Origin of the sequence: Streptomyces sp. NPDC051310 (assembly GCF_044455245.1) — a bacterium.
GTDB lineage: Bacteria > Actinomycetota > Actinomycetes > Streptomycetales > Streptomycetaceae > Streptomyces.
In genome coordinates this window covers 57,672-152,938 of sequence record NZ_JBITEO010000018.1, presented here as the reverse complement: position 1 = coordinate 152,938, position 95,267 = coordinate 57,672, and the positions used below count along the sequence as shown (strand labels likewise).

General features: G+C 70.6%; 105 protein-coding genes, 4 tRNA genes and 2 pseudogenes (1 of these 111 only partly in view). 77 read left to right on the top strand and 34 right to left on the bottom strand.

Annotation, left to right across the window (positions count from 1 at the left end; all coding sequences use genetic code 11):
* From ACIA79_RS24720 to ACIA79_RS24705, 4 genes and pseudogenes are all read right to left on the bottom strand, one after another.
* Positions 1–201, bottom strand: a pseudogene (locus ACIA79_RS24720) (2-oxoglutarate ferredoxin oxidoreductase subunit alpha); the annotation flags it as partial.
* Positions 202–508: 307 nt separating this feature from the next.
* Positions 509–1,183 (bottom strand): LuxR C-terminal-related transcriptional regulator, encoded by a 675-nt coding sequence (locus ACIA79_RS24715; protein ID WP_399430503.1) that lies wholly within the window; start codon positions 1,181–1,183, stop codon positions 509–511.
* Between the two features lie 372 nt (positions 1,184–1,555).
* Positions 1,556–2,893: a sensor histidine kinase gene (locus ACIA79_RS24710; RefSeq protein ID WP_399430496.1), complete on the bottom strand. Its 1,338-nt coding sequence runs from the start codon at positions 2,891–2,893 to the stop codon at positions 1,556–1,558.
* A gap of 315 nt (positions 2,894–3,208) precedes the next feature.
* Entirely contained in the window at positions 3,209–4,357 is a 1,149-nt protein-coding gene (locus ACIA79_RS24705; protein WP_399430495.1) for a sensor histidine kinase, read from the bottom strand.
* A gap of 181 nt (positions 4,358–4,538) precedes the next feature.
* Here ACIA79_RS24705 and ACIA79_RS24700 point away from each other — a divergent pair, with 181 nt between their 5' ends.
* The 13 genes from ACIA79_RS24700 (at position 4,539) to ACIA79_RS24640 (ending at position 16,393) form a co-directional block, all read left to right on the top strand.
* A complete protein-coding gene (locus ACIA79_RS24700; protein ID WP_399430494.1) occupies positions 4,539–4,940 on the top strand; it encodes an NADH-quinone oxidoreductase subunit A in 402 nt (133 codons plus the stop codon).
* Positions 4,931–5,569, top strand: a complete 639-nt coding sequence (locus ACIA79_RS24695; RefSeq protein WP_399430493.1) for an NADH-quinone oxidoreductase subunit B — start codon at positions 4,931–4,933, stop codon at positions 5,567–5,569. Before ACIA79_RS24700 ends, ACIA79_RS24695 begins: the two co-directional genes overlap by 10 nt.
* Positions 5,566–6,774, top strand: a complete 1,209-nt coding sequence (locus ACIA79_RS24690; protein WP_399430492.1) for an NADH-quinone oxidoreductase subunit C — start codon at positions 5,566–5,568, stop codon at positions 6,772–6,774. Before ACIA79_RS24695 ends, ACIA79_RS24690 begins: the two co-directional genes overlap by 4 nt.
* Entirely contained in the window at positions 6,771–7,739 is a 969-nt protein-coding gene (locus tag ACIA79_RS24685; RefSeq protein ID WP_399430491.1) for an NADH-quinone oxidoreductase subunit H, read from the top strand. Before ACIA79_RS24690 ends, ACIA79_RS24685 begins: the two co-directional genes overlap by 4 nt.
* 2 nt (positions 7,740–7,741) lie before the next feature.
* A complete protein-coding gene (locus ACIA79_RS24680) occupies positions 7,742–8,449 on the top strand; it encodes a NuoI/complex I 23 kDa subunit family protein (protein ID WP_399430490.1) in 708 nt (235 codons plus the stop codon).
* Positions 8,446–9,021 carry an NADH-quinone oxidoreductase subunit J gene (locus ACIA79_RS24675; RefSeq protein ID WP_399430489.1) on the top strand — a complete coding sequence of 192 codons (576 nt, stop codon included), beginning with the start codon at positions 8,446–8,448 and terminating at the stop codon, positions 9,019–9,021. The genes ACIA79_RS24680 and ACIA79_RS24675 overlap by 4 nt, the downstream gene beginning before the upstream one ends.
* The gene (gene nuoK, locus ACIA79_RS24670) at positions 9,021–9,380 is read left to right on the top strand and encodes an NADH-quinone oxidoreductase subunit NuoK (RefSeq protein WP_031076541.1); all 360 of its coding nucleotides are present in this window, start codon (positions 9,021–9,023) and stop codon (positions 9,378–9,380) included. The genes ACIA79_RS24675 and nuoK overlap by 1 nt, the downstream gene beginning before the upstream one ends.
* Complete coding sequence (locus ACIA79_RS24665) at positions 9,377–11,377, top strand: NADH-quinone oxidoreductase subunit L (protein WP_399430488.1); 2,001 nt, start codon at positions 9,377–9,379, stop codon at positions 11,375–11,377. Before nuoK ends, ACIA79_RS24665 begins: the two co-directional genes overlap by 4 nt.
* A gap of 27 nt (positions 11,378–11,404) precedes the next feature.
* A complete protein-coding gene (locus ACIA79_RS24660; protein ID WP_399430502.1) occupies positions 11,405–12,958 on the top strand; it encodes an NADH-quinone oxidoreductase subunit M in 1,554 nt (517 codons plus the stop codon).
* Positions 12,955–14,493 (top strand): NADH-quinone oxidoreductase subunit N, encoded by a 1,539-nt coding sequence (locus ACIA79_RS24655; RefSeq protein WP_399430487.1) that lies wholly within the window; start codon positions 12,955–12,957, stop codon positions 14,491–14,493. The genes ACIA79_RS24660 and ACIA79_RS24655 overlap by 4 nt, the downstream gene beginning before the upstream one ends.
* Before the next feature lie 24 nt (positions 14,494–14,517).
* Positions 14,518–14,973 (top strand): large conductance mechanosensitive channel protein MscL, encoded by a 456-nt coding sequence (gene mscL, locus ACIA79_RS24650; protein ID WP_399430486.1) that lies wholly within the window; start codon positions 14,518–14,520, stop codon positions 14,971–14,973.
* Between the two features lie 167 nt (positions 14,974–15,140).
* Positions 15,141–16,004, top strand: coding sequence for a zinc metalloprotease HtpX (gene htpX, locus ACIA79_RS24645; protein WP_399430485.1), 864 nt, complete (start codon positions 15,141–15,143; stop codon positions 16,002–16,004).
* Complete coding sequence (locus ACIA79_RS24640; protein WP_399430484.1) at positions 16,001–16,393, top strand: YccF domain-containing protein; 393 nt, start codon at positions 16,001–16,003, stop codon at positions 16,391–16,393. The genes htpX and ACIA79_RS24640 overlap by 4 nt, the downstream gene beginning before the upstream one ends.
* A 178-nt stretch (positions 16,394–16,571) precedes the next feature.
* Here the strand turns inward: ACIA79_RS24640 and ACIA79_RS24635 are convergent, their stop codons facing one another.
* Positions 16,572–17,786 (bottom strand): APC family permease, encoded by a 1,215-nt coding sequence (locus tag ACIA79_RS24635; protein ID WP_399430483.1) that lies wholly within the window; start codon positions 17,784–17,786, stop codon positions 16,572–16,574.
* Between the two features lie 86 nt (positions 17,787–17,872).
* Between ACIA79_RS24635 and ACIA79_RS24630 the strand changes: the two genes are divergently transcribed.
* A complete protein-coding gene (locus tag ACIA79_RS24630) occupies positions 17,873–18,142 on the top strand; it encodes a GlsB/YeaQ/YmgE family stress response membrane protein (protein ID WP_399430482.1) in 270 nt (89 codons plus the stop codon).
* Here the strand turns inward: ACIA79_RS24630 and ACIA79_RS24625 are convergent.
* From ACIA79_RS24625 to ACIA79_RS24615, 3 genes are all read right to left on the bottom strand, one after another.
* Positions 18,106–18,843: an alpha-ketoglutarate-dependent dioxygenase AlkB family protein gene (locus tag ACIA79_RS24625; RefSeq protein WP_399430481.1), complete on the bottom strand. Its 738-nt coding sequence runs from the start codon at positions 18,841–18,843 to the stop codon at positions 18,106–18,108. The genes ACIA79_RS24630 and ACIA79_RS24625 overlap by 37 nt on opposite strands.
* Positions 18,840–19,373 carry a methylated-DNA--[protein]-cysteine S-methyltransferase gene (locus ACIA79_RS24620; protein WP_399430480.1) on the bottom strand — a complete coding sequence of 178 codons (534 nt, stop codon included), beginning with the start codon at positions 19,371–19,373 and terminating at the stop codon, positions 18,840–18,842. Before ACIA79_RS24620 ends, ACIA79_RS24625 begins: the two co-directional genes overlap by 4 nt.
* 230 nt (positions 19,374–19,603) lie before the next feature.
* Positions 19,604–20,092: a YajQ family cyclic di-GMP-binding protein gene (locus ACIA79_RS24615; protein ID WP_031076571.1), complete on the bottom strand. Its 489-nt coding sequence runs from the start codon at positions 20,090–20,092 to the stop codon at positions 19,604–19,606.
* A gap of 171 nt (positions 20,093–20,263) precedes the next feature.
* Between ACIA79_RS24615 and ACIA79_RS24610 the strand changes: the two genes are divergently transcribed.
* Positions 20,264–20,345 (top strand) — tRNA-Tyr (locus ACIA79_RS24610).
* 1,036 nt (positions 20,346–21,381) lie between these two features.
* On the top strand, positions 21,382–23,736 hold the full coding sequence (locus ACIA79_RS24605) for an FhaA domain-containing protein (RefSeq protein WP_399430479.1): 2,355 nt from the start codon (positions 21,382–21,384) through the stop codon (positions 23,734–23,736).
* Positions 23,737–24,068: 332 nt separating this feature from the next.
* On the opposite strand, the gene ACIA79_RS24600 is transcribed toward ACIA79_RS24605, so the two are convergent.
* From ACIA79_RS24600 to ACIA79_RS24590, 3 genes are all read right to left on the bottom strand, one after another.
* Positions 24,069–24,569, bottom strand: coding sequence for a GyrI-like domain-containing protein (locus tag ACIA79_RS24600; protein WP_399430478.1), 501 nt, complete (start codon positions 24,567–24,569; stop codon positions 24,069–24,071).
* Positions 24,566–25,222, bottom strand: a complete 657-nt coding sequence (locus ACIA79_RS24595; protein ID WP_399430477.1) for an SDR family oxidoreductase — start codon at positions 25,220–25,222, stop codon at positions 24,566–24,568. Before ACIA79_RS24595 ends, ACIA79_RS24600 begins: the two co-directional genes overlap by 4 nt.
* A 68-nt stretch (positions 25,223–25,290) precedes the next feature.
* Positions 25,291–26,523: an amidohydrolase family protein gene (locus ACIA79_RS24590; protein ID WP_399430476.1), complete on the bottom strand. Its 1,233-nt coding sequence runs from the start codon at positions 26,521–26,523 to the stop codon at positions 25,291–25,293.
* Between the two features lie 213 nt (positions 26,524–26,736).
* Between ACIA79_RS24590 and ACIA79_RS24585 the strand changes: the two genes are divergently transcribed.
* The 7 genes from ACIA79_RS24585 to ACIA79_RS24555 all read left to right on the top strand — a co-directional run bounded on the left by ACIA79_RS24585 (position 26,737) and on the right by ACIA79_RS24555 (position 30,143).
* A tRNA-Thr gene (locus ACIA79_RS24585) sits at positions 26,737–26,809 on the top strand.
* A gap of 48 nt (positions 26,810–26,857) precedes the next feature.
* Positions 26,858–26,930: transfer RNA gene (locus ACIA79_RS24580), tRNA-Met, on the top strand.
* Positions 26,931–27,022: 92 nt separating this feature from the next.
* Complete coding sequence (gene rpmG, locus ACIA79_RS24575) at positions 27,023–27,187, top strand: 50S ribosomal protein L33 (protein WP_003948671.1); 165 nt, start codon at positions 27,023–27,025, stop codon at positions 27,185–27,187.
* Between the two features lie 86 nt (positions 27,188–27,273).
* Entirely contained in the window at positions 27,274–27,726 is a 453-nt protein-coding gene (locus tag ACIA79_RS24570) for a MaoC family dehydratase N-terminal domain-containing protein (protein WP_399430475.1), read from the top strand.
* Positions 27,727–27,730: 4 nt separating this feature from the next.
* Positions 27,731–28,159, top strand: a complete 429-nt coding sequence (locus ACIA79_RS24565) for a MaoC family dehydratase (protein ID WP_031076580.1) — start codon at positions 27,731–27,733, stop codon at positions 28,157–28,159.
* A gap of 144 nt (positions 28,160–28,303) precedes the next feature.
* Positions 28,304–29,359 (top strand): UDP-N-acetylmuramate dehydrogenase, encoded by a 1,056-nt coding sequence (locus ACIA79_RS24560; protein ID WP_399430474.1) that lies wholly within the window; start codon positions 28,304–28,306, stop codon positions 29,357–29,359.
* Positions 29,360–29,393: 34 nt separating this feature from the next.
* Positions 29,394–30,143: a hypothetical protein gene (locus tag ACIA79_RS24555; protein WP_399430473.1), complete on the top strand. Its 750-nt coding sequence runs from the start codon at positions 29,394–29,396 to the stop codon at positions 30,141–30,143.
* Here the strand turns inward: ACIA79_RS24555 and ACIA79_RS24550 are convergent.
* Together ACIA79_RS24550 and ACIA79_RS24545 are read right to left on the bottom strand one after the other, a co-directional pair.
* Positions 30,085–31,116 (bottom strand): adenosine deaminase, encoded by a 1,032-nt coding sequence (locus tag ACIA79_RS24550; protein WP_399430472.1) that lies wholly within the window; start codon positions 31,114–31,116, stop codon positions 30,085–30,087. The two genes, ACIA79_RS24555 and ACIA79_RS24550, sit on opposite strands and share 59 nt — an antisense overlap.
* Positions 31,117–31,252: 136 nt before the next feature.
* Positions 31,253–32,479 carry a pyridoxal phosphate-dependent aminotransferase gene (locus ACIA79_RS24545; RefSeq protein ID WP_399430471.1) on the bottom strand — a complete coding sequence of 409 codons (1,227 nt, stop codon included), beginning with the start codon at positions 32,477–32,479 and terminating at the stop codon, positions 31,253–31,255.
* Positions 32,480–32,707: 228 nt separating this feature from the next.
* Here ACIA79_RS24545 and ACIA79_RS24540 point away from each other — a divergent pair.
* The 9 genes from ACIA79_RS24540 (at position 32,708) to ACIA79_RS24500 (ending at position 45,121) form a co-directional block, all read left to right on the top strand.
* Positions 32,708–32,780 (top strand) — tRNA-Trp (locus tag ACIA79_RS24540).
* Between the two features lie 102 nt (positions 32,781–32,882).
* Entirely contained in the window at positions 32,883–33,161 is a 279-nt protein-coding gene (gene secE / locus ACIA79_RS24535; protein WP_031076590.1) for a preprotein translocase subunit SecE, read from the top strand.
* Between the two features lie 77 nt (positions 33,162–33,238).
* Positions 33,239–34,105, top strand: a complete 867-nt coding sequence (gene nusG, locus ACIA79_RS24530) for a transcription termination/antitermination protein NusG (RefSeq protein ID WP_399430470.1) — start codon at positions 33,239–33,241, stop codon at positions 34,103–34,105.
* A gap of 161 nt (positions 34,106–34,266) precedes the next feature.
* A complete protein-coding gene (gene rplK / locus ACIA79_RS24525; RefSeq protein WP_031076594.1) occupies positions 34,267–34,701 on the top strand; it encodes a 50S ribosomal protein L11 in 435 nt (144 codons plus the stop codon).
* Positions 34,702–34,781: 80 nt separating this feature from the next.
* Complete coding sequence (gene rplA / locus ACIA79_RS24520; RefSeq protein ID WP_031076597.1) at positions 34,782–35,504, top strand: 50S ribosomal protein L1; 723 nt, start codon at positions 34,782–34,784, stop codon at positions 35,502–35,504.
* 559 nt (positions 35,505–36,063) lie between these two features.
* Positions 36,064–36,594 (top strand): 50S ribosomal protein L10, encoded by a 531-nt coding sequence (gene rplJ, locus ACIA79_RS24515; protein WP_064069963.1) that lies wholly within the window; start codon positions 36,064–36,066, stop codon positions 36,592–36,594.
* Between the two features lie 114 nt (positions 36,595–36,708).
* Complete coding sequence (gene rplL / locus ACIA79_RS24510; protein WP_399430469.1) at positions 36,709–37,095, top strand: 50S ribosomal protein L7/L12; 387 nt, start codon at positions 36,709–36,711, stop codon at positions 37,093–37,095.
* 529 nt (positions 37,096–37,624) lie between these two features.
* Entirely contained in the window at positions 37,625–41,110 is a 3,486-nt protein-coding gene (rpoB, locus tag ACIA79_RS24505; protein ID WP_399430468.1) for a DNA-directed RNA polymerase subunit beta, read from the top strand.
* 96 nt (positions 41,111–41,206) lie between these two features.
* Positions 41,207–45,121, top strand: a complete 3,915-nt coding sequence (locus tag ACIA79_RS24500; protein WP_399430467.1) for a DNA-directed RNA polymerase subunit beta' — start codon at positions 41,207–41,209, stop codon at positions 45,119–45,121.
* Between the two features lie 66 nt (positions 45,122–45,187).
* Here the strand turns inward: ACIA79_RS24500 and ACIA79_RS24495 are convergent, their stop codons facing one another.
* The 9 genes from ACIA79_RS24495 to ACIA79_RS24455 form a co-directional block, all read right to left on the bottom strand.
* A complete protein-coding gene (locus ACIA79_RS24495; protein WP_399430466.1) occupies positions 45,188–45,451 on the bottom strand; it encodes a hypothetical protein in 264 nt (87 codons plus the stop codon).
* Positions 45,438–45,674: a hypothetical protein gene (locus ACIA79_RS24490; RefSeq protein WP_399430464.1), complete on the bottom strand. Its 237-nt coding sequence runs from the start codon at positions 45,672–45,674 to the stop codon at positions 45,438–45,440. The genes ACIA79_RS24495 and ACIA79_RS24490 overlap by 14 nt, the downstream gene beginning before the upstream one ends.
* A gap of 14 nt (positions 45,675–45,688) precedes the next feature.
* Positions 45,689–46,579, bottom strand: a complete 891-nt coding sequence (locus tag ACIA79_RS24485) for a peptidoglycan-binding protein (protein ID WP_399430463.1) — start codon at positions 46,577–46,579, stop codon at positions 45,689–45,691.
* A 92-nt stretch (positions 46,580–46,671) separates the two neighbouring features.
* Positions 46,672–47,322 (bottom strand): hypothetical protein, encoded by a 651-nt coding sequence (locus tag ACIA79_RS24480; protein WP_399430462.1) that lies wholly within the window; start codon positions 47,320–47,322, stop codon positions 46,672–46,674.
* On the bottom strand, positions 47,319–47,621 hold the full coding sequence (locus ACIA79_RS24475) for a hypothetical protein (protein WP_399430461.1): 303 nt from the start codon (positions 47,619–47,621) through the stop codon (positions 47,319–47,321). The genes ACIA79_RS24480 and ACIA79_RS24475 overlap by 4 nt, the downstream gene beginning before the upstream one ends.
* The gene (locus ACIA79_RS24470) at positions 47,618–49,990 is read right to left on the bottom strand and encodes a hypothetical protein (protein ID WP_399430460.1); all 2,373 of its coding nucleotides are present in this window, start codon (positions 49,988–49,990) and stop codon (positions 47,618–47,620) included. The genes ACIA79_RS24475 and ACIA79_RS24470 overlap by 4 nt, the downstream gene beginning before the upstream one ends.
* Entirely contained in the window at positions 49,977–51,236 is a 1,260-nt protein-coding gene (locus ACIA79_RS24465) for a hypothetical protein (RefSeq protein ID WP_399430459.1), read from the bottom strand. The genes ACIA79_RS24470 and ACIA79_RS24465 overlap by 14 nt, the downstream gene beginning before the upstream one ends.
* 238 nt (positions 51,237–51,474) lie before the next feature.
* Positions 51,475–52,629 (bottom strand): hypothetical protein, encoded by a 1,155-nt coding sequence (locus ACIA79_RS24460; protein WP_399430458.1) that lies wholly within the window; start codon positions 52,627–52,629, stop codon positions 51,475–51,477.
* A gap of 37 nt (positions 52,630–52,666) precedes the next feature.
* Positions 52,667–53,290 carry a hypothetical protein gene (locus ACIA79_RS24455; protein WP_399430457.1) on the bottom strand — a complete coding sequence of 208 codons (624 nt, stop codon included), beginning with the start codon at positions 53,288–53,290 and terminating at the stop codon, positions 52,667–52,669.
* 82 nt (positions 53,291–53,372) lie between these two features.
* Between ACIA79_RS24455 and ACIA79_RS24450 the strand changes: the two genes are divergently transcribed.
* Positions 53,373–53,798, top strand: a complete 426-nt coding sequence (locus tag ACIA79_RS24450; protein WP_399430456.1) for a hypothetical protein — start codon at positions 53,373–53,375, stop codon at positions 53,796–53,798.
* A 154-nt stretch (positions 53,799–53,952) separates the two neighbouring features.
* Here the strand turns inward: ACIA79_RS24450 and ACIA79_RS24445 are convergent, their stop codons facing one another.
* The 4 genes from ACIA79_RS24445 to ACIA79_RS24430 form a co-directional block, all read right to left on the bottom strand.
* A complete protein-coding gene (locus ACIA79_RS24445; RefSeq protein ID WP_399430501.1) occupies positions 53,953–54,285 on the bottom strand; it encodes a hypothetical protein in 333 nt (110 codons plus the stop codon).
* Between the two features lie 65 nt (positions 54,286–54,350).
* A complete protein-coding gene (locus tag ACIA79_RS24440) occupies positions 54,351–54,641 on the bottom strand; it encodes a hypothetical protein (RefSeq protein WP_399430455.1) in 291 nt (96 codons plus the stop codon).
* Between the two features lie 129 nt (positions 54,642–54,770).
* Positions 54,771–55,355 carry a phage tail protein gene (locus ACIA79_RS24435; RefSeq protein WP_399430454.1) on the bottom strand — a complete coding sequence of 195 codons (585 nt, stop codon included), beginning with the start codon at positions 55,353–55,355 and terminating at the stop codon, positions 54,771–54,773.
* Between the two features lie 151 nt (positions 55,356–55,506).
* Positions 55,507–55,908, bottom strand: coding sequence for a hypothetical protein (locus tag ACIA79_RS24430; RefSeq protein ID WP_031076631.1), 402 nt, complete (start codon positions 55,906–55,908; stop codon positions 55,507–55,509).
* A 338-nt stretch (positions 55,909–56,246) separates the two neighbouring features.
* On the opposite strand from ACIA79_RS24430, the gene ACIA79_RS24425 reads away from it, so the two are divergent.
* Entirely contained in the window at positions 56,247–56,531 is a 285-nt protein-coding gene (locus ACIA79_RS24425; RefSeq protein WP_399430453.1) for a hypothetical protein, read from the top strand.
* A gap of 185 nt (positions 56,532–56,716) precedes the next feature.
* On the opposite strand, the gene ACIA79_RS24420 is transcribed toward ACIA79_RS24425, so the two are convergent.
* From ACIA79_RS24420 to ACIA79_RS24410, 3 genes are all read right to left on the bottom strand, one after another.
* Complete coding sequence (locus ACIA79_RS24420) at positions 56,717–56,914, bottom strand: hypothetical protein (RefSeq protein ID WP_399430500.1); 198 nt, start codon at positions 56,912–56,914, stop codon at positions 56,717–56,719.
* 29 nt (positions 56,915–56,943) lie between these two features.
* Entirely contained in the window at positions 56,944–57,825 is an 882-nt protein-coding gene (locus ACIA79_RS24415) for a hypothetical protein (protein ID WP_399430452.1), read from the bottom strand.
* A 112-nt stretch (positions 57,826–57,937) separates the two neighbouring features.
* The gene (locus ACIA79_RS24410; protein WP_399430451.1) at positions 57,938–58,438 is read right to left on the bottom strand and encodes a WhiB family transcriptional regulator; all 501 of its coding nucleotides are present in this window, start codon (positions 58,436–58,438) and stop codon (positions 57,938–57,940) included.
* Between the two features lie 150 nt (positions 58,439–58,588).
* Between ACIA79_RS24410 and ACIA79_RS24405 the strand changes: the two genes are divergently transcribed.
* From ACIA79_RS24405 to ACIA79_RS24365, 9 genes are all read left to right on the top strand, one after another.
* Positions 58,589–59,074 (top strand): helix-turn-helix transcriptional regulator, encoded by a 486-nt coding sequence (locus ACIA79_RS24405; protein WP_399430450.1) that lies wholly within the window; start codon positions 58,589–58,591, stop codon positions 59,072–59,074.
* Positions 59,075–59,246: 172 nt separating this feature from the next.
* Entirely contained in the window at positions 59,247–60,509 is a 1,263-nt protein-coding gene (locus tag ACIA79_RS24400) for a hypothetical protein (protein ID WP_399430449.1), read from the top strand.
* A 341-nt stretch (positions 60,510–60,850) separates the two neighbouring features.
* The gene (gene rpsL, locus ACIA79_RS24395) at positions 60,851–61,222 is read left to right on the top strand and encodes a 30S ribosomal protein S12 (protein WP_003948652.1); all 372 of its coding nucleotides are present in this window, start codon (positions 60,851–60,853) and stop codon (positions 61,220–61,222) included.
* A 2-nt stretch (positions 61,223–61,224) separates the two neighbouring features.
* Positions 61,225–61,695 (top strand): 30S ribosomal protein S7, encoded by a 471-nt coding sequence (gene rpsG, locus ACIA79_RS24390; RefSeq protein ID WP_031076642.1) that lies wholly within the window; start codon positions 61,225–61,227, stop codon positions 61,693–61,695.
* A 38-nt stretch (positions 61,696–61,733) separates the two neighbouring features.
* Positions 61,734–63,860: an elongation factor G gene (gene fusA, locus ACIA79_RS24385; protein ID WP_399430448.1), complete on the top strand. Its 2,127-nt coding sequence runs from the start codon at positions 61,734–61,736 to the stop codon at positions 63,858–63,860.
* 147 nt (positions 63,861–64,007) lie between these two features.
* Positions 64,008–65,201 carry an elongation factor Tu gene (gene tuf, locus ACIA79_RS24380; protein ID WP_031076645.1) on the top strand — a complete coding sequence of 398 codons (1,194 nt, stop codon included), beginning with the start codon at positions 64,008–64,010 and terminating at the stop codon, positions 65,199–65,201.
* Between the two features lie 200 nt (positions 65,202–65,401).
* Positions 65,402–65,848: a hypothetical protein gene (locus ACIA79_RS24375; RefSeq protein WP_399430447.1), complete on the top strand. Its 447-nt coding sequence runs from the start codon at positions 65,402–65,404 to the stop codon at positions 65,846–65,848.
* A 9-nt stretch (positions 65,849–65,857) separates the two neighbouring features.
* Positions 65,858–67,672 (top strand): alpha/beta hydrolase, encoded by a 1,815-nt coding sequence (locus ACIA79_RS24370; protein WP_399430446.1) that lies wholly within the window; start codon positions 65,858–65,860, stop codon positions 67,670–67,672.
* Positions 67,673–67,794: 122 nt separating this feature from the next.
* A complete protein-coding gene (locus ACIA79_RS24365; RefSeq protein ID WP_399430445.1) occupies positions 67,795–68,319 on the top strand; it encodes a hypothetical protein in 525 nt (174 codons plus the stop codon).
* Between the two features lie 37 nt (positions 68,320–68,356).
* Here ACIA79_RS24365 and ACIA79_RS24360 read toward each other — a convergent pair whose 3' ends face one another.
* On the bottom strand, positions 68,357–70,351 hold the full coding sequence (locus ACIA79_RS24360; protein ID WP_399430499.1) for a PIG-L family deacetylase: 1,995 nt from the start codon (positions 70,349–70,351) through the stop codon (positions 68,357–68,359).
* 425 nt (positions 70,352–70,776) lie between these two features.
* Positions 70,777–71,649, bottom strand: coding sequence for an RNA repair domain-containing protein (locus tag ACIA79_RS24355; RefSeq protein ID WP_399430444.1), 873 nt, complete (start codon positions 71,647–71,649; stop codon positions 70,777–70,779).
* Positions 71,650–71,835: 186 nt separating this feature from the next.
* On the opposite strand from ACIA79_RS24355, the pseudogene ACIA79_RS24350 reads away from it, so the two are divergent.
* Positions 71,836–72,303, top strand: a pseudogene (locus tag ACIA79_RS24350) (phospholipase); the annotation flags it as partial.
* Positions 72,304–72,400: 97 nt separating this feature from the next.
* Here ACIA79_RS24350 and ACIA79_RS24345 read toward each other — a convergent pair.
* Positions 72,401–73,525 (bottom strand): FAD-dependent monooxygenase, encoded by a 1,125-nt coding sequence (locus tag ACIA79_RS24345; RefSeq protein ID WP_399430443.1) that lies wholly within the window; start codon positions 73,523–73,525, stop codon positions 72,401–72,403.
* Positions 73,526–73,705: 180 nt separating this feature from the next.
* Between ACIA79_RS24345 and ACIA79_RS24340 the strand changes: the two genes are divergently transcribed.
* Positions 73,706–74,659: a GntR family transcriptional regulator gene (locus ACIA79_RS24340; protein ID WP_399430442.1), complete on the top strand. Its 954-nt coding sequence runs from the start codon at positions 73,706–73,708 to the stop codon at positions 74,657–74,659.
* Positions 74,660–74,782: 123 nt separating this feature from the next.
* On the opposite strand, the gene ACIA79_RS24335 is transcribed toward ACIA79_RS24340, so the two are convergent.
* Complete coding sequence (locus tag ACIA79_RS24335; protein WP_399430441.1) at positions 74,783–75,268, bottom strand: hypothetical protein; 486 nt, start codon at positions 75,266–75,268, stop codon at positions 74,783–74,785.
* A gap of 565 nt (positions 75,269–75,833) precedes the next feature.
* On the opposite strand from ACIA79_RS24335, the gene rpsJ reads away from it, so the two are divergent.
* The 31 genes from rpsJ (at position 75,834) to truA (ending at position 93,003) form a co-directional block, all read left to right on the top strand.
* On the top strand, positions 75,834–76,142 hold the full coding sequence (gene rpsJ / locus ACIA79_RS24330; protein ID WP_003948644.1) for a 30S ribosomal protein S10: 309 nt from the start codon (positions 75,834–75,836) through the stop codon (positions 76,140–76,142).
* Positions 76,143–76,155: 13 nt separating this feature from the next.
* A complete protein-coding gene (gene rplC, locus ACIA79_RS24325) occupies positions 76,156–76,800 on the top strand; it encodes a 50S ribosomal protein L3 (RefSeq protein ID WP_031076660.1) in 645 nt (214 codons plus the stop codon).
* Positions 76,801–76,808: 8 nt separating this feature from the next.
* On the top strand, positions 76,809–77,459 hold the full coding sequence (rplD, locus tag ACIA79_RS24320) for a 50S ribosomal protein L4 (RefSeq protein ID WP_031076661.1): 651 nt from the start codon (positions 76,809–76,811) through the stop codon (positions 77,457–77,459).
* Complete coding sequence (gene rplW, locus ACIA79_RS24315; RefSeq protein ID WP_399430440.1) at positions 77,459–77,776, top strand: 50S ribosomal protein L23; 318 nt, start codon at positions 77,459–77,461, stop codon at positions 77,774–77,776. Before rplD ends, rplW begins: the two co-directional genes overlap by 1 nt.
* A 41-nt stretch (positions 77,777–77,817) precedes the next feature.
* Complete coding sequence (gene rplB, locus ACIA79_RS24310; protein ID WP_399430439.1) at positions 77,818–78,654, top strand: 50S ribosomal protein L2; 837 nt, start codon at positions 77,818–77,820, stop codon at positions 78,652–78,654.
* A 12-nt stretch (positions 78,655–78,666) separates the two neighbouring features.
* Entirely contained in the window at positions 78,667–78,948 is a 282-nt protein-coding gene (gene rpsS / locus ACIA79_RS24305; RefSeq protein WP_031076666.1) for a 30S ribosomal protein S19, read from the top strand.
* Between the two features lie 49 nt (positions 78,949–78,997).
* Positions 78,998–79,345, top strand: coding sequence for a 50S ribosomal protein L22 (gene rplV, locus ACIA79_RS24300; RefSeq protein ID WP_030685471.1), 348 nt, complete (start codon positions 78,998–79,000; stop codon positions 79,343–79,345).
* Positions 79,345–80,175 carry a 30S ribosomal protein S3 gene (gene rpsC, locus ACIA79_RS24295; protein WP_031076668.1) on the top strand — a complete coding sequence of 277 codons (831 nt, stop codon included), beginning with the start codon at positions 79,345–79,347 and terminating at the stop codon, positions 80,173–80,175. The genes rplV and rpsC overlap by 1 nt, the downstream gene beginning before the upstream one ends.
* Before the next feature lie 5 nt (positions 80,176–80,180).
* The gene (gene rplP / locus ACIA79_RS24290; protein WP_005313579.1) at positions 80,181–80,600 is read left to right on the top strand and encodes a 50S ribosomal protein L16; all 420 of its coding nucleotides are present in this window, start codon (positions 80,181–80,183) and stop codon (positions 80,598–80,600) included.
* The gene (gene rpmC / locus ACIA79_RS24285) at positions 80,600–80,824 is read left to right on the top strand and encodes a 50S ribosomal protein L29 (RefSeq protein WP_031076670.1); all 225 of its coding nucleotides are present in this window, start codon (positions 80,600–80,602) and stop codon (positions 80,822–80,824) included. The genes rplP and rpmC overlap by 1 nt, the downstream gene beginning before the upstream one ends.
* On the top strand, positions 80,824–81,108 hold the full coding sequence (rpsQ, locus tag ACIA79_RS24280; protein WP_399430438.1) for a 30S ribosomal protein S17: 285 nt from the start codon (positions 80,824–80,826) through the stop codon (positions 81,106–81,108). Before rpmC ends, rpsQ begins: the two co-directional genes overlap by 1 nt.
* A gap of 148 nt (positions 81,109–81,256) precedes the next feature.
* Positions 81,257–81,625: a 50S ribosomal protein L14 gene (rplN, locus tag ACIA79_RS24275; protein ID WP_003956455.1), complete on the top strand. Its 369-nt coding sequence runs from the start codon at positions 81,257–81,259 to the stop codon at positions 81,623–81,625.
* Positions 81,626–81,627: 2 nt separating this feature from the next.
* Positions 81,628–81,951 (top strand): 50S ribosomal protein L24, encoded by a 324-nt coding sequence (gene rplX, locus ACIA79_RS24270; RefSeq protein WP_031076675.1) that lies wholly within the window; start codon positions 81,628–81,630, stop codon positions 81,949–81,951.
* Positions 81,951–82,508, top strand: a complete 558-nt coding sequence (rplE, locus tag ACIA79_RS24265; RefSeq protein ID WP_004984522.1) for a 50S ribosomal protein L5 — start codon at positions 81,951–81,953, stop codon at positions 82,506–82,508. Before rplX ends, rplE begins: the two co-directional genes overlap by 1 nt.
* A 5-nt stretch (positions 82,509–82,513) precedes the next feature.
* Positions 82,514–82,699 carry a type Z 30S ribosomal protein S14 gene (locus ACIA79_RS24260; protein WP_003956452.1) on the top strand — a complete coding sequence of 62 codons (186 nt, stop codon included), beginning with the start codon at positions 82,514–82,516 and terminating at the stop codon, positions 82,697–82,699.
* Positions 82,700–82,907: 208 nt separating this feature from the next.
* Positions 82,908–83,306: a 30S ribosomal protein S8 gene (gene rpsH, locus ACIA79_RS24255; protein ID WP_031076677.1), complete on the top strand. Its 399-nt coding sequence runs from the start codon at positions 82,908–82,910 to the stop codon at positions 83,304–83,306.
* Positions 83,307–83,327: 21 nt separating this feature from the next.
* The gene (gene rplF, locus ACIA79_RS24250) at positions 83,328–83,867 is read left to right on the top strand and encodes a 50S ribosomal protein L6 (RefSeq protein ID WP_031076678.1); all 540 of its coding nucleotides are present in this window, start codon (positions 83,328–83,330) and stop codon (positions 83,865–83,867) included.
* 3 nt (positions 83,868–83,870) lie between these two features.
* Positions 83,871–84,254, top strand: a complete 384-nt coding sequence (gene rplR, locus ACIA79_RS24245; protein WP_031076680.1) for a 50S ribosomal protein L18 — start codon at positions 83,871–83,873, stop codon at positions 84,252–84,254.
* Positions 84,255–84,297: 43 nt separating this feature from the next.
* Complete coding sequence (gene rpsE / locus ACIA79_RS24240) at positions 84,298–84,903, top strand: 30S ribosomal protein S5 (RefSeq protein WP_005313527.1); 606 nt, start codon at positions 84,298–84,300, stop codon at positions 84,901–84,903.
* A complete protein-coding gene (gene rpmD / locus ACIA79_RS24235; RefSeq protein WP_010473936.1) occupies positions 84,903–85,085 on the top strand; it encodes a 50S ribosomal protein L30 in 183 nt (60 codons plus the stop codon). The genes rpsE and rpmD overlap by 1 nt, the downstream gene beginning before the upstream one ends.
* Before the next feature lies 1 nt (position 85,086).
* The gene (rplO, locus tag ACIA79_RS24230) at positions 85,087–85,542 is read left to right on the top strand and encodes a 50S ribosomal protein L15 (RefSeq protein WP_031076683.1); all 456 of its coding nucleotides are present in this window, start codon (positions 85,087–85,089) and stop codon (positions 85,540–85,542) included.
* Positions 85,543–85,800: 258 nt separating this feature from the next.
* Positions 85,801–87,120, top strand: coding sequence for a preprotein translocase subunit SecY (secY, locus tag ACIA79_RS24225; protein WP_399430437.1), 1,320 nt, complete (start codon positions 85,801–85,803; stop codon positions 87,118–87,120).
* On the top strand, positions 87,120–87,779 hold the full coding sequence (locus tag ACIA79_RS24220) for an adenylate kinase (protein ID WP_399430436.1): 660 nt from the start codon (positions 87,120–87,122) through the stop codon (positions 87,777–87,779). The genes secY and ACIA79_RS24220 overlap by 1 nt, the downstream gene beginning before the upstream one ends.
* 121 nt (positions 87,780–87,900) lie before the next feature.
* On the top strand, positions 87,901–88,737 hold the full coding sequence (gene map / locus ACIA79_RS24215) for a type I methionyl aminopeptidase (RefSeq protein WP_031076690.1): 837 nt from the start codon (positions 87,901–87,903) through the stop codon (positions 88,735–88,737).
* 140 nt (positions 88,738–88,877) lie between these two features.
* Positions 88,878–89,099: a translation initiation factor IF-1 gene (infA, locus tag ACIA79_RS24210; RefSeq protein ID WP_003956442.1), complete on the top strand. Its 222-nt coding sequence runs from the start codon at positions 88,878–88,880 to the stop codon at positions 89,097–89,099.
* A 65-nt stretch (positions 89,100–89,164) separates the two neighbouring features.
* A complete protein-coding gene (gene rpmJ / locus ACIA79_RS24205; RefSeq protein ID WP_003956441.1) occupies positions 89,165–89,278 on the top strand; it encodes a 50S ribosomal protein L36 in 114 nt (37 codons plus the stop codon).
* 182 nt (positions 89,279–89,460) lie between these two features.
* Entirely contained in the window at positions 89,461–89,841 is a 381-nt protein-coding gene (gene rpsM, locus ACIA79_RS24200) for a 30S ribosomal protein S13 (RefSeq protein ID WP_031076692.1), read from the top strand.
* Between the two features lie 66 nt (positions 89,842–89,907).
* Entirely contained in the window at positions 89,908–90,312 is a 405-nt protein-coding gene (gene rpsK, locus ACIA79_RS24195; RefSeq protein WP_003956432.1) for a 30S ribosomal protein S11, read from the top strand.
* A 121-nt stretch (positions 90,313–90,433) separates the two neighbouring features.
* The gene (locus ACIA79_RS24190) at positions 90,434–91,456 is read left to right on the top strand and encodes a DNA-directed RNA polymerase subunit alpha (protein WP_003956430.1); all 1,023 of its coding nucleotides are present in this window, start codon (positions 90,434–90,436) and stop codon (positions 91,454–91,456) included.
* Positions 91,457–91,579: 123 nt separating this feature from the next.
* Entirely contained in the window at positions 91,580–92,068 is a 489-nt protein-coding gene (gene rplQ, locus ACIA79_RS24185; protein ID WP_399430435.1) for a 50S ribosomal protein L17, read from the top strand.
* 77 nt (positions 92,069–92,145) lie between these two features.
* Positions 92,146–93,003 (top strand): tRNA pseudouridine(38-40) synthase TruA, encoded by an 858-nt coding sequence (truA, locus tag ACIA79_RS24180; RefSeq protein ID WP_399430434.1) that lies wholly within the window; start codon positions 92,146–92,148, stop codon positions 93,001–93,003.
* On the opposite strand, the gene ACIA79_RS24175 is transcribed toward truA, so the two are convergent.
* On the bottom strand, positions 92,974–93,867 hold the full coding sequence (locus ACIA79_RS24175) for a hypothetical protein (protein WP_399430433.1): 894 nt from the start codon (positions 93,865–93,867) through the stop codon (positions 92,974–92,976). The genes truA and ACIA79_RS24175 overlap by 30 nt on opposite strands.
* A gap of 56 nt (positions 93,868–93,923) precedes the next feature.
* Here ACIA79_RS24175 and ACIA79_RS24170 point away from each other — a divergent pair, with 56 nt between their 5' ends.
* Positions 93,924–95,267, top strand: partial view of an ABC-F family ATP-binding cassette domain-containing protein gene (locus ACIA79_RS24170; RefSeq protein WP_399430432.1) — the 5' portion only. Its footprint extends 276 nt past the window's final position; 1,344 of the gene's 1,620 nt are visible here — the first part of the coding sequence; it begins with the start codon at positions 93,924–93,926; the stop codon falls past the right edge of the window.

Here is a 95,267-nt window from a genome sequence, read left to right as displayed (position 1 = left end):
CTCCGACGTGAAACGGTCACCCGTCAGCTGCATACCATCACCGGAATCACCCGCAAAACGGATGATCACCCGATCCAGACGGCGTACTTCCTTCTCGCCACCGCGCTGCGCCGTAGTGCCGCGCTGCTCCCCGACGACGGCCTCGTCGGCCTCGCCGGCGTCGTCGGCGCGCTCGGCCTCGCTACTGACCTGGCTGGTCACTGAACTGGACCTCCCTCGAGACAAGGGGCCTCCCCGCCGTCAGCGGGGGAACGCTCGGGAGACGGCCTGCCGACCGGTGCTCCCAAGGCCCACCCTACGTCCGTAAGGGTCGCCTTCCCTGGACCGCTCATATGGTGGACGTGATCGTGGGACGTCCGTTTGCCCGGACTCATCATGCTTCGTCTCCCCCAGACTCCGACGTGAACGACGCTCCCGGCTCGCCCGTTCGTCCCGGGCCGCCACTGTCAAGCCTGCCGCAGGCGATACCTCTTTTCAGGTGATTTCGAGGGACGGAGCACCGGGCATGTCAGGTGTTCAGGTAGGTCAGCACCGCCAGCACCCGCCGGTGGTCCCCGTCACTGGGCGACAGTCCGAGCTTCAGGAAGATGTTGCTCACGTGCTTCTCCACCGCACCGTCGCTCACCACGAGCTGCCGCGCGATCGCCGAGTTCGTCCGCCCCTCCGCCATCAGCCCGAGCACCTCCCGCTCGCGCGGGGTCAGACCCGCCAGGACGTCCTGCTTGCGGCTCCGCCCGAGCAGCTGCGCCACCACCTCGGGGTCCAGCGCCGTGCCGCCCCGGGCCACCCGGACCACCGCGTCCACGAACTCGCGGACCTCGGCGACCCGGTCCTTCAACAGGTATCCCACCCCGCGGCTGGTGCCGGCCAGCAGCTCCGTGGCGTACCGCTCCTCCACGTACTGCGACAGCACCAGCACCCCGATGCCCGGGTGCTCCTTGCGCAGCCGGACGGCCGCCCGCACGCCCTCGTCGGTGTGCGTCGGCGGCATGCGCACGTCCGCGACCACCACATCCGGGAGGGTCCCCTGTGCCGCGAGGTCACCGATCGTCTTGATCAGCGCCTCACCGTCCCCCACGCCCGCGACGACGTCGTGCCCCCGGTCGGTCAGCAGCCGGGTCAGTCCGTCCCTCAGCAGTACGGAATCCTCGGCGATGACCACCCGGACCCTGTCCTCCGCCACGTTCACCACGTCCCCCACGCCCCTCGTACCCCTGTCAGCCGGTCTGCTCGCCGCGATCATCGCGGCCTGCTACAGCATTCCAGCATCCGGACCGCCGTGGGCGGCCTGTGGACAACCGGTGCGACGACGCCGGCGGACCGGCGGACCGGTGGACCGGCGGACCGGTGGACCGGCGGACCGGTGGACCGGTGGAGTGGCGGACCGGCGCAGTGGCGGGGTGGTGGGGCGGCAGCCGGGCCGGGTGCCGGTAGGGCGGGGGTGCCGGCAGCGCGGAGTGGCGGCCTGGCGGCGCGGTGGACCGGTGGACCGGCGGAGTGGGGCAACAGGGGCGGAGTGGCGGCACGGCGAGCGTGGGCTGAGCGCAGCCGGGTGTCAGGAGCGGCCGCGCCAGGGCAGCTCGGCGGTGATCGCCGTCGGTCCGCCCTCCGGCGAGCTCACGGCGAGGATGCCGTCCACCGCGTCCAGCCGCTCGGCCAGCCCGGCCAGACCGGTGCCCGCGTCGACCCGCGCGCCGCCCCGGCCGTTGTCCGTCACCTGGAGCATCAGCCGGTCCTCCACCCGCCACACGTCCACCCCGGCCCGGGTGGCGCCCGCATGCTTGGAGACGTTCTGCAGCAGCTCGGAGACGGTGAAGTAGGCGATGCCCTCGATCGCCGGTGCCGGGCGGGACGGCAGGTCCACGTCGACCGTCACAGGGACGGTGCAGCGGGATGCCACCGCGGACAGCGCGGCGTCCAGGCCGCGATCGGTCAGTACGGCGGGGTGGATGCCCCGTGCCAGGTCGCGCAGCTCCTGCAGCGCCGTCTTCACCTCGCCGTGCGCCTCCTCGACCATGCGGGCCGCGGCCTGCGGGTCCTCGGTCAGCTTCTCCTTGGCGAGCCCCAAGTCCATGGCGAGTGCCACGAGCCGCGCCTGGGCACCGTCGTGCAGATCCCGCTCGATGCGGCGCAGATCGGCGGCGGCCGTGTCGATGACCACGCCACGGTCCGACTCCAGCTCCGAGACCCGCGAGGCCAGCCGGGACGGGCCCAGCAGCCCTATGACCATGAGCCGGTCGACGGTCGCCAGCCCCCGGATGACCCACGGTGTGATCAGCCAGAACGTCAGCCCGAGCAGGCTCGTCAGCACCAGCTCGAAGGGCGAGTCGAGGTAGATGCTGTGTGTCCCGTCGCTGTACAGCTGGAGCCCGTCCACACCCACGTGCATCGGGATGGTCCACTGCCACAGCGGATAGGTCAGCAGCGCCCACCCGTAGGTCCAGAAGGTCAGCGACACCGCGAAGGCGAAGACAGCCCAGGGGAGGTGTACGACCGCGTAGAGGAAGTGCCGCCAGGACACACCGCTCCTGAGCACTCCGCCGACCCACGCCATCATTCCGCCGCCACCGGAACCCTTTCCCGGCCGGCTCCGCACGGGGGCGGGGTCGGCGATCTCCGCTCCCAGGAGGTTCCGCGCCCGGGTCCGCTCCAGCGCGCCGAACCCGCGGCACATCGCCAGTGCGCCGGCGAGCACCGGTATGCCCAGGAAGGTCACCAGCAGCCCGGCGCCGAGCGACGCCATGGTGACGGCGACGGAGAAGTAGAAGACGCTGAGCGGAAGGCCGAGCAGCAGGTAGGCGAACTCACGCCAGGTGCGGGCCTCGAGCGGCGCGCGGAGCGCGGCGGGGAGGCGGCGGTGCCGGGTGGTACCCGGTCCATAAGCCATGGCCATTGCTTGGTCCGTCCGTTTCTGCCGGGTGAGCTGAGCTGGGATCGGCTGGGGTGGTGGCGTCGTGTCTCCAGGCTGCCGGTTCCGCACCCAGCCCCACCATGAGGACCGTTGCCGTCTCGACCGGGGGTTTTCCCTACCGCCGGGCCGCAGGCAGGCCGGGGCGACAGGCGACAGGCGGCCGGGTTGCCGTCCGCCGTTCACCGTCTGCCGACTGCCGACTGCCGTCTGCCGACTGCCGACTGCCGACAAAGGTGTGGTGCGCGGACCGTCCGGCTGCCCGCGCCGATTGGCCGGACGGCCGGACGACAGGCGGAGCTAGCGCGCCGCCGGGTGGGCGGCCTCCCGGCGGCGCCAGGGGAGCTCGGCGGTGACCGTCGTCGGTCCGCCGGCCGGGGAGTCCAGCACGAACAGCCCGTCGACCGCTCCCAGCCGTTCCGCAAGGCCCGCCATGCCGGTTCCGCCGTCGAGCCGGGCACCGCCCTGCCCGTCGTCCGTCACCTGTATCAGCAGCCGGTCGTCCGACCGCCACACGTCGACGGCGGCCGCACGGGCCCGGGAGTGTTTGGAGACGTTCTGGAGGAGCTCCGAGACGGTGAAGTAGGCGATGCCTTCCATCGCCTCGGCGGGCCGCTCGGGCAGGTCGACGGTGACGCGGACGGGAACCGTGCAGCGCGAGGCCACCGCGGACAGCGCGGCGTCCAGCCCCCGGTCGGTCAGTACGGCGGGGTGGATGCCCCGCGCCAGGTCGCGCAGCTCCTGGAGGGCCAGCTTCACCTCCCCGTGCGCCTCGTCGACCATCGCGGCGGCCGCCTCCGGGTCCTCCAGAAGCTTCTCCTTGGCCAGGCCCAGGCTCATCGCGAGCGCCACGAGCCGCGCCTGGGCGCCGTCGTGCAGGTCGCGCTCGATGCGCCGCAGATCGGCTGCGGCCGTGTCGATGACCACGCTGCGGTCCGACTCCAGCTCGGTGACCCGCCGCTCCAGCTCGTCGGAGGGCGCCAGCAGGCTGCGTACCAACGCCCGGTCCACGGTGGTCAGCCCCCGCGTGATGTAACCGAGCACCGGCCACAGCACCACCACCGCCACCAGCGTCACGGCGAACGTCAGGATGCCCCAGGGCAGCCGGATGAAGCCGTACAGCATCGTCCGCCAGGCCACCGGGTCCTTCAGCCCCGTCCACAACCAGGGGAAGAAGCCCGCACCCAGCCGGTGCGGCAGCGGGCTGGGCTCCTCGATCCGCACGCCCAGCAGTGCCCTCGCCCTCGCCCGCTCCAAGCGGCCGAGCTGCCGCGCGCCCGCGAGGCCGGCCGCGAGCAGCGGCAGGCCCACGACGGTGACCGACAGACCCACGCCGACGCTCACCGTGAGTACCACGTAGATGAAGCCGATCAGCGCCATCGGGAAGTCGGTCAGGAGGTGCGCGACCTCTTTCCAGGCCTGTCGGCCGAAAGCCATGCGTGCGGTCATGTGACACAGCCTGCCTGCGGCCACCGGCGCGGCGCCATGGGGTTCGTAGGTGGGATGAAGTAGGGCTATCCCCACCTGAAGTGCGGCACGGCTGATCGGTGTCCGAGGCCAGGGCCTAGACTCCCGTGCGTACGGAACGCATAAGCATCACGCCGCGCGGCAGGGAGCGAGGGACACGGATATGCCGGAGACGACCGCATCGACCGTACTCGCCGTCGACTATTTCGAGAGTTACTCGGTCGTAGGCCTGCTCGCGCTGATCGGCGTGCTGTTCGTGGCCGTCGCCTTCGCGGCCGGACGGCTGCTGCGGCCGGTGGTGCCGACGCAGGAGAAGATGCTCACCTACGAGTGCGGCGTCGATCCGGTGGGCGAGGGCTGGGCCCACACCCAGGTCCGCTACTACGTCTACTCTTTTCTGTACGTCATCTTCGCCGTCGACTCCATCTTCCTGTTCCCGTGGGCGACGGTCTTCGCAGCGCCGGGGTACGGCGCCACGACGCTGGTCGAGATGTTCATCTTCCTCGGCTTCCTCGCCGTAGGACTGCTCTACGCGTACAAGAAGGGCGTCCTGACATGGACGTAACCCCTGTCGACCTCCCGGAGCCGAAGAGGCTCGGAGCTCTCTCCCGGCTCGCGCCCGAGCCGATGAAGGTGGTCCTGAACTGGGGCCGCCGCTACAGCCTGTGGGTCTTCAACTTCGGGCTCGCCTGCTGCGCCATCGAGTTCATCGCGGCCTCCATGGCGCGGCACGACTTCATCCGCCTCGGCGTGATCCCGTTCGCGCCCGGACCGCGCCAGGCCGACCTCATGGTCGTCTCGGGCACGGTGACCGACAAGATGGCCCCGGCCGTGAAGCGGCTCTACGAGCAGATGCCGGAGCCGAAGTACGTCATCTCCTTCGGCGCCTGCTCCAACTGCGGTGGGCCCTACTGGGACTCCTACTCCGTCACCAAGGGCGTGGACCAGATCATTCCGGTCGACGTGTACGTCCCGGGCTGCCCGCCGCGGCCCGAGGCGCTCCTCCAGGGCATCCTCAAGCTCCAGGAGAAGATCGCCCGCGAGTCGCTGGGTGAGCGGTACGGCCACGGACGTTCCTCCGTCGCGGAGCTGCGCAGCGGCCTGGTGCCCCCGCCCTCCCCGTCGTCCGCCCCTCCGTCGTCCGCTCCCTCCCCTTCCACCTCGCCGTCGTCCTCGCCGGGAGGTACGGCGTGACCGCCTACGACCGTCTCCCCGAAGGTGTCGCCGAGCTGTTCGGTGAGCAGGCCACCGCCGAGCACGCGTACGACCTGCTGACGGTCGACGTCCCGGCCGCCTCGTGGATCACCGCGCTGGAAACCGCCCGGGACGAGCTCGGCTGCACCTACTTCGACTGGCTGAGCGCGGTCGACGAACCGGCGACGGGCTTCCGTGTCTGCGCGCACCTGGTCGCCCTGGAGGGCCGGCAGGTGCGACGGCTGATGCTGCGCACGACCGTTCCGCACGACGCCCCGGTGCTGCCGACCGCCATCGGGGTGTACGCGGGAGCGGCCTGGCACGAGCGCGAGACGTTCGAGATGTTCGGCGTCCGCTTCGAGGGCCACCCGAACCTGGTCCATCTCCTCCTCCCGGAGAACTTCGAGGGCAATCCCCTCCGCAAGGACTTCGTGCTGGCCGCCCGCGTCGCGAAGGCGTGGCCGGGCGCGAAGGAGCCGGGCGAGTCGGAGCACGGCGGCCCCAAGCGCCGCCAGATGCTGCCCCCCGGCGTCCCCGACCCGAACGAGTGGGGCCCCCTCAAGGGCCAGCTCCCGCCCGCCCCGGCCCGCCCGGCCCGGGAACGCCCCGCTCGGGCCGCGGCCGGAGACCGCCCGGTACGCCGTGCCCGTACGGCCGCCGAGGGCTCGGCGAGCCAGGCACCGGACGCTCCGGCGGCACCGGCCCGCCGCGCCCGTACGGCCGCCGAGGGCTCGGCGAGCCAGGCACCCGCGCGCCGGGCGCGTTCCGCGAGCGAGGGTTCGGCGAGCCAGGCCCCGCAGGCCCCGGCCGAGGCGACCACGGCACCCCCGCGGCGCACTCGCAGCACGGACGCTCCCTGGAACAACCCGCGCCCCGCCTTCGAGGACACCCCGGAGCCGCCGAGGCCGGCCCCGGAGCCCCCCGCTACCGAGCCCCCCGCTCCCGAGTCCCCGGCTTCCGAGCCCCCCGCCTCCGGCACGGAAGACCGGAACGACACGGGCGGCACCAGCACCACGGACAGCCCGAGCAGCCCCGACGCCCCGGGCGGCACCAGCACCACGGACAGCCCGAGCAGCCCCGACGCCCCGGGCGGCACCAGCACCACGGACAGCCCGAGCAGCCCCGACGCCCCGAGCGGCACGGACGGCTCACCGGCCGACGGCCCCGGCACCGACGCACAGCGACGACCTGAAGGAGACGCGTGAACGACGCACTCGACGTCGCCCTCCGGCTGCTCGTCGTCTTCGGCGTGTTCCTCGTCCTGCCGCTGGTGGTGGGGCAGACCGAGCACAAGGTCATGGCGCACATGCAGGGCCGCCTCGGCCCGATGTACGCCGGCGGCTTCCACGGCTGGGCGCAGCTCGTCGCGGACGGCGTGAAGTTCGCGCAGAAGGAGGACGTGGTCCCGGCGAACGCCGACCGCCGCATCTTCCAGCTCGCCCCGGCCGTCGCCCTGCTCCCGTACCTGCTCGTGCTGGTCGCCATCCCGGTCGGCCCCAGCGAGGGGGCGGTGGGCGTACTCGTCGACGCGGGCATCTTCTTCGTGCTCGCCGTCATGGGGATCGGCGTGCTCGGCTCGCTCATGGCGGGCTGGGCGTCCGCGAACAAGTTCTCCCTCCTCGGCGGACTGCGCACCGCCGCCCAGCTGCTCGCGTACGAGCTGCCCATGCTGCTCGCCGCCGCGTCCGTCGCCATGGCGGCGGGCACCGTGTCGCTCCCCGGCATCGTCAACGCCTTCGAGTGGTGGTGGCTGCCGTGGCAGATCGTCGGCGCGCTGGTCTTCTTCGTCGCGGGCCTCGCCGAGCTGCAGCGGCCCCCGTTCGACATGCCGGTCGCCGACTCCGAGATCATCTTCGGCGCGTACACGGAGTACACCGGCCTGCGCTTCGCGCTCTTCCTGCTCGCCGAGTACGCGGGCATCGTGGTGCTGTGCGGTCTGACCACCGTCCTCTTCCTCGGCGGGTGGCACGGCCCGTTCGGCGCCGAGGGCCTCGGCTGGGTCTGGACCCTGCTGAAGACGGCCGTCCTGGCCTTCATCGTGATCTGGCTGCGCGTGAGCTACCCGCGGCTGCGCGAGGACCAGCTGCAGAAGCTCGCCTGGACCACGCTCGTCCCGCTCGCCCTCGCCCAGATCGCCCTCACCGGCATCGTCAAGGTGGTGAACCCGTAACCATGGCCCCGATCCCGGGATCCGGCCTCGCCAAGGGCCTGGCCGTCACCCTCCGCACGATGACGAAGAAGAGCCACACCGCGCAGTACCCGGACGCCCAGCCCGAGCTGCCGCCGCGCACCCGCGGCGTGATCGGGCTGTTCGAGGAGAACTGCACGGTCTGCATGCTCTGCGCGCGTGAGTGCCCCGACTGGTGCATCTACATCGACTCCCACAAGGAGACGATCCCCGCCGCCACGCCCGGCGGCCGCGAGCGCAGCCGCAACGTGCTCGACCGGTTCGCCATCGACTTCGCGCTGTGCATGTACTGCGGCATCTGCATCGAGGTGTGTCCTTTCGACGCGCTGTTCTGGTCCCCGGAGTTCGAGTACGCGGAGACGGACATCCACGAGCTCACCCACGAGCGCGACAAGCTCCGCGAGTGGATGTGGACGGTCCCGGAGCCGCCCGCGCTCGACCCCGGCGCCGAGGAGCCCAAGGAGATCGCCGCCGCCCGCAAGGCCGCGGAGAAGCTCGCCGCGGCCCGGGCCACGGAGCCCGCCGCCGCTGCGGAGCCCGCCCCGGCCTCGGAGCCCGCCCCGCCCGCCGGGCCGGCCGCGACCGCCCAGGCCGATGGATCCGCTGCCCCTGAAGCCCCCGAAACCCCCGACACCCCTGACGCCCCCGGCGCCGGCCAGGCGCGGCGACCGGCCGAGGGAGGCAGCGAGTGAGCCTCGCCGCATCCCACGGCTTCCTGTCGCCCACCGGCGTGGAGATCGCCTTTCTCCTCGTCGGCATCGTCACCCTCGGCGCGGCCGTCGTCACGGTCACCACCAAGCAGCTGGTGCACGCCGCCCTGTGGCTGGTGGTCGCGCTCGGCGGCCTCGCCGTCGAGTACCTGCTGCTGACGGCGGAGTTCGTCGCCTGGGTCCAGGTCCTGATCTACGTCGGTTCCGTCGTCGTTCTGCTCCTCTTCGGCCTCATGCTCACCAGGGCGCCGATCGGCCGGTCCCCGGACGCGGACTCGGGCAACCGCCCGGCCGCCCTCGTGGTGGCCGTCGCCTCCGCCGCCGCGCTCGTGTGGGTGGTCGTCGACGCGTTCCGCACCACCTGGATCGATCTCGACGGTCCCGCCCAGGGGTCCACCAAGGTGTCCGGCACGATCCTCTTCCGGCACTGGGTGCTGCCCTTCGAGGCACTGTCGGTGCTCCTGCTCGCGGCCCTGGTCGGCGCGATCGTCCTGTCCCGCAAGGACCGGGCGGCCGACCACGCCGACGGCAACGTCCGGAAGGGACAGCGCTGATGCATCTCGCCTATCCCGCGGTGCTCGCCGTCCTGCTCTTCTGCACGGGGCTGTACGGGGTGCTCGCCCGCCGCAACGCGATCCTGGTCCTGATGTCCGTCGAGCTGATGCTCAACGCCGTCAACCTGAACCTGGTCGCCTTCGACGTCTGGCTCCGCGACACCCTGCACGCCGGCCAGGCGCTCACCCTCTTCACCATCGCCATCGCGGCCGCCGAGATCGGCATCGGCCTGGCGATCGTCCTGATGGTCTACCGCAACCGCGGCACCTCGGACATCGACAAGCTCCGCGACAACGCCGAGACCGCGGGCGCCGACGACGCCCCGGGCCCCGACGAGAAGGCCGAGGCCACCGCGTGACCACGACGACCCTCGCCGTTCTCGTCCCCCTCCTTCCGTTCCTCGGCGCCGCCGGCGGACTGCTGCTCGGCCGGACCGCCCCCGGCTTCGTCCGGCCGCTGGCCGTCCTGCCGACCCTCGCCGCCTTCGTGCTCGCCGTCCTCGTCGCCGTACGCCAGGGCGGCGGCCGCGCGATCGACGCCGCCACCCAGCTCACCCCGACCGGCTCGGTCCCCATCGACCTCGCCCTGCACATCGACGGCTTCGCGGCCCTCACCGCCGTCCTCGTCGGCCTGGTCGCCTCCTGCGTGCAGATCTACTCGACGGGCTACCTCCGCGACGACCCGCGCTACCCCTCCTACGCCGCGCTGGTCTCCCTCTTCACCGCGGCGATGCTGCTGGTCGTCTACTCCGGCGACCTCATGGTGCTGCTGGTCGGCTGGGAGATCATGGGCATCTGCTCGTACTTCCTGGTCGGCCACTACTGGGAGACCCCCGAGGCGCGTGCCGCCTCCCTGAAGGCGTTCCTGGTCACCAAGCTCGGCGACGTGCCGTTCCTCATCGGCCTGTTCGCGCTGGCCGCCGACGCCGGCACGTTCCGGATCACCGGGATCCTCGGCGCCGTCGCCGCCGGGGGCATCGACCACCCGACGCTGGTGGCGCTGCTCCTCCTCGCCGGTGTGGCGGGCAAGTCGGCGCAGTTCCCGCTGCACACCTGGCTGCCCGACGCGATGGCCGGCCCGACGCCGGTCTCCGCGCTGATCCACGCCGCCACGATGGTCGCCGCCGGTGTCTACTTCGTGGCCCGTCTCCTCCCCGTCTTCGCCGCCTCCGCCGCCGCCCTGACCGTGCTCGCCGTGATGGCCGCGGTGACGATGGTCGGATCGGGGCTCGCCGCCCTCGCGCAGGACGACATCAAGCGCGTCCTCGCGTACTCCACCATCGGCCAGCTCGGCTACATGTCGGGTGCCCTGGCCGTCGGCGACCGTGGCGCGGCCGTCTTCCACCTCCTGTCGCACGGCGCCTTCAAAGCGCTGCTGTTCCTCGCCGCCGGCGTGATCATCCACGCAGCGGGCACCAACTCCCTGGCCGCCATGTCCCGCATGCGGGGCCTGGCCGCCCGGATCCCCGACGCGTACTGGACGATGACCGTCGCCCTGCTCGCGCTCGCCGCGATCCCGCCGTTCGCCGGCTTCTTCTCCAAGGAAGCCGTGCTGGTGGCGGCCGAGCACACGGCCCTCGGCGACCGGTCCGTCGCCCCGGCCGGCGCGGGCTGGATCGTCCTCGTCTCCGGACTGCTGACCGCCCTCCTCACCGCCGCGTACGCGACGCGCCTGTGGCTGCTGGCCTTCCGCGGCCGTGGCGCCGACGCCCCCGACCACGGCAGGCAGCCGGTCGCCATGAACGCCGTCCTGTGGGTGCTCGCCGTCCCCTCCCTCGCCTTCGGCGTGGCCGTCGTCCGGCTGGACGACTGGTTCGACGGCCACGCGCTGACCCCCACCGTCACCACCGCCGTGCTCGGCACGGGCATCGCCCTCGTCGGCGGGCTGGTCACCTACGCCGCCTGGCACCACACCAGGGCGAGGGCCGCGCGCACCGAACTCGGCGCGGTCGCCGCCCACCCGGAGAGCGAGCCCGCCGTGTCCGAGGCGGAGGCGATCGCCACGCACACCCCCGCCTACGGCGACATCGCGGCGGCCCCCGACCCCGCCGACCCCGGTCGACTGCTCCTCGGCCCGCTGCACGGCCCCGCCGCCGCCGGCTTCCGCCTCGACGCCGTCTACTCCGCCCTCTTCGTCCGCCCCGTACGAGCTGCCGCCTCCCTGGTGAGCTTCCTCGACCGCGAGGTCGTCGAGACGTACGTGCGCGGCGCGGGCAGCGGCACGAACCTGCTCGGGCGGGCCGTGCGCCGCGCCCAGACGGGCAACGTGCAGACCTACCTGAGCGTCCTGCTGGCCGGCTCCGTCGTCCTGGCGATCGCCGCCGTCGTCATTGCCAACGTCAACGCCGGGTCGTGAACCGTGATCGATATCAGCGCATCCGTGATGCAGTTCCTCCTCGCGTTCATCGTCGTCGCCCCGCTCGCCGGCGCCGTCGCGGCCCTCCTGCCCGCCCCGCCCGGGCTGAAGGGGAAGTCGCCCGACCAGGCCGTGCTGCGCCACGGCGTGACCGTGACGGGCGCCGTCCTCGTCGCCGCGGTTGTCCTCACACTGGGCTTCGACCACGACCAGCCGTCGAGGATGCAGGCCACGACGGACATCAGCTGGATCCCGGCACTGGACGTGCGGATCCACCTCGGTGTCGACGGCATCTCCCTCCCCCTCCTGGTCCTGACCGCGCTGCTGACCTTCCTGTGCGCGCTGTACAGCTACTTCAAGCTGCCCGCGGGCCCCTCCCCGAAGGCGTTCGTCGCGCTGCTGCTCGTCCTCGAGTCCGGCACGCTGGCGACCTTCGCCGTCCTCGACCTGCTGCTGTTCTTCCTGGCCTTCGAGATGGTGCTCATCCCGATGTACTTCCTCATCGCCCGCTGGGGCGGCGAGGGGCGGCGCCAGGCCGCCTGGCGGTTCATCCTCTACACGCTGCTCGGCTCGGTCGTCATGCTGCTCGGCCTGCTCCTCGTCGGACTGAAGGCCGGCACCTTCGACATGGTGGCACTCGCCACTGACAACGGCCGGGACATCAGCACGTCCGTGCAGGTCATCGCCGTTCTCGCGATCGGCATCGGGCTCGCGGTGAAGACCCCGATGTGGCCGCTGCACAGCTGGCTGCCGGACGCCCACACCGCCGCCCCCACCGTCGGCTCCGTCCTCCTCGCCGGTGTGCTGCTGAAGATGGGTACGTACGGATTCGTCCGGATCGTCCTTCCGATCACCCCCGACGGCATGCACACCTTCGCGCCGTACCTCGCCGCCTTCGCGGTCGCCGGCATCATCTACGGCTCCCTCGCCTGCCTCGCCCTCGCCAGGACCGGGGCCAAGGGCGACCTCAAGCGCCTGATCGCGTACTCCTCCGTCGGCCACATGGGCTTCGTGCTGCTGGGCATCGCGACCATGACGCCCACCGGGGTCAACGGCGCGCTCTTCGCCAACATCGCCCACGGCCTGATCACGGGCCTGCTCTTCTTCCTGGTCGGCGCGATCAAGGACCGGTACGGCACCGCCGACCTCGACACCCTCGCCGGAGCCACCGGCGCCGCGCTCTACGGCCGCGCGCCGCGCCTCGGCGGTCTGCTCGCCTTCGCCGCCGTCGCCTCCCTCGGCCTGCCCGGCCTCGCCGGCTTCTGGGGCGAGATGCTCGCCCTGTTCGGGGCGTTCGACCCGGCCGAGGGCCTCAGCCGCCCGGCGTTCCTCACCTTCATGGCCATCGGCGCCTTCGGCACGCTGCTGACCGCCGCGTACCTCCTCGTCGTCGTCCGCCGCGTCTGCATGGGCGCCCGCCCCGCCGACGACGGGCCGCCGCTCGCCGACATCCAGACGTACGAGTTCGCCGCCTGGACCCCGCTGGCCGTCCTCACCGTCCTCGCCGGCCTCTGGCCCGCGGTCCTCCTCGGCCTCACCGACCCGGCCGTGCAGAAGCTCCTCGCAGGAGGCAAGTCGTGACCGCCGCAGCCGCGAGCACCGCCACCACGGACACCGCAGCCGACCTCGTCCAGTCCGTCGACTGGGCCGCCGTCGCGCCGCCGACCATCGCCGCCGTCGTCGGCCTGGTCGTGCTCGTCGCCGACCTGTTCGTACCGAAGGAGCGCCGCCGGGTCCTCGGGTGGATCTCGATCGCCGGCCTCGCCGCCGCGCTCGCCGCCCTGGCCCCGCTGCGCAAGGGCGACCGGTCCACCTTCTGCCTCACCACCGACCCCGGCGCGTGCAGCTACACCGCCGACCACTTCACCCTCGTCATCCAGCTCCTGGTGCTCGGCGGAGCCCTGCTCACCGCCCTGCTGTCGCTGACGGACACCGAGGAGAAGCTCCCCGCCGGAGAGTTCTGGTTCCTGCTGCTCTCCTCCGCCGCCGGTGCTGCCCTGCTGCCCGCGTCACGGGACCTGGCGACCCTCGTCGTCGCCCTGGAGGTCGCCTCCCTGCCGGCGTTCGCGCTTGTCGGCCTCAAGCGCGGCGACCGCATGTCCGGCGAAGCCGCGCTGAAGTTCTTCCTCTCCTCCGTCACCGCGACCGCCGTGTCGCTGCTCGGCGTCAGCTTCGTGTACGCCTCGACCGGCACGCTGCACCTGACCGAGATCGCCCAGAGCCTGGACGACACCCCGGCCCAGCTCGCGACCCTGGCCAAGGCCGGCGTCGTGCTCACCCTGGTCGGCTTCGCCTTCAAGACCGCCGCCGTCCCGTTCCACTTCTGGGTGCCCGACACCTACGTGGGCGCTCCGCTGCCGGTCGCCGCGTACCTCTCCGTCGTCGGCAAGGCGGTCGGCTTCACCGGCCTGATCCTGGTGACCGTCATCGCCTTCCCGTCGTACGCCGACGTCTGGGGCCCGGCCCTGTCGGTGCTGGCCGCGCTGACCATGACCGTCGGCAACGTCGCCGCGCTGCGGCAGGTCTCCACGCGCGCGTGGAGCGCGGTCCGGCTGCTGGCCTGGTCCTCCGTGGCGCAGGCCGGGTACCTCCTGGTGCCGATCGCGGCCGCCGCGTACTCCAGCGACGACCAGATCGGCGCCACCGTCTCGTACGCCCTGATGTACGCCGTCGTGAACCTCGGCGCCTTCGCCGTCGCCGCGCTGGTCGCCCGGACGCACCCGCTCAACCGCGTCTCCGACTACCGGGGCCTGTACGCGGCCCGGCCGGGCACCGCCCTGGCCATGGGCTTCTTCCTGCTGTGCCTGGCCGGCCTGCCGCCCGGCATCATCGGTCTGTTCGCCAAGGTCACCGTCTTCCAGACCGCGGTCGACGCGGGCCTGGGCTGGCTGGCGGTCGTCATGGGCCTCAACGTCGTGATCGCCCTGTACTACTACCTGCAGTGGACGGCGGTCCTCTTCCGTGCCCCCGAGGCCCCGGCCGAGGCCGACGTGGCGCGCCGTGCCGCCGGGCCCGCGCCGCTGGTCCTCGCCATCGGGCTGGCGACCGTCGCGGGCGTGGCGCTGTCCGGCTACCCCCAGCTGGTGCTGCGGTTCACCGCGGCCACCCTGTTCTGATCCCCCCCTTCGAGGAGTACGACCGTGCTGAGCGGTTTCAAGGACTTCATCCTGCGCGGCAACGTCATCTCCATGGCCATCGGTCTGGCCGTCGGCGCCGCCTTCACGGCGGTCGTCACCGCCTTCAGCAACGCGTTCATCGCGCCGCTCATCGGCCTCGCCACCGGTTCCGTGGGCGACTTCAGCAAGGCGTACTTCACGGTCGAAGGGGCGAGGTTCCCCTACGGCCTGTTCATCAGCGCCGCCCTGGCCTTCGTGATCACGGCGGCCGTGCTCTACTTCTGCGTCGTCGTGCCCATGATGAAGATCCAGAGCCGCTTCAAGCGGGACGAGCCCTTCGACATCAAGGCGGCGCTGCGCGACTGCCCCCGCTGCTACGGGGAGATCCCGGCCGTCGCCACCCGCTGCCGCCACTGCACCAGCGAGGTGGAGCCGCTGCCGGAGGCGCTGGAGAAGGCCGGGCTGCCGCGCCCGCGCTGAGTCTCGTCTCACCCGGACGGACCGGCGCCGACGGCGCCCCGCCCCACCGGTGCGAGGGAACCCGCCACTCCCGCCTGGCGTTGACCAGGAGGGGAGGGTCCACTGGACGGTGGACTGGGACCAGTACCAGCAAGGGTTCCCCTGCCGCACCACTTGGAGGGCGTACCGTGCACCGCCGGCACAATGGGCTGAGGACCGCCGTACTCCTCGGGGGACTGTCCGCACTCATCATCCTCATCGGCAGTCTCTTCGGGCGTACGGGCCTGATCGTCGCGCTTGTCGTGGCGCTCGGCACCAACGCGTACGCGTACTGGAACAGCGACAAGCTCGCGCTGCGCGCCATGCGGGCCCGCCCGGTGAGCGAGTTCCAGGCGCCGCAGCTGTACCGGATGGTGCGTGAGCTGTCGACCCAGGCGCGCCAGCCCATGCCGCGGCTGTACATCTCGCCGACGCAGGCCCCCAACGCCTTCGCGACCGGCCGCAACCCGCGCAACGCCGCCGTCTGCTGCACCGAGGGCATCCTGCAGATGCTCGACGAGCGCGAGCTGCGCGGTGTGATCGGCCACGAGCTCAGCCACGTCTACAACCGGGACATCCTGATCTCCTCGGTCGCCGGCGCCCTCGCCTCCGTGATCATGTTCCTGGTGAACTTCGCCTGGCTGATCCCGGTGGGCCGCTCGGACGACGACGAGGGTCCCGGGCTGCTGGGCATGCTCCTGATCATGATCCTCGGCCCGCTCGCCGCGTCCCTCATCCAGCTCGCCATCAGCCGCTCCCGCGAGTACGAGGCGGACGCCGCGGGTGCCCAGCTCACCGGTGACCCGCTCGCCCTGGCCACCGCGCTGCGCAAGCTGGAGGCGGGCACCAAGCGGCTGCCGCTGCCCCCGGAGCCGAGGATCGAGACCGCGAGCCACATGATGATCGCCAACCCGTTCCGTCCCGGCCGGGGGTTCACCAGGATGTTCTCCACCCACCCGCCGATGGCGGAACGTATCGCCCGGCTCGAAGAAATGGCAGGTCGCCGCCCTTGAAAACGATCCTGAACCTCATATGGCTGGTGCTGAGCGGCTTCTGGCTCTTCCTCGGCTACCTCGCGGCCGGTCTGCTGCTCTGCATCACCGTCATCGGCATCCCCTTCGGCATCGCCGCGTTCCGCGTCGGCCTGTACGCCCTGTGGCCCTTCGGCCAGACGGTGGTGGACCGCCGTGACGCGGGGGCCGCGTCCTGCGTCGGGAACGTCCTGTGGCTGGTCCTCGCGGGCTGGTGGCTCGCGCTCGGCCACATCGTCACCGGGATCCTCCTGTGCGTCACGATCATCGGCATCCCGCTCGGCATCGCGAACTTCAAGCTGATCCCCGTCTCGCTGCTGCCGCTGGGCAAGGAGATCGTTCCCACGGACCGGCCGTTCGCCAGCCGTTGAGCTGCGGCGTCCGGCCGGCACCGGCGATTGTCAGTGCCGTGGTCCACCATGAAGGCATGACGGATCAGGTGCACGCACACGAGCCCGGGCGGCCGGTCACGCCGCCCGCCCGTCCGGCGCGCGCACGGCCGATACGGCCGATCCCGCCGATACGGCCGCGCCGCGCGTCCCTCGCCGGCTAGCCACGCCGGACCGCGTACAGCACAGCCCCCGCAGTCAGCACCGCCGCGCCCGCCAGGACGGACGAGACGGGCAGGGCGAAGGCGAGCAGCAGGCACCCCGCCAGGCCCGCCGCCGCCAGGACCCGGGCGGTGCCCAGCGTCCACGCCGAGGCGTTGGCGATCGCGTAGTAGGCGAGCACCGCGAAGGACGAGAAGCCGATCGCCCCGCGCACGTCCGCCGTCGCCGCCACCACCGCGACGACGGCCCCGACCGCCAGTTCCGCGTGGTGCGGCACCTGGTAGCGGGGATGGACGGCGGCGAGGGCCTTCGGCAGATGGCCGTCACGGGCCATCGCCAGCGTCGTACGGGACACCCCGAGGATCAGCGCCAGCAGCGAGCCCAGCGCCGCCACCGCCGCGCCCGCCCGCACCACCGGCACCAGCCAGCCGGCGCCCGCCGCCCGCGCCGCCTCGGCGAGCGGCGCCGCAGCCGCGGCCATGTCCCGCGCGCCCAGCACCGACAGGACGGAGACCGCCACGGACAGGTACACCACGAGCGCGATGCCCAGCGCCAGGGGAACCGCCCGCGGGATCGTCCGCGCCGGGTCCCGCACCTCCTCGCCCAGCGTGGCGATCCGCGCGTACCCCGCGAAGGCGAAGAACAGCAGCCCCGCCGCCTGGAGCACCCCGCCCGCCGTCACGTCCCCCGCCGGCTCCAGCCGCCCGAAGTCCGCCGTGCCCGACCCCAGGGAGGAGACGACCAGCGCCGCCAGGACCGCCAGGACCACCGCCACGACGGCGCGGGTCAGCCACGCCGACTTCTGCACACCGGCGTAGTTCACGGCGGTCAGCGCCACCACCGCCGCGACGGCCACCGCGTGCGCCTGCTCCGGCCAGACGTAGGCACCGACCGTCAGGGCCATCGCCGCACAGGAGGCGGTCTTCCCGACGACGAAGCCCCACCCCGCCAGAAAGCCCCAGAAAGGCCCCAGCCGTTCGCGGCCGTACACATAGGTGCCGCCCGAAGCCGGGTAGCGGGCGGCCAGCCGGGCCGACGCCATGGCGTTGCAGTACGCCACCGCCGCGGCGAGCGCGAGCCCGAGCAGCAGCCCGCTGCCGGCCGCCCCGGCGGCCGGGCCCGGCGCGACGAAGACACCGGCTCCCACCATCGAGCCCAGCCCGATGACCACCGCGTCGAAGACCCCGAGCGACCGCCGCAACTCCCTTGCCATGCGCGGCACCCTACTGAGGCCCGCAACCACTGATCGCACCGCGGGCGTCCTCCAGGACAACACCGTACGAAAGGCAGGTTCACGGCATGAGCATCATCAGCTGGATCGTCCTCGGGCTGCTGGCCGGGGTCATCGCCAAGATCCTGCTCCCGGGCCGGGACCCGGGCGGCCTGATCGGCACGACCCTCATCGGCATCGCGGGCGCCTTCGTCGGCGGGTGGCTGTCGGCGCGCTACCTGGACCGCCCCATCACCAACGAGTTCTACGACGGCGCCACCTGGGCCGCGGCCATCGGCGGCTCGCTGGTCCTGCTGATCGTCTACCGGATCCTGTTCGGCCACTCCCGCTCGCGCTGACGCGCCGGGGTCAGGCCCGTCTCCCGCAGGGTGACGTTCAGCCGGCCCGACACCAGTCCCACCGCCGGGTCGGCCGTGCCCGGATACACCTTCGGCACACCGTGGTAGGCGAAGCGCGACGGCCCGCCGAAGACGAACAGGTCCCCGGACGCCAGCTCCACGTCCGTGTACGGCCGCCCCCGCGTCCCCGGGTTGCCGAACCGGAAGACGCAGCGGTCGCCGACGCTCAGCGACACCACCGGAGCACCGGACCGCTCCTCCTTGTCCTGGTGCATGCCCATCCTGGCGCCGCCCTCGTAGAAGTTGACCAGGGCGGTGTCCGGGGCGTAGCCGTCATGGCCGCCGCCGTCCCCGTACGCCTCCCGCAGCGCCGCCCTGCCGAGGTCCCCCAGCCAGTCGGGAAACGCCGCCACGCGCGCGCCGTTCACGTCGTCGGCGGTGCGGCTGTAGCGGTACGGCTGCCAGTGCCAGCCCACGCACACCGTGCGAACGGACATCACGCCGCCGCCCGGCAGCACCGTCCGCCGCATCGGCACCGGCCCGCGCGCCCACTCCCGGCACGCCTCGACCAGGGCACGCTGCCGCTCCACGGACAGCCACCCCGGTACGTGCACCGCTCCCGGGGCGACCTCGCTCCGCTCACGCGCGGCCCGGAACGGCTCCGCCGGGAACAGCCCGGCCGCGAACGGCCCTTCGGTCATGGGGCGAGGACCCCCTGCATCCCCGGGGCCCCCGGCAGTCCCAGGGCCCCCTCCAGCCCCAGCAGCCGCTCCTTGCGCTCCAGTCCTCCCGCGTAACCGCGCAGCGCCCCGTCGGCCCCGATGACCCGATGGCACGGCCGCACGACCAGCAGCGGATTGCGCCCGATCGCGGTGCCGACGGCCCGCACCCCCGCGCCCGGCGCTCCCACGCGCGCGGCGATCTCCCCGTACGTCACGGTCTCGCCGTACGGGATGTCCTCCAGCGCCCGCCACACCCGCCGCTGGAACTCCGTACCGGCCCGGTCGGCACACGGAATGTCGAAACGCGTCAGCCGGCCGGCGAAGTACGCGGCGAGCTGTCCGGCGATCTCCTCGAACGCCTCCGGGGCGTGCCGCCACCCCTCCCGGACGACCGCGCCGCCCTTCTGCCCCGGCAGCGAGAGCGAGGCCAGCAGCGTCCCGTCGGACGTGGCCTCGCCGGCCAGCAGCATCTCGCCGAGCGGACCCCCGACGTACGCGTACACCGTCATGGCTGGTCCTGCCTTCCCTCACGCTCCATCGTCCCTGCCCCGCCCCACCAGTCTCCGCTGCCCGGCCACCGAGGGCTGGCGGGATCCGGACATGAAGCCTGAGGAGTGCCCGGCGCGGGAACGGGCGGGGGCGGACCGGCCGCCGGCGGCCGCGTCCGCCCCCGATCCGCCCGTCGGCGGGTCACGCGCGGCCGCGCCTCACCCGCGTCACCGGCGCCGAGGAGCGGGGGTCACCGGTAGTTCACGAACTGCAGGGCGAAGTCGAAGTCCTGCTGCTTCAGCAGCGCGATCACGGCCTGCAGGTCGTCCCGGCTCTTCGAGCTGACCCGCAGCTCGTCGCCCTGCACCTGCGCCTTGACGCCCTTGGGGCCCTCGTCGCGGATGATCTTCGCCACCTTCTTGGCGTTCTCCTGGGAGATGCCCTCCTGGATCGACGCGAAGATCTTGTACTCCTTGCCGGACAGCTGCGGCTCACCGGCTTCCAGGGCCTTCAGCGAGATGCCGCGCTTGATCAGCTTGGACTGGAAGACGTCGAGGATGGCGTTGACCCGCTCCTCGGAGTTCGCCTGCATCAGGATCTTCTCGCCGGACCAGGCGATGGAGGCCCCGACGTTCTTGAAGTCGTAGCGCTGCGAGATCTCCTTGGCGGCCTGGTTGAGGGCGTTGTCGACCTCCTGCCGCTCGACCTTCGAGACGATGTCGAAACTGGAGTCGGCCATGTCCTGTGGCTCCTTGGGTCGGTGCGAATCGGTGCGACAAAGCCTAGCCACCCGTACACACCCCGAGCGCTGATCAAACCGGTGGCGGAGCACCCCCCGGCATCAGGTATTGTTTACGTCGTTGCCAGGGAGCTCCGCGCAAAAGCGGCCGCCTCCACGGCGACGTCCCATGGCGGTGTGCCCGAGTGGCCAATGGGAGCGGACTGTAAATCCGTCGGCTTAGCCTACCCAGGTTCGAATCCTGGCGCCGCCACGCGATAGAAACGGCCCCTGATCTGCGGAAACGCGATCAGGGGCCGTTCTGTGCAGTGGGACCGGAACGGCGCACCGTCTCGCCGTGTCCGCTCGATACCCGCCCGTGTGTCCGGACGGCGTGTGGACGGGACTCCCGGTCCATCGGGCCTGTGGAGACGGCGGCGCGGCCGAGGTCGTAGGGGGTTGGCCGGCCTCGATCCCTGCCGGACGGCGGGAGCGCGTCGCCGCGTGCGTGCGCCTGGAGTCCCCGCACCCGCTCGCCCGGACCATGTCTCCGCCTGCGGACCGCGACAGCCGGCCGTCGGCGTGCAGGACAGGGTGACGTGTCACCGGAGCACCCCTCCTGCGCGGGCGGGACCCGCAGATGCCGAACCGTCTTCCCGGATGCGGTGCTTGAGTCCGTGCCGGGCGCGGGCTCGTCCGTTCAGGGCTTCCTCCGGGAGCCCCGGGCGCGCCGGTTCTCCCGTAGCCGGAATCAGCCCCCGGCCGTGCGGGGCAGGGCACACTGCCGAAGCCTCACCGGCTCAGCAGTTCGCCGCGGCCGCCCGCGTACCCCGAGGCACCCCGGGCGGCGCCCGCGGACTCCCTGCTTCCGGGCGCCGGCCAGGGGACGGCCTCCCGCTCCGGGCCGGGCACGACCCCGGGGGCGACTCACCGGTGAGCGCCGGCGCGACCTTTCGGTCGCGGGCTCGGCGGGCGGCAGGTACGTGCTGACCGCCCCGGCGCCGCAGCCCCTCCCGCGTTGCCGCAGGGCCTTGCCCCGACGGGCCTCCGGGCCCAGGCGGCGCTGTGGACCGCGAGTGCCAGGCCGGGGGCCCGCCTCACCCGTTGCGCCGGACGGACCGTCGGGCTGCTGGCGGCAGCGAGGGTACTTCCGGGCGCGAAGACAAGGTTGCGGCGATTGCGCCCGTCTGGCCGGGGACTCCGTCTGGGGCCGCCGCGGCCACCGATCCGGTGAATTCCGGCGACACACCGCGCTTGATCGCCAAATGTGGCAATACAGCTCCTATCAGCAATCTTCATATCATCTGACCATGCCGCGGCAGGGCCGCACCCCGGAGGCTGCAATGGGGACGCTGAACAAAATCGAACAGAGTTTCGAGAACTTGGTCAACGCAACCTTCGCCAAGGTGTTCAAATCTGCCGTCCAGCCCATGGAATTCATCGGCGCTCTCCGGCGCGAGTGCGACATCAACGCCAGGATCTGGAATCGGGACTGCACCATCGCGCCCAACAGCTTCATAGTCGAACTCAGCCCGGGTGATCACGAAATGCTGAGTGCGTGCCTCGTCATGCTCGGCGAGGAGCTGGTCGTGAAGCTGCGCGAGTACGCCGAGCAACAGCGCTATTCGTTCGTCGGGCCGCTGAAGGTGCAGTTGCAGCGGGCGGAGGACATAAGGGCCGGACAGTTCCGTGTGCGCAGCCGGCTCGAGGTCCCCCCCGAGGTCCAGCACGCTCTCCAGGCCGATCAGGGCTATCGCGCTCTGGATGCGCCGTCGGCCGGGCTCGACAGCGGCAGAACCCCGTCCTGGCGTGTGCGCCCGCACGCCCCGCGTGAGGACAAACAGGTCCTGACGGTCGAGCAGTTCGTAGCCCTCGGCCTGACGTTCGCCCGGGACGGCACGCTCGTCCGTGCCGACCCGTCGAGCCCTCCCGCCGCGTCCCCCGGGCCACCGGGCCTCCTGGAACCCGTGAAGGGGTCCGTGGGGGTGGCTGTTCCTTCCCGGTCGGATCACGAACAACGTGCCCTTCGCGCCGCGCATGGCGTTCGTCCCGCACTTGGCCCCGCAGAGGGCCAGGCGCCTCACCCCGGGCGCGATACCGGCCGCAGGCGGATCACCGGCCCCGAGCCCCGGATCAGGACCGTGGCCGTGGGGATGCCACCCGTCACGTCGGCGCCCATCGGCGTTCTGCTCGGTGCGGAAGCCCCACGTCATCGGTCCGGCAGGAAGACGCAACCGCCGACCGGGGAGCACGGCGGTCGCCCCGCCGCCCCAGTTCCCGACGGAACTCTCATTCAGTCGAAAGGACTCACCGTGACCAACGATCGCGACACCTCCGTCGACGGTCCCGCATCCGACACCAGACGAGAGGTCTCCGACGGGGCCGACATCGCGCCGCCCGCCTCGGGCGCCCCCGGCGGACCCCGGGACGCCGTGCCGACGGAACCCGGGACCGGCACGCGGGGCGCCAACGAGGCGCTGCCGCAGCATGCAGCGGTGAAGCACTACCCTTCGGTGCCCGCCTCGCCCGGCCTCGGCGCAGAGCAGCCATTGCCCCATTCCTACGTCAACCGGGGGTACCTGCCGCACGGTGCTCCCGGAATGCCGCCGTACTACGGTCCACCGGCTCACCGCGCTCCGGTGCACTGGCCGGGACCGGGCCGGGATGACCGTGCCGGGTTTCTGGGCCGCAGTGCTGCGGTCGAGCTTTCGTCCGACCGTCTGCTCCGCACCCAGCCCGGCGGTCGTCGTGGTATCAGCCGGTTGCGCATCGGCGGCAGGGGCGCGGAACGGGAGCGCGCACAGAAGCTGGCCATCCTGCGCAGTCCGGTGATGCAGTGCCACAAGATCGCCGTCATCAGCCTCAAGGGCGGAGTCGGAAAGACGACCACTACGACCGCCTTGGGCGCGACTCTCGCTACCGAGCGCCAGGACCGGGTCGTCGCGATCGACGCCAACCCGGACGCAGGGACGCTCAGCCGGCGGGTGCGCTGCGAGACCAACGCCACCATCAGGGACCTCGTGGCCGAGCTCCCGAGGATCGACAATTACATGGCCGTGCGGCGCTTCACCTCGCAGTCCCCGAGCGGGCTGGAGATCCTCGCCAACGAAGCAGACCCCGCGCTCTCCACGGCGTTCAATGACGAGGATTACCGAAAGGTGGTCAGCTGCCTCGGACAGCACTATCCGATCGTCCTGACCGACTCCGGAACCGGTCTGCTGCACAGCGCGATGCGGGGCATTCTGGATTTCGCGGACCAGCTGATCGTGGTCGCCACGCCCAGTGTGGACGGTGCCACCAGCGCCAGCACAACCCTGGACTGGCTCAGGGCACACAACTACGACGACCTCGTCCAGCGGAGCATCACCGTGATCTCCGAGGCCCGCAAGAAGAGCAAGATGGTGAAGGTGAACGATGTCGTGGACCACTTCCGCGCCCGCTGCCGGGGCGTGGTGATGATTCCGTTCGACGAGCACCTCGCCACCGGCTCGGAGGTCGATCTGGAGCAGATGAAGCCGCGGACCCGCCAGGCCTACTTCGATCTGGCGACGCTGGTGGCCGCGGACTTCCCGCGCACCCAGCCCGAGGCTGCCGGCTGGGGCGCCGCCTACCCCCACTCGGGTTTCAACGCGGCCAGCATGTTCGCCGCGCCCGCATGGGGCTGATCCGTCACCGGAGCGGGGTTCACGACGGGGCGCCACCGCGATCGCCGGCGCCGCCGCGCGACTGACGAGGGCGTTCGCCCCATCGCGACGGCGCGTCGTCACTTGGCGCGGTGACGCGGCGCCCCGGTGGACGGCGACGTCACCGTGCGGTCGGGACAGACCGAGCGCATGGACAACGGAGCGGCGTCCTGACCGTCCTGGCGCCGCCACGCGCTGCAGGACCCCTGCCGCCCCGCGGGAACGCGGGACGGCAGGGGTCTCGTCGTCCGTGGCGCCCCGCCCGCACCGGGCGCCGGCCCCCTCGTGACCGCCCGCCCCGCGCCCGCCCCGCGTCAGTCGGCCAGCCGGAAGGCCAGCTGGGTCTCCCACTGCGACGGGTCGGGCTGGACGCGCGGGTCCGTGCGGTACGACTCGATGCGGCAGCCCCACCGCTCCACGCCGTCCACCTCCCGCATGTCCCATGCCAGACCGCGCCCGCGCGCCCACTCCAGCAGGGTCCCGGCCGCGTCCCCCAGCCCGTCCGGGTGGCCGCGGTGGAGCAGCGTCGCGTAGCGGCCGGCCGGGAGGAGCGCCACGCCGATGTCGCCCTCCGGCTCCGGCAGCGGCGAGGCCACCGGAATGCCCGCCTCCACCTCCGACTCGCCTGCCGCGTCGAGGGAGTTGTAACGGAAGAACGGCGCGCCCGCCAGGGAGATCTCCCGCGCCGCCAGCCATCCCACCAGCTCGGGCAGCCGGTCGGCGACCTCGGCGAAGCCGTCCATCCTCACGGTGCGGCGCATGAAGACGTACGGCTCCTCCGCCCGCTCCTCCACCACGGGCCCGGCGGCCGTCACTCGCCCGCCACGGCCTTGACGGCCACCGAGACCGGCACGGACCCGCTCACCAGCTCCAGCGTCAGGCCCGCGGTCGCCGGGGTCTCCGCCAGCTCGGCCAGGACCGCCGCCACGTCGTCGCGCGGCACCGGCCCGCGCCCGGTCGACGCCTCCAGCCGGACGAGCCCGGTCCCGGCGTCGTTCGTCAGCATGCCCGGCTTCAGGATCGTCCAGTCCAGCCCGGACCTGGCCCGTACGTCGTCGTCCGCCGCGCCCTTGGCCCGCAGGTACGCGTCGAAGACCTCGTCACCGGGGTGGTCCGCGTCCGCGCCCATCGACGAGACGACGATGTAGCGCCGTACCCCCGCCCGCTCCGCCGCGTCCGCGAAGAGCACCGCCGCGCCGCGGTCCACCGTGTCCTTCCGCTCGACGCCGCTGCCCGGGCCCGCACCCGCCGCGAAGACCGCCACGTCCGCGCCCTGCAGCACGGCCGCGGTCATCTCCACGGTCGCCGACTCCAGGTCCAGGACGACCGGTTCGGCACCGGCCGCGCGCAGCGCGTCCGCCTGTTCCGGGTCGCGGATGACGCCCGCGACCTCGTGCCCGCCGGCCGAGAGCAGCCGCTCCAGCCGCTGGGCGATCTGACCGTGTCCTCCAGCGATGACAATGCGCATGCTCCCGACCGTACGACCCCGGCGGCGAAATCGCGCACGCACCGCCCGGGTAACGCGTCATGTGCCGCTCAGGGGCGGGCGTCGGGCCGCCCCTGGCGCGGCAGTTCGAGCGCCGCCGCCGAGTCGCAGTACTCCCGCACCGCGCTCGTCCTCGCCACCACCCGCCCCCGGTGCACCACGATCCGGCTGTACGCCAGTGACAGCACGCCCGGCAGCCGGTCCCCGCGCACCGCCAGCAACTCGGCCGGGAACCCCGCCTCCACCCGCACGGCCGGCAGCCCCATCGCCTCCCGCGCGGCCCCGCTCACCGCCGCGTACGCGTCCTCCGCGCCCATCCCGCCCTGCGAGGCCAGCAGGTACGCCGCCTCCAGCGGATCGCCCCGGCCCACCGGGTTGGCCACGTCCCGCAGCGCCCCGCTCCCGGCCGCGATCCGCACCCCCGCCGCGCGCAGCAGCCGTACGGGAGGGACGCCGCGCACCTCGGTACCGGCGCAGCCGCCCTGCGGCAGGCACACGACCGTCACGCCCGCCGCCGCCAGCTGGTCCGCCACCCGGGCCGCCGCGTCCGCCGGCAGCCGCCCCAGGGCCCCGCAGGGCCCGATGGCCACACCGGGCCGCAGTCCGCCCGCCATCGCCGCCAGCCGCGCCAGACGGGCCGGGTCGTCCCCGTCCGTGTGCAGGTCCACGGGGCAGCCGTGCTCGGCCGCCACCTCCAGCACCGCCTCCGCGTACCCGATCGGGTCCGGGTCCAGGTCGGGGCGCCCGCCCACCACGCACGCGCCCATCTTGACCGCGTCGCGCAGCATCGCGAGGCCGTCCGCGCCCGCCACGCCCGTCAGCAGCCGCGGCACGGCCACCGCGGTCAGGTCGGCCAGTCCGCGCAGCGAGCGGCGTGCCTGGAGCACCGCCTCCAGCGGCCCGAGGCCCTGGACGTCACCGATGCGCACATGGGCGCGCAGCGCGGTCGCCCCGTGGCCGAGCTGGAGCAGCGCGGCCTCGGTGGCCCGGCGCTGCACGTCCTCGGTGGCGTACGAGACGGGGCCGGGGCAGTCGGCGCTCAGGGCGGTGTCGGCGTGGGCGTGGGGCTCGGCGGGCGCGGGGAGCAGGAGGTAGCCGCTCAGGTCGACGCGGGCGCCGGGCGCGGGCAGGCTGCCGGCCGTGCCGACGGCCTCGATGCGCCCGCCGCCGAGGCGTACGTCGACGGTCCGGCCGTCCGTGAGGCGCCCGCCGCACAGCAGCAGCGTGGTCGTGTCGGCGGCGGTGCCCTCGGGTGGGTGCGGCTGCTTGCTGTCGGAGGACATCTGGCTCCTGGCGGGGGCTCGGGCGCGGAGGCGCAAGATCACGCAGCGTGAGGCGAGCCTAGGGGCCGTGCGACGGGGCTTCGAGGAGGAGCGCAATAGTCGTACCGGCGTGGGGCGCGAGTGGCGTACGGGACGGGGGAGTCAGGGGGCGCCCCGTCATCCGGAATCGGATTTGGGCGAACGGCGGCCGACCGTGTAATGTCTTCATCGCTCGCCCCAATAGCTCAGTCGGCAGAGCGTCTCCATGGTAAGGAGAAGGTCTACGGTTCGATTCCGTATTGGGGCTCTGATGTTCGGTGATCCTCGCCTCCGGGCGAGGTGATCCAGGCATCGCAGCGGTGTAGCTCAGTCGGTAGAGCAAGCGGCTCATAATCGCTGTGTCACCGGTTCAAGTCCGGTCACCGCTACTCACTGAAAGTAGCCGATTGCAGGGTCGGTCCTTCGATCGGCTACTCTTTTTGCGTTCACCCGTCCATCCGTCCGTCATAGGAGCACTCACGTGGCTGCCACCGACGTCCGCCCGAAGATCACGCTGGCCTGCGTGGAGTGCAAGGAGCGGAACTACATCACCAAGAAGAACCGGCGTAACAACCCGGACCGTCTTGAGATGAAGAAGCACTGCCCGCGCTGCAACGCGCACACCGCGCACCGCGAGACGCGCTGAATCAGGCTCGTACACGAGGCCGTCCCCACTCCGGGGGCGGCCTCGCGTCGTTGTACAAGGAAAAACCAGCAGGAGGTAGCGAGTCCATGGCGCTCGACCAGTCCTTCGTGGGGCGGACCTATCCGCCCACCGCGCCGTACGAGGTGGGCCGGGAAAAGATCCGCGAATTCGCCGCGGCGGTCGGTGACGCGAATCCCGCGTACACCGACACGGAGGCCGCCGAGGCGCTCGGTCACCCCGATGTGATCGCCCCGCCCACGTTCGTGTTCGCGGTCACGTTCAGGGCGTCGGAGCGGGTCATCGAGGACCCCCAGCTGGGGCTGGACTACAGCCGGGTGGTGCACGGGGACCAGAAGTTCGCGTACAGCCGTCCCGTGCGGGCCGGTGACCGGCTCACGGTCACCTCGACCATCGAGTCGATCAAGTCGCTCGCCGGCAACGACATCCTGGACATCCGGGGCGAGGTGTACGACGCGGCGGGCGAACACGTCGTGACCGCCTGGACGAAGCTGGTGGCGCGCGCCGCCGAGGAGGTGTGAGGCGATGACCGCGAAGATCGCGTACGACGACGTCGAGGTCGGCACCGAACTGCCGGCGCAGAGCTTCCCCGTCACCCGCGAGACGCTGGTGCGGTACGCGGGCGCCTCCGGGGACTTCAACCCGATCCACTGGAACGAGAAGTTCGCCGTCGGGGTCGGCCTGCCGGACGTCATCGCCCACGGCATGTTCACCATGGCCGAGGCGATCCGGGTGGTGACCGACTGGACCGGCGACCCCGGCGCGGTCGTCGAGTACGGCGTGCGCTTCACCAAGCCGGTCGTCGTCCCGAACGACGACACGGGCGCGCTGATCGAGGTCAGCGCCAAGGTGGGCGCCAAGCTGGACGACAACCGGGTCCGGGTCGACCTGACCGCGATGAGCGCCGGACAGAAGGTGCTCGGGATGTCCCGGGCCGTCGTCCGCCTCGCGTGACGGACCGGCCCCACGGCACCTGTGCGGGGACGGGGCGCACCCCGCCCCCGCACAGCCGGCCGGCCGCCGCCGGGGACCGGCCCGCCGTCCGTACCCGGGGCCGAGGCGCGGGCGCTGTCGTACCCGCCCCGTAGTCTTGAGCCCGTGCAGGAACTCCACGACGCTCCCCTCGCCCCGCTGACCACCTTCCGGCTCGGCGGTCCCGCCACCCGGCTGCTCACGGCCACGACCGACGACGAGGTCGTCGCCGCCGTGCGCGAGGCCGACGCCACCGGGACCCCGCTGCTGATCATCGGCGGCGGCTCCAACCTGGTCATCGGCGACAAGGGCTTCGACGGAACGGCCCTGCGCATCGCCACCCGCGGCTTCACCCTGGACGGCACCCGGCTGGAACTGGCGGCCGGCGAAGTCTGGTCGGACGCGGTCGCGCGCACCGTCGAAGCGGGTCTCGCGGGCATCGAGTGCCTCGCCGGCATCCCCGGCTCGGCGGGTGCCACGCCGATCCAGAACGTGGGGGCGTACGGCCAGGAGGTCTCGGCGACCATCACGGAGGTCGTCGCGTACGACCGCCGCGCGGGCGAGACGGTGACCCTCCCCAACGCCGCCTGCGACTTCTCCTACCGCCACAGCCGCTTCAAGGCGCACCCCGACCGCTTCGTGGTGCTCCGCGTCCGCTTCCGGCTGGAGGACGCGCAGGGCATGAGCGCCCCGATCCGGTACGCCGAGACGGCCCGCACCCTGGGCGTCGAGCCCGGCGACCGCGTCCCGGCCGCCACCGCGCGCGAGACGGTGCTCCGGCTGCGCGCGGGCAAGGGCATGGTCCTGGACCCCGACGACCACGACACCTGGTCCGCCGGCTCCTTCTTCACCAACCCGATCCTCCCCGAGGCCGCGTACGAGACCTTCCTCGCCCGCGTCCACGACCGCCTCGGCCCCGACGTCACCCCGCCCGCCTGGCCCACCGACGACGGGCGGGTCAAGACCTCGGCGGCCTGGCTGATCGACAAGGCGGGCTTCACCAAGGGGTACGGCTCCGGACCCGCCCGTATCTCCACCAAGCACACCCTGGCGCTCACCAACCGCGGCCAGGCCACCACCGAGGACCTCCTGGCCCTGGCCCGCGAGGTCGTCGCGGGGGTCCGGGACGCCTTCGGCGTCACCCTCGTCAACGAGCCGGTGACGGTCGGCGTCTCCCTCTGACCGGGGCCGCCCCGAGCCCGGCGGCGGAACTGCGTTGCGGGCACACCGGTCCGGCGGCCAGGCTCCGCCCATACGACTGACGCTGATCCGGTACCGGCCGCGCACCGGTCCCCACGAGCACCGGATCGTGGTCCCGCGGCCGCCCCTGCGGCACACCACCCTCAGCGACCCCCTGGAGGGCTGGGGATACCTGGTGGGCGACCACGACGGGCTCTCCCGCCTCGCGGCGCTGTTCGCCTTCGCCGCGTTCTCCCGGCACACCGTCGTCCACGTACCGCTCCGGCGGAGCGTCCCCCGGCCGTACGCCCCCGGCGTGCCGGTCGACCTGGTCCTGGCGCACCACTCCCTGGGCCTGGGCCCCTCCGCCTGGCCGGAACTGCGCCGCAGGTCTGTCCACGGCACCCCGCTCACCGTCCGCACCGACGAGCGGCGCACGGCCGCCCACGCGGCCGCCTGGCGGGAGCGCTGCGGGCACCGCGACGCACCCGACCGGCTGCGCCCGGCCGTCCACGCGCACACCCTGTTCCTCTTCGGCTCCCGCGACGTCTTCGCCGCCGCAGGCGGCGAGCTGGAGCACGCCGCGGGCTTCGGGCCGCACCACACGCGGGCGGCCGAGGGCCTGGACGCCCTGGTGGCGTCGCTCACACCGCTTCTCGCACCGGACGGCTCCCGGAGCCGCACCGAGCTCGACATCGGCTTCCGGGCACGGCCGCCCCACCGGCACTTCAGGCCCCCGGGCCGGCCGCCAGCCAGTCGTCGACACCCGCCAGCAGCTTCTCCCTGACGTCCTCCGGTGCCGCGGACGCCCGGACCGACTGGCGGGCGAGCTCCGCGAGCTCCTCGTCCGAGAAACCGTGGTGCACGCGCGCCATCTCGTACTGCTCCGCCAGCCGTGAGCCGAACAGCAGCGGGTCGTCCGCGCCCAGCGCCATCGGCACACCGGCGTCGTACAGCGTCCGCAACGGCACCTGATCCGGCTTCTCGTAGACCCCGAGCGCCACGTTGGACGCCGGGCACACCTCGCAGGTCACGCCCTTCTCGGCCAGCCGCCGCAGCAGCCGCGGGTCCTCCGCGGCCCGCACGCCGTGCCCGATGCGCCGTGCCCCCAGGTCGTCCAGGCAGTCCCGTACGGAGGCCGGCCCGGTCAGCTCGCCGCCGTGCGGCGCCGCCAGCAGGCCGCCCTCCCGCGCGATCGCGAAGGCCCGGTCGAAGTCGCGGGCCATGCCGCGGCGCTCGTCGTTCGACAGCCCGAAACCGACCACCCCCCGGTCCGCGTACCGGACGGCGAGCCGGGCCAGGGTGCGGGCGTCCAGAGGGTGCTTCATCCGGTTGGCCGCGACGACCACCCGCATCCCCAGACCGGTCTCGCGCGATGCCGCGCCGACCGCGTCCAGGATGATCTCCAGGGCCGGGATGAGCCCGCCCAGCCGCGGCGCGTACGACGTGGGGTCGACCTGGATCTCCAGCCACCCCGACCCGTCGCGCACGTCCTCCTCGGCCGCCTCCCGCACCAGTCGCCGGATGTCCTCGGGGGAGCGCAGGCAGGAACGGGCGATGTCGTACAGCCGCTGGAAACGGAACCAGCCCCGCTCGTCGGTCGCCCGCAGGCTCGGGGGCTCGCCCCCGGTCAGCGCATCGGGCAGGTGGACGCCGTACTTGTCGGCGAGCTCCAGCAGGGTGGCGGGCCGCATCGACCCGGTGAAGTGCAGGTGCAGATGGGCCTTGGGCAGCTGTCGGAGGTCTCGTACGTGCTCCATCCGGGGATCTTGCCAAATGCCCCGTCCGCGCGGCAGCCCCTTTCGGCCCCTTTCACCGAACGGGTGCTTGCCGGAACGAAGGAGCGGGCCCCCGGCACAGTGCCGGAGGCCCGCTCGCCCGCTCACGCCGAGTACGTCAGTCGCGCGCTTCCGCCAGCAGCTTCTGCATCCGCGAGACGCCCTCGATCAGGTCCTCGTCGCCCAGCGCGTACGACAGGCGCAGGTAGCCCGGCGTGCCGAACGCCTCGCCGGGGACGACCGCGACCTCGGCCTCGTCCAGGATGAGCGCCGCCAGCTCCACGGAGGTCTGCGGGCGCTTGCCGCGGATCTCCTTGCCGAGCAGCCCCTTCACCGACGGGTACGCGTAGAAGGCGCCCTCCGGCGTCGGGCAGAGGACGCCGTCGATCTCGTTGAGCATCCGCACGATCGTCCTGCGGCGCCGGTCGAACGCGGTGCGCATCTCCGCCACCGCGTCCAGGCTGCCGGAGACCGCGGCGAGCGCGGCGGCCTGCGCGACGTTCGACACGTTCGACGTGGCGTGCGACTGCAGGTTCGTCGCGGCCTTCACCACGTCCTTGGGGCCGATGATCCAGCCCACGCGCCAGCCGGTCATGGCGTACGTCTTGGCCACGCCGTTGACGACGATGCACTTGTCGCGCAGCTCCGGCAGGAGCGCCGGCAGCGAGGTGAAGGCGGCGTCGCCGTACACCAGGTGCTCGTAGATCTCGTCGGTCAGCACCCACAGGCCGTGCTCGGCGGCCCAGCGGCCGATCGCCTCGGCGTCGGCCTGGCTGTAGACGGCGCCGGTCGGGTTGGAGGGGGAGACGAACAGGACGACCTTGGTCCGCTCCGTGCGGGCCGCCTCCAGCTGCTCCACCGACACCCGGTAGCCCGTGGTCTCGTCGGCGACGACCTCCACCGGGACACCGCCCGCGAGCCGGATCGACTCGGGGTAGGTCGTCCAGTACGGGGCGGGGACGATGACCTCGTCGCCCGGGTCCAGGATCGCGGCGAAGGCCTCGTAGATCGCCTGCTTGCCGCCGTTGGTCACCAGGACCTGGGAGGCCTCGATCTCGTAGCCGGAGTCGCGCAGCGTCTTGGCGACGATGGCGGCCTTGAGCTCGGGCAGGCCGCCGGCCGGCGTGTAGCGGTGGTACTTCGGGTTCCGGCAGGCCTCGATCGCGGCCTCGACGATGTAGTCCGGCGTCGGGAAGTCGGGCTCACCCGCGCCGAAGCCGATCACCGGACGCCCGGCGGCCTTGAGGGCCTTGGCCTTGGCGTCGACGGCGAGGGTCGCGGACTCGGAGATCGCGCCGATGCGGGCGGAGACCCGGCGCTCGGTGGGAGGGGTTGCAGCGCTCATGCGGCCCATCGTCCCAGACCCCGGAGACGCGCGGCACACAGGTTTCGCTGGACGGACAAACGGGTCGTCAGCCGCTCCGCCGTGCGTCGCGGAGCCGGCCGGCGGGCCGTCCCGCGGTGGTGTCCGGGGCTATCTGTTCGACGCGGCGCCGCTGACCACGTACACTCTCTGCTCGTTGGCTCTCACCGACCACCTCCATGGATGCGGTAGGTTGGGGGAGAACCACAAAGGGTCGTAGCTCAATTGGTAGAGCACCGGTCTCCAAAACCGGCGGTTGGGGGTTCAAGTCCCTCCGGCCCTGCTCCACACACCGCCAGGATGTGTGCGCAGGTATGTACTTCATTGCACCGCCGTGCGGCTCCACCCGGGCGCGGCACGGCCGACCCGGAATCAGGTGAGAGACGTGACGGACGCCGTAGGCTCCATCGACATGCCTGATGCCGAAGACGAAGCACGCAAGAAGAACCGCAAGGGCGGTAAGCGCGGAAAGAAGGGCCCGCTGGGCCGTCTCGCGCTCTTCTACCGTCAGATCATCGCGGAACTGCGCAAGGTCGTCTGGCCCACGCGCAGCCAGCTGTCGACGTACACGACCGTCGTCATCATCTTCGTCGTCGTCATGATCGGTCTCGTGACCGTGATCGACCTCGGCTTCCAGGAAGCAGTCAAGTACGTCTTCGGCTGATTCCCGCGGAGGGCGCCCACCCCGGCGCCCCTTTTCGCATGTTCCACCCCATCTGTATCCAGGAAGAAGCAGCCACCGTGTCTGACCCGAACCTGAACGAGTCCGCCCAGGACGAGCTCGACATCGTCGAGGCGGCCGACGAGGACCAGGCGGAAGCTGCGGACGCCGCTGCCGACGAGGCGGCTGAGGAAGCCGCGCTCCACGTCGAGGACGAGGACGCGGACGAGGCCGCCGAGGACGAGGGCGACGCCGAGGCCGCCGACACCGCCGAGGACGAGGTCGAGGCCGAGGCCGCCGAGGAGGAGGCCGCGGAGCCCGAGGCCCCGGCCGACCCGGTCGCCGCCCTGCGCGAGGAGCTGCGCGGCCTGCCCGGCGAGTGGTACGTGATCCACACCTACGCGGGCTACGAGAAGCGCGTGAAGGCGAACCTGGAACAGCGTGCGGTCTCGCTGAACGTCGAGGACTTCATCTACCAGGCCGAGGTGCCCGAGGAAGAGATCGTCCAGATCAAGAACGGCGAGCGCAAGAACGTCAAGCAGAACAAGCTGCCTGGCTACGTGCTCGTCCGCATGGACCTGACGAACGAGTCCTGGGGCGTCGTCCGCAACACCCCCGGCGTCACCGGCTTCGTGGGCAACGCCTACGACCCGTACCCGCTGACCCTGGACGAGATCGTCAAGATGCTCGCCCCGGAGGCCGAGGAGAAGGCCGCGCGCGAGGCCGCCGAGGCCGAGGGCAAGCCGGCTCCGGCCCGCAAGGTCGAGGTCCAGGTCCTGGACTTCGAGGTCGGCGACTCGGTCACCGTCACGGACGGCCCGTTCGCCACGCTGCAGGCCACCATCAACGAGATCAACGCCGACTCGAAGAAGGTCAAGGGCCTCGTCGAGATCTTCGGCCGCGAGACCCCGGTCGAGCTGAGCTTCGACCAGATCCAGAAGAACTAACCCCCACAGGTTTCCGGCCAGGTCAGATCAGCTGTCGCAGCTGCTCTGACCTGCTCGGTTTTTGGCCGCGCAGCCATACCCGTTATCGTTGTGCGGTATGCCTCCATCCGGATGATCCGGACGGTCGGCTGGAAAACTCTCACTAGGACCCGGAGAGAGCAATGCCTCCCAAGAAGAAGAAGGTCACGGGGCTTATCAAGCTCCAGATCCAGGCCGGTGCGGCCAACCCGGCGCCGCCGGTCGGCCCCGCGCTGGGTCAGCACGGCGTCAACATCATGGAGTTCTGCAAGGCCTACAACGCCGCGACCGAGTCGCAGCGTGGCATGGTCGTGCCGGTGGAGATCACGGTCTACGAGGACCGTTCCTTCACCTTCGTGACCAAGACCCCGCCGGCCGCCAAGCTGATCCTCAAGGCCGCGGGTGTGGACAAGGGCTCCGGCGAGCCGCACAAGACGAAGGTCGCCAAGCTCACGCGCGACCAGGTCCGCGAGATCGCCACGACCAAGATGCCCGACCTGAACGCCAACGACCTGGACGCCGCCGAGAAGATCATCGCCGGCACCGCCCGTTCCATGGGCATCACGGTCGAGGGCTGATCAGCCCCGTCTGACCTGTGGGAGGGCCACGCGCTGGCCCGGACCACAACTCCACACCTGAACCACCTCCAGGAGAAGCAGTGAAGCGCAGCAAGGCACTCCGCGGCGCGGACGCCAAGGTCGACCGGGAGCGGAACTACGCCCCCCTCGAGGCCGTCCGTCTCGCCAAGGACACCGCCACCACCAAGTTCGACGGCACCGTCGAGGTCGCCTTCCGCCTGGGCGTCGACCCGCGCAAGGCCGACCAGATGGTCCGTGGCACCGTGAACCTTCCGCACGGCACCGGCAAGACCGCCCGGGTCCTGGTCTTCGCGACCGGTGACCGTGCTGCGGCCGCGGAAGCCGCGGGCGCCGACATCGTCGGCTCCGACGAACTGATCGACGAGGTTGCGAAGGGCCGTCTGGACTTCGACGCCGTCGTCGCCACCCCGGACCTCATGGGCAAGGTCGGCCGCCTCGGCCGCGTCCTCGGCCCCCGTGGTCTGATGCCGAACCCGAAGACCGGCACCGTCACGATGGACGTCGCCAAGGCCGTCACCGACATCAAGGGCGGCAAGATCGAGTTCCGCGTCGACAAGCACTCGAACCTGCACTTCATCATCGGCAAGGTCTCCTTCGACGAGACCAAGCTGGTGGAGAACTACGCGGCGGCGCTGGAGGAGATCCTCCGTCTGAAGCCGTCCGCCGCGAAGGGCCGCTACATCAAGAAGGCGACCCTGACCACCACGATGGGCCCCGGCATCCCGCTGGACGCCAACCGCACCCGCAACCTCCTCGTCGAGGAGGACCCGGCCGCCGTCTGATCCTGACGGCAGTCGCGGTCGCGGACGCGTACGTGCACTGAAGCGGTCCCCGCAGCTCTCCGGAGCGGCGGGGACCGTTCGCGTTCACGGGGGCCCGGCAGGCAGCGCGTGCGTCCGGCTTGTGGCGGCCCGTGGGGTCGGGAGGCGGCTCCCGGCTTCCTCCGGGCGGCCACGGGCGGTCACCGTCCGGGACGGAGCTTCGGGCGCCCCATGGGCTCGCGGTACGGGCACGGGAGCGCCGGCACCCCCACCGGACCTCCGGCTCGCGTCACCCGTCCGGACCGATTTGCTCGACGGCGTGCCGTTCGCGTACTCTTCCACAGAAGCCAAAGACCGCTGGTCGTTGCCGTGCCCTCGCGAGGGGCGCGGCGGCCGAAGGATCCGCTAGCTGCGGACGACCCGCGCAGGTGACTGTGGATGTAACTCCCGGACATGTGCTCCTCGACGAGCGTGCCCGGTCGAGTCACGCCCCGTGCGCCTGCGCCGGGGCGTTTCGTTTTGCCCAGTCTCCTTCCTTCAGCCCACGCGGTCCGAATCACCCGGAAGGAGGCCGAGGCTCATGGCGAGGCCCGACAAGTCTGCTGCGGTTGCCGAGCTGACGGACAAGTTCCGCAGCTCGAACGCCGCCGTGCTGACCGAGTACCGCGGTCTCACCGTGGCACAGCTCAAGCAGCTGCGCCGTTCGCTCGGTGAGAACGCCCAGTACGCCGTGGTGAAGAACACGCTGACCAAGATTGCGGCCAACGAGGCCGGGATCACCTCGCTCGACGACCAGTTCGCTGGTCCGACGGCGGTTGCCTTCATCACCGGTGACCCGGTGACGTCGGCGAAGGGTCTTCGTGACTTCGCCAAGGAGAACCCCAACCTCATCATCAAGGGCGGTGTCCTTGACGGCAAGGCGCTGTCCGCCGATGAGATCAAGAAGCTTGCGGACCTCGAGTCCCGCGAGGTTCTGCTCGCCAAGCTGGCGGGCGCCATGAAGGGCAAGCAGTCCCAGGCTGCCGCGCTCTTCCAGGCGCTTCCCTCGAAGCTCGTCCGCACCGTGGACGCGCTCCGTGCCAAGCAGGCCGAGCAGGGCGGTGCCGAGTAATTCGGCTCGCGCATTGATCGTGGCCCCCTAGGGGCGACGGTCGCAGCGGGCCCAACGTACGCCCGCCTCACATGTACACCCGGCACCAGCCGATTTAGTGGAAGGACCGCCATCATGGCGAAGCTGTCTCAGGAAGACCTGCTCGCGCAGTTCGAGGAGATGACCCTCATCGAGCTCGCCGCGTTCGTTTCGGCGTTCGAGGAGAAGTTCGACGTCACCGCCGCCGCCCCGGTCGCCGTTGCCGCCGCCGGTGGCGCTGGTGGCGCCGCCGCCGAGGCCGTCGAGGAGAAGGACGAGTTCGACGTCATCCTCACCGGCGCCGGCGAGAAGAAGATCCAGGTCATCAAGGTCGTGCGTGAGCTGACCTCCCTGGGCCTGAAGGAGGCCAAGGACCTCGTCGACGGCACCCCGAAGCCGGTCCTCGAGAAGGTCAACAAGGAGGCCGCGGACAAGGCTGCCGAGTCCCTCAAGGCCGCCGGCGCCTCCGTCGAGGTCAAGTGACCCTCCGAGTCTCCTGACTCACCTCAGCGCCCGTCAGGGCGTTTCGAAGGGCGATCACCCAAGCGGGTGGTCGCCCTTCGGCGTCTCCGGGACGCCTGCCTTGCGCTGAGCTCCACGCGGAGTATGGTGATCTTCGCCGTGCGCCCCGCTCGACCGGGGGCCTTGACGAACCGCACGCAGCGCGCGATTCTCAGGACGCGTCGTCACAACGATCCGGATCCGAGGCATGGATCGACGGACGAACGGGCAGTATCGATGTGCGCCGACAGCGCGAGGTGTCAGCGGGAGTTGAGAACAACGAGGGTCGCGAATTGCTCGCCCTGGACATCAGTGGGCCAAGTGGCTACACTGACCCTTTGCGCTGCCTGTTAGCTGCCTCCTGCCCGTCACCAGGGGCATACTCTCGCGAGAGCACAGTTGACCGAATGCCCTGACCAGGCTTTTTGGCCGAATCGGGAACGTCTGTCTCCGTGCACCGCGAGGGACCGGTACGCGCGTAGTGAGTCCGAGCCCTCGGAAGGACCCCCTCTTGGCCGCCTCGCGCAACGCCTCGACCGCGAATACGAACAACGGCGCAAGCACCGCCCCGCTGCGCATCTCCTTTGCAAAGATCAAGGAGCCCCTCGAGGTTCCGAACCTCCTCGCGCTGCAGACCGAGAGCTTTGACTGGCTGCTCGGCAACGCCGCGTGGAAGGCTCGTGTCGAGGCGGCTCTGGAATCCGGACAGGACGTCCCCACCAAGTCCGGTCTGGAGGAGATCTTCGAGGAGATCTCGCCGATCGAGGACTTCTCCGGGTCGATGTCGCTGACTTTCCGCGACCACCGCTTCGAGCCTCCGAAGAACTCCATCGACGAGTGCAAGGAGCGCGACTTCACGTACGCCGCGCCGCTCTTCGTCACGGCGGAGTTCACCAACAACGAGACCGGCGAGATCAAGTCCCAGACGGTCTTCATGGGCGACTTCCCGCTCATGACCAACAAGGGCACCTTCGTCATCAACGGCACCGAGCGTGTCGTGGTGTCGCAGCTCGTCCGCTCGCCGGGTGTGTACTTCGACTCCTCCATCGACAAGACGTCCGACAAGGACATCTTCTCCGCCAAGATCATCCCTTCCCGGGGTGCCTGGCTGGAGATGGAGATCGACAAGCGTGACATGGTCGGTGTCCGCATCGACCGCAAGCGCAAGCAGTCCGTGACCGTCCTCCTCAAGGCGCTCGGCTGGACCACCGAGCAGATCCTGCAGGAGTTCGGCGAGTACGAGTCCATGCGCGCCACCCTGGAGAAGGACCACACCCAGGGCCAGGACGACGCGCTGCTCGACATCTACCGCAAGCTGCGCCCGGGCGAGCCGCCGACGCGCGAGGCCGCCCAGACGCTTCTGGAGAACCTCTACTTCAACCCGAAGCGTTACGACCTGGCCAAGGTCGGCCGCTACAAGGTCAACAAGAAGCTCGGTGCGGACGAGCCGCTGGACGCCGGGGTCCTGACCGTCGACGACGTGATCGCGACGATCAAGTACCTGGTGAAGCTCCACGCGGGCGAGACCGAGACCGTCGGTGAGAACGGGTCCACGATCGTCGTCGAGACCGACGACATCGACCACTTCGGCAACCGTCGTCTGCGCAACGTCGGCGAGCTCATCCAGAACCAGGTCCGCACGGGTCTGGCTCGTATGGAGCGCGTCGTCCGCGAGCGCATGACCACCCAGGACGTCGAGGCGATCACGCCGCAGACCCTGATCAACATCCGGCCGGTCGTCGCCTCCATCAAGGAGTTCTTCGGCACCAGCCAGCTGTCGCAGTTCATGGACCAGAACAACCCGCTGTCCGGGCTGACGCACAAGCGTCGTCTGTCCGCGCTCGGTCCGGGTGGTCTGTCCCGTGAGCGGGCCGGCTTCGAGGTCCGTGACGTGCACCCGTCCCACTACGGACGCATGTGCCCGATCGAGACCCCCGAAGGCCCGAACATCGGTCTGATCGGTTCGCTCGCCTCGTACGGCCGCGTCAACGCGTTCGGCTTCGTCGAGACGCCGTACCGCAAGGTCGTCGACGGCCAGGTCACCGACGAGGTGGACTACCTGACCGCCGACGAGGAGGACCGCTTCGTCATCGCCCAGGCCAACGCGCCGCTGACCGATGAGCTCCGGTTCGCCGAGAGCCGCGTCCTGGTCCGCCGCCGTGGTGGTGAGGTCGACTACGTCGCGCCCGACGACGTGGACTACATGGACGTCTCGCCGCGCCAGATGGTGTCGGTCGCGACCGCCATGATCCCGTTCCTCGAGCACGACGACGCCAACCGTGCCCTCATGGGCGCGAACATGATGCGCCAGGCCGTTCCGCTGATCAAGGCGGAGGCCCCGCTCGTCGGCACCGGCATGGAGTACCGCTGCGCCACCGACGCCGGCGACGTCGTCAAGGCGGAGAAGGACGGTGTGATCCAGGAGCTCTCCGCGGACTACATCACCGTCGCCAACGACGACGGCACGTACATCACGTACCGCCTGGCCAAGTTCGCCCGCTCCAACCAGGGCACCTCGGTCAACCAGAAGGTCGTCGTCTCCGAGGGCGACCGGGTCGTCGAGGGCCAGGTCCTCGCCGACGGTCCGGCCACCGAGAACGGCGAGATGGCGCTGGGCAAGAACCTGCTCGTGGCGTTCATGCCGTGGGAGGGTCACAACTACGAGGACGCGATCATCCTGTCGCAGCGCCTCGTGCAGGACGACGTCCTCTCCTCGATCCACATCGAGGAGCACGAGGTCGACGCCCGTGACACCAAGCTCGGCCCGGAGGAGATCACCCGGGACATCCCGAACGTCTCCGAGGAGGTCCTCGCCGACCTCGACGAGCGCGGCATCATCCGCATCGGTGCCGAGGTCGTCGCCGGCGACATCCTCGTCGGCAAGGTCACCCCGAAGGGTGAGACCGAGCTGACCCCGGAGGAGCGCCTGCTCCGCGCGATCTTCGGTGAGAAGGCCCGTGAGGTCCGTGACACCTCGCTGAAGGTGCCGCACGGCGAGACCGGCAAGGTCATCGGCGTGCGCGTCTTCGACCGCGAGGAGGGCGACGAGCTTCCCCCCGGTGTGAACCAGCTGGTGCGCGTGTACGTCGCGCAGAAGCGCAAGATCACCGACGGTGACAAGCTCGCCGGCCGCCATGGCAACAAGGGCGTCATCTCCAAGATCCTGCCGATCGAGGACATGCCGTTCCTGGAGGACGGCACCCCGGTCGACATCATCCTCAACCCGCTGGGTGTCCCGTCCCGAATGAACCCGGGACAGGTCCTGGAGATCCACCTCGGCTGGCTCGCCAGCCGCGGCTGGGACGTCTCCGGCCTCGCGGACGAGTGGGCGCAGCGCCTGCAGGCCATCGGCGCCGACCAGGTCGAGCCCGGCACCAACGTCGCCACCCCCGTCTTCGACGGTGCGCGTGAGGACGAGCTGGCCGGTCTGCTGCAGCACACCATCCCGAACCGCGACGGCGAGCGCATGGTGCTCCCGTCCGGCAAGGCCCGGCTGTTCGACGGCCGCTCCGGCGAGCCGTTCCCGGACCCGATCTCGGTCGGGTACATGTACATCCTCAAGCTCCACCACCTGGTCGACGACAAGCTGCACGCCCGCTCGACCGGTCCGTACTCGATGATCACCCAGCAGCCCCTGGGTGGTAAGGCTCAGTTCGGTGGCCAGCGCTTCGGTGAGATGGAGGTGTGGGCGCTGGAGGCTTACGGCGCCGCGTACGCCCTCCAGGAGCTGCTGACGATCAAGTCCGACGACGTCACCGGCCGCGTGAAGGTCTACGAGGCCATCGTCAAGGGCGAGAACATCCCCGAGCCCGGCATCCCCGAGTCCTTCAAGGTGCTCATCAAGGAGATGCAGTCCCTGTGCCTCAACGTGGAGGTGCTGTCCTCGGACGGCATGTCCATCGAGATGCGCGACACCGACGAGGACGTCTTCCGCGCTGCGGAGGAGCTCGGTATCGACCTGTCCCGGCGCGAGCCGAGCAGCGTCGAAGAGGTCTGACGGGTCTGGTCGGGGCCTCCCCGTGAGGCCCCGGCCCTGCCCCGGACCCGTACAGACCATGATTGAGACTCAAACCCTGAGAGGGATTGACGCATAGTGCTCGACGTCAACTTCTTCGACGAGCTGCGGATCGGCCTGGCCACCGCGGACGACATCCGTCAGTGGTCCCACGGCGAGGTCAAGAAGCCGGAGACCATCAACTACCGCACCCTGAAGCCCGAAAAGGACGGACTCTTCTGCGAGAAGATCTTCGGTCCGACCCGGGACTGGGAGTGCTACTGCGGCAAGTACAAGCGTGTCCGCTTCAAGGGCATCATCTGTGAGCGGTGTGGCGTCGAGGTCACCCGCGCCAAGGTGCGCCGTGAGCGGATGGGCCACATCGAGCTGGCCGCTCCCGTCACCCACATCTGGTACTTCAAGGGCGTCCCGTCCCGGCTGGGCTACCTGCTGGACCTCGCCCCGAAGGACCTCGAGAAGGTCATCTACTTCGCGGCGTACATGATCACGTACGTCGACGAGGAGCGCCGCACGCGCGACCTGCCCTCGCTGGAGGCCCACGTCTCCGTCGAGCGCCAGCAGATCGAGCAGCGCCGCGACGCCGACCTGGAGGCCCGCGCCAAGAAGCTCGAGGGCGACCTCGCCGAGCTGGAGGCCGAGGGTGCCAAGGCCGACGTGCGCCGCAAGGTGCGCGAGGGCGCCGAGCGCGAGATGAAGCAGCTGCGCGACCGCGCCCAGCGCGAGATCGACCGTCTCGACGAGGTGTGGAACCGCTTCAAGAACCTCAAGGTCCAGGACCTCGAGGGCGACGAGCTGCTCTACCGCGAGCTGCGTGACCGCTTCGGCACGTACTTCGACGGTTCGATGGGTGCCGCGGCGCTGCAGAAGCGCCTGGAGTCCTTCGACCTGGAGGAGGAGGCCGAGCGTCTCCGCGAGATCATCCGTACCGGCAAGGGCCAGAAGAAGACCCGTGCGCTCAAGCGCCTGAAGGTCGTCTCCGCGTTCCTGCAGACCAGCAACAGCCCCAAGGGCATGGTGCTCGACTGCGTGCCGGTCATCCCGCCGGACCTGCGTCCGATGGTGCAGCTGGACGGTGGCCGCTTCGCGACCTCCGACCTGAACGACCTGTACCGCCGTGTGATCAACCGCAACAACCGCCTCAAGCGTCTCCTCGACCTCGGTGCCCCCGAGATCATCGTGAACAACGAGAAGCGGATGCTGCAGGAGGCCGTCGACGCGCTGTTCGACAACGGCCGCCGTGGTCGCCCGGTCACCGGTCCCGGCAACCGCCCGCTGAAGTCCCTCAGCGACATGCTGAAGGGCAAGCAGGGCCGCTTCCGCCAGAACCTGCTCGGCAAGCGAGTCGACTACTCGGCGCGTTCCGTCATCGTCGTCGGCCCGCAGCTGAAGCTGCACCAGTGCGGTCTGCCCAAGGCCATGGCGCTGGAGCTCTTCAAGCCGTTCGTGATGAAGCGCCTGGTCGACCTGAACCACGCGCAGAACATCAAGTCGGCCAAGCGCATGGTCGAGCGCGGCCGCACCGTCGTGTACGACGTCCTCGAAGAGGTCATCGCCGAGCACCCGGTGCTGCTGAACCGTGCGCCCACGCTGCACCGCCTCGGCATCCAGGCCTTCGAGCCGCAGCTGGTCGAGGGCAAGGCCATCCAGATCCACCCGCTCGTCTGCACCGCGTTCAACGCGGACTTCGACGGTGACCAGATGGCCGTGCACCTGCCGCTGTCCGCGGAGGCGCAGGCCGAGGCCCGCATCCTGATGCTGTCCTCGAACAACATCCTCAAGCCGGCCGACGGCCGTCCCGTCACCATGCCGACCCAGGACATGGTGCTGGGCCTCTTCTTCCTCACCACGGACGAGGAGGAGCGCGAGGTGCGCGGCGAGGGCCGTGCGTTCAACTCCACCGCCGAGGCGATCATGGCCTTCGACGCCCGGGAGCTCTCGCTCCAGGCGAAGGTCGACATCCGCTTCCCGATCGGCACCGTCCCGCCGCGTGGCTGGACCCCGCCGGTGGAGGAGGACGGCGACGACTCCGTCGGCGCCGGTGCCTGGCAGCAGGGTGACTCGTTCCGTCTGCGGACGACCCTGGGCCGCGCGCTCTTCAACGAGCTGCTGCCCGAGGACTACCCGTTCGTCGACTACACCGTCGGCAAGAAGCAGCTCTCCGAGATCGTCAACGACCTCGCCGAGCGCTACCCCAAGGTCATCGTGGCGGCGACGCTCGACAACCTGAAGGCGGCCGGCTTCTACTGGGCGACCCGTTCCGGTGTCACCGTGGCCATCTCCGACGTCGTCGTTCCCGAGGCGAAGAAGGAGATCGTCGCGGGCTACGAGGCGCAGGACGAGAAGGTCCAGAAGCAGTACGAGCGCGGTCTGATCACCAAGGACGAGCGCACGCAGGAGCTCATCGCGATCTGGACCAAGGCGACCAACGAGGTCGCCGAGGCGATGAACGACAACTTCCCGAAGACCAACCCCATCTTCATGATGGTCAACTCGGGTGCTCGCGGAAACATGATGCAGATGCGTCAGATCGCGGGTATGCGTGGTCTGGTGTCGAACGCCAAGAACGAGACCATTCCGCGTCCGATCAAGGCGTCCTTCCGTGAGGGCCTGTCCGTGTTGGAGTACTTCATCTCCACGCACGGTGCCCGTAAGGGTCTGGCGGACACCGCTCTGCGTACCGCCGACTCGGGTTACCTCACCCGTCGTCTGGTGGACGTCTCGCAGGACGTCATCATCCGCGAGGAGGACTGCGGCACCGAGCGCGGTCTGAAGCTGCGGATCGCGGCGAAGGACGAGACGGGCGTGCTCCGCAAGGCGGACGACGTCGAGACCTCCGTGTACGCGCGGATGCTCGCCGAGGACGTCGTCGTGGACGGCAAGGTCATCGCGCCGGCCAACGTCGACCTGGGTGACGTGCTCATCGACCAGCTCGTCGCCGCGGGCGTCGAGGAGGTCAAGACCCGCTCGGTCCTGACCTGTGAGTCGGCGGTCGGCACGTGTGCGTACTGCTACGGCCGTTCGCTCGCCACCGGCAAGCTGGTCGACATCGGTGAGGCGGTCGGCATCATCGCCGCCCAGTCCATCGGTGAGCCCGGTACCCAGCTGACGATGCGTACCTTCCACACCGGTGGTGTGGCCGGTGACGACATCACCCAGGGTCTGCCCCGTGTCGTCGAGCTCTTCGAGGCCCGTACCCCGAAGGGTGTCGCCCCGATCTCCGAGGCCTCCGGCCGCGTGCGGATCGAGGAGACCGAGAAGACGAAGAAGATCATCGTCACCCCGGACGACGGCAGCGACGAGACGGCCTACCCGATCTCGAAGCGCGCCAAGGTCCTGGTCGGCGAGGGCGACCACGTCGAGGTGGGCCAGAAGCTCACCGCGGGTGCCACCAACCCGCACGACGTGCTGCGCATCCTGGGTCAGCGTGCCGTCCAGGTCCACCTGGTCGGCGAGGTCCAGAAGGTGTACAACTCGCAGGGCGTGTCGATCCACGACAAGCACATCGAGATCATCATCCGGCAGATGCTGCGCCGCGTGACGATCATCGAGTCCGGCGACGCGGAACTGCTGCCGGGCGAGCTCGTCGAGCGGTCGAAGTTCGAGTCGGAGAACCGTCGTGTGGTCACCGAGGGCGGTCACCCCGCCTCCGGCCGTCCGCAGCTGATGGGTATCACCAAGGCGTCGCTGGCGACGGAGTCGTGGCTGTCCGCGGCCTCCTTCCAGGAGACGACCAGGGTCCTGACGGACGCGGCGATCAACGCCAAGTCCGACTCCCTGATCGGCCTCAAGGAGAACGTCATCATCGGTAAGCTCATCCCGGCCGGTACGGGCCTGTCCCGTTACCGCAACATCCGGGTCGAGCCGACCGAGGAGGCCAAGGCCGCGATGTACTCGGCCGTCGGCTACGACGACATCGACTACTCGCCGTTCGGCACGGGCTCCGGCCAGGCCGTTCCGCTGGAGGACTACGACTACGGTCCGTACAACCAGTAAGCGAGCAGTTTGATCGACCGAAGGGCGGTCACCCCGTACGCACGGGGTGGCCGCCCTTCGGGTTTCCTACTTGCCGGCCGTCTGCCAGAAGGCGAGGGCGAAGCCGGCGCAGGCGGTGAGCGCCGTGACACTGGCCAGCGGCCAGCGGGTGCGCTCCAGCGCGTCGAGCCGCGCCTCGTGGTCGGCGAGCTGCTTGTCGGTCTGGTCGCTCCTCTGGACGAGCAGGGCAAGCGAGCCGTCGGCGCGGGCGAACCCGGCTTCCAGCGTGCCGCGCAGCCGTTCCAGTTCGAGGGCGACGGTGACCGGGTCGTTCCGGTCAGTCTCGGTCATCGGCGGCTCCCGGTGATCCACTGCGCAGCCAGGACGGCAGCAGTCTCTGTACGCCCTCCAGGGCCATGATCCGCGCCAGTCCGCCGGCGACGGCCAGGGCTCCGGCGACCCAGGGGAGGGTGGCCGGGACACCGGACGCGTCCACGATCGCGGGGAGCACAACGGCGATGCCGACGGCGGTCTGGAGGATGGTTCTGGCCGTGCGCTGGGCGGCATCGGTCATGATCGTCGGACTCCTCAGCGGGTGTAGGGGACTTTCAGGGCGTTCCAGGAGGTGCGGCCCGGCACGCCGTCCGCGTCGGAGCCGGAGAAGCCGAGCTTGCGCTGCCACCGGGCGTAGCTGCGCCGGTCGGCCTCGGACCAGCGGGGGCCGGGGCCGACCTCGTAGGCCGAGCAGCCCTCGGCGACCAGCCGGCGGCCCATGGCGGTGATGACCGGGGAGCTGGTGGCGGAGGTGAAGAAGGAGGAGCCGGGGAAGGGGTGGTGGCGGGGGCCGGCCGGGGCGCCGGGGGCGGCCGGGCGGTCCGGCCGGGCGGGCGCGGTGAGCCGGGCCGCGACGCGGGAGCGCATGCCGCCCATCTCGAAGCCGCGCGGGTCGCTCTTGGTGGCGGTCCACTCCTTGTGGCCGATCACGGAGGCCGCCGTCCAGCCGTGGGCCCGGCAGAGCGCGGCGGCGGCCCGTTCGATCGCGTCCAGCTGGGCGGCCGGCCAGGGGTCCTTGCCGTCGCCGAGGTTGACGCACTCGAAGCCGTAGAAGTGGGCGTTGCCGTCGGTGTCCTGGGCGTCCGGGCGGGGCGGGGCGGTCTCCGCCCTGACCGCGCGCAGCACGTCGCCGTCGCCCGACCCGGCGTGGTTGGCGCGGCCGTTGGCGATCAGGTGGACCCGGCCCTCCTTGTCGATGACGGCCTGGCACAGGGGGCCGGGCAGGGCGGCGTAGCCGTCGCGGCACAGGGCGACGGAGGCGGCGGAGCCGCTGGAGACGGTGTGGTGCACGATCACGCCGTGCACCGGGCCCCAGGCGCCCTTGTGGTTGCGGTTGCGCGTGCGCCAGCCGGGGTGTTCGACGACGCGCACTCCCTCGGCGCGCAGGGCGGCGAGGAGCCGGTCGGGGGTGAGGGGAGCTGCCATCGTGAGTCTCCTCGTCGTGGCGGGGGCGTTCGGGCCCGGGCGGGCCGGGGGGCCGCCGGTCCGCCCGGGGGGCGGGCCGGCGGCCGCGGGGCTCACATCACGGGGTCGATGCGGATGAACCGGGTGTCGAAGTTGCCGGTGCTGGTGGCGTTGGCCGTCCGGTACGCGGGGGTGGCGGTGTGCGCGGTGCCCACCGCCAGGCCGCTGACCAGGAACTGCGTCGACACGGAGGAGCGGTTGGGGGTGTTCACCAGGGCCGCCCGGTCGTCGGACGCGGGGAGCACCACGGCACCGGCGGCATTGCGGATGTTCGCCGACATGTAGCTGCCGACGCCCGTGGCGGTGCTGTGCATGTAGCAGCCGACGGTGACGATGACCTGGCCGGAGGCCGGGGCGGTGAACGAGGCGTTCATGGGGTCACCGACCGCGTCGGTGAGCGTCTCCGCCCAGGTGGTGCTGGTGGTGCTGCCGCCGTCGAGGTTGACCCGGAAGACCGGTACCGGACCGACCGGCGCCCAGGCGGAGCCCGTGTAGTACATCAGGCGTCCCGGGGAGGCGATCCACGCCACCATCCCGGCCACCGGCGCCGTGATCCTGGTGTCCCGCTCGGAGGCGGTGGCGAACCGCATCACCAGCCGTCCGTCCACCGACTGGGCGAGCGACTGGAGGTGTGCGGGCAGGTCGGCGGGGTCGCTCGGCTGCGGGTAGGGCAGGTTGCTGAGCGGGGTGTACTGGGTCGTCATGCGATCTCCTCCTGGCCTCCGCCGGACACGGGGACGGCGGGTGCGATGTCGGGCTCGGGCTCGGGCGCGGGGCCCTCCGGGACGGGGGGCGGGGGAGCGGGGGTGAGGGGGTGCTCCTCCAGGAGCACCTCGACCGGGTGGGTCGGGTCTCCGGGCGCTTCGGTGATGATCTCCACGGCGGGCGGAGCGGGGTCCTCGGTGACGGGGGGCGGTGGCGCCTCCCCGGGCCCCGGGACGTCCCCGGTCGCGGGGGTGTCCCGCGGCGCCGGGATGCCGGTGTTCTCGGTGCTCTCGGTCATAGCTCGCTCTCCTTGACCTGCCGCCAGGTGAGACCCCGCGCGGTGAGGTCGCCCAGCGTCGGGTTCGCGGCGGCCACGTCCGCGTAGGTGTTGCCGACCGCGGCGGGGGCGCGGTCCGAGGGGGCGTCCGGCGTCAGACCGGCGTCCGCCGGCACGCCGTTCGTCCTGGTGCCGCGGAGGGCCAGGGTCTGCTGGACCGTCCCGGCGGCCGTCGAGGCGGTCTTGATCCCGACGACCCAGGCGAAGGTGTCCAGCGCCGCGCCGGAGGAGTCCACGACGCGGACGACGTCACCGAGCTGGATGCGCGGGTCGTACAGCACCTCCACCTCGCCGAGCACGGGCACGGGGTACTGGCCCGCCGCCCGCATCGCGTCGGCGAGTTCCTGCGCCGCCCGGTAGTCCTGCACCCAGTCGCTGGCCTCGGCGCAGAACTCCTGGCGCCCGTGGTACTTCTCGCTGGTGCTGCCGGAGACCCACGAGGTCGCCTGCCGCTCGACCGCCTCGGTCGACGGCTTGAGCGTCTGGATGTGGACCGAGGGCTTGCCGTCCTCCGTGACCGTGTAGAGACGCCGGCCGGTGCGGTTGGTGAACCGCAGGACCAGGCACCCCTCCTCGCGCCGGGCGAGGATGTCGACGGCGCCCTTGACGGCGTCCGCGCCCGCCGCGTTGGAGGCGGCGAAGCGCACCGAGAAGCCGGGCGCGACGCTCTGGTCGTCGTCGACGTTCGGCGGACCGACGTCGAACTCCTCCTCGGCGAGCACGTACTTGAGGGTCACCGAGCTGTTGCCGGGGACCTCGCGCACGACGGTGTCGTTGTAGACCGTGCCGCCGGTGACCTTCACCGACGACCAGTCCTTGAACGGCTGCACGCAGTAGTTGCGGCAGGCGTCGATCTCCTCGGTGACGGTGAGCGCCGCGATGTCCCGTACCGACGTCAGGGTCAGGTCGGGCGAGGTCGGGGCCTTCGCGAAGCGCGTGTAGTTGCGCCAGCGGAAGATGCCCTGCTCGTCGAAGTCGGCCGTCGACATGCTCGCCTTGGCGATCTGCGTGATCACCTCCCACTGGGAGCCGGACACGCGCGGGACCGCGTACAGCGGGAGGATGGCGTCGTCGAGCTCGGCCTCCTTGGCCCACGTCTTCTGGGCGAACTCCGTGGCGGTGGGCGCGGCGGCCAGACCGCTGCTGAGCTGGACGGCTTCGGCGGAGAGCTGGGTCACCAGCCGCAGCTGGTACAGCTCGGCGGCCGGCTGCTCGGCCGAGGGGTCGGTGAAGGTCACCGGCCCGCACGGGTGGTGCGTCCCGTCCGGCGCGGTGAGGAACGGCTGGACGGTCGGCAGTACGGACGACCCGGTCGACGTGGTGTCGAACAGGCCGCCGATGTGCCAGACGCCGCGCTTCTGCTTGAGCGCCGAGACGCCCCAGGAGTAGTAGTAGCCGCTGCCCTCGCGGGTGCCGGAGTGCATGAAGACCTGGCCGGTCGAGAAGTCGACGGCCAGCCGCAGCCGTCCGGTCTGGGTGCCGGCGCGGTTGAGGTCCAGCTCCAGGGCGACGGTGCTGCCGAAGCCGACCGCGTTGTTCACCCATGCCTCGGCGAACAGCCGGCTGCCCGGCACGGTGACCCGGCTGCGCGGGAACCAGGTGGCGGTCAGCGCGCCGGTGTCCGGCGCGGCGGCGTGCGGCACGAGCGCCATCTCGTGCGGGGCGCCCTCCCTGCTCCAGCTGTAGTGCCGCGGGTCGGGAACGATCTCCGGCTGGCCGTAGGTCGCGGCGAACCCGCCGTGCAGCGAGGCGTACACCAGCGTCAGCGGTGCGGCGGGGTCGAACTCCGGGTACCGCGGCGGCGGGCAGGAGTGGACGCCGGCCTGCCGCAGCAGCTCGTCGACGCACCAGGTGGCGGTGGCCACCGGCCGCCGCCAGTAGAAGCCGGCGTACGGCTTGGGCAGGTCCGCGGGCCCGTGCAGCCGCTCGGCCCCGTCCAGCGCGGTCAGCTGCACGCTGTCCGTGCCGGACGCCGCGGAGCGGTTGCGCACGGTGCCGCGGAAGGCCGGCAGAACGCCCGCGTCGGTGCCGTACTGGTGGACCACGGACTGGCCGGGGCGGGCGATGTCGCCGGTGGAGCGGGGCGCCCACGGCGAGTACAGCGCGGGCGCCGACTTGCCGCCGCTGCCGGAGACCTGCAGCTGCAGCTGCGCCGACGAGCTGCCGGAGAAGGCGCGCATGGCGTCCGGCAGGTCGGTGCTGTAGCTGCGCTCCAGCTGCCAGGACTGGACCTGTTCGGACACGTCCTGGCCGCCGAGGCGGGTGGTGTGGTCGGTGACGCGCGAGCCGGACTGGAGCGACTCGGCCAGCTTCGGGTCAGTTGCTCGCACCGGCCACCTCCGCCATCTCGATGGAGACGTTGCGGTACGGCAGCGGCCGGGCCGGGGTGTCGGTGTAGCCGGTGACGGCCATGACCGGGCACCCGTCGCCGGGCAGCTGCGGCACCGTGGGGTCGATGTGCAGCAGCTTCGCCGGACCGATCCGCGACTGGAACGCGGTGGTCGCCGAGGCGAACGACACCGTGGCCGAGACGTGGGTGGCGCCGGCCGGCACGGCCGCCGGCGCCCAGCCGGTGGCAGTGCCCAGCGACGCTCCGGCGGCGTCGTGGAAGGTCAGGGCGCAGCTCTGGGCCCGGGTGCGGACCGCGGCGGGCAGCACCAGGCCGACCAGGCCCGTCCCGGGCGGCAGCACGTGCCCCTTCTGGGTGTCGTTGACGAAGGTCAGCGTTCCGGCGGTGGACGCGGCCAGGGAGGCGACCGCGTACCCGGAGGCGTCCGTCGACAGGGTGACGCCCGTCGCCGTCCACTGCGTGAGCGGGCCCCGGCCGGCGGCCTGGTCGGCGGGCAGCAGGTTCACCGGGGCGGTGGGCACGTGGTCGTCGTCGATGGTCAGCACGGCGCCGTCGAGCCCGTAGGTGCCGATCTCCCCGGCCACGCCCGAGGGGGTGACCAGGGCGGCACCCGCGGGCACCGTCGCCACCAGGGTGTGACCGGTGTCGGCCGCGGACGACAGGTACGTGCCGGCCGCGTCGCGCCAGTGCAGACGCGTGGCGCAGGGGCCGACCCGCCACGACTTCGGCAGGGTGAACCGCACGCGCATGCCGGGTACGACGGGGAAGCCGGCCCGGGGCCGGCGGTGCCAGCTGAGCTGCGCCGTGGTGGCCTCCGCCTTCCAGACGTACGTCTGGGGGAGCGCGCCCGCGGCGGTGGACAGCTCCAGCCGGCCGCTGCCGCTGACGGAGGTGTACCAGACGTTGTACGGATTGCTGGACGCGATGCGCCCCTCCGCCTGCAGGGGGTCGAGCAGGTTGCGTGCCACCGGGTCGAGCAGGTCGACGGGCCCTGGCCCGTCGATACGGCGGGCCAGCCGGTCCAGGTGCGCCGCGTCGTCCTGGGACAGCCGGTCGAAGGTGAGCTTGATCCGGCGGGGGCTGCGTTTGGGCGCGATCGTGGTGATCTGCCCGCTGAGCGAGGTGAACTGGGAGACGCCGAGGTCCGCTCCGCGTTCGAAGGCGGTGGCCGCCTGACTGATCTCCCGGAGCTGTCCGGGCAGGCCGACCCAGAGATTCCTTGGCATGGGGCGTGCCTCCTTCCTTGGTCATGGCTACGGGGCCGAGGGCATGGCGGTGACCCCCGGTCGGGGGGACCGGGGGTCAAGTGCCGGGCCGCGCCGCGGGGGTGTGGGGTACGGGCCGCCGGGCCGGCCGGCGGGGCCGAAGGGTCGGTGCCGTGGCATGTGCGCGGCACACGGGGCCGGCCGCTGCGGCGGGGTGTGCGCGGCTCGGTCCGCCGGGGCGGGGCCCGACCGGGCAGCCCTAGCGGCGGGCGAGCTGGCGGTGGCCGGCGATCACGGCGCGGGCGATGGTCTGGCCGTCGACCTGGACGTGGACCGGCCGGTCGGCGAGCCGTTCGACCGCCTCGGCGAGCCGGGCGATCTGGGCGCGGCTGCCGCCGGCGCCGATCATGCGCTCCAGCTTGCTGAGCGGGATGACGGCCTCGTGCTCGCCGGCCTCACCGATCACGGCGAGGGTGCCGCCGTTGCGGGGCTGGACGACGCCGCCCTTGGCGAGGTGGGGGATGGGGATCTTCGGCAGGCTGATGGAGAAGCTCTTGCCGCCGAAGACCGGCACCCAGCCCGGGATCGAGACCTTGAACCCGTTGAGCGCGCCGATGATGGTGTTGACGGCGGTGGCGAAGGCCCGGAAGGGCGCCAGCATGACGTTGCCGATGCCCTTGAGGATCGGCGTGATCACACCGATCGCCGTCGACACCGCGCTCTGGATCGCCTTCATGCCGGCCTTGAAGCCCTTGGAGACGACGGAGACGATCTTGTCGACGTTGACGAACTTGAGGATGAGCGGCGCGAGCAGCGCCATGATCAGGCCGAACGGGTTGGCGGCCATCACCAGGTTGAGCCCGCGCTGCGCGAGGCTCGCCCCCTTCAGGCCCTTGGCCAGCCCGCCGCCCATGGTCTTGCCGGTCTTGTCGGCGTTCTTGCCGGCCTTACCGACCGACTTCTCGACGGCGTCCGCCTGGCGCTTGACGTCGCGCAGGGCGTTCTTCGCCTTGTCGGCGGACCCCTTGAGCCTGTCGAGGGAGGTCTTGAACTTGTCGGTGCCGCTCCTGGCCTTGCCGAAGGAGGTGTTGGCGTTGTTCAGGCCCGTCCGCAGCTTGCCGACAGCGCTGTTGCCGTTGTTCGCGGAGGTACGGAACTTGCCGAGGGAGGAGCCGGCCTTGTCGGCGCCGCCCTTGACCTTGGTCATGGCGGCGGACGCCTTGTCGCTCCCGCCCTTGATCCTGGACAGGGCGGTGTCGGCCTGCCCTGCGGTGGTCTTCATGCGGCTCAGCGGCGAGGCGGCCTGGTCGACCGATCGCTTGAGCCCGCCCATCTGCTTCGACGCCGAATCGGCGTTCGAGCGCAGGCCGCGCAGTGAACCCGCGGCCTTGTTCAGGGAACTGACCAGAGACATCGTCATTCCTTTCCGCGGGGGTACGCGGCTGTCTTCGTCATCCGATGGCAGTGATGAGGTTGTTGATGCGGCGCTCCAGGTGGTTCAGATGGCTGGCCACCGCCTGGACGTTGCCCACGTTCACCGGCTCGGCCCGACGCGCAGGCGCCACGGAATTGGCTGTCCGATTGCGAAGGCCGCGGATGTACCGCTCCACGCTCTGGATCCGCTGGCCGTGGTCCCGGGCGGTGTCCCTTATTGCGGCGGAACGCTCCCTCGGGTACTGGTCCATGAAACGCTGGACGTGCGGGCGGAGCTCCTTTGCCAAATCCAGGGCGGCCTGCGCATGGATCTTGAGTTTCTCCGGCGACATGCCCCGCATGTCGAGAACCTTGTCCTCGGCGATCTTCGCCAGGTCCCACTTGGTCCACTCGGCCTTGACCAGGGTGGCTTCGGCGTTGAAGCCGTTGAACGTGGCCACGGCGGCATTGGCCTCGGGCTTGATGGCGTTGACCGCGGCGGTCAGCGCGTTGACTTCGCTCTTGAAGACCGTGAATTCCGAGTTCTTGACACCGAAGGTGTCGATGTGGTCCTTGAGGAATTTGACGGCCTGGTCGAGGAAATCCTTGTCGTCCTTCTTCTTCTTTTCCTTCTGGCTTTCCTTTTCCGGTGGGGTGCTCATATCGCCCTCTTCCTTCCGAAATCCCGGCGTGCTATGATCCGTCGATTCACGGTGGTCGCGGTCGACTGAAAATGGCGGGGGAATGAATATTCTTCTCGGGGCTGTTTCCGGAGCGGTGGCCCTGCTGTTCCTGTGGGGCTCGTGGATCGTCGCCGGAAAGGGTGTCGCGGTGCTGCGCGGGGCCCGGCGCGACATGGCGGCCAGTGCGACCGCGAAAGGCACGTGCGTAGGGGCCGGCGGGACGCGCCACTCGTACCGCTACGTGACGCCGGACGGTGCGACGCACGTGGCGTACGTGGCGCGCACCGGCTCCCTCGACACACCGAAGGTCGGATCCACCGCCCTGCTCCGCTACCGCAGGGACGATCCGAAGGTCGCCACCACGTTCGCCACGACCATGATCGTCGTGCCGCTCGGGGGAGCCATGACGCTGATGCTCGCCCTCTTCTGCGCCGCCGCCGCGGCGGTCTGCGGCTTTCTGGCCGTCGCGCTGATGGCGCGGTTCTGAGGGGCCTCGCGGATCCCTCGCGCACAGGGCCGGGACCGGAGCCGGCGTGGGTGCCGGGACCGGGATCGGAGCCGGCGTGGGTGCCGGGACCGGGATCGGAGCCGGCGTGGGTGCCGGGACCGGGATCGGAGCCGGCGTGGGGGCCGGACCTGGATCAGGTGAAGAACCGGGTGAGTTCGGCCGGACCCGGGGTGGCCCGTCCGCTCTCCGGCGAGGTGGCTTCCTCCGCCTCGGCGCCGTCGGGCCGCGGCACCGGCGTCGGGTACTCCAGCGCCTCCGCGTCCTCGTCCTGGTTCACCGTGGCGAACATCCAGTTGGACTCGGCGAGGTGGTCCACCGCGGCGGCGAGCAGGTAGTCGCTCACGCCCCAGTCCGCCGCCTCGCCGTGCACCGCGCGCGCGAGCGCGCTGTCGCGCGGCATGTGCCGGACGAGCACCGCGAGCCGGCGGGAGGAGAGCCGGCCGCGGTGCCAGTCGAGCAGGTCCACGCCGTAATGGCGCAGCAGGTCGGCCTCCAGGGCCTCGGCGTGCTCCTCGACGAGCACGCCGAGGCTCAGCCTTCCCCCAGGCCGAGCCCCGTCTCCTTGCCGTACGCCTCCAGGATCGCCGCGATGTCCTGCATCGTGACCTCGAGGCGGTCGAAGCGGGCGTACTGCTGTTCGCCCAGGAGCAGCCGCAGCAGCCCGTCGACGTCGTTGTCGTCGAGTTCGCGCAGCTTGCGGGCGGTGGCGCGGGTCAGCTCGGTCGGCAGCTGGAAGGCCTGGTCGTCGAGCTCGAACGTCCAGGCGCGGCCGAGCGCTTCCAGGCGCTGGGCGCGCGCGGCGTTGACGTTGAAGGAGGACATGGGTGGGCTCCTTGTGTGAGGAAGGCGTACGGGGGAACGAAGACGCCGGTGCCCGGCGCGCGGCCACGACGGGCCACGCGCCGGACACCGGCGTGGGGGAGGGACGGGCGCCGGGGGAGCGCCGCGCCCTTACGCGTACGACTTGTCCTTCATGATCCAGGTCGCGAGCGTGGAGCTGCCCTCGGGGGCGAGGGCGGTGAAGGTGACACCGAGCTTCAGCGCCCCGGTGCGGGTCAGGGAGATCTCCTCGGTCTCCGTCACCTGGCCGCGCGGGATGATGAAGCGGTACGTGACGTCCGAGCCGTCCTTGAACTCGATGCCGAGCTGGCGCTCGTCCTTCTGCGGCTCGGCGCCCATCGCGTACGTGAAGGTGTCGGTGATGCCGGTGGCCGTCACCGGGGCGACCGCGCCGCCGCCCATGAAGAACGGCAGCGTGTCCTTGTTGAACTGCAGCAGCTGGAACTTCACGGTCAGGTCGCGGTCCGAGTAGATGAACCGGGCCGGGCTCACCGACTGCCAGGTGTCGACCGGGTCGATCTTGTCCTTCTTGTTGAACTTGATGCCGTCGGTGCTGGTGTAGCCGAGCTCGGTCCAGCCGGTGGCCCACTCCTCGGCGGTGTTCTTCGGCGCGGCCGGGGCGTTGGTGCCGGTGCCGGCGACGAGAATGCGGCCGGTGCCGGCGACGCGGATCTGGCTTCCGTTGTTGGCAGGCATGGGAACTCCTCAGGTGAAGGTGCTGCGGACAGGGCGAAGGCCCCGCCGCGGGTGCGACAGGGCCTGTTCGGGGAGCCGCGCGCGGGGCGCGCGGCAGGGGGTGTGGTGCGGCGGTGCCGCGTGGCGGGGCCGGGGGCCGGCCCGTCCGCCGTTACGCGGGCCGGATGGAGAGCCGGACCGTCGAGAGGTACCGGTTGCCGTTCGGCCGGTTGTAGTCGGGCAGCCAGCGCGGGCCGTCCGCCTCGGCCACCTCGGTGACGGACGCGCCGCCGTACACCGTTCCGGCGGCTTCGAGGAGCGCGGCGCGTGCGGTCAGCGCGACCGTGTGGGCGGCGGTCTTGTCCGGCCCGTAGACCTCCAGGTCGAGCAGCGGCTGGTCGAGGTGGAGGTCGTCCACCCAGGCGCCGCCGACGCGGGAGACGAGGACGGCCTTCTGTGTGCCGTCGAAACCGGCGGGCGGCCGGTTGTCGACCACCACCCCGGCCAGTTCCGCCCGGTTCTTCAGGTGGTCGACCACGAGTCGTTCCGCGTCCGGGAAGGCGAGAGGGCTCACATGGACGCTCCCTTCGGGAGAGATCGGGAGAGAGTCGGGAAAACACGAAGCGGCAGGACCGCCGCCCTGGTGGAGGGCGCAGCTCTGCCGCTGCTCCAAGTGTGATCGAGGCCGGCGGCGCCCGCAACCAACTTGCTCCCGGCCTCGGCGGGCCACGCTCCGTATGTCCGCCGCGGACCCCCTCATCTGCGCTACGCTCGCTAACCCGAACAACAGTTCGAGCAAAGTTCGAGCATCAGACGTGGACGCGGAAGGTACGGAGCACCCGGCGGGCGTGAGGAGTGGTGGGGCGTGGAGACGAACACGAGGAGCGGGCGGGCGGCCGGCGGTGACGGCCGATGAGGAACAGCCCGCAGGACCGACTGGCCGACGTCGCCGCCGCAGCGGTCGAGGTCGCGGTGGAGAGCGCCGCGGCAGGTACGTACACCGGAGGGGTGGGGCGCGCCCTGAGCGCCGTGATCGCCAAGGTGGGTGCGCGCATCACCGTCGACGCCGAGCTGCGCGGCTTCTCCAGCGGCTGGCAGGAGGCCGTGGCCGCGCTGACCGCCGAGCCGCCCGCGCCGACGGCGCACGCCCCCGTGTTCCGCATGCCCGCCCGGGCGGGCGGCGCCGAACCCACCTGACACCCGCGCGCGCACGCCGGTTGCGCCCGCATGTCGGGGTACAGGGCGGCGGAGCGCAGGAGGGCGGAGCGCACGGCGCGGAACGCACGGAACCGGAACGCATGAACGCCGGGGCGGCCACTCCCTTCCAGGAGTGGCCGTCCCGGCGTTCCGACGCGCAGGCGTCCGTATGTACGTACGGGGGATCAGGCCCCGCCCGCCCGTGTCTTCCGGCGTGTCGTGCGCTCCGCGGCGAAGACGTCCTCCAGCCGGTAGAGCTGTGCGCGGCCCTGGCGCCCGGCGGGCGACAGGTGCCCGAGCTGCACCCACTTGCGGATGGTGGTGGGCACGACACCCGCCTCCTGCGCTGCCAACTGGCCGGTGACCAGCGACGGGGCCGTCATCGGCGGACGGTTCGCCGGGCTCGTACGGCTCATCGGGCACCTCCGTCGCGCACCGCTCCGGCGGCCGCGGCCGGGACCGCCGCCGACGCGGTCTCGTCCATGCGTGCGGCGATCCGGGCCACACCGCCCTCCGCCGCCTCGGCCAGCTCCTGCCAGGCGTCCTCCGCCCACAGGTGCCGGAAGGCCGGATCGGTCGAGCAGTCGCAGTCGGGCACGCCGCACCGGCACCCGGGGTTCACGCACACCACGGCCCGGCTCGTCGGGAACGCCCGCAGCGACACCGAGTCGCACCACGGGCAGCGTCCCGGCACGCGCACCATCGTCTCCGCCTCGCCGAGCGCCCGGGCGCAGCGCCTCGCCATGCGGCGCATCTCGTCCCGTACGTGCGCGGCGAGCGTGGCGTCCGCGGCGACGCGGTCGAGCAGCCCGGTGATGCGCCGCAGCCGCTGTCCGACGTCGGCCCGGCGCGGGCGGCCGAGACCGAGCCGGTCGTACACCGCCTCCTCCAGCTCCACCACACCGTCGGAGATGTCCCGGATGGCGTCGGAGACGTGGAGGCGGATGGGGGAGGCGGCGTGACCCGGCACGGACAGGCCGTGCCGCTGCTCGTTGAGCAGCGCCTCCTGCCGCTCGGCGCGCAGGCGGGCGGCGCGCGCGGCGAGCTCCGCGGACCCGGGGGCCGGACGGTCGGCGGACGGGGCGCCGCGCCCCGGCGCCGGCGCCAGCTCGGTGAGCAGCTCGGGGAACTGGCTGATCAGCAGGGCGGTCCACAGAGCGGCGTCACGTACGACGCCGACGACGGCAGCGTCGGATGCACCGGTGATGCCGGTCATACCGGTGCTGCCCGGGGTCTCGGTGATGCCGGTGGTGTCGGGAGTCGGGGCGGGGGCGGGAGTGGGCTGGCTGGACATGGAGTGCTGCCTCCTGGGGCGGGTCGTGGCGCCCGGCGGGCCTGCATCGGCCTGCGGTGCCGCGCCGGCGAGGGCGTCGGCCGGAGCGGGGTCGGGCTGCGGGCGGGTGCTGTCAGGCGGCGGCGGTGCCGGTGTCGCTGCCGGGGGTGGTGGCGCCGGCGTCGTCGAGCGGGCGGGTGCGCCGGGCGCGGGCCCGGGCGCCCCGGTTCAGATCGACCGGCCGCCCGTTGTGCCACAGCCGTCCGGCGCTGACGCCGTCGAACCACGTGTGCGCGGGGTCCACCGTCTCCTCGCACTGCCGCGTCACCGGGCAACGCGCACACGCCCGCAGCGCGGGTGCCGCGTCGGCGGGCCGCCGGGCGAAGACCACCTGGGGCGGCATCCCCGCGCAGGCGGCGTCGGCCCGCCACCCGAAGAACTCCCGCGCCTCCTCCCGCGCCTCGGCGGTGGAGGACATGGCCCTGGGCGCGGATGCGGATGCGGATGCGGATGCGGGCGTGGACGTGGACGTGGACGGGCTGGTGTGGAACGGCGGTACGGACATGACGCAGGCCCCCCTGGTGTGCTGCGAACGCATGAACAGAAGCCGGATCAGCTTGTTGCGAGCACGCACATTGGCACGTTGCGAGCGAGCGCGCAACCAAAAGTGGGGAGCGGTCTGTCCGCTTCTCGACGCAACCTTCACACTTGTGTGCGTGTAAGCGCGCAATCGGTGCGCGCAAGAGCGATAGTCTGGTCGCCGCCTCGAAGGGAGGACGTGCCCATGTCCGTCAGCGAACTGGAAGAGTTCACGGCTTGGATCGAAGGGGTGATCCGACGGCAGGGGTACGACATCGACAGCCCGCGCGGCGGCGGAAAATCTCGCCTCGCCGACGAGGCCGGTGTGCACCGCGCGGCCATCACCCGGCTCCTGCAGGGGCAGAGCATGCCCGACCTGGAGACCATGCGCCGCCTCGCCCACGTGCTGCGCGTCCCGGTGCGCGACATGCTCATCAAGTCCGGCAGGCTCACCGAGGAGGACCTGCCGCTGCCCGGTCTGCCGAGGGACGTGCCGCCCGCCGAGGAGACCGCGCCCTCGGCGCTCACCCTGGAGCAGGCCGCGGCCGGACTCGGCATCCCGCCCGACCAGCGCGACATGTTCATCCGCGTCGCGGGGCAATTCCTGCCCGAGTGGTCCGCCGGCCGGCCGGAACGCGAGGGTTCCGCGGGGGCGCTGCAAGGGGATGCGCAGGGTGCCCGCGAGGCCTGACTCCGTTCTCTCGTAAGCTTGTTCGTGCCTGTCCCCACGATTTCGCAGGCTCAATGCCCCGGTGGCGGCCGAGCTGCCGGGGGGTACCGCCATGGGTATGGACGTCGCGGCACGGAGGCTGGACCGGCGTCTTCGGCGGAACCGACGGCGACGGGTTGCGAAAGAGAGTGTGATGGTCGAGAGCGAGGGGTGCTCCCGGCCGGCCGACGACCCGTGTGACGGCGACCCGCGCGCCGCCGACCCGCGCGACGGAGAGGCGGGCCCGACGAAGGCCCGGGGCACCGTCCGCGGACTTCCGGAGCCGGCCGACGACATGCCGGCTCTGCTCGCCACCCTCGGCCGCTACCTGGAGAGCCACGCGCCCCAGGAGGTCGTGGTCCTGCTGCGCGAGGAGCTGGCGCGGCGCGAGTTCCAGGCGTACGTCAACGGCTGGCGCGACGCCGCCGACGAGTACGAACCCGTCCTGGAGGAGGCGCGCCGCATAGCCCAGACCCGCCGTCTGCGGCTGGTCGGCCGTACGCCGGGCCAGGCGGCGGTCATTCCGTTCCCGCAGGGCGACGGCCCGGACGCGGCCGGCTCCTCCGGCTCCGGTGCCGGCGCGGGCAGCTCGGGCGGGAAGGGCAGGCCGGATTCCGCGCGCCCGGGCGCGACCGGCGAGGGGTCCCGGCCGCGCGGCACCTCACGGCCCCCGAACCCCCGGCGCCCTCCCCGGGACCCGAGGCATGCCGACGACACCCGGAACAGCGACGGCTCCGGGAACAGTGACGACGCCAGGGACGGCGACCACACCGAGCGCACCGACCATGCCCGGGACACCCACGACACCGAGCGTGCCGACGACGCCGGGGACACCCACGACTCCGCGGACCCCCGGCGCCCGAAGCACCCCCGCCGCACCGCCCGCCGGCCGGCGCCGAGCGCCCCGCCCGGCGAGAGCGGCGCACCGCACGCCGAACCCGAGGGAGAACCGCAAGGGGAACCCCAGGCCGACCCCCAAGGAGAATCCCAGGACGCACCGCACGGCGAAGCCCGGGCCCACCAGAACACCCGGAGCGCCGCCCCGAGCCCCGACGCCGCTCCCCGCGACGCCGACGACACGCCCGGCCGCAGCACCGGCCCGCGTGGGGCGCGCGGATCCGGGGCCGGCCGGCAGCCGGAGGTCGCCCCGGACCGCGGGTCCGCGGCCGACCGACAGCCGGAGCCCGGGTCCGGGGGATCCGGATCCCCCGGACCCGGCCCCGACCCCCGGTCCGGGTCCGCCGTCACGCCGAGGTCCGGCGTCCCGGCCGGCGACGGGGAAGAGCGGCGGCAGGGGGCCGACGAGCCCCGCGCCGGGTCCGGCACGCCCCAGCTGGTCGCCAAGTCGCGCAACTCCCGAGTGCCCACCATTCCGCGGTTGCCCGCCCGTCGCAGGAGGCCGGGCGACCACCCCTGAGGCGGCGCCCCGCCCCGCCGGGCGACCGATTCGAGGCCGCGCCCCGCTCCGCCGGCGACCACCCCCGGCGCCGCGCCCCGCCCCGCCGCGCGGGCCGCCCCGGTGGCATGGTCATTTGTTTTGACCCAGCTCCGTACGGTAGGTACGCTCAGACCTTGTGCCTGGGGTGTGCCTGGGCTCGTGTGCGTGTCTGCAACCGCACGGCGAGCCGGTCACGGTCACCGCAATCTGCGCTCCTTCCGCCTGACGGCGGGGGTCCGCGGTATTCGACACACCCGACCGCGTGGGTCGGCGACGTTCCAGGTTAGCTTTACTAACGGCACACAGAAACCGGAGAAGTAGTGCCTACGATCCAGCAGCTGGTCCGGAAGGGCCGGCAGGACAAGGTCGAGAAGAACAAGACGCCCGCACTCGAGGGTTCCCCTCAGCGCCGCGGCGTCTGCACGCGTGTGTTCACGACCACCCCGAAGAAGCCGAACTCGGCCCTCCGCAAGGTCGCGCGTGTGCGTCTGACCAGCGGGATCGAGGTCACGGCTTACATTCCGGGTGAGGGACACAACCTGCAGGAGCACTCCATCGTGCTCGTGCGTGGTGGCCGTGTGAAGGACCTGCCGGGTGTTCGTTACAAGATCATCCGCGGCTCGCTCGACACCCAGGGTGTCAAGAACCGCAAGCAGGCCCGCAGCCGCTACGGCGCCAAGAAGGAGAAGTAAGAATGCCTCGTAAGGGCCCCGCCCCGAAGCGCCCGGTCATCATCGACCCGGTTTACGGTTCTCCTCTGGTGACCTCGCTCATCAACAAGATCCTGCTGAACGGCAAGCGTTCCACCGCCGAGCGGATCGTCTACGGCGCCATGGAAGGCCTCCGCGAGAAGACCGGCAACGACCCGGTCATCACGCTGAAGCGCGCCCTCGAGAACGTCAAGCCGTCTCTCGAGGTCAAGTCCCGCCGTGTCGGTGGCGCCACCTACCAGGTGCCGATCGAGGTCAAGCCCGGTCGCGCCTCCACTCTCGCGCTGCGCTGGCTGGTCGGCTACTCGCGCGCCCGTCGCGAGAAGACCATGACCGAGCGCCTCATGAACGAGCTCCTGGACGCCTCGAACGGCCTCGGCGCTTCGGTCAAGAAGCGTGAGGACACGCACAAGATGGCCGAGTCCAACAAGGCCTTCGCGCACTACCGCTGGTAGTCGCACCCACATCGAGACCGAGAGAAGACTGAAGCCTTATGGCTACCACTTCGCTTGACCTGGCCAGGGTCCGCAACATCGGGATCATGGCCCACATCGACGCGGGCAAGACGACCACCACCGAGCGGATCCTGTTCTACACCGGCGTTTCGTACAAGATCGGTGAGGTCCACGACGGCGCCGCCACGATGGACTGGATGGAGCAGGAGCAGGAGCGCGGCATCACGATCACGTCCGCCGCGACGACCTGCCACTGGTCGCTCGAGGACGTCGATCACACCATCAACATCATCGACACCCCGGGTCACGTCGACTTCACCGTCGAGGTGGAGCGTTCGCTCCGCGTCCTCGACGGTGCCGTGACGGTGTTCGACGGTGTGGCCGGTGTGGAGCCGCAGTCCGAGACCGTGTGGCGTCAGGCGGACCGCTACGGCGTTCCGCGTATCTGCTTCGTCAACAAGCTCGACCGCACGGGTGCCGAGTTCCACCGCTGCGTCGACATGATCAGCGACCGCCTGGGCGCGCAGCCGATCGTCATGCAGCTCCCGATCGGCGCCGAGGCCGACTTCAAGGGCGTCATCGACCTCGTTCGGATGAAGGCCCTGGTCTGGTCCGCCGAGGCCGCCAAGGGCGAGATGTACGACATCGTCGACATCCCGGACACCCACACCGAGGCTGCCGAGGAGTACCGCGGCAAGCTGCTCGAGGCCGTGGCCGAGAACGACGAAGAGATCATGGAGCTGTACCTGGAGGGCCAGGAGCCGTCCGAGGAGCAGCTGTACGCCGCGATCCGTCGTATCACCATCGCCTCCGGCAAGGGCACCGGCACCACGGTCACCCCGGTGTTCTGTGGCACCGCGTTCAAGAACAAGGGCGTCCAGCCCCTGCTCGACGCGGTCGTGCGCTACCTGCCGTCGCCCGTCGACATCGAGGCCATCGAGGGCCACGACGTCAAGGACGCGGAGACGGTCGTCAAGCGCAAGCCGTCCGACGACGAGCCGCTGTCGGCGCTGGCGTTCAAGATCATGAGCGACCCGCACCTCGGCAAGCTCACCTTCGTCCGGATCTACTCCGGTCGCCTGGAGTCCGGCACCTCGGTGCTGAACTCCGTCAAGGGCAAGAAGGAGCGCATCGGCAAGATCTACCGCATGCACGCGAACAAGCGTGAGGAGATCGACTCGGTGGGCGCGGGCGACATCATCGCCGTCATGGGTCTGAAGCAGACCACGACCGGTGAGACGCTCTGCGACGAGAAGTCCCCGGTGATCCTGGAGTCCATGGACTTCCCGGCGCCGGTCATCGAGGTCGCGATCGAGCCCAAGTCCAAGGGTGACCAGGAGAAGCTGGGTGTCGCCATCCAGCGTCTCGCGGAGGAGGACCCCTCCTTCCAGGTGCACACCAACGAGGAGACCGGCCAGACCGTCATCGGCGGTATGGGCGAGCTTCACCTCGAGGTGCTCGTCGACCGCATGAAGCGCGAGTTCAAGGTCGAGGCCAACGTCGGCAAGCCGCAGGTCGCGTACCGCGAGACGATCCGCAAGGCCGTCGAGCGCGTGGACTACACCCACAAGAAGCAGACCGGTGGTACCGGTCAGTTCGCCAAGGTGCAGATCGCGGTCGAGCCGATCGAGGGCGGCGACGCCTCGTACGAGTTCGTCAACAAGGTCACCGGTGGCCGCATCCCGAAGGAATACATTCCTTCCGTGGACGCCGGCTGCCAGGAGGCCATGCAGTTCGGCATCCTCGCGGGCTACGAGATGACGGGCGTCCGCGTCACGCTTCTCGACGGTGCCTACCACGAGGTCGACTCGTCCGAGCTCGCCTTCAAGATCGCCGGTTCGCAGGCCTTCAAGGAGGCCGCGCGCAAGGCGTCCCCGGTGCTCCTCGAGCCGATGATGGCCGTCGAGGTCACCACGCCCGAGGACTACATGGGCGACGTCATCGGTGACATCAACTCCCGCCGTGGCCAGATCCAGGCCATGGAGGAGAGGGCGGGTGCCCGGGTCGTCAAGGGCCTGGTGCCGCTCTCGGAGATGTTCGGCTACGTCGGCGACCTCCGCAGCAAGACCTCGGGTCGCGCAAGCTACTCGATGCAGTTCGACTCCTACGCCGAGGTTCCGCGGAACGTCGCCGAGGAGATCATCGCGAAGGCCAAGGGCGAGTAACTCTTCCGAGTTCACGCCGTAGGCTTGACACCGTCCGCCGGGGCAGCGCCCCGAACCCGAGGCAACGCCCCGGCGGGTGGCACCCCAGCAAAGATCACCTGGCGCCGATGAGTAAGGCGTACAGAACCACTCCACAGGAGGACCCCAGTGGCGAAGGCGAAGTTCGAGCGGACTAAGCCGCACGTCAACATCGGCACCATCGGTCACATCGACCACGGTAAGACGACCCTCACGGCCGCCATTACCAAGGTGCTGCACGACAAGTACCCGGACCTGAACGAGGCTTCGGCCTTCGACCAGATCGACAAGGCTCCTGAGGAGCGTCAGCGCGGTATCACCATCTCCATCGCGCACGTCGAGTACCAGACGGAGTCGCGTCACTACGCGCACGTCGACTGCCCGGGTCACGCGGACTACATCAAGAACATGATCACCGGTGCCGCGCAGATGGACGGCGCCATCCTCGTGGTCGCCGCCACCGACGGCCCGATGCCGCAGACCAAGGAGCACGTGCTCCTGGCCCGCCAGGTCGGCGTTCCGTACATCGTCGTCGCCCTGAACAAGGCCGACATGGTGGACGACGAGGAGATCCTGGAGCTCGTCGAGCTCGAGGTGCGTGAGCTCCTCTCCGAGTACGAGTTCCCGGGCGACGACGTTCCGGTCGTCAAGGTCTCCGCTCTGAAGGCGCTCGAGGGCGACCCGGAGTGGGCCGAGTCGGTCCTGAACCTGATGAACGCCGTCGACGAGTCGATCCCGCAGCCGGAGCGCGACGTCGACAAGCCGTTCCTCATGCCGATCGAGGACGTCTTCACGATCACCGGTCGCGGTACGGTCGTCACCGGCCGTATCGAGCGTGGTGTCCTGAAGGTCAACGAGACCGTCGACATCATCGGCATCAAGACCGAGAAGACCACCACCACGGTCACCGGCATCGAGATGTTCCGCAAGCTGCTCGACGAGGGCCAGGCCGGTGAGAACGTCGGTCTGCTCCTCCGTGGCATCAAGCGCGAGGACGTCGAGCGCGGCCAGGTCATCATCAAGCCGGGCTCGGTCACCCCGCACACCGAGTTCGAGGCGCAGGCCTACATCCTGTCCAAGGACGAGGGTGGCCGCCACACGCCGTTCTTCAACAACTACCGCCCGCAGTTCTACTTCCGTACCACGGACGTGACCGGCGTCGTGACCCTCCCCGAGGGCACCGAGATGGTCATGCCGGGCGACAACACCACCATGTCGGTCTCGCTGATCCAGCCGGTCGCCATGGAGGAGGGCCTCAAGTTCGCCATCCGCGAGGGTGGCCGGACCGTGGGCGCCGGCCAGGTCACCAAGATCGTCAAGTAAGTACGCTTGACCGTCTGACCTGGTAGCTCGCAGAGCTGCAAGCGAAGGGCCCGTACGACCTCGGTCGTACGGGCCCTTTCGCCGTTCCCGGGGCGCCGGGGCCGCCGGCCGGGAGGTTTGATTTCTCTGTTCGAATGCGGGGATCATGGCGGCTCGGCCCGGGGGTGCCCGGGACAACGGGGACACGGGGAGGTCCGCGGATGGCATGGGACGAGTGGGAGCAGCTCAAGACCGACGCGGCGGGGCGCAGTTCCACGCAGATGCAGCTCAACCAGTACCCCGCCGACCAGGGCGGCGGTACGCCGGAGAAGCTGAAGTCGGAGAAGCGGGTCTGGGCCAAGGCCGGTGAGGGCGTCCGGCGGCTGAAGGACGACCTCGGCAAGGCGCAGACCAAGCTGGAGGACGGGCAGGCCGGGCTGGGGGAGACGACCGGGTGCCAGACGGCGGCGGCGCAGAAGGAGCTGTACGAGTCCTGGAAGAAGTACGTCGGGGACGTCGGCACCCGCTGCGGTGATCTGGGCGGGCTGCTGGAGCGCTCCGGGCGGGACCTGCAGATGCTCGACTCGTCCCTCCAGACGGAGCTCGACAGGATCAAGGCGCAGTACCAGGACACCGAGGCCGTCGGCGGCCAGGCGAAGGACAAGTGATCCGCGGCCATGGACCTTGCGACCCTGAAGGCGTTCAAGCCCTCCGAGTACGAGGAAGCCGCGGACGGTTACCGCGCGACGGGCGACATGGCCATGATGGCCAAGGACAAGATCGACAACGAGGTCTGTCCGGGCATCCGGCGCGAGCTGGAGGGCGCGACGGCGAAGGCCGCGCTCGGGCAGCTGCAGGAGCTCTCGAAGAACTTCCACTACGTCCAGACGGAGTGCGGGCTGATCAGCACCGCGCTCAACGGCTTCGCCTTCGACATGGCGGCGGCCAAGCGGAAGCTGGAGGCGGCGCTGGCGGACGCGAGCGCCAACGGCTGCACCGTCAACCCCGACGGATCGGTCACCTTCCCCGCGGGCGGCGACGCGGTCGACGGGAAGGTCCCCGAGGGCGGCACCGTGCAGAGCACCGGCACCCCGACGGACCCGACGGCCGCGGCGATGTACCGGCAGGCGGCCAACGTCCATCCGAACCCCAACTACGGCAAGGCCCTCGGGTTCGCGAGCCGGATCTCCGACGCGGTGAAGGAGGCCACCGACGCGGACGCGAAGTGGGCCCCGAAGCTCCGCGCGCTCAAGGCCGACGACGACCTCGTGGTCTCCCACCGCGACTGGGCCGACGCGCAGTCGGACATGGGCGGGGTCCGCGAAGCCGGCAAGACCTACCTGGAGTCCCTGCCGCAGCCCCCCAAGGACGGCACGCCGAAGGACAACGCGGCGTGGTGGAAGAAGCTCAGCGCGGAGGAGCAGGCGGCCTGGCTCTCGCTCCAGCCCGGCACCGTCGGCGGGCTCGACGGTCTGCCGTCCACGGTCCGCGACGAGGCCAACCGCACCGTCTTCGAGGAGAAGCGGGGCCAGCTGCAGATGGAGCTGGACTCCATCCCCAAGCCGCCCGCCAACGAGTGGACCTGGATCACGGCCGGGCCGTACCCGTCGAAGGTGCACACCGACGAGTGGATGGCGTGGCACAACAAGTACGGGGACCGGTACGAGCAGCTCAACAAGTCCCTGAACGGGATGAAGAGCATTCAGGAGCGCTTCGACCAGACAGGGGTGCGAGGACTGCCCGAAGCGTATCTGCTCGGCTTCAGTCCGGAGGGCAACGGCCGCGCCATCGTGGCGAACGGCAATCCCGACACGGCCGACCACCAGGCGGTGTACGTGCCCGGCACGACGTCGAACCTCGGCAGCATCGGCGGTGACATCAACCGGATGGTCGAGACCTGGCGTGTGGCGAGCGACGAGGCCGACGGCAAGTCGGTTTCCACCATCACCTGGCTCGGGTACGACGCGCCGCAGAACATCGTCAAGGACTCCCCGTTCAGCCACTACGCGAACGACGGAGCCCCGGCGTTCAACCGGTTCATGGACGGCCTCGACGCCTCGCGGACCGTCGAGTCGGACCCGCACCGCACGGCCATCGGCCACTCCTACGGCACGACCCTCATCGGATCGGCGGCGCGTCAGGGCGACCTCAACGCGGACGACGTGATCCTCGCGGGCAGCCCGGGTGTGCAGGTGCCCAAGGCGGAGGACATGGACGTGCCCAAGGGGCACGTGTGGAACCAGGAGGCGGACGGGGACCCCGTCCCGGACATCGGACGCTTCGGGCACGGCGGGACCGACTGGGACGGCCCCTGGACCATTCCCAGTGACGAGCGCTTCGGCGCCAACCAGCTCACCACGGACACCGAGGGGCACAGTGACTACTGGAAGGAAGACACCAAGAGCCTGCTGAACCAAGGCCTGGTCGTCGCCGGCAAGGGCGATGAAGCGGAACAGGTGAAGCCGCGGCCCGTCTACGAGCGGACGCGCTAGCCGTGCCGACGCCGCCTTCCGCCCCCCGGCGCGCCGGGAGACACCGCGACGACCGGAGCTGAAACCCGCCCTGACAAGCGTGGCCGGCTCACGCCACCGCCCGACCCATCGAGGCTCCCGCATTGAAGACCAGACTGGGCGCTCAGGCGCTCTTCGTGTCCCTCGTCCTCACCACACTCACCGGATGCAGCATGAACGAATCGGACGACATCCCGCTCACGGGCACCGCCACCTCTCCCGCCGCGGCCGATGAGGCGGAGCGGATCTCCAGCGAGATCTACGACCTGATCGGCATCAAGGGCAAGGCGTCCGACACCGGGCCGGGTGTATCGGACTGCTCGGACAAGGACCCGGAGAAGTTCTTCCGGATCTTCCACAAGTGGAGCTTCGTGCCCGCATCGGCGGATCAGCTCGGGGGCGCGATGGAACGCCTCAAGGAGGAACTGCCCAAGCACGGCTGGAAGGTCGTGGAGTACGGGCGCGACACCAGCAAGAACGAGAATCTCCAGCTCACGGCCGACAACGACAAGAAGAAGTACAGCGTCAACATCGTCCACCGAGCGAAGAACGATCCGCCCAAGCTCAGCCTGATGGTCGTGTCCGGCTGCTACCAGGTGCCCGAGGGCGAGAAGGTCGAGCGCTTCTGAGCGCCCCACCCCGGCCGGCCGGAGCCCGGCCGGGGGCTCAGCCCTCGGTGCGCGGCTCGGGCGCCCAGGTCCACGGGTGGGCGTCGGCGCCGAGGCCGATGGCGAGGGGGCCGTGCTCCGGGTGGACGTGGAGGGCCGCCGACTCCAGGGCCACGGCGCCCTGCGTACGAGTGACCAGGCGGCCCGCGACCGTGCGGACGAGCACGCGGCCCTGCAGGTCCTTGCCGATCAGCAGCGGGCCGCGGGGCGTGGCGGCGGCGGCGACCGGGCCGTACCCGTCGAGCGCGACGCGGGCCGGGGCGGCCCCGTCGACCCGTACCGCCGTCAGCTCCTTGCGGGTGGGCGCGCGGTAGTACAGCTCCAGGCCGCCGTCGGGGGCGGCCGCCACGGCCACCGGGTCCCCGGAGACCGGGAGCCCGCTGTCCGGGCGGAACGCCAGCGGCTGCCCCGGCGCGTCCTGCGTCCAGTGGTGGACGCCGTCCCGCCCGGCCGCGAAGAGGTGGACGCGGCCGGCCGGGTCCACCGTGGCCGACAGGCCGTCCTGGACCTCCTCGCCGCCGAGGTCCCGCCACGGCCCCCAGGTGCCGTCGGCCGCCCGGATCCGGGTGCTGACGCCCTTGTCCGCGTTGCGGACGAAGAGGTGCACGCGGTCCTCGCGGTCCGTCACCGCCACCGGAACGCCGAGCCGGCGCCCGCGGTCGTCGTCCGGCTCCGGGTTGCCGAGCCCCCGCCAGGCGAGGAACGGACCGCCCGCGGAGCGCTGCTCCAGCAGGACGACCTCGCGCCTGTTGGCGCCGCCGTGCCCGCCGAGCGCCGCGAACCGCAGCCCGAAGAGCAGGCGCCGCCCGTCCTCGAGGGCCGCCGAGCCGAGGCCGGGCGCGAGGGGGCCGCCACCCAGGTCGTCCGGCTCGCCCCACTGGCCGCTGCCGCGCTCGGTCTCGTGCCAGCGCACGGCCCGCAGACCCAGCACCCCGTACACCGCGAGCCGCCCGCCGGGCTCGGTGACCACGACGGGGCCCGGGTCCGGGTAGCGGTAGTGGGTGGCCCGCACCCAGCCCTTCTTGTTGGTGAGGGGCCGGGTCCCGCCGACGTTGTAGTCGCCGCAGCCGGCGCTGTTGCCGCACTGCCAGGACGGGTCCCCGCCGTACGGGACGAGGTGCGCGGCCTTCTCGCGCAGGACCGGCCCGGGGAGGTTCTTGGGCCAGTGGCGGTTGTAGTAGCCGCGGAAGGAGGTGGCGACGAAGGCGGGTATCGCGCCGCCGTCCTTCGTCGCGTGCGCGACCCAGCGGATCATGGCGGCCCAGCTGAAGGACGCGACGGCCGTGTGGTCGGCGTGGTCCGAGTAGCCGGGCTGCTCGGAGTCCCGCTTGCGGGTCCGCTCGTCGCTGTGCTGGATGTCCGGGTCGGGGTCCAGGGTGTGGATGACGGTCGGCCGGTACTGCTCCATGAGCCCGACGAGGACGTCGATGAGCCGGTCGTAGTCGTAGTCGTCGGCCTTGCGCACGGGGGAGTCGTCGGCGACGACGGTCCGCAGGCCGAGCTGGCGGTCCTTCCACAGGCTGGGTACGGCCATCCAGCGGCGGGGCGTGTGCATGGCCAGGTTGAGGAAGACCAGCTCGACGCGGCGGTTGCCGTTGGTCAGCGTGTTGATCTCGGCGCGGCGGTCACCGCGGAGGGTGAGGACGCCCTTCTGCCACGGGGTGAACTTGTCGAGGCCGAGCATCGCCGCGTACGCCTGGCGCAGGCCCTGGTGCCGCGCGGAGGAGTAGGCCGACTTGTCGGCGGTGATGTCCTTGCGGCCGGGGATGTGGTTCTTGCCGTCGTGCTCGCCCGCGGTGACGTAGACGGAGACGAGCGGGACACCGGCGTCGACCATGCGCTGGGTGTCCGGGTTCATGAAGTACAGGTCGTCGTCCGGGTGCGCCGCGATCTGCATCAGCTGCGCGCGCCGGGAACTGGTGATCGGTATGCCGGGCGCCGGGTCCGCGGTCGGCCCGCTGCGCCGGGGCGTCGGTACGGTGCACCCGGTCATCCCCGCGACGACCGCGGCCGCCGTGGCCGCGAGCACCCCGCGCCTCCGCAGCCCCGCCGTGGCCCGCGCGACGGCAGGGCGCAGCCCGGCCCCCCGTATGTCCTTCACGTGTTGAGCTCCCCGTCCGCTTCCCCCGCAGCGGTGCCCCCGTCTGCGTCATACCGTCCCGGATCGCGGCGCCGGGGCTGGTCCGAGCCACGTCGCCGCGATCTGCTAGACGGATTATCGGTGGGGCGGGTTGCCTGCCGGGCAGCGGGGCGTACGACCGGCGAGCGCCATGGCCGTACGGGGCCACGTGCGCCGACGCGGGGAGCCGCGCCGGCCGCGGGCCTCGGGAGCCGGGGACCGGGCTCGGGAGCCGCCCCGGGCCTCGGGAGCCGGGCCCGGACGAGCGTCTTCCGGTCAGGGCCGCGAACCCCGCGAGATCAGGACGACGGGCCCTGGCCGGCCGCCCACCGCACCTCGCCCGTCCCCAGCGCGAGCGTCGCCCGCACCCGCATGGGGTCGTCGCCCCGGCGGGAGAGCAGCGCCAGTTCCGTGACGCGGGCCGTCATGGTGCCGAGCAGGTCGGCGCAGTGGGCGGCGAGGCGGCGCGGCTCCCGCGTCCGGCCCAGCGAGAGGTGCGGGGTGAAGCCCCTGCCGCGCTCGCCGCACAGCGGGAACCGCTCCTCCAGCGCCTCGTACAGCCGCGCCCACGGCTCCCCGCCCGCCGCCGCCGGGTCGAGCCACACGGTCGCGTCGTACCGGTGACGGAACCAGCGCACCCCCTCCAGCCGGACGGCGAACGCGGGCACCCGCGCCACCGCGGCGCCGAGCAGCGGGGCCGCGCGCCCGAAGTCCTCCTCCGGTACGAAGCCGAAGAGCACGTTCACGTGGGGCGGCCAGCGGTGGAACTGCCGGTCGTGCTCGTGGCGGATGTGCTGGATCGCCGGCCACAGCCGGGCGGGGGGAAGCCACGCCAGGGCCGTACGCGGTGTCGGAGGCACGGCCAGGACCCCGCCGGCGGCACTCTCCCCGCCGGCCTCCCCCGGGTCCCGGAGCGGCCGCCGGTCGCTCACCCGTCCGGCGGCGGTCCCGTCGATGCGGTCCACGCCCGTCGAACGGTCCCAGACCACCTCGCCGTCCGCCTCGAAGAACACCACCCGGTGCCAGGGGATGTCACCGCCGGGTACGAAGTCCTCCAGCGCCAGGCGCCCCGGCTCGGCGGCCTCGCGGCGGCTGATGCCCATCACGAACCGGGCGGGGTCGAACCGCGGATCCCAGCGGATGCGGTGGTAGATCTCGTCGCTCGTACGCATGAAGCCCCGGCCTCCTCGTCCGCCCCCCTCCACCGTGCCACCGGCGGGCCGGCGCGCCCACGTTCACTCTTCGGAGCGCGCGTCGCTGACGGCACGCGGCCACGGACGAGCGGAGGCTATGGGCGCCCCGCCGGAACACAGCCCGGCGGGGCGCGCCCATGACCGCTCGCCGTCCGGAGGTTCCGTATGCGCCGCCGTCTCGCCCTGCCGCTCGCGTCCGCCTTGCTGGCCCTGGTCCCCGCCCACTCCGCCACCGCCGCGCCCGCCGTACCCGCCGACAAGCCACAGCTCCTGAGCGCCTGGACGCAGACGAGCGCGTCCAGTTACGACGCCTGGTGGGCGGCCCGCCAGAACCAGGGCGCCTGGAGCGCGTACGCGTTCGACTGGTCGACGGACTACTGCTCCGGCGCCCCCGACAACCCGCTCGGCTTCCCCTTCCAGAACTCCTGCGCCCGGCACGACTTCGGGTACCGCAACTACAAGGCCGCCGGGGCGTTCGAGGCCAACAAGGCACGGCTCGACTCGGCCTTCCACGCGGACCTCGGGCGGGTGTGCGCCCGCTACGCCGGCTCGACCCGGGCCTCGTGCGACGCGCTGGCGTGGACGTACTACCAGGGCGCGGTGGTCTTCGGTACGCCCGCGAGCACGAGCGGCGGGAGCGCGGATGCGGCGACGGCGGACGGTCCGGCCGTCAGCGGCCCGGCGACGGACGGCCCGGCGACGAGCGGCCCGGCCCCGGAGAGCAGCAGGGTCAGCGAGCCGCTCCCGGCAGGGTGATCGCGTTCTTGGCCCGCGTCATCGACTCCTCCGACGGAGGCCCGCCGGGGTTCTCCGTCGCGAGCGCCTGGTTCGCCTCGACGAACGGCCGCATGCGGGTCTCGTAGGCCGCGAAGGACGTCCGGTGGTCGCCGGGCGTCCGCGCGAGGGCGTCCGCCAGGACGTACGCGCCCACCAGGGCGAGGCTCGTGCCCTGCCCGGACAGCGGCGAGGCGCAGTAGCCGGCGTCGCCGAGCAGGACCGCCCGCCCCCGCGACCACTGGTCCATCCGGATCTGCGCCAGGGCGTCGCAGTAGAAGTCGGGCGCCTCCAGCGCGGCCTTGACCAGGCGGTCGGACTCCCAGCGCAGGGTGGCGAGGCGGTCGACGACGAGCCGCCGCAGCCACTCGGTGTCCCGGTGGTCGCCGTCCAGCGGCCCCGATTCGAAGCCGAAGGCGATCCGCAGCTCGGCGTTGTCGCGCACCGGCATGATGCCGAAGCCGGCGTCGCCGTCCCGGAGCCAGACCTGCCAGTCCTCCAGGCCGAGGAAGTTGTCCGCGCTGAAGACGGACAGGTAGCTGCCCAGGTGGCGGGTGAAGTCCTGCGCGGGCCCGAAGGCCAGCCGCCGCACCCCCGAGTGCTGCCCGTCGGCGCCCACGACGAGGTCGACGTCCCGCTCGGGACCGTGCGCGAAGCCGACCCGGACGCCGCCCTCGTGCTCGTGCAGGGAGGTGATGGCGTCGCCGAAGACGTACTCGACGGCCGGGTCGTCGCGCGTGTGCTCGTGCAGCGACCGCACCAGGTCCTCGCGCAGCAGCTCGATGTCCTCGCTGTCGAGGCGCCCGCTGCTCAGTGCGTACTCGGTCGACCGCTCGACCTCCCGGCCGTCGGCGTCGAGCATCGACATGCCGCGTATCCGCGTGCGCATCCGCCGCGCCTCCGGCAGGAGCCCCATCCGGTCCACGACGTCCAGGGCGGCGCCCCGGATGTCGACGGCCTGGCCGCCCGTGCGCACGCCGGGCGCGCGCTCGACGACGACCGGCGCGAAGCCGCCGCGGCGCAGCAGCAGGGCGAGCGCGGCACCGGCGATACCGCCGCCCGAAATCAGTACGGTCCTCATGTCCTACCCCCTCGATACGCTGTACACCGCTGAATGTACGGCGTACGCGCACCCCTGCCAACAGGCACTTTCCGGCTTCTGTGCTAGGTCACGCCGGTTCTTCCGGGGTATCGCCGCTGGTACTGTCTGCGCTAGTACAGCCGTGCGGCTGCCCGAAAAAAACTTCCGGAGGACCGGCGCATGACCCAGCTGTCCGAGCCGCCGTACCTGCGCATCGCGGCCGACATCCGGCGCCGCATCGACACCGGCGAGCTGGCTCCGGGCGACCGCGTGCCCTCGACGCGCCGCCTGGCGCAGCAGTGGGGCGTCGCGCTCGCCACGGCGTCCAAGGCGCTGACGACGCTGCGCGTGCAGGGGGTCGTGGAGGCGAGGCCCCGTATCGGCACGGTGGTGGCGCAGCCCCCGCGGACCCCACAGCCCCGCACCACTGCCGTGCGGACCCCCGCCGGTCCGGCTGCCGTCCGCGAACATGAGCTCTCGCAGGAGCGGATCGTCCGTGCCGCCATCGAGATCGCCGACGCCGAGGGCCTCGCCGCGCTCTCCATGCGCGGTGTCGCGGCGCGCCTCGGCGTCGCCGCGATGTCGCCGTACCGCTACGTCAGCAGCAAGGACGACCTCATCGCGCTGATGGCCGACACCGCGTACGGCGAGGCCGTCTACCCGGCGGTGCCGCCCGCGGGCTGGCGCGCCCGCCTGGAGCTGGGCGCCGACGCCCTGTGGCAGATCTGCCGCCGCCATCCCTGGATCGCCCACATCGGGCCGCTGGGCCGGCCGCTGGTCCTGCCGAACCTGATGGCCCACGGCGAGTGGCTGCTCGGCGCCCTGGAAGGTCACGGCCTCGACGCCACGACCATGTTCGACGTACACCTGCTGATCTACAGCCACGTCCAGGGCCTCGCCGTCCACCTGGAACGCGAACTCCAGGCCCAGGCGGCGACCGGCCTCACCGACGAGGAGTGGATGGCGCGCCAGGAAGCCTCCCTGCGCACGATCGTCGCCTCCGGTCGCTACCCCGCGGTCACCCGCACCCTGACCGGCTTCCCGGGCGGCGACTACGACCTCGACCTGGACGCCCTCTTCCGCCTCGGCCTGGGGGCCCTCCTGGACGGCATCACGCACATCGTGGAGGGCTGATGCCGCTGCCCGGGCGGCCGCTCGCACCTCGTCGCAGTATGCGTCGGCGGCGAAGGGGCGCGGGATACGGCGAAGCCCCGCACCCGGGCGGAACCGGGTGCGGGGCGCAGGGGCGGGGTCCCGCTACTTCAGCTTGTACGAACAGGGCTTGGGGATCTTCCCCCCGCCGTTGTCCGAGACCTTCTTGCCGTCGACGGTGATCGTGCACGACGCCGCCGTCAGCATGCCGTCCGCACCCTGGACGGTGCCGGGGGTGACGATCACCAGCCGGCCGACCTCCTTCTCGGCGCCCCGCGGTGTGATGGTGGCCGTCCGCTTCCAGGGCAGGGTCACCGTCTCCGTCTTCGACTCGTCGAGGGTCCACATGACCATCGTCCGGCCCTCGCCCCGCACCTCGATGGTCACCTCGTGCGAGGCGCCCTCGGCCGCGGGGCCGGAGGTGTCCGGCTTCCCCGGCTGCGACGGCGCGGCGGACGGCTCCCGGCCGGCGTTCCCGCCGCCCTCACCGCCGTCCTTGCCCTCTTCGGCGGCTCCGCCGCAGCCCGTCAGCAGGGCCGCGGCCAGCACGAACGCCGCAGCGGTCACTGTCCCGGTGACTGTCTCGCGCACATTTCCCCCATGATCGTCTCGCGGGCGGGATCCCGCCCGGCACGGCCGACGATCTTAGACGCCACCGGGCGGCGGGACCGGCATCGCGGCGGTGGCGCCTCGCGGGCGCCCGCGAGGCCGGGGCCCGCAGCCCGGGGCCGTCCCGCGCGTGCCGTGGTTTGACAGCCGAACCCCTCGGGGTAATCTCTTCGGCTCGATTGGCGTCGGCACGGGCCCGTGTGGCAGACTGTCCGGGTTGCTCGGTTGAGTGCCGATGCTGCGCGCCTCCCGCCGGGAGGACCGGAAGCGAGTCCCACAGTACTCGTCGTCCCTGATCAGGGACGGACGTACGGGAATCTTCCGGGAAGCGTCAGCGGGGCGCCGACCAGGCACCCGGTGGGTGTTCTGCCCCCGACGCTCTTGATTGAGCACAGCGCGGTCCTCGGGCCCGCACCCCCTTGGTTGGGAAATCCTTCGGGAGATCTGCGTAGAGGGGTTGCGACACGCCCGACCGCGTGGGTCGGAGAAAAGAACGCGTACCCACCAGGTACCAGAGCGTTACGAGAGACAGGACTACTGAGTAGCCATGGCGGGACAGAAGATCCGCATCCGGCTCAAGGCCTACGACCACGAGGTCATCGACTCGTCGGCGAAGAAGATCGTCGAGACGGTGACGCGCACTGGTGCGTCGGTCGCGGGCCCGGTGCCGCTGCCCACTGAGAAGAACGTGTACTGCGTCATCAAGTCGCCGCACAAGTACAAGGACTCGCGCGAGCACTTCGAGATGCGCACGCACAAGCGCCTCATCGACATCCTCGACCCCACGCCGAAGACGGTTGACTCGCTGATGCGTCTCGACCTGCCGGCCGGCGTCGACATCGAGATCAAGCTCTGAGGTGACGCGCGAGATGGCTAAGAACATTAAGGGCGTCCTGGGCGAGAAGCTCGGCATGACCCAGGTCTGGGACGAGAACAACCGGGTCGTCCCGGTGACCGTCGTCAAGGCCGGGCCCTGTGTCGTCACCCAGGTCCGCACCAACGACACCGACGGCTACGAGTCGGTCCAGATCGCCTTCGGCGAGATCGACCCGCGCAAGGTGAACAAGCCCCTCAAGGGTCACTTCGCCAAGGCCGACGTCACCCCGCGCCGCCACCTGGTGGAGATCCGCACCGCTGACGCCTCCGAGTACACGCTCGGCCAGGAGATCACCGCTGAGGTCTTCGAGGCGGGCATCAAGGTCGACGTCACCGGCAAGAGCAAGGGCAAGGGCTTCGCCGGTGTCATGAAGCGCCACAACTTTCGTGGCCTGGGCGCCGGACACGGTACCCAGCGCAAGCACCGCTCGCCCGGTTCCATCGGTGGCTGCGCCACCCCGGGCCGTGTGTTCAAGGGCCTCCGCATGGCGGGCCGCATGGGCAACGAGCGGGTCACCACCCAGAACCTGACCGTCCACGCCGTTGACGCGGAGAAGGGTCTGCTCCTGATCAAGGGTGCGGTTCCTGGTCCGAACGGCGGCCTCGTCCTGGTCCGTACCGCGGCCAAGGGGGCCTGAGGTAACCGATGAGCACCATTGACATCCTTTCGCCGGCAGGCGACAAGGCCGGGACCGTCGAGCTCCCCGCGGAGATCTTCGACGCGAAGACCAGCGTTCCGCTGATCCACCAGGTCGTCGTCGCGCAGCTGGCCGCTGCCCGCCAGGGCACGCACAAGACCAAGACCCGTGGCGAAGTCCGCGGTGGCGGCAAGAAGCCGTACCGCCAGAAGGGCACCGGCCGCGCCCGTCAGGGTTCGACCCGTGCGCCGCAGTTCGCCGGCGGTGGCGTCGTCCACGGCCCCGTGCCGCGTGACTACTCGCAGCGCACCCCGAAGAAGATGAAGGCCGCCGCCCTGCGCGGTGCCCTCTCGGACCGGGCGCGTCACTCCCGCATCCACGTCGTCTCCGGCGTGGTCGAGGGCGCGGTGTCCACCAAGGCCGCCAAGACGCTGTTCGGCAAGATCTCGGAGCGCAAGAACCTGCTCCTGGTCGCCGAGCGCTCCGACGAGGCCGCGTGGCTGTCCGCCCGCAACCTGCCCCAGGTGCACATCCTGGAGCCGGGCCAGCTGAACACGTACGACGTGCTCGTCTCCGACGACGTGGTCTTCACCAAGGCCGCCTTCGAGTCCTTCGTGTCTGGCCCCAAGGCCGCTGACAACGAGGGGAGCGAGGCCTGATGGCCGAGATCACCAGCAAGACCTTCTCCGACCCGCGCGACATTCTCGTCAAGCCGGTTGTCTCCGAGAAGAGCTACGCGCTGCTCGACGAGAACAAGTACACGTTCATCGTGGCGCCGACCGCCAACAAGACCCAGATCAAGCAGGCCGTCGAGACGGTCTTCTCGGTCAAGGTCGCGTCGGTGAACACGATCAACCGTCAGGGCAAGCGCAAGCGCACCCGCACCGGTTTCGGTAAGCGCGCCAACACCAAGCGCGCCATCGTGACCCTTGCTGAGGGCAACCGTATCGACATCTTCGGCGGTCCGACCGCCTGACGGCGGTCTGGATCGTCCGAATATCGGACGAGGACTGAGAAATGGGTATCCGCAAGTACAAGCCGACGACTCCGGGCCGTCGTGGGTCCAGCGTCGCCGACTTTGTCGAGATCACGCGGTCCACGCCGGAGAAGTCGCTGGTCCGCCCCCTGCACAGCAAGGGCGGCCGTAACAACACCGGTCGTGTGACCGTCCGTCACCAGGGCGGTGGCCACAAGCGCGCCTACCGCGTGATCGACTTCCGTCGTCACGACAAGGACGGCGTGCCGGCCAAGGTCGCTCACATCGAGTACGACCCCAACCGCACCGCGCGCATCGCGCTGCTCCACTACGTGGACGGCGAGAAGCGCTACATCATCGCTCCGCGTGGCCTGAACCAGGGCGACCGGGTCGAGAACGGCCCCGGCGCCGACATCAAGCCGGGCAACAACCTGGCCCTGCGCAACATCCCGGTCGGTACCACGATCCACGCGATCGAGCTCCGTCCCGGCGGTGGCGCCAAGTTCGCCCGCTCCGCCGGTGCCTCCGTGCAGCTGCTCGCGAAGGAGGGCTCGATGGCCCACCTCCGCATGCCGTCCGGTGAGATCCGTCTGGTCGACGTCCGCTGCCGCGCCACCATCGGCGAGGTCGGCAACGCCGAGCAGTCGAACATCAACTGGGGCAAGGCCGGCCGCAAGCGCTGGCTGGGCGTTCGCCCGACCGTCCGTGGTGTCGCCATGAACCCGGTCGACCACCCGCACGGTGGTGGTGAGGGCAAGACCTCCGGTGGTCGCCACCCGGTCTCCCCCTGGGGTCAGAAGGAGGGTCGTACTCGTTCTCCCAAGAAGGCGAGCAACAAGTACATCGTCCGCCGCCGCAAGACGAACAAGAAGCGCTAGGAGCGGGTTTAGATGCCGCGTAGTCTCAAGAAGGGGCCCTTCGTCGACGACCACCTGATCAAGAAGGTGGATTCTCAGAACGAAGCCGGCACCAAGAACGTCATCAAGACCTGGTCCCGTCGCTCGATGATCGTCCCGGCCATGCTCGGCCACACGATCGCGGTGCACAACGGCAAGACCCACATCCCGGTGTTCGTCACCGAGTCGATGGTCGGCCACAAGCTCGGCGAGTTCTCGCCGACTCGCACCTTCCGCGGCCACGTCAAGGACGACCGGAAGTCGAAGCGCCGCTAACGCGGGGTGACAGACCATGACGAACGTGTCAGACACTGAAGGGACAACCATGGAAGCCAGGGCCCAGGCGCGGTACATCCGCGTCACGCCCATGAAGGCCCGCCGCGTGGTGGACCTCATCCGTGGCATGGACGCCACGGAGGCTCAGGCGGTCCTGCGTTTCGCCCCGCAGGCCGCGAGCGTGCCGGTGGGCAAGGTGCTGGACAGCGCCATTGCCAACGCCGCGCACAACTACGACCACACGGACGCCTCTTCGCTGTACATCAGCGAGGCGTACGTCGACGAGGGCCCGACCCTGAAGCGGTTCCGTCCGCGCGCCCAGGGCCGTGCCTACCGGATCCGCAAGCGGACCAGCCACATCACCGTGGTCGTCAGCAGCAAGGAAGGAACCCGGTAATGGGCCAGAAGGTAAACCCGCACGGGTTCCGGCTCGGCATCACCACCGACTTCAAGTCGCGTTGGTACGCCGACAAGCTGTACAAGGACTACGTCAAGGAAGACGTCGCCATCCGTCGGATGATGACGTCCGGCATGGAGCGCGCCGGCATCTCGAAGGTGGAGATCGAGCGCACCCGTGACCGCGTGCGGGTGGACATCCACACCGCTCGTCCCGGCATCGTCATCGGCCGCCGTGGCGCCGAGGCCGACCGCATCCGCGGCGACCTCGAGAAGCTCACGGGCAAGCAGGTCCAGCTGAACATCCTCGAGGTCAAGAACCCCGAGGTCGACGCTCAGCTCGTGGCCCAGGCCGTGGCGGAGCAGCTGTCCTCCCGCGTCTCCTTCCGTCGGGCCATGCGCAAGAGCATGCAGTCCGCCATGAAGGCCGGCGCCAAGGGCATCAAGATCCAGTGTGGCGGCCGTCTCGGCGGCGCCGAGATGTCCCGCTCGGAGTTCTACCGCGAGGGCCGTGTGCCGCTGCACACGCTCCGCGCGAACGTCGAGTACGGCTTCTTCGAGGCCAAGACGACCTTCGGCCGCATCGGCGTGAAGGTCTGGATCTACAAGGGCGACGTCAAGAACATCGCCGAGGTCCGCGCCGAGAACGCTGCTGCCCGCGCCGGCAACCGCCCGGCCCGTGGTGGCGCTGACCGCCCGGCCCGTGGTGGCCGCGGTGGCGAGCGTGGCGGTCGCGGTCGCAAGCCGCAGCAGGCTGGTTCCGCTGCCGAGGCCCCCAAGGCCGAGGCCGCTGCCGCCGCTCCGGCTGAGAGCACCGGAACGGAGGCCTGACCGACATGCTGATCCCCCGTAGGGTCAAGCACCGCAAGCAGCACCACCCCAAGCGCCGCGGTATGGCCAAGGGTGGTACGACGGTTGCGTTCGGCGAGTACGGCATCCAGGCCATGACTCCGGCGTACGTGACCAACCGCCAGATCGAGGCGGCTCGTATCGCGATGACCCGCCACATCAAGCGTGGCGGCAAGGTCTGGATCAACATCTACCCGGACCGCCCGCTGACCAAGAAGCCCGCCGAGACCCGCATGGGTTCCGGTAAGGGTTCGCCGGAGTGGTGGGTCGCGAACGTGCACCCGGGCCGGGTCATGTTCGAGCTGTCCTACCCGAACGAGAAGATCGCACGTGAGGCTCTGACTCGCGCGGCCCACAAGCTGCCGATGAAGTGCCGGATCGTCAAGCGCGAGGCAGGTGAAGCGTGATGTCGGCCGGTACCAAGGCGTCCGAGCTGCGCGAGCTGGGCAACGAGGAGCTTGTTGCCAAGCTCCGCGAGGCCAAGGAAGAGCTGTTCAACCTCCGCTTCCAGGCGGCGACCGGGCAGCTTGAGAACCACGGTCGGCTCAAGTCCGTCCGTAAGGACATCGCCCGGATCTACACCCTGATGCGTGAGCGCGAGCTGGGCATCGAAACGGTGGAGAGCGCCTGATGAGCGAGAACAACGTGACTGAAGAGAAGACCGAGCGCGGTTTCCGCAAGACCCGTGAGGGTCTGGTCGTCAGCGACAAGATGGACAAGACCGTCGTCGTCGCCGTCGAGGACCGTGTCAAGCACGCGCTGTACGGCAAGGTCATCCGCCGTACGAGCAAGCTCAAGGCGCACGACGAGCAGAACGCCGCGGGTGTCGGCGACCGCGTCCTCCTCATGGAGACCCGGCCGCTGTCCGCGACCAAGCGCTGGCGCGTCGTCGAGATCCTCGAGAAGGCCAAGTAATTTTGCGGGGTCCTCTCCCTGAGGGGAGAGGTCCCGCATGCCCCCCGCTGAGGCGTCACTGCCCCAGCACTTAGTTCCGCCAGGCTCGGCAGGGGCCCCCTCAGAAGGCAGCCCCTGCCGGGAACCGGCAGACGATCAGGAGATAGACGTGATCCAGCAGGAGTCGCGACTGCGTGTCGCCGACAACACTGGTGCCAAGGAGATCCTTTGCATCCGTGTTCTCGGTGGTTCCGGTCGCCGCTACGCGGGCATCGGTGACGTCATCGTCGCCACCGTCAAGGACGCGATCCCCGGTGGCAACGTGAAGAAGGGTGACGTCGTCAAGGCGGTCATCGTTCGCACCGTCAAGGAGCGCCGCCGCCAGGACGGCTCGTACATCCGCTTCGACGAGAACGCCGCCGTCATTCTGAAGAACGACGGCGACCCTCGCGGCACCCGTATCTTCGGCCCCGTGGGCCGTGAGCTGCGCGAGAAGAAGTTCATGAAGATCATCTCGCTCGCGCCGGAGGTGCTGTAAGCATGAAGATCAAGAAGGGCGACCTGGTTCAGGTCATCACCGGCAAGGACAAGGGCAAGCAGGGCAAGGTCATCGCGGCCTTCCCGCGCGAGGACCGCGTCCTGGTCGAGGGTGTCAACCGGGTCAAGAAGCACACCAAGGCCGGCCAGACCGCCCGTGGTTCGCAGACCGGCGGGATCATCACCACCGAGGCCCCGATCCACGTGAGCAACGTCCAGCTCGTCGTGGAGAAGGACGGCAAGAAGGTCGTGACCCGCGTCGGCTACCGCTTCGACGACGAGGGCAACAAGATCCGCGTTGCCAAGCGGACGGGTGAGGACATCTGATGGCTACCACCACCACTCCGCGTCTGAAGACGAAGTACCGCGAGGAGATCGCGGGCAAGCTGCGCGAGGAGTTCTCGTACGAGAACGTCATGCAGGTGCCCGGGCTCGTCAAGATCGTGGTCAACATGGGTGTGGGCGACGCCGCCCGCGACTCCAAGCTGATCGAGGGCGCCATCCGCGACCTCACCACGATCACCGGTCAGAAGCCGGCCGTCACCAAGGCCCGCAAGTCCATCGCGCAGTTCAAGCTGCGTGAGGGCCAGCCGATCGGTGCCCACGTCACGCTCCGTGGCGACCGCATGTGGGAGTTCCTGGACCGCACCCTGTCGCTCGCGCTGCCGCGCATCCGCGACTTCCGCGGCCTGTCCCCCAAGCAGTTCGACGGCCGTGGCAACTACACCTTCGGTCTCACGGAGCAGGTCATGTTCCACGAGATCGACCAGGACAAGATCGACCGTGTCCGGGGTATGGACATCACCGTGGTGACCACGGCGACCAACGACGAAGAGGGCCGCGCGCTCCTCCGTCACCTCGGCTTCCCGTTCAAGGAGGCGTAAGCGAGATGGCGAAGAAGGCTCTCATCGCGAAGGCTGCCCGCAAGCCCAAGTTCGGCGTGCGCGCGTACACCCGCTGCCAGCGCTGCGGTCGTCCGCACTCCGTCTACCGCAAGTTCGGCCTGTGCCGCGTGTGCCTCCGTGAGATGGCTCACCGTGGCGAGCTGCCGGGCGTGACCAAGAGCTCCTGGTAATCCCTCACTTGGGATGACCGGAGTCTCTCGGTAAGCATCTGGTCGGCAGGAGCCCTTCTCCACATGTCGTAGGCTTGTGGGGTTGGGCGCCTGTCGCCCGTACGACTTACTACGCCGTAGGTCCCCGCACCGCACCCGTCCCGCCCATGAGCGGGGAGAGGGATGGCGCATACAGGAAACCCCGGCGAGAGAGGCCGAAGGCCAATTCATGACCATGACTGATCCGATCGCAGACATGCTTACGCGTCTGCGGAACGCGAACTCGGCGTACCACGACACCGTGACGATGCCGCACAGCAAGATCAAGTCTCACATCGCGGAAATCCTCCAGCAGGAGGGCTTCATCACGGGCTGGAAGGTCGAGGACGCCGAGGTCGGCAAGAACCTCGTCCTCGAGCTGAAGTTCGGTCCGAACCGTGAGCGCTCCATCGCGGGCATCAAGCGGATCTCGAAGCCCGGTCTGCGGGTTTACGCGAAGTCCACCAACCTGCCGAAGGTCCTCGGCGGTCTGGGCGTGGCGATCATCTCCACGTCCCACGGCCTCCTGACCGGCCAGCAGGCTCAGAAGAAGGGCGTGGGTGGGGAAGTCCTCGCCTACGTCTGGTAGTCGGGAACGGAGGAAAAGCCAATGTCGCGTATCGGCAAGCTCCCCATCACGGTTCCCGCCGGCGTGGACGTCACCATCGAGGGCCGCACGGTCACGGTGAAGGGTTCCAAGGGCACCCTGACCCACACCGTCGCCGCGCCGATCGAGATCGTTAAGGGCGAGGACGGCGTTCTGAACGTCACCCGTCCGAACGACGAGCGTCAGAACAAGGCCCTTCACGGCCTGTCCCGCACGCTGGTGGCCAACATGATCACCGGTGTGACCCAGGGGTACACGAAGGCGCTCGAGATCAGCGGTGTCGGTTACCGCGTGGCCGCGAAGGGCTCCAACCTGGAGTTCCAGCTCGGCTACAGCCACCCGATCCTGGTGGAGGCCCCCGAGGGGATCTCCTTCAAGGTCGAGTCGCCGACCAAGTTCTCGGTCGAGGGCATCGACAAGCAGAAGGTCGGCGAGGTCGCCGCGAACATCCGCAAGCTTCGCAAGCCCGACCCCTACAAGGCCAAGGGCGTGAAGTACGCGGGTGAGGTCATCCGCCGCAAGGTCGGAAAGGCTGGTAAGTAAGCCATGGCATACGGCGTGAAGATTGCCAAGGGCAAGGCCTACAAGGGCGCTGCTCTGAAGCGTCGCCACATCCGCATCCGCAAGAAGATCGCGGGTACGACCGAGCGTCCGCGCCTGGTCGTCACGCGCTCCAACCGCGGCATCACCGCTCAGGTCATCGACGACATCGCGGGTCACACCCTCGCGTCGGCGTCCACCCTGGACGCGTCCATCCGCGGCGGCGAAGGCGACAAGTCGGCGAAGGCGAAGCAGGTCGGCCAGCTCGTGGCCGAGCGTGCCAAGGCCGCCGGCATCGAGGCTGTCGTGTTCGACCGTGGCGGCAACCAGTACGCCGGGCGCATCGCCGCCCTGGCGGACGCCGCCCGCGAAGCCGGGCTCAAGTTCTGAGCCGGTTCCGTAGCTCAGCGGAAAACGAAGAGAGGTAATTCCAATGGCTGGACCCCAGCGCCGCGGAAGCGGTGCCGGTGGCGGCGAGCGGCGGGACCGGAAGGGCCGTGACGGCGGCGCTGCTGCCGCCGAGAAGACCGCGTACGTTGAGCGCGTCGTCGCGATCAACCGCGTCGCCAAGGTTGTGAAGGGTGGTCGTCGCTTCAGCTTCACCGCGCTGGTCGTGGTGGGCGACGGTGACGGCACCGTGGGTGTCGGTTACGGCAAGGCGAAGGAGGTGCCGGCCGCCATCGCCAAGGGTGTGGAGGAGGCCAAGAAGCACTTCTTCAAGGTCCCCCGTATCCAGGGCACCATCCCGCACCCGATCCAGGGTGAGAAGGCGGCGGGCGTCGTCCTGCTCAAGCCGGCGTCCCCCGGTACCGGCGTTATCGCCGGTGGCCCGGTGCGTGCCGTGCTCGAGTGCGCCGGCGTTCACGACATCCTGTCGAAGTCGCTCGGCTCCGACAACGCGATCAACATCGTGCACGCGACCGTGGCGGCCCTCAAGGGCCTGCAGCGTCCCGAGGAGATCGCGGCCCGCCGCGGTCTGCCGCTCGAGGACGTCGCCCCCGCGGCTCTGCTGCGTGCGCGTGCCGGGGCGGGTGCGTAATGGCTCGCCTCAAGATCACGCAGACGAAGTCCTACATCGGTAGCAAGCAGAACCACCGCGACACCCTGCGTTCCCTTGGTCTCAAGGGCATCAACACGCAGGTCGTCAAGGAGGACCGCCCCGAGTTCCGCGGCATGGTGCACACCGTCCGCCACCTCGTGACGGTCGAGGAGGTCGACTGACATGGCGGAGCAGAACCCGCTGAAGGTCCACAACCTCCGTCCCGCCCCGGGCGCCAAGACCGCGAAGACCCGTGTGGGTCGTGGTGAGGCGTCGAAGGGTAAGACGGCCGGTCGTGGTACCAAGGGCACGAAGGCCCGCTACCAGGTTCCGGAGCGCTTCGAGGGTGGCCAGATGCCCCTCCACATGCGTCTTCCGAAGCTGAAGGGCTTCAAGAACCCGTTCAAGACCGAGTACCAGGTCGTCAACCTGGACAAGCTCGCCGCGCTGTACCCGCAGGGTGGCGAGGTCACGGTCGCCGATCTGGTCGCCAAGGGCGCGGTTCGCAAGAACCAGCTCGTCAAGGTGCTCGGCCAGGGCGAGGTCTCCGTGGCGCTGCAGGTGACGGTCGACGCCGTCTCCGGCTCCGCCAAGGAGAAGATCACCGCCGCCGGCGGCACCGTCACCGAGCTCGTCTGAGACGACTCGATGGCTTGAACATCCGACCGGGGATGCCTCTCAAAAGGGGCATCCCCGGTTGGTCGTTCCTAGGGGGGCATGTGCGCCGGTAAGGTGGCGTGCACTGTGTTGCTGTAATGACTTGGGGCCCCGCCCCGGGCCGCGCGGTCCACCCGCAGGGTTGGCCACGCGGTTTTTACTGACCACTGACTGATTCGTATTCGTCGATCCTCAAGACCGTCACCTCTGACGCATAGCGCGGGGGTCGCAGGAGGCACCGTGCTCACCGCGTTCGCCCGGGCGTTCAAGACGCCCGACCTGCGCAAGAAGCTGCTCTTCACGCTCGGCATCGTCGTGCTGTACCGGCTCGGGGCGCACGTCCCCGTACCCGGGGTCAGCTACGAGAAGGTCCAGATGTGTGTGGACCAGGCCCAACAGGGCAACAACAGCCTGTTCGGCCTCGTGAACATGTTCAGTGGCGGGGCGCTGCTGCAGATCACGATCTTCGCGCTCGGCATCATGCCGTACATCACGGCGAGCATCATCCTGCAGCTGCTGACCGTGGTCATCCCGCGCCTGGAAGCCCTCAAGAAGGAGGGCCAGGCGGGCCAGGCGAAGATCACGCAGTACACCCGTTACCTGACGGTCGCGCTGGCGATCCTGCAGGGCACGGGCCTGGTGGCCACCGCTCGTACCGGCGCCCTGTTCAGCGGCTGCACCGTCGCGAACCAGGTCGTCCCCGACCAGTCGATCTTCGTGACCGTCACCATGGTCATCACCATGACCGCGGGTACGGCGGTCGTCATGTGGCTCGGTGAGCTCATCACCGACCGCGGCATCGGCAACGGCATGTCGATCCTGATGTTCATCTCGATCGCCGCCGGCTTCCCCGGCGCCCTGTGGGCCATCAAGGAGAGCGGCAAGCTCGCCAAGGGCTGGATCGAATTCGGCACGGTCATCCTGATCGGCTTCGTGATGGTGGCGCTCGTCGTCTTCGTCGAGCAGGCCCAGCGCCGCATCCCGGTGCAGTACGCGAAGCGCATGATCGGTCGGCGGTCCTACGGCGGTACGTCCACGTACATCCCGCTCAAGGTGAACCAGGCGGGTGTGATTCCCGTCATCTTCGCGTCGTCGCTGCTCTACATCCCGGCACTGATCGCGCAGTTCTCGAACTCCACCGCGGGCTGGAAGACCTGGATCGAAGCGCACTTCGTCAAGGGTGACCACCCGTACTACATCACCGTGTACTTCCTGTTGATCGTGTTCTTCGCGTTCTTCTACGTGGCCATCTCGTTCAACCCCGAGGAAGTCGCGGACAACATGAAGAAGTATGGTGGCTTCATCCCGGGTATCCGGGCTGGTCGACCTACTGCCGAGTACTTGAGCTACGTGCTCAACCGGATCACCTGGCCGGGCTCGCTGTATCTGGGTCTGATCGCTCTCGTGCCGACGATGGCGTTGGCGGGCTTCGGTGGCGCGAACCAGAACTTCCCGTTCGGCGGGACGAGCATCCTGATCATCGTGGGTGTGGGTCTGGAGACCGTGAAGCAGATCGAGAGCCAGCTCCAGCAGCGCAACTACGAAGGGTTCCTCCGCTGATGCGAATCGTCCTCGTCGGACCGCCCGGTGCCGGGAAGGGAACGCAGGCCGCGTTCCTTGCCGGGAACCTGTCGATTCCGCACATCTCCACGGGCGACCTCTTCCGTGCCAACATCAGCCAGGGCACGGAGCTGGGCCTGAAGGCCAAGTCCTACATGGACGCCGGCGAGCTGGTGCCCGATGAGGTCACGATCGGCATGGCCAAGGACCGCATGGAGCAGCCGGACGCCGAGCACGGCTTCCTGCTGGACGGATTCCCGCGGAACGTGGCCCAGGCCGAGGCGCTGGACACCATGCTGGACGCCGCGGGCATGAAGCTGGACGCGGTGCTGGACCTGGAGGTCCCCGAGGACGAGGTCGTGAAGCGGATCGCGGGCCGCCGCATCTGCCGCAACGACAGCGCGCACGTCTTCCACGTGACGTACTCGCAGCCGAAGACCGAGGGCGTCTGCGACGTCTGCGGCGGCGACCTGTACCAGCGTGACGACGACTCCGAGGAGACCGTGCGCAAGCGGCTTGAGGTCTACCACACGCAGACCGAGCCGATCATCGACTACTACAAGGCCCAGGGCCTGGTGGTCACCATCTCCGCGCTCGGCAAGGTCAACGACGTGACCGCCCGGGCGATGGAGGCCCTGCGGGGCGAGAAGGCCGCGTAGCCGCCTCCTCCTCACGTGTCGTACACCGGCCGCGGTGCCCCTCGGGGCGCCGCGGCCGGTGTCGTACGGCCGTATCGTTGTGAGGTCACCCCGTTCTCCGTTTGGAAAGGCGTCAGCCGTCATGGTGCAGATCAAGACTCCCGAGCAGATCGCGAAGATGCGCGAGGCGGGGCTGGTCGTCGCCGCCATCCACGCGGCGACGCGGGAGGCGGCGGTGCCCGGGTCCACCACGAAGGACCTGGACGAGGTGGCCCGCAAGGTGCTCGCCGAGCACGGGGCCAAGTCGAACTTCCTCGGGTACGGCGGGTTCCCCGCGACCATCTGCACCTCGGTGAACGAGGTCGTCGTCCACGGCATCCCGAGCGACGACGTCGTCCTGAAGGACGGCGACGTCATCTCGATCGACTGCGGCGCGGTCGTCGACGGCTGGCACGGCGACGCGGCGTACACCGCGTTCGTGGGCTCCGGTCACGCCCCGGAGCTGGTCGAGCTCTCCCGGGTGACCGAGGAGTCGATGTGGCAGGGGATCGCCGCGATGCGCAACGGCAACCGGCTGGTCGACATCTCGCGGGCGATCGAGACGTACATCCGCCGCCAGCCGAAGCCGGGCGGCGGCAAGTACGGGATCATCGAGGAGTACGGCGGCCACGGCATCGGCACCGAGATGCACATGGACCCGCACCTGCTGAACTACGTCTCCCGCAAGCGCGGCAAGGGCCCCAAGCTGGTCCCCGGCTTCTGCCTGGCCATCGAGCCCATGGTGTCGCTCGGCACGCCGCGCACGGAGGTCCTGGAGGACGAGTGGACCGTCATCACGACGGACGGCACCTGGTCCTCCCACTGGGAGCACTCCGTCGCGCTCACGGAGGCCGGCCCCCTCGTGCTCACCGCTCCGGACGGGGGCAGGGCGAAGCTGGCCGAGCTGGGCGTCACGGCCGCACCGGATCCGCTGGCGTAGTGATCTACGGTGGTGGGCACACTTCCCCGATTCGTCTTTTCGAAAGCCCTGACGTAGACTGATGCGTCGGCTCTCGTGTACCCGTGTGTCCGCATACGGCGACGGGAGCTGATCAAGGTAGCCGATTCGAAGGGCGAAGCGTGGCCAAGAAGCAAGGTGCCATCGAAATTGAGGGCACCGTGATCGAGTCCCTGCCGAACGCCATGTTCAAGGTGGAGCTCCAGAACGGTCACAAGGTCCTCGCGCACATCTCCGGCAAGATGCGGATGCACTACATCCGTATCCTCCCGGACGACCGGGTCGTGGTGGAGCTGTCTCCGTACGACCTGACGCGTGGGCGGATCGTCTACCGCTACAAGTAGATCTTGCCCGCACCGGCGCGCTCCGCGCGCGGGTGGTGGCACTGACCCGGAGAACCTCACATCCCATGAAGGTCAAGCCGAGCGTCAAGAAGATCTGCGACAAGTGCAAGGTGATCCGCCGTCACGGCCGGGTCATGGTCATCTGCGACAACCTGCGCCACAAGCAGCGCCAGGGCTGACGCACGCCGACCTGCACCTCGCAGTATCTTCGCGCGACGCGAGCAAACTCGTACATACGCAGTGCCCGCCAAGCCCCTGGGGCCGGCGGTACCTCCGGCGGGGGCCGGGGACCCGGAACGTACCTCGTACGGCGGCCGGGAACGGCATTGCGGAAGACCCCCGAACACACAGGAGCCATTGAATGGCACGCGTTTCCGGTGTTGACATCCCGCGCGACAAGCGCGTGGAGGTCGCACTCACCTACGTCTTCGGCATCGGCCGCACCCTGGCGAAGGAGACCCTCGCCTCCACCGGTGTGAACCCGAACACCCGCGTTCGTGACCTGTCCGAAGAGGACCTGGTCAAGATCCGCGAGTACGTGGACGCCAACCTCAAGACCGAGGGTGACCTCCGTCGCGAGATCCAGGCCGACATCCGCCGCAAGGTCGAGATCGGCACCTACCAGGGTCTGCGTCACCGCCGTGGTCTGCCGGTTCGCGGTCAGCGCACCAGCACGAACGCTCGTACCCGCAAGGGCCCGCGTCGCGCCATCGCCGGTAAGAAGAAGCCGGGCAAGAAGTAGTCCGCAGCGGACGACTGTCCACGGTCTTCGCTGTAGGACCGACCACCTCCCGTAGGAGTTAAAGACATGCCCCCCAAGGGACGTCAGGGCGCTGCCAAGAAGGTGCGCCGCAAGGAAAAGAAGAACGTCGCTCACGGCCACGCGCACATCAAGAGCACGTTCAACAACACCATCGTTTCGATCACGGACCCGTCCGGCAACGTGATCTCCTGGGCCTCCGCCGGCCACGTCGGCTTCAAGGGCTCGCGCAAGTCCACCCCCTTCGCCGCGCAGATGGCCGCCGAGTCGGCCGCCCGCCGCGCGCAGGAGCACGGCATGCGCAAGGTCGACGTCTTCGTCAAGGGCCCGGGCTCGGGTCGTGAGACGGCGATCCGTTCGCTGCAGGCCACCGGTCTCGAGGTCGGCTCCATCCAGGACGTCACCCCGACCCCGCACAACGGCTGCCGCCCCCCGAAGCGCCGCCGCGTCTGACGCACGGCTGCTTCTCGCAGGGATTTCCGGGCGGTACGTCTCTTCGGGGGCGTGCCGCCCGTACCCTTGCACTATCCGAGGACGTCAAATAGCGGGCGTCCACGACTGAAGGAAACACACCATGCTTATCGCTCAGCGTCCCTCGCTGACCGAAGAGGTCGTCGACGAGTACCGCTCGCGGTTCGTCATCGAGCCGCTGGAGCCGGGCTTCGGCTACACGCTCGGCAACTCCCTGCGCCGTACGCTCCTCTCCTCGATCCCGGGTGCGGCGGTCACGTCGATCCGCATCGACGGTGTCCTGCACGAGTTCACCACCGTGCCGGGCGTCAAGGAGGACGTCACCGACCTCATCCTCAACATCAAGCAGCTGGTCGTGTCCAGCGAGCACGACGAGCCGGTCGTGATGTACCTGCGCAAGCAGGGCCCCGGCCTGGTCACCGCCGCCGACATCGCCCCGCCGGCCGGCGTCGAGGTGCACAACCCCGACCTGGTGCTCGCCACCCTGAACGGCAAGGGCAAGCTGGAGATGGAGCTGACCGTCGAGCGCGGTCGCGGCTACGTCTCCGCCGTCCAGAACAAGCAGGTGGGCCAGGAGATCGGCCGCATCCCGGTCGACTCCATCTACTCGCCGGTCCTCAAGGTCACCTACAAGGTCGAGGCGACCCGAGTCGAGCAGCGCACCGACTTCGACAAGCTGATCGTCGACGTCGAGACCAAGCAGGCGATGCGTCCGCGTGACGCCATGGCCTCCGCCGGCAAGACCCTGGTCGAGCTCTTCGGCCTGGCGCGCGAGCTCAACATCGACGCCGAGGGCATCGACATGGGTCCGTCCCCGACGGACGCCGCGCTCGCCGCGGACCTGGCGCTGCCGATCGAGGAGCTGGAGCTCACGGTCCGCTCGTACAACTGCCTCAAGCGTGAGGGCATCCACTCCGTGGGTGAGCTCGTGGCGCGCTCCGAGGCCGACCTGCTCGACATCCGCAACTTCGGTGCGAAGTCGATCGACGAGGTCAAGGCGAAGCTGGCCGGCATGGGCCTGGCCCTCAAGGACAGCCCGCCCGGATTCGACCCGACCGCCGCCGCCGACGCCTTCGGCGCCGACGACGACGCGGACGCGGGCTTCGTCGAGACCGAGCAGTACTGATCCGCCGCTGGTCCCCGCACCGGGACCAGCACGGCTCAAGCGATATCTGCCCGCAGGCGTCCGCCTGCGGGGTCCTGACACCGGTACCTGACACGGCCGGTGCAGATCACAAGGAGAAACACCATGCCGAAGCCCGCCAAGGGTGCCCGTCTGGGCGGCAGCGCCGCGCACGAGAAGCTGCTTCTCGCGAACCTCGCGAAGTCGCTGTTCGAGCACGGCCGCATCACCACGACCGAGGCCAAGGCCCGCCGCCTGCGTCCGGTCGCCGAGCGCCTGATCACCAAGGCGAAGAAGGGCGACATCCACAACCGTCGCCTGGTGCTGCAGACGATCACGGACAAGGGCATCGTGCACACGCTCTTCACCGAGATCGCTCCGCGCTACGCCGAGCGCCCGGGTGGCTACACCCGCATCACCAAGATCGGCAACCGTCGTGGCGACAACGCCCCGATGGCTGTGATCGAGCTGGTCGAGGGCGAGATCGCGAAGAAGGCGACCGTCGCCGAGGCCGAGGCCGCGACGAAGCGCGCGGTCAAGGAGGCCGACGAGGCCGCCACGGCCGAGGAGACCAAGGCTGACGAGGCTCCGGCCGAGGAGTCGAAGGACGCCTGAACCGCGTTCTGAAGGCTGACGGACGGGCCCGCCCCCTCTCGGGGGGCGGGCCCGTTCGGCTTGAGAGGATGGATCGCGTGAGCGATGAGGTGAGGCCCGGGTACGTACGGGTGCGGCTGGACCTGTCGTACGACGGCAAGGACTTCCACGGCTGGGCCAAGCAGGCCGGCGGGCAGCGCACCGTGCAGGGCGAGATCGAGGACGCCCTGCGCACGGTGACGCGGTCGTCCGAGACGTACGAGCTGACCGTGGCCGGACGGACCGACGCCGGCGTCCACGCCCGCGGCCAGGTCGCGCACGTCGACCTGCCGGAGGCATTGTGGGCCGAGCACCGGGACAAGCTGCTGCGGCGGCTCGCCGGGCGACTGGGGCACGACGTGCGGATCTGGCGGGTCGAGGAGGCGCCGAGCGGCTTCAACGCGCGGTTCTCGGCCATCTGGCGCCGGTACGCGTACCGGGTGACGGACGACCCCGGCGGCGTCGACCCGCTGCTGCGCGGACACGTCCTGTGGCACGACTGGCCGCTCGACGTCGACGCCATGAACGCGGCCGCCGAGCGGCTGACCGGGGAGCACGACTTCGCGGCCTACTGCAAGAAGCGGGACGGCGCGACCACCATCCGCACGCTCCAGGAGCTGCGCTGGGAGCGGCTGCCGTCCGGCGTGCTGGAGGCCACGGTCAAGGCCGACGCCTTCTGCCACAACATGGTGCGCTCGCTCGTCGGGGCGCTGCTCTTCGTCGGGGACGGGCACCGGCCGGTGGAGTGGCCCGGAAAGGTGCTCGCGGCCGGTGTGCGGGACTCCGCCGTCCATGTCGTGCGGCCGCACGGGCTCACCCTGGAGGAGGTCGGCTACCCGGCCGACGAGCTGCTGGCCGCCAGGAACCTGGAGGCCCGCAACAAGCGGTCACTGGCCGGGCGCGGCGGCTGCTGCTGAGGCCTGGGTGCGGCCCCGGGCGTAGATCTGGTTGAAGGCGAAGGTGCCGAGGTCGTCGCTCGTCTTGAAGACGATCTCGTCACTCTTCGTGACCTTCTTGCCGCTGGTGTAGCCGGCCTGGGTGAAGTACGCGTACCGGCCCAGGGAATTGGCGCGCCGCAGGCAGACGGTCTTGGCCTGGCAGAAGCCGCCGACGCCGGACCCGACGAGCGGGGTGACGCCGCCCTGCACCTCCTCCTTGGCCCGCAGGGCGTCACCCTTGGTGTCGAAGAGTGCGACACCCACCGTGATGGCGACGCCGTCCCGCTCGTACGTGGCGCGGATGACGCGGTCGCAGCCGTGCTTGCGCAGGACCGCGCCGAGGCCGGCCTGGGCGGCGGCCGAACAGTCGGTGGTGGAGGCGACGGCGCCCTTGCGGTACTCCCGGTCGCCGACCGTGAGCTTCTTGCCCGGGAAGAGCGACGCGGGCGTGAGAGGGGCCTTGTCCTTCTGCGCGGTTGCGATGAAGTCCATCGGGTCCGGCGGGGGCGGCGGCGCGACCGAGGAGAAGGAGGGCTGCGGCTGGGTGGTGTCGCTGGGCAGCTCGGGGGCGGTGGTGGAGCCCGCCGCCTTGTCGCCGGTGGTGCCGCCGCTGTTGGCGGAGACGATCGCGACCGCGATGACCGTGCCGATGGCCGCGGTGGCCAGTGCGCCGCCGCCGATCAGCAGCCAGCGCTTGCGGCGGGCCCGGGCGGCCGAGGCTTCGGCGAGCGCGCTCCAGTCCGGGGCGTCGGTTCCGTAGGACTGCTGGTACGGCTGCTGCCCGTACGGCTGGTGCGGCTGCTGGTGTGGCTCCTGCGGCCACTGCGGTCCCCCAAAGCTCATGCCGCGCATCCTAAACCGGTTGGGGGCGGGCCCGGTCCGCGGCGACAATGCCCGGCATGGGTCATGTAGAGGTCGCGCATCTGGAGTACTACCTGCCGGACGGGCGGGTCCTGCTCGGTGACGTGTCGTTCCGGGTGGGCGAAGGCGCGGTGGTCGCGCTCGTGGGCGCCAACGGCGCGGGCAAGACGACGCTGCTGCGGCTGATCGCGGGGGAGCTGCAGCCGCACGGGGGCACGGTGACCGTCGGCGGCGGGCTGGGGGTGATGCCGCAGTTCGTCGGGTCGGTGCGGGACGAGCGGACCGTGCGGGACCTGCTCGTGTCCGTCGCGCCGGCACGCATCCGGGAGGCGGCGGCCGCGGTGGACGAGGCCGAGCACCTGATCATGACCGTCGACGACGAGGCCGCGCAGCTGCGGTACGCGCAGGCGCTGAGCGACTGGGCGGAGGCGCGGGGGTACGAGGCGGAGACCGCCTGGGACGTGTGCACCATGGCCGCGCTGGGCGTGCCGTACGAGCGGGCGCAGTTCCGCGAGGTGCGCACGCTGAGCGGCGGCGAGCAGAAGCGGCTGGTCCTGGAGGCGCTGCTGCGCGGCCCGGAGGAGGTGCTGCTCCTCGACGAGCCGGACAACTACCTGGACGTGCCCGGGAAGCGGTGGCTGGAGGAGCGGCTGGCCGAGACCCGCAAGACCGTGCTGTTCGTGTCGCACGACCGGGAGCTGCTGGCGCGGGCCGCCCAGAAGATCGTCGCGGTGGAGCCGGGGCCGGCCGGGTCGGACGTGTGGGTGCACGGCGGCGGCTTCGACACGTACCACCAGGCGCGCAAGGAGCGGTTCGCCCGCTTCGAGGAGCTGCGCCGGCGCTGGGACGAGAAGCACGCGCAGCTCAAGCAGCTGGTGAACACCCTGAAGAACAAGGCCGCCTACAACGACGGGCTGGCCTCCCGGTACCAGGCCGCCCAGACCCGGCTGCGGAAGTTCGAGGAGGCGGGGCCGCCGCAGCAGCCGCCGCGCGAGCAGGACATCCGGATGCGGCTGCGCGGCGGACGCACCGGGCTGCGGGCGGTGACCTGCGCGGACCTGGAGCTCACCGGGCTGATGAAGCCGTTCTCGCTGGAGGTCTTCTACGGCGAGCGGGTCGCCGTCCTCGGCTCGAACGGGTCGGGCAAGTCGCACTTCCTGCGGCTGCTGGCGGGGGAGGACGTCGCCCACACCGGCGCGTGGAAGCTGGGTGCGCGGGTGGTGCCCGGGCACTTCGCCCAGACCCACGCCCATCCCGAGCTGGAGGGGCGGACGCTGGTCGACATCCTGTGGAAGGAGCACGCCAAGGACCGGGGCGGGGCGATGTCCGCGCTGCGGCGGTACGAGCTGGAGCGCCAGGGCGACCAGGTCTTCGACCGGCTC

Excerpts from the sequence above, each read along its gene's own strand:
- rplR (WP_031076680.1), top strand. The coding sequence starts at position 83,871 with ATGGCATACGGCGTGAAGATTGCCAAGGGCAAGGCCTACAAGGGCGCT.
- ACIA79_RS24495 (WP_399430466.1), bottom strand. The coding sequence starts at position 45,451 with ATGACCGAGACTGACCGGAACGACCCGGTCACCGTCGCCCTCGAACTG.
- ACIA79_RS24635 (WP_399430483.1), bottom strand. The coding sequence starts at position 17,786 with ATGGCAAGGGAGTTGCGGCGGTCGCTCGGGGTCTTCGACGCGGTGGTC.
- rplO (WP_031076683.1), top strand. The coding sequence starts at position 85,087 with ATGGCGGAGCAGAACCCGCTGAAGGTCCACAACCTCCGTCCCGCCCCG.
- ACIA79_RS24260 (WP_003956452.1), top strand. The coding sequence starts at position 82,514 with ATGGCGAAGAAGGCTCTCATCGCGAAGGCTGCCCGCAAGCCCAAGTTC.
- rplD (WP_031076661.1), top strand. The coding sequence starts at position 76,809 with ATGAGCACCATTGACATCCTTTCGCCGGCAGGCGACAAGGCCGGGACC.
- ACIA79_RS24355 (WP_399430444.1), bottom strand. The coding sequence starts at position 71,649 with ATGCGTACGAGCGACGAGATCTACCACCGCATCCGCTGGGATCCGCGG.
- ACIA79_RS24190 (WP_003956430.1), top strand. The coding sequence starts at position 90,434 with ATGCTTATCGCTCAGCGTCCCTCGCTGACCGAAGAGGTCGTCGACGAG.
- ACIA79_RS24460 (WP_399430458.1), bottom strand. The coding sequence starts at position 52,629 with ATGTCTCTGGTCAGTTCCCTGAACAAGGCCGCGGGTTCACTGCGCGGC.
- ACIA79_RS24340 (WP_399430442.1), top strand. The coding sequence starts at position 73,706 with ATGACCCAGCTGTCCGAGCCGCCGTACCTGCGCATCGCGGCCGACATC.
- rpmC (WP_031076670.1), top strand. The coding sequence starts at position 80,600 with ATGTCGGCCGGTACCAAGGCGTCCGAGCTGCGCGAGCTGGGCAACGAG.
- ACIA79_RS24590 (WP_399430476.1), bottom strand. The coding sequence starts at position 26,523 with ATGTCCTCCGACAGCAAGCAGCCGCACCCACCCGAGGGCACCGCCGCC.
- ACIA79_RS24710 (WP_399430496.1), bottom strand. The coding sequence starts at position 2,893 with ATGGCCATGGCTTATGGACCGGGTACCACCCGGCACCGCCGCCTCCCC.
- rplB (WP_399430439.1), top strand. The coding sequence starts at position 77,818 with ATGGGTATCCGCAAGTACAAGCCGACGACTCCGGGCCGTCGTGGGTCC.
- rplP (WP_005313579.1), top strand. The coding sequence starts at position 80,181 with ATGCTGATCCCCCGTAGGGTCAAGCACCGCAAGCAGCACCACCCCAAG.
- rplQ (WP_399430435.1), top strand. The coding sequence starts at position 91,580 with ATGCCGAAGCCCGCCAAGGGTGCCCGTCTGGGCGGCAGCGCCGCGCAC.
- rpsJ (WP_003948644.1), top strand. The coding sequence starts at position 75,834 with ATGGCGGGACAGAAGATCCGCATCCGGCTCAAGGCCTACGACCACGAG.
- ACIA79_RS24465 (WP_399430459.1), bottom strand. The coding sequence starts at position 51,236 with ATGCCAAGGAATCTCTGGGTCGGCCTGCCCGGACAGCTCCGGGAGATC.
- ACIA79_RS24455 (WP_399430457.1), bottom strand. The coding sequence starts at position 53,290 with ATGAGCACCCCACCGGAAAAGGAAAGCCAGAAGGAAAAGAAGAAGAAG.
- ACIA79_RS24565 (WP_031076580.1), top strand. The coding sequence starts at position 27,731 with ATGACCGCGAAGATCGCGTACGACGACGTCGAGGTCGGCACCGAACTG.
- ACIA79_RS24405 (WP_399430450.1), top strand. The coding sequence starts at position 58,589 with ATGTCCGTCAGCGAACTGGAAGAGTTCACGGCTTGGATCGAAGGGGTG.
- ACIA79_RS24425 (WP_399430453.1), top strand. The coding sequence starts at position 56,247 with ATGAGGAACAGCCCGCAGGACCGACTGGCCGACGTCGCCGCCGCAGCG.
- ACIA79_RS24680 (WP_399430490.1), top strand. The coding sequence starts at position 7,742 with ATGGCCCCGATCCCGGGATCCGGCCTCGCCAAGGGCCTGGCCGTCACC.
- rplL (WP_399430469.1), top strand. The coding sequence starts at position 36,709 with ATGGCGAAGCTGTCTCAGGAAGACCTGCTCGCGCAGTTCGAGGAGATG.
- ACIA79_RS24490 (WP_399430464.1), bottom strand. The coding sequence starts at position 45,674 with ATGACCGATGCCGCCCAGCGCACGGCCAGAACCATCCTCCAGACCGCC.
- rpsS (WP_031076666.1), top strand. The coding sequence starts at position 78,667 with ATGCCGCGTAGTCTCAAGAAGGGGCCCTTCGTCGACGACCACCTGATC.
- ACIA79_RS24370 (WP_399430446.1), top strand. The coding sequence starts at position 65,858 with ATGGACCTTGCGACCCTGAAGGCGTTCAAGCCCTCCGAGTACGAGGAA.
- ACIA79_RS24375 (WP_399430447.1), top strand. The coding sequence starts at position 65,402 with ATGGCATGGGACGAGTGGGAGCAGCTCAAGACCGACGCGGCGGGGCGC.
- ACIA79_RS24480 (WP_399430462.1), bottom strand. The coding sequence starts at position 47,322 with ATGACGACCCAGTACACCCCGCTCAGCAACCTGCCCTACCCGCAGCCG.
- ACIA79_RS24605 (WP_399430479.1), top strand. The coding sequence starts at position 21,382 with ATGCCGCGGCAGGGCCGCACCCCGGAGGCTGCAATGGGGACGCTGAAC.
- rplV (WP_030685471.1), top strand. The coding sequence starts at position 78,998 with ATGGAAGCCAGGGCCCAGGCGCGGTACATCCGCGTCACGCCCATGAAG.
- ACIA79_RS24175 (WP_399430433.1), bottom strand. The coding sequence starts at position 93,867 with ATGAGCTTTGGGGGACCGCAGTGGCCGCAGGAGCCACACCAGCAGCCG.
- ACIA79_RS24420 (WP_399430500.1), bottom strand. The coding sequence starts at position 56,914 with ATGACGGCCCCGTCGCTGGTCACCGGCCAGTTGGCAGCGCAGGAGGCG.
- ACIA79_RS24485 (WP_399430463.1), bottom strand. The coding sequence starts at position 46,579 with ATGGCAGCTCCCCTCACCCCCGACCGGCTCCTCGCCGCCCTGCGCGCC.
- ACIA79_RS24705 (WP_399430495.1), bottom strand. The coding sequence starts at position 4,357 with ATGACCGCACGCATGGCTTTCGGCCGACAGGCCTGGAAAGAGGTCGCG.
- ACIA79_RS24360 (WP_399430499.1), bottom strand. The coding sequence starts at position 70,351 with ATGACCGGGTGCACCGTACCGACGCCCCGGCGCAGCGGGCCGACCGCG.
- rpsC (WP_031076668.1), top strand. The coding sequence starts at position 79,345 with ATGGGCCAGAAGGTAAACCCGCACGGGTTCCGGCTCGGCATCACCACC.
- ACIA79_RS24220 (WP_399430436.1), top strand. The coding sequence starts at position 87,120 with ATGCGAATCGTCCTCGTCGGACCGCCCGGTGCCGGGAAGGGAACGCAG.
- nuoK (WP_031076541.1), top strand. The coding sequence starts at position 9,021 with ATGCATCTCGCCTATCCCGCGGTGCTCGCCGTCCTGCTCTTCTGCACG.
- map (WP_031076690.1), top strand. The coding sequence starts at position 87,901 with ATGGTGCAGATCAAGACTCCCGAGCAGATCGCGAAGATGCGCGAGGCG.
- ACIA79_RS24700 (WP_399430494.1), top strand. The coding sequence starts at position 4,539 with ATGCCGGAGACGACCGCATCGACCGTACTCGCCGTCGACTATTTCGAG.
- ACIA79_RS24695 (WP_399430493.1), top strand. The coding sequence starts at position 4,931 with ATGGACGTAACCCCTGTCGACCTCCCGGAGCCGAAGAGGCTCGGAGCT.
- rplJ (WP_064069963.1), top strand. The coding sequence starts at position 36,064 with ATGGCGAGGCCCGACAAGTCTGCTGCGGTTGCCGAGCTGACGGACAAG.
- ACIA79_RS24435 (WP_399430454.1), bottom strand. The coding sequence starts at position 55,355 with ATGCCTGCCAACAACGGAAGCCAGATCCGCGTCGCCGGCACCGGCCGC.
- rpsH (WP_031076677.1), top strand. The coding sequence starts at position 82,908 with ATGACCATGACTGATCCGATCGCAGACATGCTTACGCGTCTGCGGAAC.
- ACIA79_RS24475 (WP_399430461.1), bottom strand. The coding sequence starts at position 47,621 with ATGACCGAGAGCACCGAGAACACCGGCATCCCGGCGCCGCGGGACACC.
- rplE (WP_004984522.1), top strand. The coding sequence starts at position 81,951 with ATGGCTACCACCACCACTCCGCGTCTGAAGACGAAGTACCGCGAGGAG.
- ACIA79_RS24440 (WP_399430455.1), bottom strand. The coding sequence starts at position 54,641 with ATGTCCTCCTTCAACGTCAACGCCGCGCGCGCCCAGCGCCTGGAAGCG.
- rpsM (WP_031076692.1), top strand. The coding sequence starts at position 89,461 with ATGGCACGCGTTTCCGGTGTTGACATCCCGCGCGACAAGCGCGTGGAG.
- fusA (WP_399430448.1), top strand. The coding sequence starts at position 61,734 with ATGGCTACCACTTCGCTTGACCTGGCCAGGGTCCGCAACATCGGGATC.
- ACIA79_RS24550 (WP_399430472.1), bottom strand. The coding sequence starts at position 31,116 with ATGGAGCACGTACGAGACCTCCGACAGCTGCCCAAGGCCCATCTGCAC.
- rpsQ (WP_399430438.1), top strand. The coding sequence starts at position 80,824 with ATGAGCGAGAACAACGTGACTGAAGAGAAGACCGAGCGCGGTTTCCGC.
- rplK (WP_031076594.1), top strand. The coding sequence starts at position 34,267 with ATGCCTCCCAAGAAGAAGAAGGTCACGGGGCTTATCAAGCTCCAGATC.
- rpsK (WP_003956432.1), top strand. The coding sequence starts at position 89,908 with ATGCCCCCCAAGGGACGTCAGGGCGCTGCCAAGAAGGTGCGCCGCAAG.
- rplC (WP_031076660.1), top strand. The coding sequence starts at position 76,156 with ATGGCTAAGAACATTAAGGGCGTCCTGGGCGAGAAGCTCGGCATGACC.
- ACIA79_RS24620 (WP_399430480.1), bottom strand. The coding sequence starts at position 19,373 with ATGACGGTGTACGCGTACGTCGGGGGTCCGCTCGGCGAGATGCTGCTG.
- ACIA79_RS24345 (WP_399430443.1), bottom strand. The coding sequence starts at position 73,525 with ATGAGGACCGTACTGATTTCGGGCGGCGGTATCGCCGGTGCCGCGCTC.
- rpmJ (WP_003956441.1), top strand. The coding sequence starts at position 89,165 with ATGAAGGTCAAGCCGAGCGTCAAGAAGATCTGCGACAAGTGCAAGGTG.
- rplW (WP_399430440.1), top strand. The coding sequence starts at position 77,459 with ATGGCCGAGATCACCAGCAAGACCTTCTCCGACCCGCGCGACATTCTC.
- ACIA79_RS24595 (WP_399430477.1), bottom strand. The coding sequence starts at position 25,222 with ATGCGCATTGTCATCGCTGGAGGACACGGTCAGATCGCCCAGCGGCTG.
- rpsE (WP_005313527.1), top strand. The coding sequence starts at position 84,298 with ATGGCTGGACCCCAGCGCCGCGGAAGCGGTGCCGGTGGCGGCGAGCGG.
- ACIA79_RS24450 (WP_399430456.1), top strand. The coding sequence starts at position 53,373 with ATGAATATTCTTCTCGGGGCTGTTTCCGGAGCGGTGGCCCTGCTGTTC.
- ACIA79_RS24415 (WP_399430452.1), bottom strand. The coding sequence starts at position 57,825 with ATGTCCAGCCAGCCCACTCCCGCCCCCGCCCCGACTCCCGACACCACC.
- ACIA79_RS24615 (WP_031076571.1), bottom strand. The coding sequence starts at position 20,092 with ATGGCCGACTCCAGTTTCGACATCGTCTCGAAGGTCGAGCGGCAGGAG.
- ACIA79_RS24630 (WP_399430482.1), top strand. The coding sequence starts at position 17,873 with ATGAGCATCATCAGCTGGATCGTCCTCGGGCTGCTGGCCGGGGTCATC.
- ACIA79_RS24400 (WP_399430449.1), top strand. The coding sequence starts at position 59,247 with ATGGTCGAGAGCGAGGGGTGCTCCCGGCCGGCCGACGACCCGTGTGAC.
- rplX (WP_031076675.1), top strand. The coding sequence starts at position 81,628 with ATGAAGATCAAGAAGGGCGACCTGGTTCAGGTCATCACCGGCAAGGAC.
- rplF (WP_031076678.1), top strand. The coding sequence starts at position 83,328 with ATGTCGCGTATCGGCAAGCTCCCCATCACGGTTCCCGCCGGCGTGGAC.
- ACIA79_RS24545 (WP_399430471.1), bottom strand. The coding sequence starts at position 32,479 with ATGAGCGCTGCAACCCCTCCCACCGAGCGCCGGGTCTCCGCCCGCATC.
- ACIA79_RS24570 (WP_399430475.1), top strand. The coding sequence starts at position 27,274 with ATGGCGCTCGACCAGTCCTTCGTGGGGCGGACCTATCCGCCCACCGCG.
- ACIA79_RS24660 (WP_399430502.1), top strand. The coding sequence starts at position 11,405 with ATGCAGTTCCTCCTCGCGTTCATCGTCGTCGCCCCGCTCGCCGGCGCC.
- rpmD (WP_010473936.1), top strand. The coding sequence starts at position 84,903 with ATGGCTCGCCTCAAGATCACGCAGACGAAGTCCTACATCGGTAGCAAG.
- rpsG (WP_031076642.1), top strand. The coding sequence starts at position 61,225 with ATGCCTCGTAAGGGCCCCGCCCCGAAGCGCCCGGTCATCATCGACCCG.
- ACIA79_RS24625 (WP_399430481.1), bottom strand. The coding sequence starts at position 18,843 with ATGACCGAAGGGCCGTTCGCGGCCGGGCTGTTCCCGGCGGAGCCGTTC.